Here is a 115,343-nt window from a genome sequence, read left to right as displayed (position 1 = left end):
TCGTTTATAATAGACACTTGTCCGTAATCGGTACATTTTTGTTTCATGGTTGCTACATAAGAACCATCGCGGATAAGATCCTGACGGCGGCACCCTTCGAAATAAAACTCGTGTGCACGTTCTATCAATAATTTATCAAGGAAATCACGAGCACTGCTGAAAGAAGAAGCTGTATATGCAGTTAAACCGGCACGTGTTCTGACTTGATTCAGTAAATTAATGGCTTCTGTTGTAACTGTATTTCCTTCTCTGACAATGGCTTCTGCCAATAGAGTCAACACATCGGCATAGCGGTATACAATCCAATCTGTCTGACACTGATTTCCTGCATTATTACTTTCTATTTTATATTTTAATGGAATGACACCGTCCTGTAAGGAGTTACTTCCCACTCCCTTGTTGGTTTCGTTAAGGGTAGTACCTTCCCATGTATCATACTCGGAGATGATAGTTTGTTTACGCTCATCTCCATCTTCGTATGTTTTAAAGAATTTCCATGTCATTTTATAACCTCCCCAGCCACCATCAAATCTTCCGGCATCGGATGCCTTGAGGTTACTTGGCATAACATGGGGATACCATAAATGAACCTGATAACCTGTAAGACAGTTTACAGACCAGATTGTTTCCGAGTTCTTTTCATTGGCGTATGTAAAGATATTGGCATAAGCTGACCTCTCGGCCCCTTTGTCTGTCACCAATGCGTATTTATATTCGGGCTTCTGCAATTCACGAGCTTCGGTGATAGCTTTATCCCACTGTTTCGTTTGCATATAGAATTTAAGTAATACCATGTGGCATAACCCTTTTGTAAATCTTCCGTAATCCGAACTACTTTTATCGTAACTATATGGTAAAACTTTTGCAGCTTCGGTCAGCTCGGTGACGATGAAATTGTGTGTTTCCTCTTCACTTAAACGTGGAAGGATTATTTCATCTTCTGCATTCTTGAGCGTCTCTAGATCGGCTACAATAATAGGACCGTACAGGTCGTATAATAAAAAGGCCAGAAAACCGCGGGCACAACGTAACTCTGCTATATATTGGTTCAAAAGGTCTTTATTCATGTTTACGTTTGTTATTCGGTCGATGGTAAGTGTCATTTTACTTATCCCTTTCAGGTAGTTTGTCCAAGGATAAGCAATGCGATCTTCGTCACTGGGGGTCCAACGAGCAAATTCCAGAGGTTCCCAAATCCATCCGCCCCATGAGCAGAAACCATATTCGGTAGCCATGTCCGAAATAAGCATAACTCCATTAGCTACATTATACAAACCTCCGTAATCGTAATTCTGGAATGGAGAATAAGCATTTCCCGTAACCAGGTCGCGGACATCACGTTCTGTTTGGGGGTATATCGAGGGGGTGATCTCATCGAATACCTCTGATTCTAACGCACAACTTTGTATCCCACACAACATGAGAGTCAAAAGTCCAATGATATATATATTTAATTTTTTCATTTTCATGTTTTTTCAGTTATTAGAATGAAATATCTATACCGAAACTAAAAGAAGTTACGTTTGGATAAGAGAAATTTCCTGTGTCAGTTTCGGGATCAACGCCGTTCCAGTTTGTAAATACAAACGGATTGCTGACGTTTGCAGAGATACGTACGCTGTTAGCTATTGATTTGGAAACAGGAATCGTATATCCGAGGGTGATGTTTCTACATCTCAGGTAATTAATCTTTTTGTGATAATAGTCTCCGAAATCGTATGCACTCTCAATGAGGTTCGGAACCGTTGTATTTTGATTTGCATTGGTGTATGAGTGCAATGATTGTTGTGATACATTTGTCAGACTGTTTCCAAGACCTACTATCCAGGCATCATAATAGCTGGCTCCGCGTAAGCGGCCAATTTCGCCATAGAAGTAAATATTAAAGTCGAGGTTTTTGTATCTAAGCGTATTGTTAAGACCTAAAGTGCATTTAGGATCTTGCGATCCAAGATTGACTTTATCATATTGATCTAATACATTAGGTGAAGTTCCCGTATCGTATAGATTCTTCAGTTTAATTTGGCCTGGTACTAAAGTGGGTTGCCATGCCGGTGCTTTTTCACCTACTTGTAACAAGCCATCAGATACATATGAGTAGTAAGAACGGATCGGATCTTTTTTTGATTCGTATGCGGCTGGCTTCCAATTAGGATCTCGTTCATACCAGTTGTCTTTAAAAGTATAGAACGTAAAATCAGTACTCCATGTCCAGTCTTTATTCATGATATTTACGGTACTCAGTGTTAGCTCAAACCCGCGTCCCTGGGTTTTACCGATGTTGGCTGCTATGGTATTAATTTCATTATAGGCGGGCAGACTTTTATTACTTACCAACAAATCAGAAATAATTCGGTTGTAATATTCCATGGATAGTGAAATCCGGTTATCAAAGAAACCCAGATCCAGACCGATGTTGAATTCACTTGTAGTTTCCCAAGTTAACTTTTTGTTTCCTCTTTTGGTTATTGCAGTACCCATATAACCGTCATTGCCGAATACCCAGCCGGAAACTACTCCGTAAGAGTCGGTCATATAGTTCCCTATGTTTGAATTACCGGTTTGTCCGTAACTGGCTCTCAATTTACCATTAGAAAGAATGCTTGACAAAGGTTTCATGAATTCTTCATCACTGAACCTCCAGCCGGCAGACACTGAAGGGAAATATCCCCAACGGTAGTCCGGGTGGAAGTTTGATTCACCATCGGCACGAACGGTAACTGTCAGCAGATACTTTCCTAAATAAGAATAGTTTGCTCTGGCAAAGTATGAGCCTAAAGCACTTTTCCTGGCTGAGGAGTTTACATAAGGCTTAGTTCCGGCTCCGGCCTGCAGATTGTTGTAAAGAAATCCATCTGTAGAGAAGTCTTCGTTGCCGGCATATACGCTTTCTTGATTAAACTGTTGATAAGAATAACCGACTAGCGCTGTCAGGCTATGATTCCCGAAATCTTTAGTATAGTTTGCCGTCAGTTCCATGAGATAATCTATATTATCACGTTGAAGGATGTTGGCTATCCCCCCTTTTGCAGCTCCGGCTACGGTAGTGTTAGGCACATAGCTTTTGTTTTTATCATATCTGCGGTCAACTCCCAGGTTAGCTTTTAAAGTCAACCCTTTTATTGGCTCTGCTTGTAAATAGCCATTAACCAGAACTCTGTCGCTTGTTGTTTTATCAGTAACTTCGAGCAGCGATATCGGATTGGGGTATTGTGCCATATCCGGGAAGATTGAATAATCGCCATTTTCATCACGGACGGGGACACTGGGGTCGAAGCGCAAAGCTGACGAAATAATACCTGCGTTTTCAAAATCATTGTCTCCCAATGATGAGTTGTCATATTGGTTGCGACTTAAATGAAGGGAGAAACCTGTTTTGATATATTTTGATAGTTCCTGATCCAGATTGACTTTCATTGTGAACCGGTCCATTGCATTGTTTTTTACCACCCCTTTTTGTGTAAAATAGTTTAGAGAGGCTGCATATTGTGTTTTCTCAGAACCGCCTGTCAATGAAACATTGTGAGATTGCTGCATTCCGGTACGGGTTACCTCGTCCAGCCAGTCTGTGGTTTGGGCGGTTGCAATTTCTTCATCTGTATATCTGGGAGTATAAGTTTTCGAAGAAGTGTCGGTTATATAATCGGCATATATGCCTTGTCCGGTCTCTTTCAACCATTTTTCATAAAGGTACATATTTCTATGTATTCTGTATTGTTTCCCATTCAACATTTTATAGTTGTTCTTAATGGTTTGCACAGAGAGATTGCCGGAATAGGTTACTTTGGCTTTTCCGGTTTTACCTCTTTTAGTAGTAATGATAATAACGCCATGTCCTGCACGTGAGCCGTAGATAGCTGTTGCACTGGCGTCTTTCAATACTTCAATCGATTCTATGTCATTGGGGTTGATAGACGATAATATGTTGTCAATTGTACCTGTTTTATAAAAATTCTTCTCCGAGTCGAGTGTTGAAGAGGCAGAAACCGGAAAACCGTCAATGATGAACAGGGGATCGTTTCCGGCATTGATTGAAGTTTCACCACGAATGCGGAACTTGGCTCCACCACCCACTTGGGCACTGCTTTGAGTTACCTGTAAACCGGCTGCTTTACCTGCTAATGCATGAGCAGTTGTGGAGAATGTACCTATAGGAGTGTCAGACATTTTCACTGAGGATATGGCTCCGGTAAGGTCGCGTTTCTTTTGAACGCCATAACCTACCACAACTACCTCATCCAGACTTTGTGTGTCTTCTTTCAATGTGATTTTAAAATGTGTCTGACCTTTTACTGAGACGTTTTGAGTAACATACCCCAAGTATGATATGATTAGTATGCTATTGTCGGTTACCGACAACGTAAATTTACCCTCGAAATCTGTGATGACTCCGGTTTTGGCTCCTTTCACAAGAACATTTGCTCCGATAATAGGTTCGCCAGTCTGATCAGTTACCGTCCCCGTTATTTTTCTGGTTACTTGTTTGAACAGAGCGATATGTTTATTGGATATACGATAAGATATATCTGTATTTTTAAAGAGTTCATTTAATACAGTTTCGATGTTTTTGTCTTTTATAGTGATAGAGCGTAAACTGTGTTTGTTGATTTCTTGTGTGTTATAAACAAATTTATATCCGGTTTTTTGCTCAATCGTATTAAAGATCTGTTCGTATGACGCGTTGTTGAAATTCAACGAGACAGATTGTGCTATCAGCGGATTAGTTGAAAAGAAAAAGCAGATGCAACTTATTAAGAATACGGAATAACTTTTCTTGGTAGAAAGAATAAAGTTATAGAATCTTAAATGGGTGTTTTTATGGCTAATAAATAATTTATTATTCATATTTTTGTATATTAAATATTTGATACTTGGCAGTTGTAGTGGGCTGCCGGTTAGCGATTACGTTTGGGGATGTTGGCGCATTCCCAAATGTTTTTTAGGGTTCAAGAGCTGTTCATAGTATTATTTTATAGGGTTTTACAATTAATAAATATAGATTTCTCCGCGTTTTTTCTCCATTTTATATTTTGCTGAAATCTGGAGAATAGAGAGTATTTCGTCCAGAGTTTCTTTATCTTCAAACGTTGCATTAAAAGTCTTTTTGCGTATAGCCTCGTTTTCAATATGTATCTTAACGTGAAATGCTCGTTCTAATTCTTCTCCGATTTCAGCCAAAGTGTTATCCTCAAAGCTAAATTTCCCTGTAATCCATGACATGACATTGTCCATGCGGATAGGAGAAATCATAATTTCACCATTTGACGGTGAATATTTAGCTTCTTGGTTGGGCATAAGAATTTTGGCAGATTTAGAAGATTGCCCTTTTTCATATAAAGCCACTTTTCCTTCAAGTAAGGATATTCTTATTTCATCATTGTATGTATCTGTCATTACATTAAAAGAGGTTCCCAATACTTCGACCTGCAATTTCCCAATATCTACAATGAAGGGATGATTCTTGTCTTTGCGAACTTGGAAAAAAGCTTCTCCCGAAATACTGACTTTCCTGTTTACATCCTCAAAAGAACGGGGGTAAACAAGGCGGGCATTGGCATTAAGCCATACAGTACTGCTATCCGGAAGTACAATCTTTGTTTTTGCATCCGGAACTGCTGCGACTTCATACCATACTAATTCCGGACGGCTTAAGTCAATAAAGTGAAAGGCTGAAACAACCAAAAGAGCAAAAGAGGCAGCAATGGAAAACCACTTCCATGCCGGAGAGATATTCTTACTTAACGATATTACCGGAGTGTTAATCCGTTCTTGTAGTCGTTTGTAGTTCGAAATAGTGTCATACTCCGGTAGTTTGAAGCGAAGACGATTAATTAAATCATCAACCTTAGGGTCTTTTATGTTATAATCTTCTTTCATTGTGCTGTTTTTATATATAGATGACAGCAACAAATAAAAACTACGGGTTTATACTTGATTATTTTTTATATATTCCTACATTTGCCAAGCGTATACGGGAGCAATGTATATTTAAACCCTAAAGTCTATCTAAAATATGTAAAATGAAATGAATCCGGAAGGTTTACTAAATAAGATCATCACCGGTGATGAAAATGCTTTGCGGCAATTGTTTGAACAATATTCGCAAAGATTGTATCATGTGGCTTATTACTATTTACAAGCAAAGGAACCGGCTGAGGAGGCTGTGCTGGATGTATTTACGACTGTTTGGAAGAAAAGGGAATCTTTAGGGCATATCAAAACTATTGAGCAATACTTATATACATCTACCAAAAATCAGGCACTTCATTATCTTCGCCGAAATTACTCTCCTGATAAAACGTATGTTTCTTTATATGAAGTGGAGTTAATACCTGAAAGTAATGATCCTGAAAGTCTTATGGAAGATAATGAATATGAGTTGCTTATTCAGGAAGCTATAAATTCATTACCTCCTAAATGTAAAGAAGTATTTAGGCTAGTACTGTCGGATAAGTTAAAAAACAGAGAGATAGCAGAATTATTATCCATAAGTGAAAGTACGGTGAATGAACACATCGCTTTGGCATATAAACGTATTACTTTGTATGTAAAGAAGCGATATAAATAGTACTTTATATATTTTCCTACTTAAACTGGCCCGATAAAATTTATAGAACCATGTTACATTGTATTTGACGCTAGCGCAAACCGGAGCTGAAAAAGAAAAAGGCACCCAGAAGTGGAAGCCTCCCAAATGCCTTATTCTTATCAAGTAGCGGGACCCGGGATTGAACCGGGGACCTCATGATTATGAATCTGCGTCTTCCAAAGGCTGACGCCTTTGAAAGCTACCGACAGAGCTATCCCTTTTGTTGATGATCAGCGATATATATATGTTTGTAAAATATTGCGATTTGATGTAAAAGAGATTTATTGTGGGGAAAATGATAAAATAGCGTCACCTATAGCGTCACCTGAAATACTGTTCATAACTTTCTGATTATGAGCGTAAATATTAGTGTGGTATGTTTTAAATCAAAAACTTTATCAAATGGTGAACACCCTTTATTTGTAAAGGTGAGTGAGGGTAAAAAGAGAGCAACTAAGAGTTTAGGATTATCTATTAGAGCCCAGTTTTGGAATTTTGAGAAGAACGAACCTAAAAAGAGTTGTCCCAATAGAGAGGCTTTGATAAAAATGATAGAATCAAAAAAGCAACAGTATTTGGAGCAAGTTATTGATTTTAAAAGTGAAGATAAAAACTTTACTCCACAGTCATTAGTTGATAAAATGGAGAATACCGTAGTTCCTCAAACGGTTGGAGAGTATCTTTTAAAACAAATTGAAATAATGAAAGTTGAAAAGAGAATTGGAAATGCTAAAGTATATCGCAGTACATATAACTCTCTTTTCGCTTTTTGTGGTAATTTGAATATATCTTTTGCGAGTATTGATGTGGCTTGGTTAAGAAGGTATGAGACTTTTTTGAAAAGTCGTGAGAATTCCAGTAATACCATAGGTATTCGATTTCGAGAATTACGGGCTTTGTATAATAAGGCAATAGAGGATAATCTTGTGCATGAGAAGAATTATCCTTTTAAACGTTTTAAGGTTGCACGATTTTGCAAAAAAACTTCTAAACGAGCAATAAAGAAAGAAGATATAAAAAGGATAATGAATGTGGATTTACGGTTAATCACCAAATATCATAGTCCATTACTTTATTTGAGTAAAGATTTATTTTTGTTTAGTTATTTGGGGTGTGGTATTAATTTGATTGATATTGCATATTTGAGATACGAAAACATAACAGAGAATCGTTTACGTTTTAACCGTCATAAAACGGGGCAACCTATTAATTTTGCCCTACAAGGACAACTACGAGAAATTATTCTGAAATATGCTAAAGAAGGTTGTAGTCCTAAAGATTTTATTTTTCCTATTCTTGATAGAAGAATTCATAAAACACAGCAACAACAAGACGATAGAATAATAAAGGTAACTAAGGGTGTTAATAGGAATCTTAAAAAGATTGGTCAATTTCTAAATCTTTCTATTCCTATAACAACCTACGTGGCAAGACATTCTTTTGCTACAGTGTTAAAACGCTCTGGAGTCAATATTTCGATTATTAGTGAAGCATTAGGACATACAAACTTGTCAACGACGCAATATTATTTGGATAGTTTTGAAAATGAGCAGATAGATGAAGCAATGAGAAAATTATTATGATTTTTTGTATAATAAAGAAATACCTTTATACTGGTATGAGAAAATTTTCTTACCTTTAGCTGCTTTATAAACTAAAATTGTAAATTTATGAATATAGATAGTGCAAGAGAAAAATTTCTCTTATTTCTCCAAAATTATGAAGAATATAAAACTTGTGATTTTTCTGAAAGTGATACCCGTTCTAAAGTTATAGATAAATTGTTTATTGATATCTTAGGGTGGTCTGAAAGTAATATACAGCGGGAAGGACACGTTGACTGTGGGTATTATGATTATCGTTTTTCTATTCCTGGTTTTTATATGTTAGTTGAAGCCAAAAAACAATTCTTAGATTTTGTATTACCTATTAAAACGAAAATAGTTTCTATTAATACATTATTATCTGAAAATAGAGATGTAATACAGCAAATTAGAAACTATTTATCTGACGAAGGTATTGATTATGGGATAATAACGAATGGAAAACAGTTTATTATAGGGCAGTTCATTAATCATAATGGAACATTATGGAAACAAAATAAATGTTTAGTTTTTAATGGACTGGATGAGATAAAAGAAAATTTCATAACTTTTTATAACAATTTATCGAAAGAAGGTATTATTGAAAATGGTGGTTTTAAATTTTTGCAGAATAAAGAAATAGAATTTTCTAAGAAAATTATTGAGACATTAGTAGACCGTGAGAAAGAAATTGTACGGAATAGTATTAGTACTAATTTGACTCCTATTATAGAGACTATTTTTGGGGAAATATTTTCAGATATAAAAGAAGATGATGCTGAATTTATTAAAGAGTGTTTCGTTGAAAATAAGGAAACAATAAAAAATAGAGCAGAATTAAATGGATTATTTAGTGATACACCTCCTTTTTTATCAGAAGTTGTAGGTGCTCAAAATCATGATAGTATTTCTCAACAAATAAATGCGGAAATAACATCTTCGAATGTGTCGTTGAAAATGGCTCCTCCAAAACCTGTAATTATTGTAGGTTCAAAAGGTGCAGGTAAGACTACTTTTATAAACTTTTTGTTTAAAAATAAGCTACCCAATGATACTATTAATAGATATCCGTATGTGTATGTTGACTTTATTAAGTATTATAAAAATTCTAAAAATGTTGATACAGAAAAAATATCAGAGGATATTTTAAATTCATTATATGAACAATATCCTTTTTTAGAACTTGATACATATAAAGTCTTGAAGCGTATTTATATACATGAAATAAATAGAAATGATAGAGGAATTTGGAGTGTTTATAAAGAAAAAAATCAACTTGTTTATGTTGATAAGTTGAATTCTTTTATAGAGGAAAAATTTAAGCATAAAGAACTTCATTTAGAGGAACTGTCTAAATATCTAGTTAGAGAAAGACAAATGAGACTTATTGTTATTATTGATAATGCTGACCAATTTGATATGGAGACTCAAGAAAGTGCTTTTCTTTTTGCTAGTTCATTGAACAGAAGAGCTTTTTGTGGGGTTTTCGTTTCTTTGCGTGAAGGATACTATTATAAATGGAGAAATTTACCTCCATTTAATGCTTTTGAAAGCAATGTATATCACGTGACAGCTCCAAAGTATAGTGAAGTGCTACAAAAAAGAATAAGCTACACTTTGAAGAAAATCGAATTTGATTCTTCCGTTATAGAAAGGAATGTAACAGGAGTAAATCAAGTAGGATATAAGATTGAAATGGAGACTCAGAATATAAAAGAATTTTTTCTTAGTCTTCAAAATTCTTTATTTGACAATTCTAATGAATTGATTGTTGATTTCCTAAACTATTCAACATTTCCCAATACTCGGGAAGGGTTGAGGCTATTTAAATTATTTTTAATTTCTGGTTATACAGATGTCTCTGAGTATATAATGAGGGTCCGTTTTAATAGGGATAACCATAAAATAACTATACCTATTCATGAATTTGTTAAATCAATTGGGCTTCATAATAAGCTGTATTATAATCATGAAATAAGTGTCATTCCTAATTTATTTTATCCATGTAATGAAAGTTCTAATCATTTTTTGAAAATATGGATATTAAAATATTTATCTAATAAATTAAAATCGGGTGGAAATGTTAATAAATATGACTCTCTGAGTGATTTGGCTAACTGTTTTATTAATTATGGATATAAGACAGATATAATATATAAAGAGCTAGAGTTATTGCTCAAATTAGAGTTGATAGAGACAGATGAGATATTAACAGATATAAAATGGGTGAATTTGCCTGAAAAAGTTTTCAATGTATGTATTTCAGCTAAAGGATATTATTATTTGAACGAAGTAATGAATCGTTTTTATTATTTTGAGCTTGTTTTACAAGATACACCTATATTTGATGAAGTGTTTTTTAACAATATGTGTCAAGTTTTTCCTCATTGTACAGAAAACGGAAAAAGAAATATGAATAATCGTATTGAAACAGTTGAATGTTTTATGAGGTACTTGGGAGAACAGGAGAATCATGAACCTAGAGTAGTTTTAAACCAGTTAGGAAGTATAGTACAAGATATTAAAAATAAGGGTATGGACGCCGATATAAGGAATATAAAAGATAAAATGGGTTTATCCTAAAATTATTGTTATGAAAATAACTGATAATCTTTTTAGATATATAAATATATACCAAGATAGATATTTTTGGGTATTCGATGGTGACTGTGCTGACCTAACCAATGAGAATTATATATTTTGTAGGAAATATAATGGTTTCTTACAACAACTTCCCCCTAAAGTAACGGAAGAAACTTTTTATAAGCATGAGAAATTGCAGGAATACTTAACTAAACTGAATCTTGATAAAGAAGCTTTTTGGGGACTGATTATTTATATTTATACTTTACATCTTGTAAAATACAGTGGGAAGTATATGGTGAAACTTTCCAATAATGATGAAGCAAAAAGAGTACAGGACTTCATTAAAGCAAATATAGATAATTTGGAAGTGATAGTAAGAACAAAAGGAGAAAAGAAACAGCGCCCCTTCTCTGTTACAGATAAAGATATTCTAGTTGCGTTATGCCCTATATTTGAAAAAAGCCAATCAATCGATAGGAGCAATGAAATACGTGTTTTATTGAAGGATTGCATTGATAATGAAAATACTACATTAAATATCACCATTAAGGCGAAAAAGGTTGTAAAATCAGATGTTATTACTATGTCAAATAAACGAGATATAGAGCGAGTATTCATGTTGGCAGAAATGACACATAGACCATTTGATGATAATAATTATCTTCATATAAATAAAGATACACCCAAAGCAGAAAGCGAGAGAGCATTTAATTATTTTTTTGTAACGGAGTTGTTAAAGGTAATTCGTTTAATTATTCCCAATGATTCAGTTGGTGCTACTACCAATGAGAAGTATCTTCTTCTTTACACTTTAGATTTTCTTCGTCTACATTCTTTTGATGATAATACGATACTTCTGAATAAAGATGATGAAATGTATTATCGCAATAGGTTGGAATATTACAATAAACTTCTTATAGATTACGAAGGATATGAAACTAAGACGATGGGCAGCTATTTTTATGGTCATGATATAAAAATAGATTAGTTAATCGTATTTAACATTTTAGACTTACTTGGGGGAACAGATTAGAATCTGTTCCTTTTTTTTGTATTACCCATATCTTTGCGTTGTAATCAAAACAGTAAGGCGCCAAGTTAATGATTACTTAAAACTTAGTTATTAATAAAAAAGAAAGAGACAATGGAAACAACTAATGCAATGACAGTAAACGAGAATGGAAATGTTAATGTGGAATCTTTAAAAAATAGTGATAATATGGAAAAGCAACAGGAAACTCAAACAGGAACTCTTTCAAAAAATGAAGTATTGGAAAACGCTCGCAAAATCCTAATGGAAAAAAGACAATATCTATTTGATAATGAAGATGCAGATACCAATATTGTAAAAGCAGCTAAAACTAATGTTGCTAAGGCTGAAAAGGATTATGTGGTTGCATTGCGTAATGTTGATTCTCCTACTATTCCAGTTGAGTTTTGGGAAGTAGAAGAATCTACAGAAGAAAAGGAGGTTATTAGCAAAAGAAAAGAGGATATTATTATTGCAATGTCCGATTATAATATGACTGTAACTAAAGTGAATGTTGAATTGGGAAAAGATTTGATTGGTGATGATAAATTTGAAAAAACGGCTCTGTTTGTAACGGCAGCTCAAACTTTCTATGAAGCGGATATTGAGTTGAAAGACTTGAATGGTAATGTTATTCCTAAAAATACTCCAAATGTTTATGTGCCTGTTGATACGGCAAATGGATATTGGCTATGGAAAACTTATCATGAAGCCAATATTGATAGGGTGGTTAAAGATGAATCAGCTTTAATTGTTGAAAATGTTAGAATCAAGGAATTTGTATCATTGCAAGAGTTTGCAAAGTATAGAGGGATAAATAATGTGCTAAGTAGAGGGTTTAATGGTATGGAAAAAGCAGGTAATGCGGCATTGGCTACTCAACATGAATTTTATCAAAAGATATTCCAAAAAGCTAAAGAGCTGAAGGCTAATATTAGTGTAATTACTAAATATTATAATCAAGGAAAGACCTTAAGTCTAAAAGTTTGGAATAATGCAATGCTTGGTGAGGTTGAAACTAAATTTGAATATGATTTATCAGTTGGTGATAGAATTATAGACACTTTGAAAATTGTGGGTTTCAAAGATAAGTTTATCAAAGAACGTTATATGATTGATGCTATGACTATGTTAGCAAAGCATAAACCACAAGGCGTAGAAAGTGCAATTGGAATTAATGAAGTCATAGAAACAGTTAAGACTTTGGATAAAGATACCGTTACATTTATATCTAATATATCCATTGATAAATTGAACGAAATATATTCAGCTTTGCATAGCCAATATCTAAGGAACCATGATATTATAGGAAAGGCAGCCTAATTCATATTATATTCTAATAGAAAGTCCATGTGACAGGTGGACTTTCTAAAATTAAGTAACATATTATTATTGTTAAAAATGCTTTTACCTGTTAATTGTAAAAATCAGGCGACTGTAAACTATTCCATTTTAAATAGATTTAAGCCTGCATATATTTATAGATTTTTCTGTTTGTCTCTTTCAAGAGATGATTGGTATAATGTGAGAATTACTTTAGATGAATTGAAAAGAACAAGTGGAGGTAAATCAGTAAGCAGTTTTAATAAGAAATTTGAGGAGTACTTGGATATAAAGCCTTATTTTGTGGATAATGGTTTTTATTATCCAACTAGACGGAATATTTATCATATTCCTGCAATGGAAGAACAATGTATCACTATCTCCAATAAGTTTGCATTAATCGAACTGGATGCAGCGATAAAGGGCTTCTTTATCCAATTACTTCTATTATCCCAATATGGCAATATAGAGCTGATTAAGAAAAATATAATCAAAGCAATCGGAATAGATAAAAAGACTTATGACAAGTATATAATAAAACTTGTTGGTGCTGATTTAGTATCAATCACTACTCCCTTAACTTTACATACTGAAAATATTCTATTAGAAAATGATTTTTCCAAGCAGAAAAAACTATCCACGAAGAAAGTAAATAAAATAGCAGAGATAGACGATAATGGGAATATCATAATTCCCAAGTAAGGAGAAAAAGTGTTCTTTATTAATATATTAATATACAGTACTTTTTCCCCTGTACCTACCTGTTTTACAGAATAGGATGCAATAAAAGTGATTTTTTCTGTGTACGGCAAAGTACAGTGTTATTATTAGTATTACAAGCCATTCTTAGCTTTACATAGGTAAGGTAGTGGGGAAAAAGTATCTGATATTAATTATATATTATAACACACATTTTCCCCTACTACTAAAGAATTTAAACTTTATGTGCGCATGAACTTCATTTTTTAGTGTGACAGAGTATCTGTTTTGATTTTTAAAGATTAAGAGTTATATAGGCTAACTCTGTATTTGAAGTATGAAACACTGAAAAATATGTCAATGCCTACAAATAAGCTCATTATAGAGACTTTGACGAATAAATTAGTCTACTACCTAACTAAAAACAAAAATAGCCGCAAGCGAGTACACTTACAAATGTGCTCAATTGCGGCTTTTTTTGTGGAACTTCTAAATTCTTGTCTAATACAAGGGATATAGCAGTTCGCAATTTTAAATATGGGAGTTAATTTTCCCAATGGAAGTGTGGGAAAATGCAAATATGACCTGTTTGATTTACATATAATTTAAGGAGTTGAACCATTGACAAACAGGTAGTTCTTGATTTTTAAGAATACTCAAAGTTACTCATAATAAACAAGGTAAAAAAATAAACAATGCTCATTCTTTGATATTACTACTTAGCATATCTTTATATGGCAGTATAATACTCTCCTTTCTATTATAGTGCATAGTAATACATAGGCACGCAATAAAGTACAGGTACTTATATATAATCCCCCCTACCTATAAAAATAGGAGCTTAAATATATATCAGCTTATTTCTCCTATGATTTACTGAATTGAAAGTTACGTACAAGTGAGTAGAGTAGTTCTAACGTCCCCCTAGGGTAGTTGGATAGAAAACGAAATATATTTCAATCCACGTAATCAATTTATAAATCATTTAAAATTTTATTCGTTATGAGAAATCTACAAATTATTGGCAATGTGCCACAGGTAAGAAGGGAAAACAACTTTGGTGAGTATGCAGAAGAAGCGGTAATAATCGAAGAACAACCAAAAGTTAAAAAAGAGAATCCTCATTTCTTGGAAGCTAATACACTAGAGGTAACAATGCAACATTTAAAAGAAGATTGTATTACACCCGTATTCGCCAAAGATAATGAGCTTACAATTCCTCACCCTGCATTTATTGATACTGTTTATGACGCTGCAAATACGTTTTTCAGTGGTGAAAGTATTGATAAGCCCGATATTCGTGTAAGTCACATTATTAAAGGGAGAGTGCCCGAAGCAATACACAAACCTGCAAATCAACTTCTTGAAAGTGACAAGACTATCTACTACGAAAGATGTGCTTTTATTATTCAGATTCCTACGATTTACGAAACGGTGAACGGGAATAAGTTAATATTAACTATTGGTGGTGTTCGTGCTTATAATCACACTAATCTTTATTCAAAGAAAGGAGCAGAACGATTTAAAGTGTTTATTGGCTTTATTTGTAAGGTTTGTACAAACTTGTGTGTGTCAACAGACGGTTTTCTTAGTTGCTTGGAAGTTACTAATACCAAAGATTTATATCGGGCAGTATTGGAAATGTTTCAGAGTTATCAACCTGCAAAACATCTACATTTAATGCAAACACTTAGTAACTCATATCTCACAGAACACCAATTTTGCCAATTACTTGGGAGAATGAGACTTTATCAATCATTGCCACAAGGTTATCAGAAAGATATTCCTAAAATGCTCATCACTGATTCGCAGATAAATACAGTTGCAAAAGCATATATCAATGATAAGAACTTTGGGAGCTTGGGAAATGATATAAGTATGTGGAAATTGTACAATCTATTGACAGGGGCAAACAAAAGCAGTTATATAGATTCATTCTTGGATAGAGCGGTAAATGCAACCGAAATAGCAACGGGGATAAATGCCGCTTTGCATGGAGACACTAAATATAAGTGGTTTATTGATTGATTAAACAGGGGAATATTCAGAAATGGGTATTCTCCTATTTTATTAATTTTATTGCAATGGATAGAAAGAAGGAAACTATGGTTAGAAAGATTGAATATCTGAAAGAAACAATTTGCCATTGTGAGAATAATCTCCAATATATAAAGAGGTTGCAAGCATTGAAATATTGGTTGCTGAAATTAGATGTCTTATTGGATAATTCCAATGATGAGATTTATAGGAAGTATTTCAATTCAGATAAGGGACATTCTTTCTTTGATAGAATCTGTTTATCAATAACAGACTATCAATATGGAAATAAACCGTTCAATTATTAATCTATTTAAAATAAAGAATCATGTTTTATTATAAGATACTTGTTTGGCTCTTTTGGGTGGTATTGTCTTTTATAACAGGTTGTGTTCCGTTAATCCTGCTTATTCTTTTAGTTGGCTTATGGGAAGTGGAAGAAGCGGATAAACGTCACTAACTACTTGTGTGTTCAAAACAGGAATGTGTTCAAATAAATCTACAAAGGTGGTTTGAACACATTCTTTCATGTTATCAATTTAATCAAAGAATAAAATGAAAACAGCCGTAATATACGCTCGTGTTTCATCAAGTAATGACAGACAGGACACGAGCAGACAAATAGAGGATTTAAAGAAATATGCTATCTCACAGGATATAGAAATTGTGAATATATTCCAGGAGCATATTTCAGGTGCAAAGAGAATTGAGGAAAGACAGATTTTAGGGGAATGTTTAGAATACTGTAAACGTGAATCTGTGAATATTCTACTTTTGTCTGAATTGTCAAGACTAGGGAGAAGTACATTACAGGTTCTTCGCTCTTTGGATATATTGCATGAATCGAAAGTATCGGTTTACATACAGAACTTGGGCTTATATACTTTGCAACCAAATGGGGAAGTTAATCCAATAGCGTCTATCATGGTGACAGTACTTGCAGAAATGGCAAATATCGAAAGAAGCAATATCCAATACCGTTTGAATAGTGGTAGAGCGAATTATATTGCCAAAGGTGGTAAACTTGGCAGAAAGACAGGTTCAACCAAAACGGATGATAAGAAAAAAGAAGAATATAAAGAAGTCATAGCTTTACTAAAGAAAGGCTATTCAATCAGAAATATAGCTAAGCTACAAAGTATTGGTATTTCCACCGTTCAACGGATAAAAAATCAGTTTATAAAGCCATAAGCATAAAATATCGGTAGGGTGGAAAAATTCAGAAATTTAGTTTTTATATGGGGAGTTTTGAATTTTTCCACTACCATAAATTTATAAAGCAGAAATAGCCCTCAACTTTTAATAAACAATAGTTCTTGCTATTACAAACGCTTTTCGTAACTTTGTACCAATTTCAGATACCTAATGTGTTGGGGCTGAAAGGACATATTAGTTAACGAAGAGCGTTTTAAATATTATCCTATCATGAAATCTGGACAATTTCACTTGCACGGGATAGTAGGCAAGAACGCTCACGTCAATGTTATATACCTATCTTGTTAAGATAGTCTATATATCGTTTGGCGTGGGCTATTGTTTATTATTGTGCAAGGGCAGTCCAGAGCCTCATGATGATAATATTCGATAGTTCCCACGCTTTTCTCATTGTGTAATACTATCCAAAGGGAACAGGGTAGATAAAACGATATATAACTACGAATCAGACATTAAGAAACAACTTTTGCTACTATCTTTTAAGTAGCCAACTCAATTTTGAGCAGCTTATACTACAAATTAAATTATTAACAAAAAGATTTTATAGAATATGAAGACATTTAGATTTTTTGCGACTTTATTGGTTATTGCTTTATGTGCAGGTTTTACTTCTTGTAGCGATGACGATGATGAAAATCCGTTAGTAGGTACTTGGGTGAATATAGAGAATAGAAACTCTGTGGAATATAAAGAAGTAATGACTATTAATTCAGACGGTACAGGTTCAAGTGCTAATTATACTAATGGGCAATTAGATAAAGACGGAGTAGACAATTTCAGATATACCTATGACGAAAATAGTAAGGTCTTTACTTGGATATGGGAAGAAGATAGCGACGGAGAGAGTGATGTTTATTCAATGCATGTTCGAGAACTGACAGGCTCTAAATTAGTTTTGGTTGATGATATAGATGAAGAAGGTGAAGGAGAGGTAATAACATACACAAAACAATAATAGGAATTAACGGCATAGTGCTAGTCTTATTAGGCTAGCATTTGCTTCCGTTTAATAAGAAATAGAATAGATTATGGCATATACAGTAAGAGATTTATCAAATGCTCAAAGGTTTGAGTATAAAGGATATGAAGTTTTTATGTATTGTGTTGAAGATAGCTTTTGGAGTGGAGAAAGGACTTATAAAGTTGATATAAGTATTAGCGACCATATTTATTATAGAATAGCAGAAGATATACAGATAGCTCGTTATCAACAGCAGAGACAAAGTTATTTTCCAACGGCTTATAATAGTGGGTACAATGGAACTTATGACATAATGAAGAAACTGAAAGAACGCATATTGTTTAGTTCTTCTTTTAATGTTATTGTGAAACGTAAATTTACTATACTGAAAGATAATGAGCCTTATGTTAGAGATGCAATGGGACAAATAAAATCTATCATTGATAGTAAGTTTGGTAATGTGTATGATAGATTTAAAAATATTCAAAATATTATTTGACATGACAAGGATTGGTTGGATTATTATAGGAATACTTGTTTATTTCCTGTTGGGTTGGATTTTAAAGGATATAGTTTTTTCTATCATCACAATCGAAAGTGATACTACAATGGGAGATATTTTGAAGTATGAGCAAATTGTTTACTCTGCTTTAACGGCTATTTACATTATTATAATGGATGTTGTGCAAGGAGACGAAAATGGAGACTCAGGACTTCCTATTATTTTAGTTATTGCTGCATATTTTGGAGCAAGGTTTCTACCTCTTTCAATGGGAAGCGTTATATTGTACAGTGTATTAAACATTTTGGCTATAATTTGGGGAGCTTGTGAATTGAAAAAATACTAAATAAGAAGAAGTCTAATGGAAGAGTTTTTAATGATAATATTAGCAGGAGCAGTAGGTGGTTTTATCTTTTCACTCATAGTTAAATCTGAAAACAAAAGAAAACATAACTGATAAAATAAAGATTTATGGGAGCAGTAATAGGAATTGTAATTTATGCAATAATAGCATATATTACTTGTCCACGTAAAGAAAATGGGAGTTTTGAAGAAGGAGCAGTAGCATTGTATATCATCGTTCCTGTTGTGGTTTTGGCGATTTATCTTATATGTAATAATTAGAAAAAAGTCCATGAGGAAAATTTTATATTGCATATTACCAATCTTCTTATGTTCTGTTTTATCTTGTGATAGGAAAAGACAACCAAGTGAACAGGATATGAAAGATTCGTTAGCAGCAGCTAACTTTATGAAATGTGCAAAGTTTTTGTATAATACTTTGTTTGATGATGAGCTTAAATGCTTTAAACCACGTATTTTTATAAAGTACAGGCAACCTGTAAATGGCTTTGATGTAACTGTTATGTGTTTGCCGTATAACTATACTTATGATAAAGAGAGGGAGACTGAAATATGGGGAAATGCACTACTGTATTTTGAAAAGGAAGATAACAGATTCTATATTTACAATGAAAGCTTTTCTGACAGTGTTCTTTATTATGTAAACGAACAAGAAGTTAGAGATAACATGATATTAGAATTGGATTATTTACCTAAATCAACAAAGGAGTATTTGAGTCATAACTCACCATTCTTTTTCTCTGATGTGGATTTTGACGGAGAAGAAGAATTAATTATCAATAACTGGAGATGTGGTACAAGACATTGCAATACCTATGATGTTTACAAGATAACCAATAATGAAGTGAAGCAACTGACAGAAGCGCCATTTGTTAATCCAACAGGAAAAATCAGCAATTATAATTCAGATTTTGATTCTGTAAATAAAACTATAACAATACACAAAAGAACAGGAAGTGCTTACTATGGTGGTTACTATAAATATAGCTTAGTTAAAAGAGTGGATTTGAATAGTTATGATAGGCTTAGTAAATGTAATGAATTAGAACTGATAGAGGCTAAAATCATAGATTATGATAGAAATACTTCAACTTGTTCATTTAGACGGTATAAAAGGATAAAAGATAGGTTACAGAAAATAGGAGAAGGTAAGTATGATAACGTTTCTGAATATGATACCATTGATATAAATAAGATTCATAAATAAAATATATCAAATATCAAGAAAGATATTACAGAACATAGTTGTATCATTGAAGGCAATACTAAGGGTGGTAGATGTTTTTATAGTAAAGCTATTTGTAAAAAGGCTTATGAACGTGATATTATTGTAACAGTGAAGTTGGAATATACTGATTCAAAAAAGGAAGAAGCGAGAGCTATTATCTGTTTATATAATAATGATAAGATTATTACTAAAGAATTACATTAATATATTATTTGAAAATGATTATTGGAATAGTGCTTATTATAGGTGTACTTTTATGTTTCAATGGCAAAAAGAAGTATAACACGGATTTAGAAACTATAAATCCACCGATGACTAAGAAAGAAAGGAAAGCATTAATGTTTTATCGTAAAACAAAATGTAATTGGGGTGGTGATTATAGTGATGAAGAAATGGATGGCGCAATAGAACAGATAAGTGACAAAGAGTATATAGAGTATTTAAGAAGTATATCGAAATCCAAAGATTAATTCTTATCTTTATTCCAACTTAATTTTAGTAATAATGAATACTGATATATTGATAGGTACAATAGCAGGAGATATAATAGGTTCTTACTATGAGTTTGTCCCAATAAAGTCTATAGACTTCTCGTTATTCAATGGTTCTTCGTCACACTTTACTGATGATACTATAATGACTATCGCTAATGCTGATTGGCTATTAACTAGCGATAGTTTATTAGGTATTATGCAGGATTATGGTAATCGTTATCCTAGTAGTTATGGAAATATGTTCTACGAATGGTTAAAAGCAGATAATCCCCAACCTTACAATAGTTGGGGAAATGGTTCTGCTATGCGTGTTAGTCCTGTTGGTTGGGCTTTTAATACTTTAGAGGAGACTTTAGAAGCTGCCAAACAAAGTGCAGAAGTCACACATAATCATCCAGAAGGAATTAAAGGTGCACAAGCAACAGCAGCTTGTATATACTTGGCTCGTACAGGTAAATCTAAACAGAAAATTAAAGAGTATATTGAAACTATATTTGGATATAATCTTAGTAGAACCTGTGACGAAATAAGACCTACTTACTACTTCAATGAGAGTTGTCAAGGTACAGTTCCAGAATCTATTATCGCTTTCTTGGAGAGTACAGATTATGAAAGTGCTATTCGACTTACTATTTCTTTAGGTGGTGATGCTGATACAATGGGGGCTATCACTGGTGGAATAGCAGAAGCATATTATAAAGAGATACCTCAATACATAAGGGAAGAAGTATTGAAAAGACTACCAAACGAATTTATTGATATAATGCAGAGATTTTATGAGATGTTTGTAGATAAAAGAATAATAAAGAACAGCATTTGAAGAAATTCAAATAGTGTACAATCTAACTAACGATACGGAATTAGAACATACTTATATGTTTAAGTGGTTTCATAGAAGAAAGGATAATCATAGTAAGCATCTTTCAGAGTTTAAAGAAAGGTTGGTTATGCAAGAGTTAGCTTCTTTAGATATAGAAGCAATCAAACAATTTGCTTTAAAAGATTGGGAACTTGGGGAAACTCATGGTTTACCACATTGGCAAAGAGTGGAACGTAATGGAATAATACTTGCCACATCAGAAGTAAATATTACGGTTGTTAGGTTGTTTGCTTATCTGCATGATAAATGCAGAATAGATAATGGTTGTGACATTGAACATGGAAAAAAAGCCGCTATTATGATTAATGGGATTAGGCACACATTACTAAAAGGACTAACCGATAATGAATTTGAGTTATTGTCTAAGGCTTGTGAACTTCATACTACAACATTGCGAACAGGTAACTCAACTATTGATACTTGCTTTGATGCAGACAGATTAGATTTAGAACGAGTTGGTATAATACCATATCCAAATAAAATGGCTACTTCAAAGGGAGAATATTATGCGAAGAATCTTAGTGAATTTTATGATTTAGCAGTTTTATTAACTATGGAATAATGAAAAGGTATCTTAGAACATTAAAGAACAGCATTTGAAGAAATTCATTTGCTGTTTTTTATTACATTTGTAGGATTGTAAAACTTAACATCTGACATATGAATATCTATTTAGTAAACGTGAATGGTTTTTCGCGATTAGCATTAGAAAAGTTGGCTAATCATCTTAATATTGATGAAATTATTGATGCTCGAATGAATTGTAGTAGACTATATCTACAAAAATACTATCAAAAATCTTTTCTTGGCGTACGTTACATTATAAAAATGGCTAATTCTACTTATAAGGAAGGATATCCATTGGAATATAGAAAAACAGTAAAGGAAACAGAGTATAGTAGAGAAATCGGTAGATATTGTTCGTTGTCTAATGAAGTTGTGGGAGTTGATAAGTTGGCTGGATTTATATTGAAACATTATTTTCTGATTCAGAAATACGGATTAACTGACTATGTTACACCTGAGTTGCAAGCATCTTATACTATGGGGAGTATTAATAGCTTATCTTCTTATTTGGTGAATAAATGTACTAATATTTCGGAAATAATAGCTGATTATAAACATAAAAATAAGAGAGTGGATAGGCTTACATCATTAAAATCGTTTAAAGAATTGTTGGGAATTTTAAAGGGGAATATTTTGTCTATGGCTGCTGCAAGAGATTCTTTGGGGATAGAACAATTGCATCATTGGTTAGAGGGACAGAAAATGTTTCAGATGCCTCCATTAGAAAACTATATGGAAATGAATCAGTCTCTAATTGAAGAATGGAAAGAAGAAAATGAGTGGTCACCATGTTCTTTAGAAGCATATATTAGAGGTAAGATTACTGAATTTGTTTCTTTTGCCAAAATGAACCCAGAAGAAACTCATTTTTTTGATGTTAATAATATAGCCGTATTTTATAATAATCCAGATTATGAGAATATCTTTAAAGAGCTTTTTACTCCTATTGATTACGAGTATGAGCTTTGTTGTAATAAAATAAAAAAAGAACATATACATGATGAAGGTTGGGCAACTAGTATGGAGGCAGAAAGTATCTTTGAGGATTTGTATGAGGATATGTGTTATGATAAGGAGGATTTGGATGAATATCGATATATAAATTTGCAAAATTTTGATATGAGTGACTATATTCAAATAGAACTGGATTGTTGTGAAGATGCGAAGGAAAGGGAAAATTTAGAAATGAAAATGAAGAAATGGGAAAAATGGAAAGAGAAACAGATGTGGCGTGTAAATGTTGACGAGGGGGTATGGGTAAAAGATGAGAAAGAAAGAGAAAAAATGATACAGGAAATAAAACAATCAGAGAAAGAATATGAGGAATTTTGGTATGACCCGTTTTGTCAAAGTGATTGTGATGACTGTGAATTTGACTAGTAATTAGATAGTGATGATAGTTCTTGTGAAAAAACTAGTTATTTTTTTCTTAAACCTATTTTTATAGACTTTTTTTCCAAGAAAAGATAGATTATTCGTATTTTTGCGATGATAACTTAATGTCAAATCAGAACAGGTAATTAGGAAGTCGTTAATTAGCGTCACCTATGGCGTCACCTGCCACCAATTGATGTATAAAAGAAAAAGGCACCCAGAAGTGGAAGCCTCCCAAATGCCTTATTCTTATCAAGTAGCGGGACCCGGGATTGAACCGGGGACCTCATGATTATGAATCATGCGCTCTAACCAGCTGAGCTATCCCGCCATCGTTTCTCGATTGCGGGTGCAAAGATAGATGTTTTTCTATAAACTCCAAAACAAATCACAACTTTTTTGTGTTTTTTCTTTAAGAAGGTTTTTAATTTTCTCTATAAACAGGGAGTTTGAGACTTGAAAATGAAAGAATAATTAAATAAAGTGTAGGATTTATGCCATGTATTTAGAAAAAAGTATTTATCTTGGCACACGTAAAAACAATTCGAAATTGCTATGAAAAAGGAAAAAATTCATTTGGAGTATTTGCTGAATGCGACATCTAAAAATATTCTTTGGGCAGCCATTAGTACACCTACCGGGTTGGAGGACTGGTTTGCAGACAAAGTGATATCCGATGATAAGATTGTAGAGTTTCATTGGGGAAAGACTGAGCAGAGAAAGGCTGAAATTACGGCGATACGTTCTTTCTCTTTTATCCGCTTCCGTTGGGAGGATGACGAGAACGAGCGCGATTATTTTGAAATTAAGATGACTTATAATGAGTTGACAAGTGACTACGTATTAGAAATCACTGATTTTGCGGAGCCGGATGAAGTGGATGATATGAAAGAATTGTGGGAGTCGCAAGTGGCTAAATTAAGAAGAACTTGTGGTTTTTAGTTAACTTTCAACTAAAAATTTTCGATGCTCCTTTTTTTGTGCTAATTTTGCGTCTTAAATGCACGAACCTATTAAGATGCTACGCATAAAGAAATTAGATATATTCATCGTAAAGAGCTTCATGATGCTCTTTGTGGGCACATTCTTCATTTGTCTGTTCATTTTTATGATGCAGTTCCTGTGGAGATATGTGGACGAATTGGTCGGAAAGGGATTGGAGATGAGCGTAATGGCTCAGTTCTTCTTTTATTCCGCATTGACATTGGTGCCAGTATCGTTGCCGTTGGCGGTGCTACTGGCTTCTTTGATTACTTTCGGTAACTTCGGCGAACGATACGAGTTACTCGCAATGAAGGCTGCGGGTATTTCCCTGCTCAAAATTATGCGTCCGCTTGTTTTTTTTGTCTGTGGTTTGGTGGGCATTTCTTTCTATTTTCAGAATGTGGTAGGTCCCATTGCCCAAGCCAAACTGGGAACCCTGATTCTTTCTATGAAACAAAAATCTCCGGAATTGGATATTCCGGAAGGAGTTTTCTATTCCGAAATTCCCGATTATAATCTGAAAATTGCCAAGAAAAACCGGAAAACGGGTATGTTGTATGATGTGCTTATCTATGATCTGAAAGAAGGGTTTGAGAAAGCACGTGTTATTTATGCAGATTCCGGACGTCTGGAAATGACTGCGGACAAACAGCATCTTTGGTTGCATCTATATAGCGGAGACTTATTCGAGAATTTGAAAGCACAGAGTATGAAATCTCAGAATGTGCCTTACCGCCGTGAGTCGTTCAGGGAGAAGCACACGATTATTGAGTTTGACTCCGATTTTAATATGGTTGACGGTGATATCATGGGGCGGCAATCCAGTGCTAAGGATATGGCGCAATTGCAAAGTTCCATTGACTCTATGAAAGTACTAGGAGATAGTATCGGAAGACAGTATTATAAGGAAGTGGCCGAAGGAAATTTCCGTGCGTCTTACGGATTGACAAAAGAAGACACCGCCAAAATAGAAAAGGCGGATATTCAGGAATACAATGTGGATAGTCTTTATGAAGTGTCGCCTTTAATGCAAAAACAAAAGGTGATATCTTCCGCTGTTAGCCGTGCGGAAAACATGGCTAGCGATTTGACTTTCAAGAGCTATACGATGGAGACTAATGACTACGCTATCCGGAAACATAAGACGGAGTGGCATAAGAAGATAACGATTTCCCTTTCTTGTCTGTTGTTCTTCTTTATCGGGGCTCCGTTGGGAGGTATTATCCGTAAGGGAGGCTTGGGAATGCCTGTCATTGTATCGGTATTGGTATTTATCATCTATTATATCATTGACAATACGGGATATAAAATGGCACGTGACGGTAAATGGATCGTGTGGATGGGGATGTGGACAAGTAGTGCCGTGCTTGCTCCATTAGGCATCTTTCTGACTTATAAATCCAATAAGGATTCTGTGGTGTTGAATGCCGATGCGTATATTAACTGGTTTAAAAAGGTTTGGGGAATCCGCAGTGTACGTCATCTATTTAAGAAAGAAGTTATTATAAATGATCCTGATTATGAGCGTATCCCTAGTGATTTGGAATCGCTCACAGCAGAGTGTAGGGCATATATTACCAAAAATCGTTTGACAAAAGCACCGAATTACTTCAAATTGTGGATGTCTACTGAGAAGGATGATGAGGTAATGGCTATCAATGAAAAACTGGAGGTATTGGTGGAAGAAATGTCTAACACTAAGTCGGCCACTTTGATAGGAGCATTAAACAATTATCCGGTCATTCCCGTTTCTGCTCATATACGTCCGTTCCATATCTATTGGCTGAATTTGGTAGCCGGGATTATTTTTCCTGTCGGGCTATTTTTCTATTTCCGTATCTGGGCATTCCGCATTCGTCTGGATAAAGACATGGAACGGATTATAAAAAACAATGAACAAGTTCAATTCATCATACAGAAAATTAATAAATAAGAGTGTTATGGAAGAAATTAAAATGGATAGAATAGAAGATGCGATTGCTGACTTCAAAGAAGGCAAGTTTGTTATAGTAGTAGATGATGAAGACCGCGAAAATGAGGGTGACCTGATTATTGCCGCTGAAAAAATAACTCCCGAGAAAGTTAACTTTATGTTGAAACACGCACGTGGAGTACTTTGCGCACCTGTCACAGTATCCCGTTGCAAGGAACTGGATTTGCCGCATCAGGTGAGCGACAATACTTCTGTATTGGGAACTCCTTTTACGGTTACGATTGATAAGTTGGAAGGCTGTTCAACGGGAGTGTCTGCTGCTGACCGTGCCGCTACGATTCAGGCATTGGCTGATCCTGCTTCTACACCGGCCACTTTCGGACGTCCCGGACATATCAATCCGTTGTACGCACAGGAAAAAGGAGTACTTCGCCGTGCCGGACATACAGAGGCAACGGTTGACATGGCACGTTTGGCCGGCCTTTATCCGGCAGGTGCTCTAATGGAAATCATGAGCGATGACGGCACAATGGCCCGTCTTCCCGAACTTCGCGCAATGGCGGACGAACACGGATTGAAACTGATTTCTATTCACGACCTGATAGTCTACCGTCTGAAGCAGGAATCAATTGTAGAAAAAGGGGTAGAAGTAAATATGCCTACCGAACACGGAGCGTTCCGTCTGATCCCTTTCCGTCAGAAATCGAACGGATTGGAACACATGGCTATATTTAAAGGTACATGGAATGAAGATGAACCGATCTTGGTGCGTGTCCATTCGTCCTGTGCTACCGGAGATATTCTCGGTTCACAGCGCTGTGATTGTGGTGAGCAGTTGCATAAAGCAATGGAGATGATTGAAAAAGAAGGAAAAGGTGTCGTTGTTTATCTGAACCAGGAAGGTCGTGGTATCGGTTTAATGGAAAAGATGAAAGCTTATAAACTTCAAGAAGACGGCATGGATACCGTTGACGCTAATATTTGCTTGGGACACCTTGCTGATGAGCGCGATTATGGAGTAGGTGCGCAGATTCTTCGCGAACTGGGGGTACATAAGATGAGACTTTTGACAAATAATCCGGTGAAACGTGTAGGGCTGGAAGCCTATGGATTGGAAATAGTAGAAAATGTACCTGTTGAAACAGTTCCTAACCCGTATAATGAACGATACTTGAGAACAAAGAAAGAAAGAATGGGGCATACATTACATTTTAATAAGTAAATTGCCATTTCGTTTTCATATATCAAATATAATCGCTTATTTTGCAGCGAATTTCACTCAACAACAATAAAATAGATACAAAATGAATCAATTATCAGATCGTTTGAACAGCTTGTCGCCCTCGGCGACGCTTGCCATGTCGCAAAAGAGCAATGAGCTTAAGGCACAAGGCGTTGATGTTATTAACTTAAGTGTAGGAGAACCGGATTTCAATACTCCTGACCACATCAAGGAAGCTGCTAAAAAAGCCGTTGATGATAACTTTTCTCGTTATTCTCCGGTACCGGGTTATCCGGCTTTGCGCAATGCTATTGTTGAGAAACTGAAAAAAGAGAACGGTCTGGAATATACAGCTGCTCAGATTTCATGTGCGAATGGTGCAAAACAATCAGTTTGTAACGCAATCCTCGTACTGGTTAATCCGGGTGACGAAGTAATTGTGCCGGCTCCTTATTGGGTGAGTTATCCTGAAATGGTGAAACTGGCGGAAGGTACTCCCGTGATTGTTTCTGCCGGCATCGAACAGGATTTCAAAATTACACCGGAACAATTGGAAGCTGCTATTACTCCGAAGACAAAGGCATTGATTCTTTGCTCTCCGTCGAATCCGACAGGGTCTGTATATAGTAAGGAAGAATTGGCAGGACTGGCTGCTGTATTGGCAAAACATCCTCAGGTGATAGTGCTTGCTGACGAGATTTACGAACATATCAATTATATCGGTGCACACCAGAGCATTGCACAGTTCCCGGAAATGAAGGAACGTACAGTGATTGTGAACGGTGTATCCAAGGCTTATGCCATGACAGGCTGGAGAATAGGTTTCATCGCCGGTCCGGAATGGATTGTAAAAGCTTGCAATAAGTTGCAGGGACAATACACTTCAGGTCCTTGTTCCGTATCTCAAAAAGCAGCTGAGGCAGCCTATACAGGTACGCAGGAACCGGTGAAAGAAATGCAGAAAGCTTTCGAACGTCGTCGTGACCTGATTGTGAAGTTGGCTAAGGAAGTTCCGGGATTTGAAGTGAACGTGCCGCAAGGTGCTTTTTACCTGTTCCCGAAATGTAGCTACTTCTTTGGAAAGAGCAACGGTAAACGTAAGATTGAAAATTCGGACGACTTGGCAATGTACTTGCTTGAAGATGCTCACGTGGCTTGTGTAGGCGGTACTTCATTCGGTGCTCCTGAATGTATCCGTATGAGCTATGCTACAAGTGACGAAAACATTGTAGAAGCTATTCGCCGTATTAAAGAAGCGTTGGCTAAGTTGAAATAAGACTCATAGCTTAAAAAGATAAGGGCGCGATTTGCATTATGTAATTCGCGCCCTGTTTATTTAATTATTTCGTAAATCATCCGGTGCCGGAAAATAAAAAAGGCCGCCTTCCGTGGAAAGCAGCCTATACTTTTTGTAGATTGTATTATTCAGCCGGGTGAATTGCTTCAGACGGACAAACATCTGCACAAGTACCACAGTCAGTACATACATCCGGGTTGATAGAATAGATATCACCTTCAGAGATAGCTTCTACCGGACACTCGTCGATACAAGTTCCGCAAGCAATACAATCGTCACTAATTACGTAAGCCATTTTTCTAAGATTTAAATTATTAGTACTAATTTCTCCGGCAAAAATAAGGCTTTTATTGATTAGTTGTTATGCTTCTATGATTAAATTGACTTAATTTGTACGTCTTCTAAATAAGCAACATCCCTAATATCTGCTATATTTTTCGTATTTTTGCAGCCAAATTACTAATATATAGCGATTATGCCTTTAAATTTACCCGACAAACTCCCTGCGATAGAGCTATTGAAGGAAGAAAATATTTTCGTGATTGACACTTCCCGTGCTACGCAACAGGACATCCGTCCGTTGAGGATTGTAGTTCTGAACCTGATGCCGTTGAAGATTACGACAGAAACAGACTTGGTGCGGCTGCTTTCGAATACACCTCTTCAGGTAGAGATCTCCTTTATGAAGATCAAGAGCCATACCTCCAAGAATACGCCGATAGAGCACATGAAAACGTTCTATACCGATTTCGACCAGATGCGTCACGAGAAGTACGATGGTATGATTATTACCGGTGCTCCTGTGGAACAGATGGATTTCGAGGAGGTGACTTATTGGGATGAGATTACCGAAATCTTTGATTGGGCACGTACGCACATCACATCCACCTTATATATATGTTGGGCTGCGCAAGCCGGATTGTATCATCATTACGGTGTGCCCAAATATCCGTTGGAGAAGAAGATGTTCGGTATTTTCGAGCACCGGGTACTACAACCTTTCCATTCTATCTTCCGTGGTTTCGACGATTGCTTCTATGTGCCGCATAGCCGTCATACAGAGGTGAGGAGAGAAGATATTCTGAAAGTTCCGGAGCTGACTTTGCTTTCCGAATCGAAAGATGCAGGCGTATATATGGTAATGGCTCGCGGCGGACGTGAATTTTTCGTGACCGGACATTCGGAGTATTCTCCGCTGACACTGGATACCGAATACCGTCGTGATCGGGATAAAGGCTTGCCAATAGAAATACCTCGTAATTATTACGTAGACGATGATCCCGATAAAGGCCCCTTGGTACGTTGGCGTGCTCATGCCAACTTGTTGTTCTCCAACTGGCTGAACTATTTTGTTTATCAGGAAACGCCTTACAACATTAATGATATTGAATGATAAAGCAGCGTAAGATAGAACTTCTGGCTCCCGCAAAAAACTTGGAGTGCGGAATTGAAGCCATAAATCATGGGGCGGACGCCGTATATATCGGTGCACCCAAATTCGGTGCCCGTGCAGCGGCTGTAAACTCTTTGGAAGATATTGAAGCACTGGTAAAACATGCCCATTTGTATAATGCCCGCATTTATGTTACTGTCAATACGATTCTGAAAGAAGAAGAATTGCAGGAGACGGAAGAGATGATTCATGCTTTGTACCGGATAGGTGTGGATGCATTGATTGTGCAGGATATGGGGATTACGCAGTTGAATCTTCCGCCGATACCGCTTCATGCCAGTACGCAAATGGATAATCGCACGCCGGAGAAGGTTAAGTTTTTGAAGGAGGCCGGTTTCCGTCAGGTGGTTCTGGCTCGGGAATTATCGTTGCGTGAGATAAAAAAGATACATGATACTTGCCCGGAAGTTCCTTTGGAAGTATTTGTACATGGGGCTCTTTGTGTCAGTTATAGCGGGCAGTGCTATGTCAGCCAGGCTTGTTTCGGGCGTAGCGCCAACCGGGGAGAGTGTGCGCAGTTTTGCCGTTTGCCTTTCAGTCTGGTAGATTCGGATGGGAAAGTGATGGTCAAGGATAAACACCTGCTCTCATTAAAAGACTTGAACCAGAGTGATGAGTTAGAACAGTTGTTGGATGCGGGAGCTTCCTCATTTAAGATAGAAGGCCGGTTGAAAGATGTATCTTACGTGAAGAACGTCACGGCTACTTATCGGCAGAAACTGGATGCTATCTTTGCCCGTCGTCAGGAATATGTACGGGCCTCTTCAGGGACTTGCCGCTTTGACTTCCGGCCGCAACTCGACAAGAGTTTCAGTCGGGGATTTACCCATTATTTTCTGCATGGCCGTGATAAGGAAATCTTCTCTTTCGATACACCGAAATCTTTGGGAGAAGAAATGGGCACGATGAAAGAGGCACGTGGAAACTATTTGACTGTTGCCGGATTGAAATCATTCAATAACGGCGACGGTGTCTGCTATATTGACGAGCAAGGGCGTTTGCAGGGCTTCCGTATCAATCGTGTCGACGGCAACAAGCTCTATCCGCAGGAAATGCCGCAAATCAAGCCGCGCACCAGACTTTACCGTAACTTTGACCAGGAATTTGAACGTATACTTTCCCGTAAGTCGGCCGAAAGAAAGCTGTCCGTAAGTATATTACTGGCCGATAATAACTTCGGCTTTTCTCTGACACTGACAGATGAAGATGATAATAGTGTGACACTTTCTCTTCCCCGTGAAAAGGAACTGGCACGGACGCCGCAAACGGATCATTTGAGGACTCAGCTTGCCAAACTGGGCAATACGCCTTTCGAAGCGGAGAAGATAGAAATCTCCTTTGCAGATAACTGGTTCCTGCCGTCTTCCGTATTGGCAGATTTCCGTCGTCAGGCAGTGGAAAAACTGATAGCTGCCCGCCGGATTAATTATCATCAGGAACGCGCTGTATGGAAACCGACCAACCATGCTTTTCCGCAAACCGCATTGACGTATTTGGGAAATGTGATGAATACCCGTGCCGCCTCTTTTTATCAGGAACATGGCGTACAACAGATTGCCGGGGCTTATGAAAAAGAACGGGTGGAAGATGCGGTACTGATGTTCTGCAAACATTGTTTGCGGTATAGTATGGGTTGGTGTCCCATTCATCAACGCGTGCGGTCGCCTTATAGAGAACCCTATTTCCTGGTGTCGAATGACGGAAAGCGGTTCCGTCTTGAGTTCGATTGCAAGAATTGTCAAATGAAAGTAAAAGCAGCGCAATGAGAATGAACCACCGCAGAATGATTCGTTACAGACGACACAGAGGATATGGAGCTTCTGCCCTTTCTTTTGTAACTGCCTGTTGGAATGGCTTGTGGAAGGAGACACTTTTCTCTGTATCCTCCGTGTCCTCTGTGGTGAGTTTGCTGTTGTGCTTGTTTTTTCTTTCGTCCTGCCATTATGCCCGCCCCAATCTTTCTTCCGAAGAAATGCCGCAAAAAACGAAGGACTCTTTGAATTACCTTTATGAACGGCACTATACATGGAATACGAATCTGGAGTTAACGGCAGATTCCATTTTGTTGGAGTGCCTGCCTATCAAGGATACGTACATAAATCTTTATCGGGGAGATCGTGTGGTAGTGGCCGAGTTTGCCGTACATCCTGCCGATAGTGTAGATAGCGTTTGGGTGAAGCTGGCACATACGCAGGATGAACAGGGGTGGATACGCGAAGTGGAGTTGAAACGATCTTTTGTCCCTACGGATAGTATTTCTCAGGCCATTCATTTGTTTAGTGATACGCACGCCTCCTATTTCGTGGTTATCTTTGCACTTTTTGTCGGTGTCTATCTACTTCGTGCCTTCCGTCGGAAGCAGTTGCAAATGGTGTATTTCAATGATATTGACAGTGTTTATCCGTTATTCCTGTGTCTGCTAATGGCCTTCAGTGCAACGGTTTATGAATCAATGCAGGTGTTTGTGCCGGACACATGGGAGCATTTCTATTTCAATCCTACTTTGTCGCCTTTTAAAGTTCCTTTTATTCTTTCAGTCTTTTTGTTGAGTATCTGGCTGTTCGTGATAGTCTCTCTGGCAGTGCTTGACGATTTATTCCGGCAGTTGACCCCCGCAGCGGCAATCTTTTATCTGCTGGGACTGATGTCCTGTTGTATATTCTGCTATTTCTTCTTTATTTTAATGGCGCATATATACATAGGTTATTTATTCCTCATCCTTTTTATTCTTGTTTTTGTAAAGAAAGTATATTGGAATAGTCGTTATAAATATTGTTGCGGGCATTGCGGGGAGAAGTTGAAAGAAAAAGGTGTCTGCCCCCATTGCGGAGCAATCAACGAATAATTCTATTGCTGACTTATCGTATTCTTTTAAATAACTTTTTTAAGTGATGAAAATCAGAGCTACCGAACTAAAAGATCTTCCTAGAGTCATGGAGATATATGATTATTCCCGTGCCTTTATGCGTACAAACGGAAATGTAACTCAATGGATTGGCGGCTATCCGTCCGAAGCGTTGATTCGTCAGGAAATAGAAGACGGCCATAGCTTTGTCTGTATGGACGGTCAGGGGGAAATCTTGGGAACTTTTTGTTTTATTTTAGGTGAAGATCCTACCTACCAGCATATTTATGAAGGGAACTGGCTCAATGACGAACCGTATGGCGTGATCCACCGTTTAGCAACAAACGGTAAACGGAAAGGAGTATCAGATGCCTGCCTGAACTGGTGTTTTGAACAATGGGGCAATATTCGTGTCGATACACATCAGGACAATAAAGTGATGCAGCATATTCTGACAAAATACGGCTTTCAGCGCTGCGGCATTATTTATGTGAAGAACGGAACAGAACGTATTGCTTATCAGAAAAAACTTATTAAACAGTTATAATAGACATAAGTCTATGGATGAGAAAATGTTTCCAAACGTTGAAACTCGGTTTTCAAGGCTGGAAACTGGAGTTTCTCTATAGGGAAACTAGAGTTTCTGCGTATGGAAACTAAAGTTTCTAAGCGTTGAAACTGAAGTTTCTAACTATGGAAACGCCAAGAAACTTATGGCTTTGTACTTCTTAGTGAGTAGGAATAACTTTCCGTAGCTATGCCGACAGCCACATAATATCTGTTGCGGGTGGTAGATCGATGCTATACTTTTCAGCTTTATGGTACAGCTTCTCGGGCAGATATTTTAGCTCATTTTGAATACAAAAAAGAATCGATAGAGTACAAAAAGTATTTTATCCTTCTACTTTAAACCGGGAAGCTTGTTTTTCTTGTAACTTTGCAGCCAATTTAAGAAAAAGAAGCGTAGAATGATAAATAAATACGAAGAACGGCTGGGGACGGAACGTATGTTGCCGCTCATCTTTAAAATGGCACTTCCCGCAGTAGCTGCGCAGTTCGTCAATCTGCTTTATAGCATTGTCGATCGTGTATATATCGGACATATTCCGGGCATCGGAACCGATGCGCTTGCCGGTGTCGGAGTGACTACTTCCCTCATTATTTTGATTTCCTCTTTTTCTGCGATTGTCGGTGGCGGTGGTGCGCCGTTAGCCGCCATTGCGCTCGGGCAGGGAGATCGTGTGCGTGCCGGTAAAATATTGGGAAATGGTTTCGTCCTTCTGATATTATTTACCTTGCTTACGTCTTTTATCGCATATACATTTATGGAACCCATTCTCCTTTTCACGGGAGCTTCGGCGAATACATTGGAGTATGCCGTGGATTATCTTTCCATTTATCTGCTGGGTACTATATTTGTAGAAATATCGACAGGACTGAACAGCTTTATTAATGCACAAGGGCGTCCTGCCATTGCTATGTTTTCCGTTCTGATCGGTGCTTTGCTGAATATTATCCTTGACCCTATCTTCATCTTTGGGTTTAATATGGGCGTGAAAGGAGCAGCTTTGGCCACAGTGCTTTCACAGGCTTGCAGTGCGGCCTGGGTACTGACTTTCCTTTTTTCCAAACGCGCCTCTCTGCCTTTGGAGAAACCTTATATGAAACTGGACAGAAAAATAATCCTTTCCATATTGGCTTTGGGAGTTTCTCCGTTCATTATGGCGAGCACGGAGAGCTTGGTCGGGTTTGTGCTTAATAGCAGCCTGAAAGAGTTCGGAGACATCTACATCAGTGCATTGACAATTCTGCAGAGTGCGATGCAGTTTGCCAGTGTACCACTGACCGGATTCGCACAGGGATTTGTTCCGATAATAAGCTATAACTATGGGCACGGCGATAAGCAGCGTGTAAAAGAATGCTTCCGTATTGTGCTGATAACCATGTTCTCTTTCAACCTGTTATTAATGCTTTTCATGATTCTGTTTCCTTCAACGGTAGCTTCCGCGTTTACGAGTGACGAAAGACTGATTGAAACAGTCCGTTGGACGATGCCTGTATTTTTGGGCGGTATGACTATTTTCGGATTGCAGCGTGCCTGCCAGAATATGTTTGTAGCGTTAGGACAGGCTCGGATTTCTATTTTCATTGCTTTGTTGCGTAAGGCAATACTGTTGATTCCGCTGGCATTGATATTGCCGCATTTTATGGGAGTGACAGGTGTATATGCGGCTGAAGCTATATCCGACGCGACAGCGGCGATATGTTGTACGTTGTTGTTCTTTTGGCAATTTCCCAAGATATTGGGAAAGATTCAGGGGAATACACTACGCACGAGTTAATTTCTGTTTCTGCTGGATGTGATATTCGGCGAACGCCCTGATTACACATGACGCGATAAGTAATATCGGAGATAAACTTCGCATACTCAAAGATTTTATTTACATTTGTTCTTATAAATAAAATGTAAGTAAAAAACATGAGAAAACAACTATCAGTTACATTAGCTTGTTTCCTTCTTACTTCGGCTACGGCGCTCGCTCAAAGCTGGAAATCTTATGAAAATACTGCGAAGGGAAAGACTTATGAAACATCCGATTACGTGACATTGCTGGATAGCACGTTGGTATCTGTCCAACCTACCGGGCAAGGCTCGTTTGCTGTGTGTAAAGTGATTAAAGTACAGACTCCGAGAGGGGCAGTGGCTAACCGGGTAATTAAATACGATTATGACCCTCTGACCGCCTATGCCGAGTTTAAGCGTGTAACCGTCTATCGTGCCAATGGCAAGGTTGACGAACTGGATGTAAAGAAAACCTGTGATTATGCTGCTCCTGCCCGGGCTATTTACTGGGGAGCGAGACAAATAATGCTCGAAATCGGCGCTTTGCAACCCGGTGATGTTGTGGATTATGAGATAGCCAAGAAGGGGTTCACTTATGCGTTGCTTGGAGCCGGTGATGAAGACGATTCTCGTTTTATCCCGCCTATGCGCGGGCAATTTTATGATATTGTTCCTTTCTGGAGCGCTGCCCCCACCGTGCGTAAAGTTTATAAAGTAGCTGTTCCTATGGAGAAAGAACTGCAATTCCAGTTCTATCAGGGGGAATGTGCTTCGTCCATGCGTTATGAAAATAATAGCAAGGTATACACTTTTGCCATGGATAATGTAATGCCTTTCGGCAGAGAGCCGAATATGGTGGATCTTTTCGATGCAGCTCCCAAATTGATGATGTCTTCCACTCCTCAATGGAAAGACAAATCTTTGTGGTTCAACAAAGTGAATGAAGACTATGGTAGTTTTGCCCCACTGCCCGAAGCGCAGAAAAAAGTGGATGAACTGATAAAAGGCAAGAAGACCGAAATGGAAAAGATTGCCGTGCTGACTCATTGGGTGGCTGATAATATCCGTTATGCCGGTATATCCATGGGAAAAGGAGAGGGCTTTACACTTCACAATACCAAGATGAACTATACCGACCGTTGCGGAGTCTGTAAAGACATAGCGGGTACACTGATTTCTTTCCTGCGCATGGCCGGTTTCGAAGCCTATCCGGCTATGACAATGGCGGGTAGCCGTGTGGAAAGCATTCCTGCCGACCATTTTAATCACTGTGTGGCAGTGGTGAAGTTGAGCAACGGAACATACATGCCACTCGATCCTACCTGGGTTCCTTTCTGTCGCGAACTATGGAGCAGTGCCGAACAGCAGCAGAACTATCTGCCGGGTGTGCCCGAAGGTTCTGATTTGTGTATCACTCCGGTTTCAGCTCCCGAAAATCATTATGTGCGTATCAAAGCCGATAACCGCTTGGATGCAGACGGTACTTTGCGCGGTACTTTCACTCTTACCGCCGAGGGGCAGAGTGACAGTAATATCCGCCGTATCTTTACTACCGGATTCCGGAGCGAATGGAAAAATACAATGGAAAGCCAGCTTTTAGCCATATCTCCCAAAGCTAAATTGCTGAGCGTAGACTACGGCAAGAATCCTAAAGACTATCAGGCAGCACCTATTAAAATCACTTTCCGTTATGAAATACCGGACTATGCATTGAAAGGTGAGAAGGAGATGTTCTTCCGTCCGTTGGTGATGAATAACCTTTATAATCAGGTACGCTCTTATTTGCGTATCGATACTTCACTGAAAGAGCGTAAGTATGGTTTTAAAGATGGATGTTCGCGTTTGGTTGAACTGGATGAAACGATTCAACTTCCGGCAGGATACAAGCTGGCGAATGCCGATAAGAATGAGACAATGCAAGGTACGGGAGCCGATTTTGAAGGTTCATTGGCGCAGCAAGGAAACAAAGTGCTGCTTCACAACAAACTGGCTTTGAAGAAACGTGTTTATGAGGCTGCTGATTGGGATAGTTTCCGTAATGCTGTGAATGCGCACAAAGCGTATGGTGAATATTTAGTGATTAAAAAGTAGAGCAGAATGAAAAATATGCATTATTATATAGTTACGCTGGTGGTACTCTTATTTATGGTAGCTCCGGCAAAAGCGGCATCCGAAGCCGAATTCGGGAAATTGCACAAAACGTACATCTTGCATACTGACGGTAGCCAGGAGATGCGTGTACAAAAGGAACTGACATTGTTTACCCATACGGCAATGAATCGTCTGTATGGCGAAAGTTTTATTGTTTACAATCCGGAGTTTCAAGAATTGAAGATTCACGAATCGTATACTCGTCAGAAAGATGGCAATATCGTTAAGACGCCCGAAAACGCGTTTGTTGAGGTACTTCCTTCTGCTGCAGCCGATGCTCCGGCATATAATGGTCTGAAAGAAATGGTTGTAGTCCATACCGGATTGGAGCTGGGAGCTACTATTTATCTGGATTACTCGGTTATTACCCGTCCGGGTTATCTTCCCGAACTGGATGTGTGCGAGCAGATAGAGGAATTATCTCCTATCAGGGAGTATGTGCTTTCGGTATCGGTACCCGAAAACAAACCTTTGCATTATGAGTTATTGAATGGAAAAGCTGTTCCGGTGGTGAAAACAGCGGGTGGTGTAAAGACTGTGACCTGGGCGTTGAAGAATGTGCAACCTCGTCCTAGTATGCTTGCTGTTTCTTTGCCGGCAGGTAACGTACAGGCTATTGTGGCTTCTACGTATGCTTCAAAAGCCGATGCGTTGAAAGTGATTAAACGGCAATTTGAAAGTAACGACAAAGAAGTTTCTGAACTGGCAAAGAGGCTGACTGCCAATACACAAAGTTCGGAGCAAAAAACGAAACAACTCACTGCTTACGTGCAAGGATTAGGAAACTGCCGTTTGTCATTGTCACAAACCGGGTATCGTTTGCGTCCGGTTGCCGAAGTGATTCGTTCGGCTTATGGAACGGAAGCGGAGAAAGCGGCTTTGCTGGCTGCTTTGCAACAGGCAAGCGGCATTCAGGCCGAAGTAAAGGCTGTCTTTCCTAAAACAGAAGATAAGGATGCGGCAGGACTCGCTGCTGTCAGCAGACTGTTTGTTGCTGATAATGCTATTGCCGATATACAGGATTTTGTATCTGTTGTCAACATGGACGCCCGGCCGGTGACTTTGGAAGGAGTTTCCCATGTTATTTCGCAAACCGACACATTACGAGTGACGGCAGAAGCCGGAAAAACTTTGGAAGCAGGTTACCGGAAATTTGAACTGCCACAGGCGCGGAATGGTTGGGCTGCTTATGAAGGACGTTCAACAGTTGTAAATACGACTCGCCCGGTTAATCTGTTATTGAGATATTTACCTGATGAAACTTATACTTGTATTGTGAAAGTTGCTGACGGGATGAGGCCGGTAGTGCTGCCGACTGATAAGAAGATTGATAATCCGGTAGGTACCGTAGGAGTTACAGTGAAAAAAGCGGCAAAGGAGATAAAGATTGTCCGTACCTTGAAACTGAAAAAGCAATTGATAACTCCGGCCGAATATCCGGCATACTATCGTTTGATGTCGGAATGGTTGGATACCGGTGAAAGCGTTTTGTTATTTTAATCTGTCTTCTGCTGTTTTATAGGCGATGAAGCAGCAGAAGACTTCGATACGCTGCTCGGTAAAGTGGAATATGGGGAGTGTTTTCAAAGTTCCTTTTGATATGAGGAAGGAACGAAATGTTAAAATATACCTAGGGGTGTGGGGACAGACGCTCCTGCGGTGTATTTATATTATAGAGAAGCATTAAATCTGGATACAAATAAAAAACACTCGTCATGAAAATGGATAAACTAAAAAAGGATGATATTCAGTTAGAAAAAGTAGTATCTGAATTGAAGGAGAGGTTGAAATACAAAGATGAGCTGAACCTAGATTTAATCCAGCGTAATCGAGAGCTGAAAGCTAAACTCAGATTGCAGTTATCTCTTAAAAGTGAATTAACTGAAAAAGAATTATTATTGACAGTTGGTTTAGAGTCATTGTTGCTTTTGAAGAAACATCGATATAATCACATCAAGAAAGAGGAAGACTGGCTGTTGCTTTACGATGCTATCAATATATTATATGGAGATATTAGCCATATAGTTTCTTCCTTTGGCCTAACCTCTCAAGAGGTGAAGGTTTGTTATCTTACTTATATAGGAATCACCATCTCTGAACAAGCGAAAGTCCTGATTATTGAGACAAATACAATCAAAAGGTATAAAAACAGGATAAAAAACAAGTTGAAATTAGGAGAAGAAATTCTACTATCTGTCTACCTAAATCTCAATTCAACGAAGATAAATAAGAATTAAACGTACAGATAATCAATAAAGTACATGTATAGATAATTTACATATTTTGTCCTCCTCCAATAATTGCATGATATTATAATCCAGACTATCTTTGTCTCACAATAACAAATATATTAATGCTATGAATACATCAACATTTGCCAAAACGATTGTCTCACATTGGAGTGTTATTGCAGTTGTTGCTGTATTGATATATTATAGTATATTTTCGCACGAATTTCAATTGTATTGGGATGATCAGTGGCAAGTGATTAATTCGATGACGAACGACGGGATATCATTGAAGAATTTGCAGACTATATTCCACAGTATTAGTAACGGTCAATACTCCCCAATCAATCAATTATACTACACGCTTATTCATCTATGCTTCGGCTACAGTAGTTTAGCCTTTCATATAGGTAATTTGCTGTTTCATATATTTAATGCCTGTTTAGTGTACTTATTGGCCTATTCTTTTATAAGAAATCATTTTGATTCTAAAAAGGCATTGGGTATATCCTTCTTCACCGCACTGTTATTTGCCATACACCCGGTTCAGGTAGAAACCGTTTGCTGGATTAGTGCGTCGAAGATAGTGCTTAGCACTTTTTTCTATTTGTCGGCACTGATATGCTACATACAATATATGCGCAATAGTAAATGGCAGTATCTTCTAGCGAGTGTGGTCAGTAGTATATTGGCTATGGGCTGCAAAGAACAGTCCGTTATTATAGTTCCATGCTTGTTGCTGTTCGACTGGATGCTGTTCAAAAGAAATATGCGTTCCTTGAAAGTGTATATCGAAAAAGTATATTATCTCATTCCTGCTATTGCCATTTTTATAGTTACCCTTGTGGCCAACAAAAATACAGGAGAAGAAATCATAGGATATACGATAGTAGACCGTTTTATATTCCTTTGCTATTCATCATTTAAGTATCTCTTGATTTCGGCTATTCCTTTCAAGCTTTCCTATCTTTATCCTTTCCCCTTTCAGGTAGGCGAAAAGATACCCATGGCTTTATGGATATACCCATTTGTTATCCTATTCATAGGATATGTGATATACCTGAACCGCAGAAAGCCATTATTGGTCTTTTGCACGCTGTTTTTCATATTACATCTGTTGCCGGTGCTTCATGTGATTCCGCTACCCCGCTACGTTGTTGCAGCTGACCGCTATCTGTATATACCGTATATTGCGTTTGCAATTGGGCTTTCCATATTGTCATATCATCTATACGAACGCCAAAGAAAGTGGATTCTATATGCCGGATTCCTATATTGCTCATACCTATGCGTTTACACTGCCGGTTATGCTCCTGCATGGAAGAACTCAGATACTTTGAAAGAACACTTTAAAGAAGTTTTAAAGAAAAGAGAAACTAACCTTAGTATTAATTTTAAACACGAGAAACAATGAAAAAGAACAAAATCGTAGTATTAGCCGGAATGGCTTTACTAATGGTAGGAACTATCTTAAACGTGCATGACGCGCTTAATGAGTTCGGAGTAATGGAGATATCACTGCATCCGCAGGTGATGGCGCAGACGGGGACGACATCCGGAACTACAACTAACATGGGAAAACAATTAGAGACAGATGTGAAATGCACAAAAACAACCACCACCTCGAGTTCTTCATCTGTCACAACGGGTACTAGAACCGATACTAATATCAATGGTGGTATTAGTGTAGGTAATGGAATCATAGGTGGTTCTATTGGAGGTGATCATTCATGGGGCTCAAACTCTTCATCTGGTTCATCAACAACCACTACTGAAACTGTAGTACAAGAATTTAATGCTAAAAAGTATTACTGTGGTCCAGCCACAAATTACGTTGAAGTTTGTAGTATTACTGATCCTTGCCGTCAGTAATGATTAAAAATGCTAAGTTCATGGATTCCTAATGCTATGGACTTAGTATATAATTTTTTTAAATATATATTGTATGATAAACTATAAGTCATTATCAAAATTATTCACACTTTGTTGTAACATTGTTACAGTAATCATTCTCTTCATAAACATTGGCTGTCAGACACCCCAAAATAAAGTTTCAACAGGCGAGCATATTATTTCCGATTCAACTCTTATTCAAATAAATGTTGATCCGGATGGAGAAGAATCCTATGCTTTCGACAGCTTGATCGATGATATATCATACATCAAATTGGAAACAAACAGCGACTGTTTAATAGGAAACATACATCAGATACTTTGCTCTAATGAGTATATTTTCATAATGGATGTTTTTGTTGCAAATGCTGTATATTGTTTTGATAAACACGGCAATTTCGTTCGGAGAATCGGAAAAGTAGGACAAGGTCCTGGTGAATACTCGCGTTTATGCAAAATGTGTCTAACAAGCGATCAAAAACAAATAGTTTTGTATGACTGGAATCGTCTTCATTATTACGATTTGAATGGGAAGCATATAAAAGATGTATCTCCTAGCTTTTATGCAAATGATATTGAATTGATTAATAATGATTTTATTGCTGGGTTTATAGAAGCTGGTATGGACGATGATTCTCAACGGCAAATGCTATCTGTTTATGACAAAGATTTCAAACTACTTTATAGAGAATTTCCAAGTTTTTATAACGAGGTATTTCACTTAAACAATGGAATGCATCCTTTACGTAGTTTTGGAAATGACATTTATTTAAAAGAGCCATGGACGCATAATATTTATAAGATAGAGAAAGATCGTTGTTACGAGAAATATAGAATAAATATAACTAATGGTGGATATCCAGAAAGACCAGAGGACATGAACAGTGATACATATATAAAAATAGTCGGAACAAAAGTTCATATGGCAGACTATGTTATATTAGAGGACTATGCATTGTTCTATTTTAGCAAAAATGGATTCACTTGGTCTCCTTTCGTTATTTATTCTCATAAAACGAAAAAGACTTATAAGTGTAATGGCAGATATTACAATCCTTTATTTTTTGCACATTCTCCAGGAAATACACCCATAGTTTGTTATGACAAAGAAACTTTTCTTATTCCGCAATCTGCCACTACTGTTATGCGTATGAAAGAGCGAATTTATAATTCGCCATTAATTAACGATAGCAAGTTAATGCAGTTATATGATGGATTAACGGAAGATAGTAATCCTGTCTTATTCCTCCTACATATTAAATCTATTTAAATGTAACAGGATGAAAAAGAATATCAACATATATATTGTTGGCATATTAGCACTATTATTACTAGGTGTCAATATGGTCACTTTAAAGAAGTATAAGGCCCTAAAGACGTATTGTCAGGAACAGATTGCTGATAAATCCATTACCGGACAAAAAGAAATGGCACTATGGGTAAATTCTCAAATTGCTTTCTCGGTGAATGGAATGAAGATGCCAAATATCTTATTAAAAGAATACAATGGTGTCACAATTCCGCTTGAGGAATATATGAAAGGGAGAAAAGAAGTGTTAGTAGTAAGAGTCAACGAATTATATTGCAGTGATTGCGTCAATTTCATACTTCAAAAAATAGGGCGTTTATCTAAAGAATTAAATCTTGACGAGAATATTTTGCTTATTGGAAGCTACCAATCGTCAACAGCTCGTAGATATTTAGAGAAAAACATGAAATTGCCTTCTACTGTATTTGATATAGAAAATGGAAATTTATCTCTCCCATTGGAAGAAGAAGGTTTTCCATATTGCTTTTTGTTATCAAGTGACATGACAATCTTACATGCTTTCATACCCGACAAAGCTGTTCCTGATTTGGCAAACAATTATCTTAAAAACATAAGTCAACGATATTTTCAAACCAATTAAAAATTTAGAATTATGAAGAAAAGAATTTTATTGTTATGCTTGTTTTGCATGACATTGGGTTTTGCCTATTCGCAAGAGCCTGATCCTCAGATAACAAATATGACTAAGGTTGTTATTTGCACATCTGATAAAAAATCGCTTATAAAAGCTGAGAGTTTAAAAGAAATATGGAAACCGGCTTATATCCATACTATCTCAATAAGTCCAAAGGCTAATCTCAAAGCACTTATTCGGTTGGAAGAATTATTGCAGAAAACTCCGATGTTATACAATCCGGAAAATACACTGATTATTTGTACAGACAAGTATCTTGAACTTATAAAGGAAGCGGCAGCGGGGTATAAACTCGTTCAACTCCCCAGTTTGGGATCTTCGGAATCTATGATTGTAGAGGGAAAGATTACTCCTTTGACGAAGGAAGACAACGAACCGGGATATGACTTTAAATTTGTAGAAGAGAAAGCTCTATAGTTCTGTCTATTAGATGCAAATAATGACTCATGCAGTTCCTGAAAAAACATATTACTGAACTATGTTTTATGCTATTATTGTGCGGCACCCTATGGGGAGCCGTGCAATTAATAGTGTCGGGGCATATATTCAACGGTGACTTTGCACTTTATATCCGACAGGCACAAAGCATACAATACGGAGATATGCAGCAAGTGTTTTCGGACATGCAGGAGATGATAACCCATTCTACTTATCAGCGCTATTCGCCTATACTTTACCCGTGGGGATATCCTCTGCTACTATTTCCGTGTGTGGCATTGTTTGGCATCAACTATTTTGCCTTCAAAATTGTAGGAGTTATCTGTCTGGTAGGGGCTTTCATCTTTCTCTATTATCACCCTATTCTCTCGAAAGAGCGTTTCAGAATGTCCGTCCTACTCGTTTTAGCTTTGCTGACAGGCAACATATTCTATTGGGGGTATGTTAACTCCGTCAGCAGCGAACTTCCCTTTTTCTGCTTCCTCATGTTCTCCTTTTGGACAATGAACAAACTCTATGCATTGAAGGAACAGACCGAAAAGCGAACTATACTATACATCGGTTTAGGTATTCTTCTTTTTTTCACGGCACAGATTCGTACGGAAGGATACTTCTTATTTATTTCCTTAATCGTACTTCAATGGAAAAACAGATTATTAGGATGGAGATTTTTCCTTCCTTATGCATCTGCTCTATGCATTTGGTTTGTCTTTACTCTTGTTTTTCCTTCGGGATATACAGAACATTTTGAGCACTTTAAGGTGGTGACTCTGACAAACCTACTTCACAACATCCAAACATTTTACGAATATCCTGCTCAGATCTTATATATTCCTTTTTCACTCTTCAATCTTTTCTTTTGGGTGAATTGCTTGCTCGGCTTATACATAAGTAGCCGGAAATTAACGGCGGAGTCAGTTTATCTGGTTTCTACCATAATGCTCTTAATCTGTTGGCCTTATGATGTAATAAGGTATTGGCTTTCTCTTTTTCCATTATGTTTCATATTCTTCATTCAAGGATTCCGATTTATGTGTATGGTGTGGGGCAAGAAAGCGGGAAAATGGGTTCTCTATCCAATTATTGGCATACTAATCTGTTCTGTTTGGAAAGTTTCAATAAAATATGCGACCTCACCCATACAGATTTATACTACCATAAATCCGAACGTGGAAGGCGAGAGTGCTCAAGAAATGTACGCCTTCCTCCGTACGAATACCGCTCAGGACGATTGGATAGCCTGCGGAGAAAGCCGCTCTATCTATTTATATACGAATCGTCTTTCCTGCAATATTTCGGGAGAGGTATCCAATCTTCCTGCCAACGTCAACTGGTATGTCGAGTTTTTGTATCGTGGTTCCTATCTTCAATACCCTCATGGGGTGATCAGATTGAACCATAACCGTTTTCAACAAGTATTTTGTAATCAAGATTTTGCAATATATAAAATACTAACACCATGAAAAGCACAGACATTGAATATTCTATCATTTTGCCTTGCCTCAATGAAGAAAAGACATTAGGCATATGTATCCGGAAAATCCATCAATTTTTTTCAAACACCGGATTAACTTATGAAATTATAGTCGCCGATAACGGTAGTACAGACAATTCCGCTCTCGTTGCTAAGAATAATCGGGCGGATGTGATACAGGTAAGTCAGAAAGGATATGGCAGTGCTTTGAGACATGGCATCGAACATTGCAATGGGAAATATATCATTATGGGTGATGCTGATGATAGTTATAACTTTCTTGAATTATCATTATTTATCGAACGATTACAGGCTGGTTATGATATGGTAATGGGAAACCGCTTTGCAGGTGGAATCACGAAAGGGGCTATGCCATGGCTTCATCGCTATGTCGGCAATCCGTTCTTGTCGTCCTTGGGGCGTTTTTTATTTAAGAATAATATTGGAGACTTCCATTGTGGTCTGAGAGCTTTCACGAAAAAATGCTATAACATTATTAACCCGCAGTGTAATGGTATGGAGTTTGCTTCTGAGCTTGTTGCCTTGGCTTCTATTCATCAGATGCGTATTTGTGAAATCCCGGTGATTCTCTATCCCGATGGTCGGAAACGCAGACCACATTTGCGTTCATGGCGAGATGGGTTCAGACACATGGTGTTGCTTTACAGTCTTTATCTACTGAGGAATTGAAATGAAACGTATCAAATTTCAGACGTTAGCCAAACTGGGGACTTGTATGTTACTTATATTGCTTTTGGTTAAGGTATTCATTGGCGAATGGGTATATATTCCGTCTGATAGTATGTTTCCTACGATAAGTGCAAAAAGTCTGGTCTGGAACTCGAAAATTACATACGGGGCTTTAATGCCTCAGCGAATTGTAGAAACACCTGTACTCAATTTACTCTGTCTGATACCAGCCGTAGCCAAAGCTGATAAAAAAACAAATTGGGGGTATCATCGTGTGTGGGGATACTCTTCTCCGCAGCGTATGGACGTTGTTATATTCAAGTGGGATGAAAATGAAACGCAGTTATACGTTAAACGAATTATAGGGATGCCGAAAGACACAATACAGCTTAAAGATGGGATCGTATATATTAATAATAAGGCTATTGAGGAAAAAGGTAAACGAATTGCTTCTCATGATAATTTTGGTCCTATCATTATAAAAGAGGATTGTTATTTCGTCATGGGAGATTTCAGGTATAATTCTTTAGATAGCCGGCAAAGAGGACTTGTTCCGCTTCATTGCATATCAGGAAAAGCAATTCATAAGTTATGGAATCGAAATAGTGACTTATCTTTATTTGAAGCGATTGAATAGTGTAATCAAACTTCAGCTCATGTTCTTCGATCAGAAGTTCAACATCTAGTTGGAATCTTCCGTTGCTGTTGACTACTCCAATATAAGTTCTATAACCGGTAACTCGACATTTGGGCGTTCTACAGGTAAAGTGATGATAACATCATCAGCTCCTGTATTTTCGGTCATATGGCTTCCTTTTTTGGTTTCAGTCCGAAATTTGAGTTCTGAATTGTCATTCAATAATTGAGCATATTTGATTTTTCCTTTATATTGTTTTAGATATAAGGATTTGAATGGCCATTCTAACACGTGTATATACAGTCGGTTAGTATTGGGGTTATATGTGAGAATACAATTGTTGGGACAAGCATATTCAGTTGGTGCGGCAGTACATCCATAAATGGCGCTACTATGAAAACGCATCCAATGTGCCAGGCCGTTTAAACGTTCTATAGCACGTTCGTCAAAAACACCTCTTGCTGTTGGCCCGACGTTTAGTAATAGATTTCCACCCTTACTGACAGTTTCGGCTAACATAACAATTATTTGATGTACACTTTTCCAACTGTATTCATCACGATGGTAACCCCATGAGCCGGAGAATGTTTGACAGGTTTCCCAAAGAACTCGTTGGCTGTTTACTGTGGGCCACTGTTGTGGCATGAATTGTTCTGGAGTGATGTAATCCCAGCCTTGTCTATTTTCTGTTAGTCCGAGGCGGTTGTTTATAATAATCTGTGGTTGCAATTTTCGTGCTAATTTGACAATACCTTCTGCATCCCAGTCTTTACTATTCTTTCCATTCTCTCCTTCAGCATACGTATAATCCATGAAAAGTTCATCAATTTGTCCAAATTCAGTGAGCAATTCGGTTAATTGGTTTTTCATATATTCCCTGTATTTTGCCATATTACGGTTCTTATTTAATTCTTTCAAGAGGTCGGGGTTTTGTGGCATTTGGGGGTGGTTACGGTCAATGGTGAAATCGGGATGATGCCAATCCAATAGCGAATAATAAAATCCTATACGTATACCTTCGTTACGAAAAGCATTAACTAACGGTTTTAAGACATCCTTTTTATAAGGTGTATTGGTTATTTTATAGTCCGTATATTTACTGTCCCACATACAAAAACCATCATGATGCTTAGTCGTGAAAACCATATATTTAACTCCGGCTGCTTTTGCCATATACGCCCATTCTTCCGGATTATACAAATCGGGATTAAATAAGTTTTTGTAACGGTTGTAATGTTCATCGGACATTTTTTCTCTGCTTTTTACCCATTCGTGGCGAGCAGGCATAGCGTAAAGTCCCCAGTGGATAAACAGACCAAACCTGTCATGTGTCCACCAAGACATATGTTCCGATTGGTTCAATGAGGAATCATATTGATTTTGAACAATATGTGTCGCATTCGCCTGTTGACAAACGAAAGACAGGAGAAAGAGGGTATATATAATAGTTCTTTTCATACTTAGTACTTTATAGGTAAAATTCTGTTCATCGAATCTACAAAAATAGCTGCCATTCGTTGTTGCATATATGATTGTTCTCCCCGTATGGGATGATGTCCATAAGCTATGCCTTCTGTAACTTGAATATCCGTGGAATATAATTGGCTGAAAGGTTTTCCTGTGACAGGATGTAATACATTTTTTGAGAATCCGATATATTTATCAAATTCAATTAAAGGAAATCCCCATTTAGCGGCGAGTTTTCTGATACTTTCATTGTAAACGGTGCGACAATCATGCCAGTGTGTACATAATACAATAATTGCAGGTTTACCATAAGGAGTATTATAGTATTTGGATGTAGTATCGTTACGTAATTCATAGCATTCCGTGAGGTAACGTTTGATGACATAATCATAGGCTGCCGCGTAATTGCTGCGATCAAATGGTACTTCATAATCCGTGTATTTATCTTTCAGTTGAAGTTCTTCATAAACATCTTTATTGTGTACTTGCATAATGACTAATGCATCAATATTTCCCAGTTCTTCTTTAGAGTAGAGGGTACCATTGGCCATTCGGTTAGCTGTATTGGCTATGGCTTCTCCACCTATGGCCCGGTTTATGGCTTCGGCATTCAGTTTGCGACAACCGATTTCGAACCAACCGTTTTGCGGAGAAGCGAATGAGGCTCCTGTCAATAAGATTTTGTATTCTGTTGTTTTTGACAGGTTTTGTGCTACTGCTATTCCTGTGAAAATATAGAATAACAGCACGGTTAGAAATGTCTTCTTCATATTTTCTTATTTTTTATGGTTTATCTGTAATTCTGTATTTATCTACAGTAGGATTTAGTCCTTGTTTTAAATCGTGATACAATGGAGGTTTGTTAAAGTCAAAACTATAAGGCTCATAAAGTGTGGCACAATCCGGATGAGTCTCTCCGAATAGTTTGTATTCTTTCCATAACCGGTCATAATTATCGATGGCTTTGCGAATACTTTTTGTGTCATATTGACCGTTCATATCTCCTTCGTAGCCTTTGAGCATGATGATCCAACCCTGTTCATAGATTGAATATAAAAGTAATCCGTACTTGGCGGAAGTTTGTAAGTAACGTCTTAGTTCCGGATTGCCTGTTTGTATTTTATCGGCTAATGCTACAATCTCTTTCCAGATAGCAACACTTTGGGATTTTTCTAGTATGATTTTATGAGTTAGTCCTTGTTCTATAATAGTTTTGAGATTCTGTCTCAGTTCTTTCTCTCCTCCGATGAATTGATCTCTCGTCCACCATACATTGATGGGGAGAATTAAAGATGCTCTTCCTCTGACAATCGCGTCAGCAGACAAAAGAGAAAGACGATGAAAACGTTCGATGTCTTTTCCTTTGAATCCGTTGGCTATGGCGTATTTCTTAAATAATTCCTTTTCCGGTAACGACATCCGGTTTGCCCAATTGGCCAATATTGCAACGTTTATGTCACACCATAATTCATTTTTGATATAGGGACCTCTCCAGCCTCCTCCTCTTGACCATGTCCAAATACCGGCAAAATTGGGATTTGATTTTAACTGGTTCAAACAGTAAGGCTGGGAATCTGATTTTAATTCTTCAAATCCATTAAGTACACCGTCTGCAATATAGTTCGGGTATGCTCCTTTGCCTTCATATTCGCGTTGACATTCAATTTCTACAATTTGTTTGTGCTTACCTATTCCTAATGTAGGGTTGAATTTATACGTTCGGTGATAATCCCCCTGTACGTGTTTTATGCATAGATATAGATTGGGGTGAGGTTCAACGTTGTTTGTTACGGAAAGGTAATATTGGGGATTGATATGGAAGTAACCGAAATCCCATGTGCGATAGAAGATTTTTTTATTTTGACGTATGCATACTTCTTCTCTCAGCAGATTTATTAGGTTACTGTGTATTTTTTCTCCTCCATCGGTTTTATAAGCAGAATTATGTTCCCATGATTTTTCGTTTCTGGGTATGGGACCATTACCTGTGTGGTAAGGAGTATTTTGCAAGTAAGTTTCTCCTACGCGAATAACTAGACCGTCAAGTTTCGGGAAACGTTTAAATATTTCTTGAAGCATGATTCGGTGTATCTCTTGTGTTTTGGGGCGAGTGAAGTCAATTCGTCCTGTCGCGTCACAAATTTCATTTTTATAAATTTCCACCAGGCGTTTGGGAAGTACGATGATATCAGTAAAGTAATATGCTTCCAATCCGGCTTTATGGATAGCTTCAATCTTGTTTTCTATACGGGTGGCAACAGAATCGATCCATAAACGTTCTTTAGAACCGGCAGGACATATTCTCGGGTCTAAACTGCTATATGTTATGGCTGTATGTACAGATTGAAATTCATTAACTACTTGCGCGTTAAAACCATATTGCACTAAATTCCCAGGTTCATTGAACCATGTGTTTGTGAAAGGTTCACCCGGATTATGATGAACCATATCCATAACAATAGGAGTTTGAGCAAACAGGCAACTCCACAGTGTGTTCGCTAGCAAAAGGACTGGAAATAGGTGTTTTCTCATGATAATATTATTGATTGTTATTAGTAACTTGTTGATCTTCGATAGAATCAAAACCCTTTTGTTGTTGTTTTATAGAATTGATTAATTGTACTCTATCCGGTAAGGAAGTGCGATATTTATCTATATATAGTCCGCATTTCTCTAATTGGTATTCTGTTATAGAGCTAACTCCCAGAATATTTTTCAGACTTTTTAGAATAGATATTTCCCGGAAATTTAAGTTGGGAATAACCAAGTCTGTATTACTGCCGAAGTATGAATATTGAAAATCTTCATCTTTCCCTTCTTTTCGTAATCCGCAACGGCAGTTGATAAATGTGTTATCTGCTATGCTGTTATTAATGGGTAATTCCAGATGGTCGGTCTGTAAAAATGTACTTATGCCTGGGTAGATGTTGTCCCAGTTGCCTTTGTTAATCCGGAAAACATCGAACAAATGGGTGAATTCAGGATTTTGTGCATTATAATTTCGTTTTTTTCCACGGGCATCAATACTTATGCCTGCTGCACTACAATCAAAATATAGATTATCGTGAACGTAATTGCAGTGGCCTCCACCTATAATGGTACCGGAAACGACTTGATGGACTATGTTTTTATAAATTGAGTCCCCCGCATGTCCATCATCTGCATACAATGCATTAGCTCGTGGTGAATGATGAATAAAATTGTGGCGTAAGACGTTGCCTCGTGAAGTCCAGTCCCAACGACTATAAAAGGCTCCGACATCACCTGTGACCCGAGCTATGTCGAACACTTCATTATATTCTAGGATGTTGTTGTTTCCTCCATAGATAAAGGCTGCATGGGGAGCGTTGTGTACCATATTGTGCCGGACGGTAATTCCCACTGCATTGCCTTCTTTTATGCCGATTCCTGTAGTAAAGGTTCCCAGTTTTACAGCAGGAGCATAACTGCGCTGTATCTCACCAAAACGGGTAAAATAATTGTTCTCTATTAAGTGTTTGCAAGCAATCAGATTTTTTCGGTCACCTCCTGATACCTCAATACAGGTGCGACCGATATATTCAAAGTTGTTGCTTTGTATTCTATTTTGTTTTCCTCCCTGAATGATTAATGCGTCTCCTAATATATTTTTGAAGTTACATCCGGCAATCAGACATTCTGTGGCATTTTTTATGATGACGCCATCGCCTAAATGATTTTTGAAGGAGATATTTTCTATTTTTATATGATTTGAATTTATAATGTTAATCAATGGGGTATTGTCTGATACAATACTCAATAAGTTTTCATCAAAATGTTCGGGAGGGAAAAGATATAATTTTTGAGTTGTAAAATCAATGCACCATTCTCCTGGATGATCTATTTCTTCGAGAAGATTCTCTACATAATATTCTTCTTTTCCCGAACCGTACGGACGATGATATTTGGAACCGATGCCGCCAAATATGCCTACATCTTTTCCTTCCTTTGTTTCTATCCCTACGCTGTGAGTGACAGTTTGTTTGTTCGGGTCTATTTCCTTTATACGTACAGTCCAGGCCTGCCAGGGGATACGCCAGTATCCTGTAAACCATAGACCGTTTTTGACGGCATTCACCCATTTGCCGTGTTCCGGATCACTATATTCAAAAGTACCTCCTTGTTCGTTTGTTCCGAAATTGTCCAATACCCTTTTCATATATAGATAACCTTTGTTGGGGTAACGCGAAAGAGGGAGTAGCTCATTGTTGTAAATGAGTTGTGGAAAGTTCTTACGCTCTTTCATTAAATCGGGAAAAAAAGGAACATTGATACCTATTTCCGATAAGTCTATCTCCATAATAATACCTTGAGCATTCGGGTGAACTCTGTTTTTTGTTTGAGTATCTTTGACAGGTCTCAGTTTTCCTTTCAAGGGTTTATCACACCGCAACTGTACCTTTCCCGGATTTTTTCCTTTTATTATTATCCCTTTCTTGCAGTTTTTTATATCTATGCTTTTATGAAGGATATAGTCTCCGTCATGAAGTAAAATGGAGCTTCCGTTCATAGATGCTTTTTCGATGGCTGCTTGTATGCCCCTCTCTCCTTGGAGTGGGGAAAGCTGGATAATACTTTGCCCCCGGCTGGGAAAGGAAAAAGTACAGGCTAATAATAAGATCAGTAAATGTTTCATTGTATTATATTGATTGTTGAAAATAGAACAAGTGCAAAAGTACCGTGATTTAGCCAATCTTTTTAATAATGGCATTTCAAAATATATGAGATTTGTTTCATGAGTTATTCGAAGTATTTTATATCATTGCAGAAAATATGAAAAACATGACGGTTGAGACTGACATAAATCATTCGAATTTGCGTATCATGTAACATGTATTATATAAATGTAACCAGTGTTGTTATGAAGATGTTATTCTCATATATTTTGAAGCATGAGTATTAATTGCCGTGCTGTCTAATGCCTAATTTTGCATCCGTAGTTAAACAACACTAAGTAACCTTTATTAAATTTTTAATTATTATGAATTCATTTACACGTATTGGATTACGATCTCGGTTCCTGTTGGTGCTGATGATTGGACTTATTTTACCGACGTTGTCTGTTTGGGGACAGAATGCAACAATTACTGGTAAGGTAGTTGACCCCAAAGGAGAGCCTCTTGTAGGTGTTTCGGTTTTAGAACAAGGTACAACGAATGGTACTGTTACTGATATGAATGGTCGGTATAGTATTGTTGTTCAGAAAGATTCTTCTCCTCTTCGATTTAGTTATATGGGGTTTGATAATCAGGAAATTGTTCCGGGAAAACGTCGGGTTATCGATGTTACATTGACAGAAAACTCTGTGGTGATTGATGATGTGGTGGTGATTGCCTATGGAACTAAGAAACGCCGTGATATGATAGGGTCTGTTTCTAAAATTAAAAGTGATGAAATGTCGCTGATGCAAGGTGGGCGTTTTGAGAATTCTTTGCAGGGGCTGGCTTCCGGTGTACAAGTTGTGAATGACGGTATGCCGGGTAGTACTCCACAGATAAAGATTCGCGGTATCGGTTCTATTGCATCGGGGAGTGATCCGCTTTGGGTGGTTGACGGTATTGTAGGTGGAGGTTCTACGATGGTGAACTCCAATGATATTGAATCAATAGAAGTATTGAAAGATGCTGCTGCAACTGCAATTTATGGTTCCCGAGGTGCGAACGGTGTGATCATTGTTACAACGAAGAAGGGAAAAAAGGGAGGACTTAAATTCGACGTTCATTATGAAGGTGGTATTACTCCTATCACTAATTCAGATTTAGGGCTGGCCAATACGAAGACATACTTTAATATAATGGATGAGGCTCGTGCTAATGTGGGATTAAATCCGCTTGACCCACAGAAAGATATTATCGAACCGTATTATTCCAATTGGACTTCTCCGATAACTCGTGAGGAAGCTATGAATACGGATATGGATTGGGTTGATTTGGTGACTCGTATGGGACATTTCCATGATATAAACGTGGCCTTGAACCAAGGGGGAGAGAACTCAACGACTTACGCGTCTGTTAATTACCGTTCTGATGAGTCCAGTTTGAAAGGGCTTAGCATGAATGCGGTCAGTGCACGTTTGAATAGTGAATTTAAGAAAGGAATTGTGACTTTGGGAACTCAGTCTTTTCTGAAGTTCGACCGTAAAAAATCGACGAATAAATGGGCGGTAGTTTCTGATAAGTTTCCGTGGCGCAAAGTGTATGATCCGGAAGACCCTACAGGGTATTGGAATCCACAAATGGCGGATGGTCATCCGACAGCTACTCTTGACAACGATTATCAGTTGAGTACAGGTGAGAATTTTAGTTTCCGCACAACATTATATATGGATGTTAACCTGAAGTGGATAAAAGGGCTCTCAGTTCGTGCAGATGCAAGTTATGGGTATGGATTGGCGCAAAGTGATTATTGGTTGTCCGGCTTGATTACGAATACTGGCAATGTAGATGGTAACCAAGGTAATAAAAGCAAGAAAACGACTAAGTCCCAACAATATCATGCTTTTGCCAAATATAACCGTGAATGGACAGATCATGGTCTGGATATTGTAACGGGTATTGAAGCAAATAGGAGTTATACGGATAATGCCGTTGTTGCCGGTAAGAACTTGAGTGGTGAGTTTCAGGAACCCAAGATCATTGGCACAATGCTGGGGAATAACAGTGCTTATATAGGTGGTGAGAGTTACACATTCAGTTTCTTTAACCGTATCGACTATAAGTTCAAACAACGTTATTTACTTGGAGCATCTTTTGTACGCGAAGGATCATCTAAGTTTGTGAAAGAAAACCGTTTTGGAGACTTCTATTCAGTTTCAGGTGGTTGGATTATTTCTGATGAGGCTTTTATGCGTAATGCCGGTTTTATTTCATTGTTGAAGTTACGTGGCAGCTATGGAGAAACAGGTAATCAGAACATTCCTTCGGAAGTGACGAAGAATTCGTATAGTATAAAGAGCAAGCAATATTACAATAATATGCAGAATATGTTCTTATGGAATATTGCTAATAAAGCAGCTAAATGGGAGAAAAACAAAAGTATTGACTTGGGACTTGATTATGCGCTGTTCAATAATAAAGTAAATGGTTCTATTGCTTATTATCGTCGTACGACAAGTGACATGTTGATGCGTGTGCAATTACCCGCATCTGCCGGTATCACCAATAGTGGCGGTAATGCTGACAATAATTCTATGTGGGCAAATGTTGGTTCGATGTATAATCAGGGATTTGAATTTGACATTAATGTTACTTTGGTCAAGAAAGACTTTGAATGGAACATGAACTATAATTTGACGACAAATATGAATAAAGTGACAGCGCTTGATGCGAGTGTTGATGCAAAAGGAACCGGTATCATCAATACACGTCCGGGAGCGATCACGAAGAAAGATCTGGCTTTGGGTACTTATTTTATGGCTGAATGGGCAGGAGTTGATCCGGAGAAAGGTATCGGCATGATTTATGAAATAGATCTTGACCGTTACAATAAGACCGGTGAGACAGTGAAAACCGGAAGATTGATTCCCGCTACTCAATCAAACGTAAATAAACATCGTATAATTCAAGAAGGTAAAACGGCTCTTCCGAAAGTTTATATGGGCTGGACAAATAACTTTAAATATAAGGCATTCGATTTATCATTTATGTTCTATCTCTCATTAGGTAGTTATACCTTTAATTATCATAGATATACAAAATCATTTGTAGGAGATGGACGTAATAATGTGACTGCTGATATTTATGAGAACTCATGGAAGAAACCGGGAGATATTGCAGAGTATCCGCAACTTCGTTGGCAAGATAAATATAATTATGATGACAATGGAAATGACAAGCAAAATGTAACTTATATAAAACATGATGCCGGTCACACCAAGTATCTGGAGAAAAGTGCTTATTTACGTTTGCGTAATTTAACTTTAGGATATACACTTCCACAAAGAATCTGCTCGAAAATAAATATTGATGCTTTAAGAGTGTATGTCTCAGCTGTCAACCTTTTCACCATTACTTCATTTAACGGCTATGACCCTGAAGTAAGAGTAAAGAACCAAACAGGTGCCAATGCGCAGGGAGCTGTATTCTCCGGTAGTGAAATGCCGCAGACCCGTATATTCTCCGCAGGTATTAACTTTAAATTTTAATTAAATATTTGATAGTATGAAAGCGATAAAAAATATAATGATAGCCTTATCCGGTATTGCACTTCTTGCTTCCTGTGATATGGATAAATTTTTTGAACTGGATCGTCCGGAATCTAATCCTTGGTTATCGGTTGATGATTTGGAATATTCTGTTGCTGATCCTTATAATACTCTTTTTCAGAATCCTAACTGGCAGGCACCTATCGGTATTATCCCTTATTATCAGGAATTGGTGGCAGATTTGTCTACGGTTAATCCGCAAGGGGCTTATGAGCAGGAAGCACTTTACTGGTATCCTCGTCAGATGTCTACCTTTGATGTAACAGGACAACAATTTGAGAAGACCTTTTCAATATTATATCGTTCTGTAACAGGAGCTACTTCTCCGTTGACTTATATTGAGGAGAAGGAGAAAAAAGGAGAGCCAGTTTTTGCCAATATGACTGAAAATGATAAGAAGACGTTGGCACGTCAGACCGGAGAACTATATTTTATGAGGGGGTATACCTATTGGCTGATTAGCCGGGCTTTTGTTGCTCCTTACGACCCGGCAGGCGGAGAGGGGAATAATCGTAAGTTCATTCCGTTAATCAATAGGCTCGATTATTCACAAGAGTCTGCACGCAATCCTTATATGGGGACTGTGAAAGAAGTGTATGATCAGATGTTGTCTGATTTTGCTAAAGCTAAAAGTCTGATGCCTGAAGATTATTTTGTGCGTGGTCGTGCCAATAAATTTTCAGCTGCTATGATGTTGATGCGTGTAAAATGGTTAATGGGAGATAAAGACGGAGCATTGGAAGAAGCTGATTATGTGATTACTAAAGCGGAAGCCGGAGTAGCACCTTTTGATTTGACTGAAGAACCGATTGTTGCTTTTAACCGGAATGCCGAACAACAATATACTGTAGACCCGGTATCCAAGGAAGTTATGTTTGAGTGTGCGTTCACTGAAAGCAATCAGGGAAATAACGTAGCTATTCCGTTGGCTCGTATGTGTAAAACTGGTATTTATAATTTCAAGTCAAAGACATTTGATGCTAGTAATAAATTATGGTTGGAAGGAGCGCGTGGCAGTCAGAATTGGCAACATGGCGGTTGGGCTTGTGCTTACTGGAATCCTCGTTTAATTAAATATATTGGTTGGGCGGTAACAGATGATCCTATGGATTTGACGAATTATGTTCCGAGTGCAGAAGCCTTGGCTGATAAGAGATTTACTCAACTGCATTATTTCCTGAAAAACTATACGGATGGAGGAGATAAAACCATACATGAAATGGCATATAACAAGACAAAATGGAATGCTTTTTGGAATGATAAGTATTATCGGGCTCCGTATGGGAAGTATTCCCAAGTACCGTTGATTCGTTTGGCGGAAGCATATCTGACGCGTGCGACCTTAGTCCTGTCTAAGAATGTATCTCAAGCTTTAGGAGATGTGAATAAGATTCGTCAACGTGCCGGATTGACTCCTTTGAAGAATGTAACTGAAGCAGATATAGAAAAAGAAAGAATCAAAGAGTTTGGTTTTGAGAATGGAGACCGCTTGCTTTATTTAGTAGCTATGCAGAAGACAATTGATGGGCAAAAGAGAAATCCGGGAGCTGTTTATGATAATCCGAATACTGATGGGGATCCGATTCCTGCAATGAATCCGCCTTACAGTACTATGTATGTACCGTTGCCTTCCATTGAATATTTGTATTCAGGATCTTATCAGCAACCTTAAAAGAAGGTGAGGTTCTAAAAAAGAAGTGCCGCTATCGTAAGACATAGCGGCACTTCTTTTTGGTAATAACTCTGTTATTTCCTGTACTTCTTTATATATTCGGAAGGAGATAAGCCGTATTCTGTTTTGAAGCATTTTCCGAAATAAGATATTTCATTAAAACCGCATCGATAAGAAACTTCGGTCACTGTATATTCTGTGTTTTGAAGCATATCTAGTGACGTTTTCAACCGTATGTCAAGGATGAGTTTACTGGGCGACATACCTGTTACGGCTTTGATTTTGCGATATACCTGTACGCGGCTCATACCGATTTCTTCACTGAACTGATCAATGGAGTAGGCAGGGTTTTCTATGTTTTTGTTTATTATTTCCATTACTTTTTTCATAAACTTTTCTTCCATGGCACTATAAACAGAAGTTTCTTTAGCTTTCTGTGGCTCTCTGTTGATTGATACCATTTCCGTTCCATATCGTTCTGCGAGTTTTTTCCGATTAATCAACAGGTTGGCAACACGTACAACCAACAATTCCGGATCGAATGGTTTCATGATATAATCGTCAGCTAACGATTCATAGCCTTCGCGCACTTGCGATGAAGTGACACGGGCTGTGAGCAATATGATCGGAATATGTGAAGTTACCATATTGTTTTTAGATAATCTTGTAAACTCAATACCGTCCATATATGGAGTCATAATGTCACTAATCACCAAATCAGGTATTTGTTTTTGTTCTATTTCATAGCCTTCTTTACAATTTACGGCAGTATAGATATTATAGTATTTGCTGAGTAATGATACCAGGTAATTACGTACATCCTCATTGTCTTCTATTATGAGCAGAGTCATTTCCTTGGGTGAAGTATTAGTCTGAGATATCTCGCAGGGATTGACATCTGTTGCAATAAGTGCTTCTACATCAGAATAAGCATGGGTGGATTTTACTATCTTGTCTTTGCTAAGTAGTTGGTTTTCGGTATAACTGTCTTTACCTAATGGGAGGGTGAAAGACACGGTCATTCCATGCCCTTCTTTATTATCTATCCAAATACGTCCGCCATGGAGCTCAATGATACTTTTTGTCAGATTCAGCCCAATTCCGCTTCCCAACACTTTCTCACCTGCCTGGAAGAAAGCTTCGAATATACGGGGCATCATATTGGCAGGGATTCCGGAGCCGCTATCTTCTACTTTAATCAAAAGAATCTTTCCTGCGGGGAGGCCCAAATTTTCAGGCTTCTGAATATCTTCAGTATTGGTTTCCATACTTGAGATGATAATATATCCACCGTTGGGAGTATGCTTTAAAGAGTTGGAGAGCAGGTTAAAGAAAACCTTTTCCAATAGAATGGCATCAAACCAAGTGTCTGTTGAGGAGGTCGTATCATTAAATTCGATAGATATGTTTTTCTTTTCGGCAACAGGCATAAATAGTTTGATGATTTCAGGTATGTAAGTACCTAGATTGTAATTGCTGACGTGAAGTTGCATTTTCCCGGCTTCCAGCTTGTGAAAGTCCATTAAACGGTTTACCAGCCATAATAAACGTTGGGAATTACGGTTGATCAGCTCCAATGGTTGGCGATATGCCGGAGGCATATCTTCTTTATGCAACAGGTCTGTGAGCGGAGCTATGATTAAAGTGAGCGGAGTACGTAGCTCATGTGAGAAATTGGTGAACATTTGTACACCCATATTGTGACTGATTTCAATATTCTGTTTCTCCATCTGTTTTAACTGAAGATCCATTTTCAGTTGTGCTTCCCGGGTTTTATAACGTATGAACAGCATAATCATGCTAATGGTGAATGCTAGATAGAACAAATACGCATACCATGTTTTCCATAGAGGAGGAGTGACTGTAATTGATAATGAAGCATTTCCATTGCTCCATATACCGTCATTATTGCAAGCTCTTACTTTAAAAACATACTTACCCGGCGGGATATTAGTATAGTTAACACTCCGTTCGTGTGTCGGTTCCGACCAACCCTTATCAAATCCTTCAAGCATATAGGAAAATTTATTGTTGGAGGCAAACACATAACTAAGTGCGGAGAATTTGATTGTGAATGAGGTTTGGTTGTATCTTAATTTGATTCTCTGATTTGAGATATTTACCCATTGGGCAGCTTTATTATCTTCCAGATAATCTGCCCAAATTCTCATTTTTGTAATGTATACGGGAGGTATAAATGTATTTCGTCTAATTAATTGGGGATTAAATGAAAGGAAATGATTATTTCCACCGACATAAAAAATGTTGGATGAACTTTTCAGGCAAGCGTGTAAATTGGTTTCCAGCAAAGAATATCCATTTTTATTATCCCAGTTAGTGAAAGTCTCTGATTTGGGGTCAAAACATGACATGCCTTTTAAAGTAGAAACCCATAATTTACCGTTATTATCGGCCACAATACTGTTGATAGCATTATTGGGAAGACCGTTCTCTTCATTATATATCGTGAAACTTTCTTTGATATTATTATATAATCCTATGCCTCCGCCATAAGTTCCTATCCATAAATTTTCCGATGCATCAGTATACAGCGTACTGACATGATTGCTTGGCAGGAATTGTTCCGGACTTTTTTCTTCACTACCGAAATGTTTTAATTCATGAGTCTGTGTGTGATAGCGATATAGACCGGCTGCACGAGTCCCCATCCATATATAAGGTCCTATAGCTTTTAAATCTTGTACATTGATGATAGAAAGTTCTGTGGCACGACCCTTTACTGGAAAAGACTCTTCCAATTGGTTGTTCTCCATGTGGTAACGTAGTATGGGGCTGTCTACTCCTAAAGCAATCCAATAAATATTATCAGTACCTTTGGCAATACGTCTTACTTGATTATAAGGAAAATCGGGTATTTCTTTTATTATGCGGCGGGTTTCCATATCATAGAGATATAGTCCGCAATAATAAATACTAATCCATAAAAGATGATCTCCTTCTTTCTGTATATACTTTACTTCATTGTTTGTTACCGAGCGTGGAACATGAAGCGGACAGTACTCATAACTTTCGTCTTTGGGATTGTAGATGATTAAACCACCGTCCGTGCCTAACCAAAGTTTCTCTTTATATTCCACTATGGCATTAATGTTTCCGATACTTTTCTGGAGCTTATATTCTGGTTTATGAGGAATAAAGAAATTACTGTATGGTGTGTACAAATTAACACCTCCTCCGTAAGTTCCGATCCATATATTATTTGCTTTATCCCTATATAGAGAGATGATGGTATTTTCACTCAAACCGCAGCTTTGTTCCCGTTGGTAATAATTGATAAGCCTGTTTGCTTGCCGGTCATAAATCAGCACTCCTTCACGTGTGGCAAGCATAAGATTTCCTTCCAACGTTTCTACAATGTAGTTGACTTGGGAGTTATTGAAATTTTTGCCGTTTTCCATTGTCAGGTTGGCATCTACAAGTTTACGGTTTTTACGGTCAAACCACTTAAGTCCTGAATCCCACATACCTACCCACAGGCGTTTATCATTGTCTTCATATAAAAAGTAGATTTTATGTTCATCACCGAATTGAAAACGCTCTGTAACATAGGTGACAGGATTCATGATGCACAATGTGTTGTTGATAAGATAGCAGATTTCATTTTGACTGTTTTGCATAAGCCAGAAGACAGAACCGTTGGTTGAAATGGGGATAAAATCATCAGTTTCCTTATTATACAGATTGAGTCCTTTCATGCTGCCTACCCAGATTCTTTTTTGGTTATCGCACAACAAGTGTTTGATGCAATTGTCCGATATAGTATACTGGTTCGCCGGATCATGAAAGTATTGAGTGAATGTATTTGAGGATACATCGTAGCGATTCAGTCCACTGTGAGTCCCTATCCATAGAACTCCGGGCGATTCTTCAATAATGGTGGTAACATCACTGCTGGATAGGGAGTGCGGCTGACCGTCGGCGCGAAAAACTTCGAACTCGGTACCATCAAACCGGTTCAGCCCATCCCGCGTGCAAAACCACATAACTCCGTTACTGTCTTCCAAACTACGTATAACGGTGTTTTGCGAGAGTCCGTTACTTACGTTATAGTTCTGAAACAATATGTTGTTGTCTTGCGCTCTGCAAATGGAAATAAACAGAAGAAAAATGATGAATGCAATGTTTTTCATGTCCTGATAGATATTTTTAGTAGAAGCAAATATAATTTGTTTGCAAGTAACTCGCAAACAAAATCGAGGCTGAAAACGAAAAACGTAACCTGTGTGATAGTAATGTAACCGGAGTAGGAATAAAGATACATGTATGGAAAAGATTGAAACATGATTTCTAATGGATTAAAATAAGGAGTGCTATTTTTGTAACATGAAAAACAAAGTGAAATGAATTATGAAAAACTCTTTTTTAATAGTTACTGCTACATTGCTTGTATCCGTGTTCTTTTCTTGTACAAAAGAAAGAGTGACAGCCGGTTCGGTTAATGAGGTTTATGAATTTCAGTCGGTAGATTCCACTTGGAAACTTTTGACTTTGCGTGAAAAGATAGGGCAGACAATGTTAATGCTACCTGATCGCAAGAAAGAATTGGATTTGGGAGACGGCTCATTGGACGTGTACTTCAAACGTTACCCGGTTACAGGTTATTTTATGGGGTGGAAGTTGTTTACAGGAGTTCCGGAGGAAGAGCGGGTTGATTTTGTGCGTAGTTCTGTCGAGGAATATCAAAAAGCATCAGAGCTTCCTTTATTGTTTCAACAGGATTATGAATCGGGAGTAGGACTTCAAGGGATGACTCCTTTTCCGAAAGAGATGGCACTGGGAGCCGCAAATTCTCCGGAATTAGCTTATAAATATGGTAAAAGTGTAGCATTAGAATGTCGTTCGTTGGGTATAAACTGGGTGTTACATCCTGTTGCAGATTTAAATATGAATCCATTGAATCCTATTGTAAATACACGTTCAGTTTCGGATAATCCGGAAAAAGCGGTTTGTTTGTTGTCCGAACAGATAAAGGGGTTGCAAGATAACTCTGTTGCCGCTACAATCAAACATTTTCCGGGAGATGGGGTTGATTATCGTGATCAGCATTTGATGACAACTGTCAATTCCTTGTCTGAAGAAATGTGGAAGCAATATCATGGAAAAGTGTTTGCCGAGTTGATTAAAAAAGGAGTTGCATGTATCATGCCCGGACATATAACTTTACCTTTCTATCAGAAAGAAAAGATAAATGGTTATCTGCCTCCGGCAACTTTATCCCATGAGCTATTAACCGGGTTATTGAAAAAAGAAATGCATTTTAACGGGGTTGTGGTATCGGACGCGATGACAATGGCAGGTTTCCGGGGCTGGTATAAAAATGATTTGGAAGGGCAAGTTGCCAGCTTTTTAGCCGGGGTAGATATATTGTTGTGGCCTTCTTACGAATACATGGATACGGTAGAAGTACGGATTCAACGTGGTGAAATTCCAATGGAACGGTTGGACGATGCTGTTCGCCGTGTTTGGGCAATGAAAGAACGTTTTGGGTTATTAAATAAAAACAGGGAGTTGATACGTCCTGTCTCAGCAGAAGAAAAAGCTGAAATACGGGAAGCTGCCAAAGAGATAACAGAGCGTTCCATAACTTTAGTACGGGATGAAGATCATAAGTTACCACTTTCTTTGGAAAAAGATAAAAAGCTGTTATTGGTGGCTGTAACTCCCGTAGCTCATAAAGGTAACGACCGTGACTTTAAGCGATTACAGAATTTGCGGGATGAGTTTGTGAAGAATGGTTTTGAGGTTGATTTCCGCCGTAATATACTTTATGAAGATCAAGGTTGGCAGGATAATGCGACTGAAGTGTATGATAAAGTAATCTTTCTGGTAGCACGGAATACTCATACTCCATTTGGCCCGCTCCAATTATGGGACGATGAGGCTCAGTCCGTATGGGCTGCCAATTCTATGGACAAAAGTAAAGTGATTGTTATTTCATTAGGTAGTCCTTACATTGGAAATGAATATTTTGAACGTGTCAAGACTTATATAAATACTTATTCGAATGATGCTTCCACTCATTCTGCTTTATTACGGATATTGTTGGGACAGCTTCCGTTCAAAGGTAAGTCACCGGTCAACTTGGAGCATAAACTGTTTACATTTTAATCATTATACTTATGAAGAAATTTTTATTTAGTGGAATTATAGCTTGTCTTATCGGGTTTTGTTTGAGTTGTACTACAACAGAAGACTCTGCAGGGTTACAGATGCGTGCAGGACTTCCTAATTTTAATTATAAGATACAAAAGAATGAACCCGTATCTGTCGTTTTTTTGGGTGGAAGTATAACAAATCATCAAGGATATAGAGTGCAGATTACTGATTGGCTCAAGCAACAATATAGTAATGTACAGTTTACGTCAATAAATTCCGGAATTGGTGGGACCGGATCCGATTTGGGTGTGTTCCGTACAGAACGGGACGTGTTGCAGTATCATCCGGATTTGGTATTTGTCGAATTTGCTGTGAATGATGCCAAAACTGACTCCTTGGTGATCGCTCATTCCATGGAAGGAATTGTGCGTAAGATCTGGCATCATAATCCGCATACGGATATATGTTTTCTCTATACGCTAAATGAACCAATGTTGGATGACTTGAAAGCAGGAAAGAATTACCGTTCTGTGCGGTATATGGAGACAGTAGCAGACTATTATGATATTCCGTCTGTTAATTTTGCCGATGATGTTCTGGAATTGTTGAATGAGGATAAGTTGGTTTTTAAAGGAGATTCAAAAAAGGAGTATAGTGGTAAGATTGTGTTTACGAATGATGGGACACATCCTACTTATGATGGCGGACATCCTATATATACAAAGACACTGAGCCGCTCCCTGTTACAAATGAACAAGGCGCAGGAAAAGGCACATGCATTGAAAGCTCCGTTGTATCCGGGTAATTATGAGAAAGCTAAAATGATTCCCGTAACAGAGTTTGAACATTCCGAAGGTTGGAAACTACTCTCGAAAGATGATAAAGCCTTTTCAAATTTTCAGGGAGACCAAAAAGCATTGCCGGTTGTTCTGGAATCCTCGGATTCGGAAGATTTTGTGAAAGTACATTTTAAGGGAATTCGAGTTGGGGTGTTTGACTTAATCGGACCTTCATCCGGAGGAATGACAGTAGAGATAGATCAGAATGATCCTTCCTATATCCGTAGGTTTGATAAATATTGCGGAGATCGTAATCGTACTAATTATTGTCTGTTTGAGTCCTTGAATGAAGAAGAACATACAATTATTATTCGTCCGGACAATAGACGTTTTGAGAAGGCGGAAATCTACAAGATGAATCCGAAGCGAATAAAGGAAACTGAATATTTCAATGAGTTTAATACCTATCTCGGCTATATTCTTTTAGTGGGTGATATTATACAAAATTAATGGTGCAAGACTGATGGTATAAGGCTGTTATTGTAGTCAAACTATAAATTAGATTACAATAATAGCCTTGTTCTTCAAATGGCATATATTTGTGGTCGGAATATACCGCTTATCAACTCTTTTTGAACCATTTGTAAACCCATTTGCCCACTTTCTCATAGTGTCGGGTTTCAGTATCGGTGTATAGCTTGGAGAAGAAAGAACTGTCCAGTGGTTCACCCGATTGATTGGGATATAACACAATCAGGCTATTATTAGAGAAATATTTTCCTAATTGTCTCGGCAATTTCTCAAACGAGTTGTCATAAGAAATCGTTCCGGGACGGGCGCTGATAATGACTAACAGATGGTCGTAGCTTACTTGCCCTGTCAGTACCAGTAAATCGTTCCAGTCCTCTAAAAGAGAGAAATCCGTCAGTACCTGTTTATGTCTTTTCTTTATCCACGTTTGCAGGCGGGCGGTTGTCTGTTCGTTTGCAAAGAAATGCACACGACATCCGAGCGTGCTTCCCATTCGGCAGAAATGCTCCAACCAACGTGGAAAGCCGGATTCATATTCCGCTTTCGGAGGGACGGCAATAACGATTCGCTTTATCGTATTGACCGGTATCAGGAATTTAGAGATAATAATCTCGCAATTTAATCCTTTCAGCAGGTTTCCGGCAAGCATTCCGAAATATGAATCAGTGATATTCGCTTTGCGGTGCAGCCCGGTGATGATACTCGTTACTTCATTCTCTTTCACAGAGTGGATGATGCCGGAAGCAATATTCAAGTCATAGCGGGTCAGCTGTTTCAGCGAAACATTGGCTGCTGTTGTTGTCATGGCCGCTTTTTCCAAGTAGCGTTTACTTCGCATTCTCAGGTTATCGGAAGTGCTGTCGTCGTTGATAACGTGCAGTGCCAGAAGATTGTCCTTTAGTTTCGTATCACGTATCACTAAAGAAAGGTTCATCATGTCTTCAATGGTGTCTGGATTGGCAAGAGATACCAAAATCTTTTCAGTTTCCGTTGAAGACTCTTTTCCCGGTTCCGAATCATCCATGGCCAGTTTCTTGGCCGCTCGTTCGGTTATCAGGGAACTGACTACGCAAGTAACGAGGATCAGCAGAACCGTCCCATTCAGTACATCATCATTCAACAGACGTTCGCCGCCGGGCAGGATAATATTATATCCGACCAATACCGCCGCCAATGTAGCTGCCGCCTGTGCATTACTCAATCCGTACATCATGTTTCGTTCGAGAACGGACATCCTGTATATCTTTTGCGTGAACCAGCAGGCAATCCACTTGCCCGTCAGTGCCATTACAATCATTACGGCGGCCACCTTCAGCGCATCTCCGTGTCCGAAGATAACACGCAGGTTGATCAACATTCCCACTCCGATAAGAAAGTAAGGAATGAAAAGCGCATTCCCGACGAACTCCAGATGATTCATCAACGGAGAAACGTGTGGAATGAGTCGGTTCAGTACCAATCCTGCGAGGAAAGCCCCCAAAATTCCTTCCATTCCTACGAACTCCATGAGTCCTGCTCCAAGAAAGACCATGGCAAGGACGAAAATGAACTGCATCACATGGTCATTGTAGCGGTGAAAGAACCAGCGGCCGATACGCGGGAAGAAATAGATAATTAGTCCACCCAGGAAAATCACTTTTACTACCAGCCATAACCAGAAGAAACCACCGGTCTCTCCTTTGAACAAACCGCCTATGACAGCCAACACCAACAATGTGAGTGTGTCCGTCACTGCCGTTCCTCCTACCGCAATGCTTACGCTACGATGACGTGACACCCCGAAACGGGTGACAATGGGATAAGCCACCAGGGTATGTGAGGCATACATACTGGCTAGCAGTACGGATGTGATTACACCATATTTCAGATAAGACACATTGGCAACGAATCCGATTCCGATAGGTACAATAAAAGCGAGCAGCCCCAGGACTAACGCCTTGTTCCGTGTCTCTTTGAAATCTCCCATGTTCATTTCCAGACCGGCCAGGAACATGATATAATACAGTCCCACTTTTCCGAATAATTCGAAACTGCTGTCGCGTGCCAGAATGTTGAATCCATGTTCACCCACAGCCAGTCCCGCCAGAATCATACCGATGATATGCGGGATGCGCAACTTGTTCAATAAAATAGGGGCAAACAGTATAATGAGAAGTACAAGGAGAAATATCCATGTAGGGTCGGTAATAGGGAATGTTAAATCAAGGCCAATCCAATCCATAATTTGATGATTTCGTGATATCTGTTGCGCAAAATAACTTAAAAAAATACTATAAAGAAAACGTTTGCCGGTAAAATATTGTTTTACGGGCAATCTTATTTCTTTTCAGTTCTGGAAATCTTTTTACTTCTCCTGTGACATTGGGCAACAATGTGTGGGTTGGAGGAAACTCCAACATTCTGCCCGGCGTCACAATCGGTACTGGAATATCAATGCCAATATCTTCGTGAGCGATTATGACACGATGAAGGTGATTTTTACAAACAAGCTTTTCGGGGAAGAAGCCGGACAAGTGCCGGAAAACGCCGAATGCTGGAAAATGTTGAATGCGGGGTTAGGGGATGTATGTAAGCATTGTCCGTCAACCATGTTGTATGGAACAATAGCGGTGAAAGAAAATGCATACAATAGATGTTAGTGATGATTTTACTCTCATACTCTCATAGATAGCTTCAATCCCTTTATACATCGTTGTTTGCGGCTATGAGAGTTAAGTTGGAGTAACCTGAGGGTAATTTTTACCCTCAGGTTACTAATTCCCACTATTTAATCTGTAACATGTTTATTATTAGTATAATAACCGTTTCCTGGTACATAAATCGGTTGCATCACTCCACCCTCATTTTTCAGTTTTCCTTCGTCACGTAGCCGCCGGATATGTCGCATTGCCGTGCTTCTTGTCATTCTGCAGAGGTCTTGGAAGTCACATCTCCGCATGAATGGGTGTGTTTGGAAGTATTTCGTCAGTTTCCGGTCTATTTCTTCGTTCGTCAGTTGGGAGAAGTCGAGCCCGCCTTTGAGACTTTTTACTTTCAGTATCCCAAATTCATTTTTCAATGTCTGATCGGCACGAAACTGGATCGCTTTCAATTTTACTTTGGTAGCCTTTCGTTTGGTATCTATCGTTACGGGTTCCGTACTGGTCAGGCAAGGGCGAAAATAACCGATACCGTCCAGATGTACTTGCCGTCCGTTTGCCAATTCCTGTCCCATGATATGTGAAAGGGCGTCGAGTACAGCTGTGACGTCCGTTTCTGTCAGCGAACAACGTTCTTGAATGCGTCGGCTCAATACGTCGGTTCCTATCGAACCGTTATATTTTAGACGTGGGTGCAGTGTCTTTTCTCCTTGTTCTTTGTCCGAAGGCTTGGGGTTTTCATACCAGTCAAATAATATTGCCATAGTTTCATGTTTTGTTTTAAAGTAACCGTTCTTGTTATGTATTCTCTTAGGTAGTTATACGTTAATGCTTAGAGTTTGTTTTGTTAAGCCTTAATGCTTCTCAGGGGCTCACTGCTGTGAATAAGATTGCTTACACTTGTTAACGTTTTTGTTTACAACTGATAGCTTGTTTGTTCACACTGGTGAGCTTCTGGTAACTATTAAGCAAAGATACATCAAATCTGAGTGTAATACAAATAAAATGCGGATATTAATCAGGAGAAATGCTTGCTTTCCGGAAGCTTATAGCGTATCTTTACAGGAATTAAAACAATAAATTCCGATTGTAGAAAATAGATAAAAATAGAATGAATATTACTTTTATCAGGCAAGATAGCGAGAGTGGAAAAGAAACTCTCAGTGTTTGTGAGGCAGGCACATTGTTCGACAAAATGAAAACGGAAACAAAATCGGGACACATTATGACTTTGCGCGAACTTATTGAGTCCGTTGGAACAGTTATTTCATTGTTATCCTAGTCCGTTGGATGAGGAAGCGGAAGAAAGGAAGTGGATGACTTCCATGCAGATATTGAACTATTTGCAGACAAAGACACGTGACAGGTTGGCTATCAATAAGGTGGCACAATTCGGACGCATGCTTCAAAAGCTGAGTATTCCTTCCCGAAAGTCTTATCGGGGGACACTTTATCATTTGGTAAGGATAGAGTGAGTGTCCTATTTGTTCAATTCGGTTTTCTGCACATTTTAGGGGGCGGTATCAAAGAGGAATTGTTTTTTATTTTGAGTCAGGTATTTTATAGGGATTAATAGTATTTTTCAATCCCGCCGAATCCTGTTATTCTTTTATTTTCTCTCGTTTTATTGATAAAGTTGTTTAATCGTTTTTCAAATTCTTCAGGCCGTTTCCTTGCTGCTTCAATGTAGGCAATTCGGATGCGTTTATATGTGTCGGAAAAAAGTTGATAATTGTTCCATACAGTTTTATCTTCTTTCAATCTGGCAATTATATCCTTTTTCGCCACTCTTTTCTATCTTTAAAATATTTTATTTCTATTGACATGGTAGCAGGTCATTCTTAGAGTTATTATCCGTCCCTCTGCTTTGGAAATAGGCAATAGATCTTTTTGAGTATTGAGGTAACTTCCGGAGTGAAATGATAGCCACATAGTCCTTATCAGCTTTGTGTTCCATAATTATACCTGTATTTGTTGTTCAATAGCACAAATATAGGCAATTGCGTATGATTCCCATTGCACGGTTCCGACATTTATTTTTTATTAAGAAGGAAATTATATCTTTATATCCACCCGTTCATACTTGTTATGTTTCCAAGGAATTTCCTACTTATTTCATACGATTCTCCTCTCTAAATTGTTTGGGAGTCATTCCTTTCATTTGTTTGAATGTTGAACTAAAATATCGGGGATAAGTAAAACCCACTTCACTGCTTATTTCATTTATGTTTAAATTTGTATTGGTAAGCAGTGAGATCGCTTTTTCGATACGTAATCTGTTTATATAGTCATTGACTCCCAAACCTGTTATAATTTTTATCTTGTTGTATAAAGAAGAACGGCTAATTGTCATGAGATCTGCCAATTGCTGGACGGAGAATTCTTCGTCAGATAGGTTTTCATGTATAATTATATTTATTTTTGTCATGAAATCCTCATCTGCTTTACTGTTTGTTAAAGTCTGGAGAGAAGTCGACTGGTTGATAGATATGTATTGATTGTGTATTTTCTCTCTATTTTTTAAAATATTTCCGATGACGATCTTTAGAGAGTCTAGATCAAATGGTTTGGGGATGTAAGCATCAGCTCCGGATTTATATCCGGTTGTTATCCCTGTCTGGTCATAACGTGCTGTTAACAGTATTACAGGGATATGGCTTATCTGGATGTTGTTTTTTATCTGACGGCATAATTCAAAACCATCCATTTGCGGCATCATCACGTCACTAATAATAATAGAAGGCTGTTTCTTCTGACAGATTTCTAAGGCAGAGACTGCATTGTCTGCCGCATAAACTTTCTTAAAGAACTCAGTTAAAGAACTTATGAGATATTCCCTTAACTCCTTTTCGTCCTCTACAATAAGCACAGTCTTTCCGGTACAATCGAAATGTGTATCTTGGATGCTAGAAGGGAGAGGAGAGCCTTTTTGCTGTAAATGGGCGGATTCTTCTTTTTTATTTGTATTGAGCAATGGCAGCTCCAAATAGAATGTAGCTCCTTTGTTTGTATTATTATAGGCCCTTATAAGCCCCCCGTGCATTTCCATTATTGTTTTGGCATAATATAATCCGAATCCACTTCCTCGCTCTTTGTGATTACCTTTGTGGAATTTAGTGAAGAGATTTGCCATATCCGAATCTTCTATACCGCTTCCTTCGTCTATAACAGATATTCTGACTGTGTTTTCAAGACGTTGCGTGCTTACTGTTATATTGCTGTTTGCCTTACTGAATTTTAGTGCATTCATCAGTAAGTTTGATAGTACTGTTTGACACTTTTGTTTGTCAAACCATACCTCCTCTATGTTGGGATCTATTTGTAATTGTATGCATATCTCTTTTTCTTTTGCCTCATTCATATAGTCTTTGATAACCTCGGTTACCCATTCGTTCAATTGAGTTTTTTGTATTTTCAATTTATTATAGTCTGCCTCCAAACTGCTCCAGTCCAACACCATATCTACTATTTCCCTCATGTGTTGTGCTTGGTTGAATAGTAGTTGTAATTGTGGTATCAGATGCTGAGGTAATCCTTGCATCTCACTTTTGTCCATGAGACGTTTTAGTGGGGCATAAATCAATGTTAAGGGAGTACGTAATTCGTGATTTATGTGAATGAGGAAATCTATCCTCTTTTCATTCAGATATTGTCTGTATTCTTTTAGTCTCTTTTGTATTTTTGCTTCCTTTTTTATATTAAAAATGAATATTCCTGCAATACCCCCTCCTATAAGGCTAATACAACATAATATTATAAACCAGTCTGTTTTATACCATGGTGGGGTAATATGGATATTTGTGAGAAGGATAGGAGTGGTATAATTTCCGTCTTTTGTCATACATGCTACTTCGATGCGGTATTTACCGGTAGATAGGTTGGAAAGATCCAATATCGGATTATATGATTCGATTATCTTATCAACATTTCCTTTTATGATATATCGGAATGGAACTCGCTGGAAAATATCTTTATTTTTAATATATACCCGTAGGGCGAGTGCATTATGTTCCCATGGAACTTTTATATTTTGGGTGTCTATACCGGATGTATACGGTTGCCCGTTAAGTTCTATGCTGTAAAGTGCTATTTCCGGATCTGGTTCATTAGGCTCTGGGATGTCTGTGTTTATTCGGACCAGTCCTTCTATGCCACCAAAGTAAAGATATTGGCTGTTTTTTTCAGCCCGTTGTTGATAAGTAAATATTATTTCATTGGGATAAAATCCGTCGCTTCTGTTCCATTGAATAAATCTGTTTTCTTTTATGCAGTAAGAAAATAGTTGGTTTTGTGCACAGATCCATATCCTTTCTGAAGAAGGCTCATAACGGAGGGCGGTAATATCATTGAATAACTGTGACCTGATTTTAAAATATCTTTTCTCTTTTATATCATAATATCCCATTCCTGTTGTTGTTCCCACCCATATCTTATTTATTCCGTCGTAATCAATCGCACTGATAACTTCTTTCTCGTCCAATTGAAAAAGAAGATCAATGCTGTCATTCTTGTTAATGATTCGGAATACTTTGTTTCCATTCATTGCCAAGGATATCTTTTTGTCACAGTAGGCTATGACCGAGGCTTGTAATTGATAATTGTTCTCATTTTTGATTGGAGAGAATTTTTTATTATTTATATTATATACCCATAGCTCCTTACTAAGTATATATATTTTGTTTTCTGTCACTCGGTGAGCGCGTGGAAGATATCCGTAAAAGCACTGCCTGAAGTTAATACTGTCGTTTATTATCACAAACGGTCGATAAATACCTGTGTTTTTTTCAAACAGGAAAAGTCCCTTTGTGTAAACAGATACCATTAGTTCTTTTTCTGATACTGGGGCTATGGAAATCACTTTATCCCCATAGGTAGACGAGAAGTGCTTGAAGTTTCCCGTTTGAGGATCATACAAGTTTATTCCGCCTCCGTCCGTACCAATCCATAACTTTCCATTAGCTTCCTCGTAAAAACTCGTCACAGATTTTTCGCTCAATCCATTATTATATCCTAAAGGACAGTCTTTATAAGTACGTATGTAACTTTCTTTGATATTGAAAACTCCTCCTCTAACACTTCCCGCCCATAAACATTCGTTGCTATCCTTATATAATACAGTAATAGAATTGACAGGGAGTGAATTTTCATCTCCGGCAATATGATAGAGGTTAGAGAATTTTTCATTGCGTAGTTCCAGGCGATTTATTCCTCCGCCATCAGTTGCTAACCATAGATATCCTTTCTTTTCTATTATATCCAATACATAATTGTTTGTCAATCCGGAGTTGTTGCTCGTATATTGTTTTATAAGTTTTCCTGTTTTCTCATAACAAAACAGGCCTTGTCCCCAAAAAGATAAATATATGTATCCGTTTGAAGCCAGACATGCTCCTTGCAAAATATTGTTTGGACAAGAGAAAAAACGCTTTAATTGCATATTGGGGTAATTCAATATATATATTCCATCCCTTCTGGTGACGATTAGCACCTCCTTTGGGGAAACTGCTATAATTCTTTGTACCCTATATTTGGTAATGTCACTGTCCGTAGCACCTTTGGGGTTGATGCATACTGCTTTAAAAGAGCGTTTTTGGTAATCATATTTGTATATTCGATTCTCACTTCCGAAAAGTACTCCTCCATTTATGCATAAGGAAGAATAGATGATATCATGATTGAAGGGAATAAAATTCCCGTGTGTCTCATCATATCTAACCATACCTTGTCTGGTAGATATCCATATGTCGTTAAGGGAATCTTGGGTTAAATGTATAATGTGATTGCTTGGTAAGGAATATCTGTCGTTGGGGTGGCTTTTGAATATTTTCAGATTTTGTCCCGTATAAGAATTCAGACCATTTTTTGTTCCTATCCATAATTTCCCTTTCTTATCTAAAAGTATGGATTGGGCGGTAGATTGAGACAATCCTTCCGCTACGGAAATAGACGTAAACTGGTAATTTATGTCATGACCTGATGTAGATGATATGCAAAGTAGTGTTAATATTGCGAATATACCAAATAACCTGTACATTTTTATCTTTTCGTGTTGTTTAAAGCTGATTTTTTCTATTTAACAACGTATATACATAAAATGTTTATTAATTATTCTGTTTTTGATAAAAAAATGCAGTATTGGATGATATATGACTTTTTTTAAATGCTTTCTGACTATGTTTAGTTTTATGAGCTCTTTCTTTGCGCTTGTAAATAATAACCCCTAATTTATTAAATATGATTTTCTTTATTCCTTTGTTTATACCTCCGTAATTTGTGATGTTTTTGGAGTGGATATATGGTATTTGAACGCCTCTTGTTGATAGGTGTTTTAAACATGAAAAACATAAAAGAGTATGAAAAAGAGTTTTATTTTATTTGTTTTTCTTCTGTGTTCGATTGTAGTTGTGGCACAGAAGAAAAGTATTACGGGCATAATAACGGATACTGCGGGTGAGGCGGTCATTGGTGCCAGTATTGTGGAAGTTGGAACAACAAATGGCACTGTTTCTGACGTTGATGGTAATTTTACACTCTCGGTTTCTGATAATGCCAGTATACAGGTTTCATTCATAGGTTTTTCTTCCCAGACTTTGAGTGTGCAAGGAAAAATGAATTTTAAGATAATCTTAAAAGAAGACAGTGAGCTTTTGCAGGAAGTTGTTGTGACCGGTTATGGCGGAAAAGTTTCACGGGCAAAACTGACGAATTCTATATCGACTGTCAGTCCCCAGATATTAGAGAAGGGTATATATACAAATCCCTCTCAGGCACTGTCGGGTTCTGTTCCCGGTTTAAAGGTTTCTCTCACTTCGGGAAATCCTACTTCATCTCCTAAAGTTATATTACGTGGTGGAACGGAATTTGATGGTTCGGGAGGACCCCTGGTGATAGTGGACGGACAGCTTCGTGATAATTTTGATGATATCAATCCTCAGGATATTGCATCTATGGATGTTCTGAAGGATGCTGGGGCTACGGCCATATACGGTGCCCGTGCAAGTAATGGTGTAATTTTAATTACAACAAAATCTGGCCGGGCAGGACATCGGGAAATTAATTTCAGAGCAAATATAGGTCTCGGTTATGTAAATAATCCCTACGACTTTTTGGGCGCGGAAGACTATATTACAGTCCTTCGTACAGCCTATAAAAATACCCCGTGGGCAGCTACGGCAAATCTTACAGGTTCTACGCCTTTTGGTACGGGTAATAAGCTCGGTGCGAATATGGTGTGGAATATTATGGGGAAAACGGATGAAAATGCCTATCTTTTGGATATGGGCTGGCGAGAAATGCTGGATCCTTTGGACCCTTCTAAAACAATCATTTATAAAGGGACAAAACCAGAGGAATATAATCTTCGTAATCCGGTAGTGACACAGGATTATACGGTTAGTATGTCGGGGGGGAATGATAAAGGAACTTATTATGCAAGTTTGGGTTATAACGACTCCCCCGGAGCCCCTATCACTACCGAATATAAACGTTATAATTTCACATTCAACGGTTCGTACAAAATTGCAGATTGGTTGAAAACGACTTCCAATGCGACTTTCAGCCGGGCTAATTATGTATGGTTAAACAACGCCTGGGGGACGGAAAGTGATTATTTTGGTCGGGTGATGAGTACTCCTCCTACTGTCCGTTTTGAAGACGAGGACGGTAATCCGACATTGGGTCCTAGTCCCGGGGACGGTAATCAGACTTATGTTGCAAAAAGTTACGATCAGGATAATGAACGGACAAAGTTTACCCTTATACAGTCATTAGAAGCTAATTTATTCAAGGGATTGGTCTTGAGGGCTTCTGCTAGTTGGTATTATTTTCATACTGTACAAGAAAGTATGCGCAAGGACTATGAGACGGTTCCGGGGCAATGGAATCGAACTCGTTCAACTAGTGCAAGCTATTCTCGTCAGTTCTCTCAGACCTATAATGCTGTTCTAGATTATACGACTGTATTTTCTGCTGTTCATAATTTGAATATTATGTTTGGTAGTGAATTTTATGATCAGTATAATAACGGTTTCTCTGCATCCGGTTCTGGTGCTGCTACCGATGATTTTAAAGATTTAGGTCTGACCGATGCAGGTGAGGGTAAACGTCAGATAGATTCGAATCATAGTCGTTACCGTATTCTTTCTTATTTTGGACGCTTGAACTACGACTATGAGGGTAAATATTTGTTCTCCGGGGTATTTCGTTATGACGGTTATTCTTCTTTGCTGGGTAAGAATCGGTGGGGATTTTTTCCGGGAGTTTCCGGTGGCTGGGTTTTTACGAAAGAGGATTTTGTTAAGGAATCACTTCCTTTCCTCTATTATGGAAAGCTGAGGGCTAGTTACGGTTTGAACGGTAATGCCAGCGGAATCGGTCCATATACTCTTCAAGGTTCATATAATTCTAATAAATACCATGGCAACAATGGTTTTCTGATAGGTACTTTGCCTAATCCTTCTTTGCGTTGGGAAAAGACGGCCAGTTTTGATATAGGCTTGAATGTAGGACTCTTGGGAGGACGCTTGAATTTGGATATCGATTACTACAATCGTCTGACATCTGATAAGTATGCAGACTTCACCCTGCCTTCGACCACGGGATTCTCTTCTGTTAAGAACAATAATGGAAAATTACGTAATAGCGGAATCGAATTACAACTCTCTGGTAAGGTGTTGGATGTCAATGATTTTACTTGGGATGCTTCTTTTAATATAACTTATAATAAGAATAAGATTATAGCCCTTCCTGATAACGGGCAGGTACGAAACAGACAGAATGGACAGCAAGTGTATACCGGTCGGAAGGTTGTAAATCCGGGTACAGGTAAGTTGGAAGATGAGAAGGTGTATGTCGGAGGTTTTCAGGAGGGAATGGAGTATGGGATACTTGTCGGTTACCAGGCCGAGGGTATTTACAGAAGTGTTGATGATATTCCGGGAAATTTGGTTGTGACCTCGGGGAATATTCAAGGTAAATATCAATATGGCCCTGAAGCTTGGAATAAACTTTCTGATAATGAGCGGGCAAAAGGCATAGAGTTAAAACCTGGAGATGTGAAATGGAAGGATGTAAATGGAGATGGGGTGATTGACCAGTATGATCAGGTTGTAATAGGAAATACTACTCCTCGTTGGTATGGTGGTTTTAATACCACAATGTCTTGGAAGGGACTTAGTTTGTATGCCCGTTTTGACTTTGCGCTTGATTATTGGGTTTATGATGATAAGACTCCTTGGTTTTTAGGATGTATGCAGGGGACTTACAATACGACAAAGGATGTTTTTAATACATGGAGCGAAAGTAATCCAAACGCAAAATATCCCCGTTACGTATTTGCTGATCATGTGGGAGCTGCCAATTACTATCGTACCTCAACTTTATTTGCCTCTAAGGGTAACTATTTAGGGATTAGAGAATTGTCTTTGTCATATACTCTTCCTCAGGAATTGTCTAAAAGACTATATATGCAGAAACTGCAATTCTCAATAACGGGACAGAATTTGGGCTATTTAACTTCTGCCAGGACGGTAAGCCCGGAGATTTCGTCAGGATATCCCTTGCCACGTACCGTTATATTTGGCGTTAATGTTACATTTTAATAATTCGAAGTGAGATGAGAAATTTAAAATTTATACATATTATGGTGTTGAATATAGCTGCTATAGTGGCTACATCATGTGGGGATATGCTGGATCTCGCCCCGATAGATAATTATGGAAGTACCAGCTATTGGAAAACAGAATCCCAAGTCAGTGCATATATTGACGGTCTTCATAAACAATTGCGAGATATGGCGGAACAGCATATTATCACTTTTGGCGAATTAAGGGGCGGACATTATAAGGATGGCACAAGTGCAGATGGTCTGGCTATCTCTAGTGGGGAAATCCGTTTACAAAATCTGTCTAAGGAGACTCCCGGAGTTACCAAGTTTGGAAATATTTATGGCTGTATAACCAATATCAATCTTTTTATAGCTCGTGTAACTGATGCTAATTTCATTCCGGAAGCTAAAAAGAATTATTATCTTGGACAGGCGTATGGTCTTCGTGCCTTTTACTATTTTGATCTTTATAGAGTCTATGGTGGGGTACCAATTCGTCTTGGCGTGGAAGTTATCGATGGAGTGCTTGATCCGAATAAACTTTATTTGGGGAGAGCTAAACCAAGTGAAGTTATATCACAGATTAAAAAGGATTTGGAAACCTCCCTACAATATTTTGGAGAGAATTCTGATTTTAATTCATATGGACATGGTACCAAGGTGTATTGGTCAAAGGCGGCCACAGAATGTTTGGCTGGAGAGGTATATTTATGGAATTCCAAAGTAACTATTGGTGATAACAAAGCTACCGAATCGGATTTGTCAAAGGCCAAGAAGTACTTGAAAGATGTAGAGGGTAACTATGGACTTCAATTGCAACAAGATTTTAAACGTATATTCAGTGCTGATAACAAAGGTAATAGTGAGGTGATAATGGCTGTGTCTTATATGGAGGGTGAAGCAGAAAACTCCCTTTCTCGTGGATATACCTATTCTCTTGTTTCCGGGACGACTAATAAAGATAGTTTTAGAGAAAATGGAACGCCATGGGATGATGCGCTTGATATACAGAATAATGGTCAACAGAAATATGAGTATAAACTTTCGCTTTATAATAGTTTTGAAAAAGGTGATACTCGTTGTGACGCCACATTTATGCCTTCATATCGGAAAAAGGAAAGTGGAGAATTGTATGTATATGGTACTCATGTATGTAAAAATTTGGGCTCTCTCAATGCTCAGGGAAATAGAGTCTATGATGGTGATCTTATTCTTTACCGTTTATCCTGGGTATATCTAGCATTAGCCGAGATTGCTAATATGGAGAGTGATAATGCAAATGTTGAGAAATATATAAATTTAGTCAGAAATAGGGCGTATAAGTCTGAGGTAGGTTCACATATATATAAGGCATCTGATTTTCTAACTAATGAATTAGCTATTTTACATGAAAAGGATAAGGAGTTTGTACAGGAAGGACAACGTTGGTGGGATTTGTGCCGCATGAAGAATGCAAAGGACGGTATTCCATTAGTGTTCTGTATAGAAGGTGATATTGATAATAAAGTTGCTATTCTTGATCAGAAGACTGAGGCATATAAAGTTTTATGGCCGTTGGATCAGAATATACTTGATAATGATTCGGCATTGGAGCAGACTCCTGGTTATGAATAGAAGAAGATATGACGAGAATATGTCCGGTTGGAAGGGAGGAGTTTCGTATTCCGGCTAGATATACTTTTATATCTGTTTATGGTAGTATAAAGATAATATAAAATAATACGAAGTTGAGTTATGAAAAAAAGTATAATACCCTTATTAGCAGTTTTATTTTTCGGATGTTCAAACGACTTTTCTGACAGTTCCATTGATGTGCTGCGATCAGAGAAAGAAGATTCCGTTGAAAGAGTGGATAAATCGTGGGTTCTGATTTTTTCAGATGAATTTAATATCGATGGGGCCGTTGACTCCAAGAAGTGGAATTATACTCCCAGGGGAGATGTTGCTCATGCCTATTATTATAAGCCGAATGATACATCCGTTGTTTGGTGTGAAGATGGTTTGTTGAATCTCAAGTTTATGAAGGATGAAACAGATCCCCGCGGATATAAATCTGGAAGTATACGCACTGATAGTGGAAAGTTTGATTTTACTTATGGTAAAGTAGAGATTAAAGCTAAGTTTTCATCAGGGAATGGTTCGTGGCCGGCTATATGGATGATGCCTGCCAGTTCAGAATACGGAGGATGGCCTGCAAGTGGTGAAATAGATATAATGGAGCATATAAAAGATTTAGATGTTGCTGTACAAACGGTACATACTACTGGTACGGAGCAAAAGACATATCCTTTTGGTCATTCAGGGTCTAAATTCAAGCAGGGTGAATGGAATATATGGGGAATAGAATGGAACGATAAGAAAATTGATTTTATGGTAAATGGAGAAGTTTGCGCAACCTATTATAACAAAGGTTTGGGCGCAGTACAATGGCCCTTTGATATTCCTTTCTTCTTGATATTGAATGTTGCAGGTGGAAAGGGAATGGCTGGTCCTATAAATGAGAAACATTTGCCTTTTACCATGCAAGTTGATTATGTGCGGGTATATCAGTGGAAATAGTCTTTTGTAAAATAGATTTATAGGGTCCTGAATGTACTCTATGATTTAGAATAATATTTATGGTGTAAAAGTTTGTTTTTGAGGTGACAGTGCCTGTCGAAGGGAGTTGTCAGCACTCTTGTGGTGACAACTCTTCTTTCGATGAGGTAATATTGTTTTTGAAGAAAGAATGGTTTTTTAATCTTTTTAATTTATAATCATATGAGATCAATTTTGTGCTATTTATTGTTTGCTATAGGTGGGACTGTTACTTATGTATGCGCAGAAGAAAAGGAGCAAATCGGATCGGATACACTTGAAAACATTTTATTTGTTGATGATTTTGATGCGAAATGTATTGTGCCCGATACAGCTATCTGGAAACTTTGTACGTATGCCAACAACGCCTGGTCACAGTATTTTAGGGGTGTGGATGGTTACGAAAATGTAAAGGTGGAGGAAGGCTATTTGAAGTTGAGGGCCTGTAAGGACAACGGGACTTATAAAAATGGCGGGGTGTTTTCCAAGATAGGTTTTCCCTGTGGTACACGTTTGGAAGTTAAGGCCAGATTAACCAAATTGGTTCGTGGAGGTTTTCCTGCTATCTGGCAAATGCCTATAGGAGCACCGGAATGGCCCAGAGGGGGAGAAATAGATCTTATGGAATGGGTACAAGGGAGTCCTAAGCAGATCTTTCAAACGGTACATACTTTTTATATAAATGGTGAAAATGGCTCTGCAGGAGTAACGAACAAGGAGGCTGATAAGAATTTTGATGTAACTAAAGATCATGTATATGCAGTGCAGCGGACTGAAAAGGAATTAATATTTTATGTCGACGGCAAAGAGACTTGGAAATATGAGAACCAACATTTGGATAAGGAGAAACTACAGTATCCATTTTGTGAATATCCCTTCAATATAATTCTGAATTTTTCATTGGGAGGTGAATTGAATGGTATGATGACATGGCCGGGAGAAATCCATGATGAAGATTTGCCGGGAGAAATGTGGGTTGACTGGGTGCGTGTTGTGTTGTTGGATAATAATAAAATCAATGAATGAATATCACTTCTGGAAAACGTGTTTCTAAGAAGGGGGAGATATGCTGAAATAGGTTCTTTATGTTATGTAATTATTTCTCCCGCTTGAATTATAGCCTAAACTATGAATCTCCAAATTATGAAGCCCCTATATAAATGATAGTTGTCTGATGCATAAAATATAATGTCGTTTATTTGTAACAGATTGAGATAGGAATTGCCTTCTTTTGCAAAGTGTTATACAATGTTTGATTTGGTATGAGATAGCTGATTACAATTAGTTCACTTTGCCGGATTAGTGTTTGTTGAATATGGAAAAGCAACAGAAAAATATGACTTTACGTAGAGGACCGTAGAATCGTGGTCGTGGGTAGGTCCCATTACAGCAGCTGAGAAAGACGTACATAAACATATATACTCACAATGGGTGATTTTATTTTGTATTGTAAATGAAAGTAGTAGTTAGTCAACTATATAGCTAAAGGTAGAATGTTGGGAATGATATATATTTCAGCCCCAATTCTGCTAATAATAAATTTAAATAAGAATTATGATGAAAAAGATTTTTGCAGGCTTATTGCTATCTGGTATTGCCATTTGCCATGTAAGTGGACAAACAGCTTTGGAAGGAAACAAATTTTCGGATAATTGGTCAATCGGTATTAATGTAGGTGGCGTGACCCCATTGACTCATCACTCGTTTTTTAAAAACATGCGTTCGGCAGTTGGAGTTCATGTAAGCAAGCATTTAACCCCTACCTTTGGATTAGGTTTTGAGGCAATGGGTTATTTTAATACAACAAAAAGTAAAACAGCATTTGATGAATCAAATGTAAGTTTGTTAGGATTGGTGAATTTAAATAATCTTTTTGGAGGTTATAACGGTATTCCAAGAAGTTTTGAGATTGAGGCTGTGGCTGGTATTGGCTGGATGCATTATTATGTTGGTAGAAACATGGGGGAAGATCAAAATGGTATGTCTACTAAGTTGGGATTAAATTTTAATTTTAATTTAGGGGAAAGTAAGGCGTGGACTCTAGCTCTCAAACCGGCTCTTGTATATGATATGAATTCTATGGGTACGAAACCTGTATATTTCCATTCGGGGCGTGCCGTGTGGGAGATTAGTGCAGGCTTCGTATATCATTTCAGATGTAGCAATGGTGAACACCATTTTACTAAAGTAAGACCTTACGACCAGTCTGAATTTGATGCATTAAATGCTCAAATAAATCAACTTCGTTCAGAACTTGAACGCAATGATAATGTATTGCAGGATGCTAACCAAAAAGTGATAGATTTAGAAACGGCTTTGGAAGAATACAAGAATCGAGAACCGAAAATTGTGAAAGATACGATTGACAATAGTAAAAAAACACTAGAGTCTGTGATTACTTTTCGTCAAGGTAGAATAACTATTGATAATTCTCAATTGCCTAATGTTGAACGGATTGCAATTTACTTGAGAAACCACAAAGAGGCAGGAGTTGTAATCAAGGGTTACGCTTCTCCGGAGGGTAGTGAAGAACTTAATGAGCGTATTGCGCGACAGCGTGCCGAGGTAGTTCAAAAGATGCTGGTTAATAAGTATGGGATTTCAAAGGAGCGAATTGTTGCTGAAGGACAGGGAATTGGCTATATGTTTGAGGAACCGGATTGGAACCGGGTAAGTATTTGTACTATTAATTCTAAATAAGAAGTGATAGAAAAATAGAAGATGTATAATAAATAGAAGCAGTTCTGCTTTATAATCATCAGACTTCCCCATTTATCGCAATAGTTTGTGTGGTGGGGGAGTTCCTTGTGCTTAGGAAGATATGTAAAATGAAGTAAGTATATTGAAAGATGATATTGCTTGTGGCTAAGTTAGGGCTATATGTGTCATGTAGGGAGCGAGAGTCGTTAATGGATGCAGATATATATTCCTTTTTAAGTATATGTTTATAGAATTACAGTTTTTGTTTGTAGTTTAAAAGTATGTGTCTTAAAAAAAACAAACATAGTAAGCGAAGCGAGTTGTTTTAAAATTAAACTACTTAAATTATAACATGAAATTACTTTATTTGTCGGAACATCATTCCTGTTTTAATTATGGAATTAAAATTGACAGTGGTTTTACCCAATACAGATTGGCTGCGCAAGAATCCGGACAGATTGATAATAGTTGTTGTTTTTGTATTTTATTTCTTTTGAAAGGAGAACTATCCGTTAATATAGGCAGGGAGCATAATATACATCTTTTAGAGCATAATATGCTGCTTATACCGCAGCATGAAGAAAATAGGGTTGAAGGTATTGTGTCGGCAGAATGTCTGTTGTTGTTTTGGAATAAGCAGATAACGGCTTGTGACAAAATGTATTTTGAATCAATCTCACATGTAAAAATGGAGAACGGTAATAATTGTATTTTACCAATCCGAAAGCCTCTGTTACATATTTTGAGGCAGTTACTTTTTTATCTGGATACAGGATTGCTATGTAGGCATATGCATATCCTTAAGCAGCAGGAAATCATTCTTGCATTGAGGGGGTTTTATACTAAATCAGAACTTGCTGCTTTCTTTTCTAGAACGACTGGAGTAGGACGGCAGTTCGAGGATTTTGTACTGGATAATTATAAGAATGTGAAAACCGTGAAAGAATTTGCAAGTTTGTGTTGTGTTTCGGAACGCTCTTTTAATCGTAAGTTTCAAGAGAGTTTTAGTCAGAGTCCTTACCGATGGATGCAGGAGCGGAGGGCTGAACTGGTTCGTGAGAAAATTTGTGATCCGGATATTGCTTTCCGGGAAATAGCTATGGACTTTGGGTTTAGCTCTCCTGCACATCTGACTTGTTATTGTAAAAAGTTATTTGGTGCAACTCCAACTGAACTGAGAAATAATTATAATAAGGGAAATGAAACTTAGACTGTAATGTGTTCATAGCTCTTGTCTTTTAGGGATCTTATTAGAAAGATCTCCGTGTGTATAAAGATAGGAAATACTTCTCGTAATTTCTTGGTATAAGACTTCCTTTGTTTTTTTAACTCTCGGTTTTATTGATCCCAAATTATTAAAGAACGGAGAAGCACCCGTGTGTATGAGAATCACTGTAAACGGTTGTATGGTAGATATTTCTATCAAAAGAAGCTGTCCCGTAAACCTATGGAATCAGGCAAAAGAGAATTCAAAAGGTAAAGACCGTATGTCGGTGGAACTGAACCACTACTTAGAAATTACACGTTCGCACGTACACCAAATTTATAGAGAACTGGAAACTTCCGGCAAGATTATCACTGTTGATCTTGTGAGAAAACTATTTTATGGCGTGGATGAAGATAACAAAACGCTATTGCAGGTATTCAGGGAGCATAACGAACAAAGCCGTAAGCTGATCGGCAAAGACTTCGTTAGTAAGACCGTTCAACGGTATGAAACCACTACCCGATATTTGGAGGAATTCATTAAGAAAGAATATCAGCTATCAGATATTGCCCTGAATAATTTGGAAGCCAATTTTATTTCTAAGTTCGATGCTTTCTTGAAGATTGAAAAAGGTTGTGCGCAAAATTCAGCTATCACCCGATTAAAGAACTTGAAAAAGATAATTCGCATTGCTTTAGAAAACGACTGGATAAAGAAAGATCCGTTTGCCTACTACCGCTTTAAACTGGAAGAAACCGATCCTGAATTTCTGACGATGGACGAGATTAAGATCATTATTGGCAAAGAGTTCACTATTAAGCGAGTAGAACAGGTACGGGACGTTTTTGTCTTTTGCATTTTTACATTTGTTGCACTAACTAATGTATGCTTGATTATCAATAAATTGCAAACCAATAATAAAGGTATAGGTAATGGTTTAGAAACCACCTATCTTCATCATTTTGCATGATTCCCAATCATTTCAAATAGCTCAATGCGAAGATAATATTATTTTAAGAATTAACCAAATTCTGATAATCAAAATCATACAAATCCGGTGAATTGCGGGCTATGGTTGCTCAAATTTATACTTCAATCCATATTCTTCCAGTTTATTATAGAGTGTTGTCCTGCCTATTCCAAGCAGTTCGGCGGCGACCTTCCGGTTCCCGTCAGCCTGCTTCAAAGCACGTATAATCCGCTCTTTATCTTCCTCATCGTTGCGTAGGGAAAAGCCGGTAACAGAGGTTGTTCTATTTATCCCAAGTTCCAGATGCTCTTTTGTGACAAATCCCGTCTGTGCCTGCAACACTGCGCCCATGATTTTCTGCCGAAGCTCACGGACGTTGCCCGGCCATGAATGGGTCAGCAACGCTTTCCGTGTTTCGGAACTGAAACCGCTAACCTTGCATTCCAATTCCTTATTGGCAATCTCACGGAAGAACTCCGCCAGCGGCATAATGTCCTCCTGACAGTCACGTAAGGGCAGAACGGTTATTTCAAAGTCATGTAGGCGGTATAACAAATCCTGCCGGAAACGCTTTTCATTGACCGCCTTTTCCAGATTCTCGTTGGTGGCGGCGATGATACGGATGTTGAAACTCTTATCCGCTCTGTCACCTATCGGGCGGTATCGCCGCTCCTGTATGGCGCGAAGTAGCATCTGTTGTGTTTCCGGTGCGAGGTTGCCTACCTCATCCAAGAACAGCGTGCCGCCTTCGGCTTCATGGAAATATCCTTTCTTGGCACTGTCCGCACCGGTGAATGCGCCTTTGACATGTCCGAAGAATGCCGATGGTGCAAGCTCTTTGGTGAGTGAACCGCAGTCCACAGCCACGAACGGCTTGCCGGAACGTTTGCTTTTATCATGCAGATGGTGGGCGATATGCTCTTTGCCCGTGCCGTTCTCTCCGGATATCAGCACACTCATGTCGGTTGGGGCTACCAGCCTTATCCGGTGCATGATTTTCTGAAAGGCGGAACCGTCACGTGCAAAGACGGGCATACGGCTTCGCCCGATATTCCGCTCTTTTAGTATGGTGTGGAGCAGAGGCACGAGTTTGTCCTCCACAAGCTGCTTGGGTATGTAGTCCAGCGAGCCGAGTTTCATGCTTTCAACCGCCGTATGCACTTCGGCATAGTCAGTCATGATGATGAACGGCTGCGTCATGCCTTCCTTGCGCATCCAACGCAACAGGTCGATACCGTTGCCGTCGGGCAGACGCAAATCAGAAACTACTATATCATTGTCAGAGGCTTGTTGCAGAAGTTTCTTCGCTGTCGAGAGGTGGAAAGCCTGCACGGTACGGAATCCCTCCCGCGCCAGCAGGTTGCAGACAAACTCGCAATACACGATATTATCTTCCACCACGATGATTTTTGTTTTATCCATTGTTGTATTTTCTCCTTTCTTCTTTTGCCAGCCGAATAATCTCCGAACCTTTATCCTGCACAACTGTCAATATGTTATGTATCGCCTCCCAATCGGGTGTATCCTTACAATGAAGCAGTTTATAAAGTTCCCTTAACGGCTGGTCTGCACGTAATATCTCCCACGAGCTGCGCAAGTGGTGTATAAGGGCATCCAATTCTTGAAGGTCTTTCCGTCGTTCCGCATCCCTGATTGCCTGCATTTCCTTTTTGGTTTCCGTTATCAGCTTATCCAACACGACGGATTCATTGCCGTAGGACAGCAGGGAGGTAAAATCCGGCTTTTCGTCCGATTTGCCTTTAATGGCGCATTTGTCGGAAACTTCTATCAGCTCCGATATGGAGAACGGCTTGAATAGGCATTCGGCAAATCCACGTCCTATAAGTTCTTCTTTGCTACAACTGCCTGAAGCGGTTGTCACGACTACCGGGATGTTCCTTGAATTGCCCACGTTGGAAGCGCGCAACAGTTCCAGCAGCTCGAAGCCGTTTGTCTCCGGCATATTCAGGTCAGTAAGCAACAGACTGTATTCCTTTTCCCTTATCATTTCCACCAACTCCGCAGCATCGGTGCAGGTATCGCAGTGTACTCCTTCATGGGCATACATTTCTTTTAGCATCAGGAGCAGAACTTCGTCATTATCTATGGCAATTACATCATGATATGCTTCATTGTGACGAACGTAATTTGAATTGAACTGTTCCGGCAGTTCCTCGACAGTCTGCATGGGTATTTCCACCGTGAAACGGCTGCCTTTGCCTTTCTCGCTGTCCAGCCGTATTGTGCCACCAAGCATTGCCACGATACGCTCCACGATAGACAATCCCAGACCAAAACCGTCTTTTGCTACTGCGTTTGACAGACGTTCAAACGCACCGAACACACGTTGCTGTTCCTCTTCGGTCATGCCTGTCCCTGTATCTTCGACGATAAGTGTCAGCATCCCGTTAGCGTAATCTGTCGTCAGAGAAACGCCGCCGTTCTCCGTGAACTTGATGGCGTTTGACAGCAGGTTGTTGCCGATTTGCAGGATACGTTCCTTATCGGTCAAGACAACAGCATCAGTATGGTTCGTCACAGTAAGAGCAAGTCCCTTGTTTATGGCAATTGGCGTAAACTCCGTTTCAAGAATGTGCGTGATTGCCGAAATACGGCAAGGAGAGAAATTGGGCTGCTCCTTGCCGTTGTCCAGACGGAAGAAACTCAGCAGAGTATTAAGCATTTCACGCATACGGTCGGAGGATTGCTGAATATTTTGGATATAACCCCCGATTTTATCCGTATTGTAATCTTTCCGCATCAGTCCGGCATAACCGGTTATTGCCGTTAGCGGTGTACGTAATTCATGGATAATGGTATGCACGGCTTTCTTGCGGGAAGCTATCAGTGCCTCGGTCTGTTCAACAGACTGTTTCAACTGTTCTATTAAATCCGCAGTTTCTCGCTTGTATCGTTTGATACGGGTGATATTTCGGTGGATAATTATGTAAGAGATTATCAATAACATGACAACGAATCCTGTCAATCCACCTATCTGAATAAAAGACCTTTCACGCATGGCGGCTATTTCCGCTTCCCGTTTCTGTAAGTCTGCTTGAACTTTCTCGTCTATTTGAACTACCAGTCCTTGCAGTTGTCTGTTGAGTTCCGCATTTCGTGCAGCAAGACTATCGGCGTGTTCTGACAAACGGCGGCTTTGTGCCTGTTGTTCAGCTATCATATTCCGATTAAGGGAACGGAGCATCGTAGTAGTCGCAGTTGGTTTCGCTTCCTCTTTTTTACCGAAGATGCCCAAGAATCCTTTTCGTTTAGGTTTCTTGGGCTGTTCTTGCACACTTTTCTGCGCGATTACGGGTATTTGACGAGTTATCTTATCGTTGATGGCTTGTTGCTGTTCAAGTACCTGTACGATTTGACGCATTTGTCGTTCCTTATCTTTGAGAAGATGGCGCACACTGTCGATACGCTCTGCCGGATAGGTAGCTTTGAACCGACAAAGCATACTGTCCATTGTCATACGCCGAGCATGGTAAAGTCCTAAATCTTCATCATCCCATTCCAATATCGTTTCACCTAATAAAGAAAACTCTATCAAATGAATATGAATATTGTTTACCTCTTTTCGAAATTCATCGATCTCTCGGTTTTTGGCTTCCAGTCCCTCCATGTCTCGCCATTCGCCAAGCCATGTGTACATGATGCCGCCTACCAGCAAAGCTATTAGTAGATAGCCTATGGAAGTCAGCATACGGAAGTGTCTTGTTTCAGCGTTATGTCGATTCATGCGTTATTGCCATTGATTATTGATAATACAGCCCGTAGGTCTTTATAGGCTTACGGGCTGTATGGTCTTTGAAGCTCAGTCTAATAAAGATGCTATATCAAATTGGATTATAGAACATCCTCAATAGACAATTCAAAATTTCTTTCCGATATCATATATCTTTTGTAGATGTTCGGTATTTGAAATAGCCCCCTTCTCATTGACACTATTTACAAGATAATGGCCTCTGTTTTTCCATCCCCTATCTTGCGCAATGAGTTCAAAGGAACGCACTATACCGTCAAATACATGTGGGTCTTCCAACTCTCCACACGAAAGAAGCATACATTCCTTAATAGGCACATCTTTTTTACCTATGATGAAAGAATAAAACTTGTCTATGGCAGCTTTTATCTGGGTAGGAAACGAGTACCAATAAAGAGGGGTACAGAATATGATGACATCACTTTCTGCCATCAAAGATGCCAGTTCATTGAAATCATCATTAAAAATACAGGCTTTATTCTCCTTGCTAAAACAATTATCGCAAGCTCTGCATCCTTGAATATGTTTATGCGCAGTATTAAACTGCACAACACTGTTGCCCGCTTCGGATGCTCCTTTCGCAAAAGCGTCCGCCATAAGGTCGCTGTTACCTCCCCGTCGTGGGCTGCCGGTTAAAATCAAAATTCGTTTGCTCATATCCTTTACATTTATTCACCCATACGGAAATCTCCTACGTTGTCATGACTAAGAGTTATATCTTCGATGATGCTTGTGCATCCACCATGTTGCGGACACTGGCTGCTGATGCCGAGATATATTTGATCGGGATATTCATTACGATACAGACGCACCATATGCCACTCTTTTTTGTCTAATGAATAGTAGCTGGCGATAGTGTGAGTATCAGAAGATATTTTCATATAGACTGATTTTGCGTCTATCTTATCATGGTTATTGTCATCCGATGTACCTTGTGTTCGTACCGTTACGATGCGGTGGTTGCCATATTCGTCCTGCTCAAAGGCAAGTTTCTGCCAAAGTGTATCGTTGACATACACAAAAAGATCGGCGGCATTGTAAAGTCCATCAGAGGTAAACTCAGGGGTTACTTTAGCTGTCAGCGTGAATGGCTTTGTATTATCGGTCGGAATCAGTAACACAGGCAGTGTATTGTTGGACAGCTTACCCTCGTTAGGATCACAGAAGAAGTCAAGTCCTCCGGGACAGTTGAATTCCAATCCTCCGTCTGCAAGTATGGTTACACATGTATCTGCGCCATTGATGGATTTGGTAAAAGTGACATCTCCCACTTTTATCTCACAGTCTGTGATTTGGCTTGTTTCAGCCACTTTACCGGTCAAATCCGGTTCACTTGTTTTGGACTCTTTGTGCTGCTGACATGCAGCTAAAGAGAGGCATCCAACAAGAAATGCTCCATATAAAACGGTTCTTTTCATCTTTGAATCATTTATTATTCGTAATTTTGTGGCAAAATTAGGACTATTGGCGCAATCCCGCAATGGTGAAAATTAACCAATTCACTATGGAACAGGAACATCAACTAAAATCACTTCTGACTGAGCAGCAGTTTGAAGATGCTGAAAATAAGGAATTTATGCTTGCTCAAGCAAGAGCGTGCGCAAATGGTTATGCTCTTGCAACAGAAGGTATAGCAGTTGTGTCAGATTTTCAAAACAACGAATGTCATATATATTCTGGCAGATTCGGTCAAACTATAATGGACTTCCCGGAATATATGGTTGACCATACATCTGCCTTTGAAAATACCGTTTTCAGCCACGCGAATGAAGAAGAGCTTATTCAACGTCATATACTCGAACTTCGTTTCTTCAACTTTATAAAAGAACTTCCCATAAATGAAAAGACAAATTTCTCGGCTTCGTGTATCATCAGTTTCTATCGGACAGGGAGTAATGAGACAATAAAAATATTACATACAACGAGATATTTTAGTTGTAGCAACGGTGGAAGTGTCATTCTCGGTCTATGCACTTATTCTCCATACTTTGGTTCTCATAACAAACAAGACAGTATTATTGTAAATCTCGTGACAGGAGAAACCGTTAGACGAAACGTGTACGAAGCATGCGACCGAAAAATCCTTAGTCGGCGACAACTTGAAATACTATCACTAATAGCGAAAGGGGTGCCCAGTAAACAGATTGCAGACAACCTAAATATTTCCGTTTATACCGTTAATCGCCATCGTCAGGATATTTTAGCTTCATTAAAAGTCGCTAATACTGCGGCTGCTGTAGAAATCGCATTAAGAATGAATCTTATTTAATGAGCCCTCTTGCTTTATGATTGGTTAAAAATCAGTGTTGTACCAGTTATTATTGGTTCGTAATTTTGCGGGCATATAAAAGCGAAAAAGATGAATCAATTTGCTGGTAAATTAGAATTGGAAGCAGGCATAACAGTTCTGCAAAATGAATGTGAACGTATTTTTAGTTCTGTGCCAATTCATTTTGGTAAAGGCGTTTCTCTTACACACGGAGCTTCTATTTATTGCACAGGAGTTGGTGATGACATCTATATCGGAGATAATAATATCATAGGAGGAGAACTTATTTTGTTTCCGGGAGCAAGAATAGGCAATCGTTGTGTTTTTGGTACAGGAACTATAATTGTCGCGGGTAGCTTTAGTGTTGGTAATGGTTGTGTCATGTCACATGGATGTACCATAACCCAAGATGTTCCTGATAATTCGTTGGTAGTAGGCCGTAGAGGATTGATATTCAACAAATAATAGTTAATTCCTATTGCTATTGATGCGAAAATTGGTTAGAAATCAGTATTGTGCACATCTTTTGTTCTATCTAACTTTGCAACCGCAAATAAATCACAAGGAAATTGCAATTTAATAATAATCAAATCAATATCATAATGAAAAAATTAGTATTTATCGCAATCATTGCAAGTCTTGCAATGGCTGGATGCACCCAGAAAGAACCAGAGAAAAAAGCGGGAAATTCTGACAAGAAAGCTACAACAGAAAACGTTGAACTCGCCACATGCGACATCAATGTAGGAGGAATTCGTTTTACAAAGTCGAAAAACGGCGGAGAGAATGGCATCACACTTCTTGGCGACACGCTCAAATTTGTGGCCGGTCCTCAAACTGATTATTTCCGTTCCCCGGATGGAAGCGTAGTCAATAACTCTGCGGTCATCTTCACAGAGGTTGACAACACCAAACCTTTCACTTTCACGGCTAAAGTGCAGCCTGAATTCACTGAAACCGGAACTTATTCGGCAGGGGTGATATATGCTTATGAAAACGACACACATTGTCAAAAACTATGTTTCGAGCAGGATGAGTATGGCGATCACCGAGTGGTGTCAGTTCGCACATTAGGCACCTCTGATGACAATAACCATCAGGCAATCACGGCTCCATACGTTTATATGAGATTATCCTCCGATGGCACAACCCTTGGTAGCTATTTCTCAGAAGATGGTAAAATATGGCGTATGGCCCGACTCTATAAGAATGACTTTCCTGAAAAATTGCTTATAGGCATCAGTTCACAGAGTCCTAAGGATAATGAACACACCTGCCTATTCACCGAAGTATCTCTGACAGATAAACCTGTCGCTGACTTTAGAAAGGGTAATATAGCAGAATAATAAAACAATCGAATCATTTTCAAAGGCGCACACATATTCAAAATGTGCGCTTTTCTTATACCTTTAAACGATGAGTAAACATCCAATTATCGCAAATCGCACCGCTTTTCTCGTCATAGGTTGTCTTGAGGCTGCATGGGCACCTCTTGTACCGTATGTTAAACGTGCATTTAGTTTGGACGAAGCTTCCTTAGGACTTCTGATGCTTTGTACCGGGTTGGGTTCAATAATAGCACTTCCTTTATCAAGTTGGCTATGTGTGAGATTTGGCGCAAAACGAGTAGTTTATTTCTCCGGATTTTTAATGGCTTTTTCTCTATTGACGATAAGCCTATTGGCTAACTTCACCCTGACGGCTATAATGTTATTGGTATTCGGCGGTTGTACTATCACCATCGATGTTGCTGCTAATGTGAATGGTGTTGCAGTTGAAGGTCAGACAGGAAAACATCTGATGTCAGGATTTCATGGGGGTTATTCACTTGGTACGCTCATCGGTGCCGGTGTGATGAGTTCTCTTTTCGCATTCGGAATAATCCCTATGTGGTCGGTCGTAATATTTATGATATTGGTATTGGCTGCGATGATGGCCGGATGCCGTGACCTTCTATCCTCAAAGGTACTTAAAAGCAACGACCATCCGAAACAGGATGTGAATAAGAAATTTTATATTCCACCTATGGTGATAGTGGTCGGTTTGTTATGTTTTATCATGTATGCGTCGGAAGGTGCTGTAATGGGGTGGTCAGCAATTTTTGTTAGTCAAGAGCGTGGCATTGACATGTCCGTGGCCGGATTTTTCTATACCGCTTTTGCCATAGCAATGACTATTATGAGACTTTGCGGCGACAAGATCGTCGATCGATTTGGACGAAGGACTGTGATTAGCGGAGGGGCATTACTTATTTCCGCTGGTTTCCTGATTGTGGTATCAATTGATAGTGCGATCGCTTCTGTAGCTGGTTTTGCTATGGTCGGTTGTGGTGCGGCCAATGTAGTTCCTCAATTAGTATCTTTTGCGGCCCACATAAAAGGGATGGCAGTACACAACATCATTAGTTTTATTAATGCTCTTGGATATTCCGGTATACTTCTTGGTCCGGTTATAATCGGATTCATAGGAAAACGCTACGGTTTGCATGTGTCATTTATAGGTATTGCCGTGTTTGCTTTGATTGTTGCTATAATTTCATCTATAATATTAAGAAGCAAACAGATTACACTGCAAGTAGATTTGCAAAACGAAAGAGAAACTTGTTCGCTGTAATTCTGCAAAATAAGAAATCAGTGTGCAACGTATAAAAAAATTGCATTGCTTTTTTGTGTAACTACTCAGGTATCTAAATGTGCCCAAATGCTTGATTATCAACAGTAGCAAACTTGTTGATTTACTATATTTCGATGAAAATCGGGCATTACGCAAGATTGACCTCGTGCAATAGAGTTGATACTCAACGACTTTGCATAGCTGAGCAGTTACTTTTTTTGTTCTATTTTGTTAAATTTGTCTGTACCAACTTCTATCAGCCAATATCCAAAAGCGATAAGGATTATTTGTTATTGTGGGCAGTAACGAAAACAATGACGTTACTGCCCACAATAAAAGTTATATTTTTATCCCTTTCGGACGGTTATCATCCTTGATCTGAAAACCCGGTCGTCCGATGATGACATGGTCGGCAATGAAATTGCCTGACGGACTACGCTCATTCACCGGACTGCGAATCTGCGGAACATCTTCGGTGTGTTGTGGTGGCACGTTCCGTACATCTCCCGCATCCGGCTTGACCTCCTGTCCATCCTTTTCTTTTTCGGCAATTTCGGGCGTAGGCGGCGCAAGTTCCAGCTGTATCTTGCGGTCGAGCGCGGCAAGTTCTGACTTCAACTGTTTCAGTTCATCCTCCTTGTGACACAAACACCGTAGGTTTACAAGGCTTCCCGACTTTGGAGGGCAAGCCCAGCCCCCTGCAGGGGCAAGTGCTTTTCGTGGCTGCTCAAAACGTTTTGAGCGGCTGAAAAGACATCTTGCTGTGTTCATGTGAACACTAAAATCCGTCTGTGACGGATTGGGCAGATATCATTCAAATTCAGGGCGGAACCACCTGATTTAATCGAACAATGATTCAAAAGATGAAAGATCTGAATACATGAAAACCGAGAAATTCAAATACTTGCCAAAAGGATTTATCGAATAGCTGCCAAACCGGATATTGAAGAAAATAAACCAATGCTTGTCCGACAATTTGGTGATACATTGATTCAATGATTTCATGATGTAATGTTGTCACTCTCCAAACAACCAAAACTTTGTTTCACCACACAACTATATAGAGAACTATTAAATAATCGGATTATGAAATAGCCAGCCTTTCCGTTGGATTAGCATTCATGCGAAAAGAGCCGTTTCTGTATGATGTCCACGGACAATGGCTGCCGTATCAGCGCAATACGCTGCCACTTTCAGAGAAGCCATTGTCGGATAACGTATTATGTGTTCCTTTGGGGTAAAAAGAACAATAACATCAAAAGAAAAGTATATGGAAATCGTATCAATCGAAAGAAAGACTTTTGAGGCGATGGTCACCACGTTCGACCGTTTCGTCAGCCGCATGGATGCAATCTGCCGGCGGCATGGAGAAAAGACAATGAGCGAGTGGATGGACAATCAGGACGTGTGCCGGATGCTCAATATCAGTCCCCGCACGTTACAGACCCTGCGGAATAACGGCACGCTGGCTTACTCGCAGATAAACCACAAGACGTATTACCGTCCAGAAGATGTGCAACGTATAGTCTCCGTTGTGGAGGACAGGCGAAAAGAAGCAAAATTCAAAGGCAGGACTATTTAATCATTAAGTATAGTAATCACACTAAATCCAATGTTTATGAATGAACTGATTAACAAGGACAGCGAGTGGATAATCCACTTCATGGGCAGTCTTGACCGTCTGCTTGACGGCTTCGAGCATCTGACCGCCAATTACCGCCCGACATTGGGCGGTGAACGTTTCTTCACCGACAAGGAGGTGTCGGCACGGCTGAAAGTGAGCCGCCGGACACTTCAGGACTACCGGAACGAAGGGCGCATAGCCTATATCCAGTTGGGCGGTAAAATCCTCTACCGTGAATCCGACATCGAAAGGATGCTTGCTGACGGCTACCGCTCTGCCTATCGGCTGACAGGTACATGATTTTCTTGAAGGAGCGCAGTTTGCCGGATGCCCTATAATTGCGGAGCAATGGACTTCCGACAAAAGAAAAAAGGAACGGCTTACGGATGAAGCACCAATATCCTGCTTCGTCTGTAAGCCGTTCCTCTATATTCTCTGATTTTCCGTCAGTCGCTTGTTTCCGTTGCCGGATGCCTTTTTAAGCGTGTGGCAGGCAGTGGCAAGGTTTTCGGGCTGAATACGCTCAAACAGGTTTGAGGAAGATTCTGCCCGAAACGGCTCGGCCGCCCGACCTTGCCAATGCCTTCAAAGCCATACGCTACCTTTGCATCCGTGCATCGGGAACGAGCGGCTGGCGGAATAGGCTTCAACTATACCATAGGTTTTGCCTCTGCCATAGGAAACAAACAACGTAACAGATGTTTCTTTCTTGGTCAAATTCATTTTGCTCATTACAAACCGCCTGAACAAAAGACTTCCTCTACTGCATACCCTGAATGCAACGGCTATGACCATTTCAAGGTTGTAAACGTCATAATTGATACCGTCCGGTTTTCTGATATATCGCATTGTATCGGTTTCATTCAGTTCCTTGTTCTTGTAGATGGCATGAATCGCCTTGCGGACATCACATGAGAACACTCCGAACAGGTCGGCAATCTCGAACTTGGACATCCATACGGGTACGGTTGGTATAATAATCGTACCTGTTTCACTGATTGTTATTATTCCTCTATCCATAGTCACTTCATTTTAGTTCTATCACTTGATTCACATTTCTTTTTCCAACCGCTGTAATTTCCACATTTGAACACTCTCGACGGCATACCGTCATCGGGCAACGCATATTTGCCCTTGGTATTCTCAGACAGGGTTTCCAAATCCCTGCTCACTTTGTGGTTGGTTATTTCGGCATATATCTGGGTGGTGCGTATGGAATAATGCCCCATCATCTTACTGATGGTCTCTATCGGAACACCGTTGCTCAGGCAGATAAGGGTCGCGAAACTGTGCCTCGCCTGATAGAATGTCAAATGGCATCCCAGATTGCACTGTTCGGCTATGATTTTAAGGCTGCGGCACAGATTGCAGGTCTGCGGAACGTAAAACAATCTTCCGTCCTTACCTTCCCCTTTGTATTTTTCGATAATGCGAAGGGGTATGTCAAGAAGTTTGATATGGCACTCCGCCTTGGTCTTCTGCCGTGCAATGTGAATCCATTTGGAACCGTCTTCTTTCGTGATGATATTGTCTTCTGTCAGGTTTGCCAGATCAGCCCTGCCGATGCCCGTGAACACCGAAAAGACAAACAGGTCACGGGTATGGCATAAGCGGTAAGTCGGCAGTCGGGCATTGAGCAGCTTTTCAAACTGTTCCCTGTTCAGGTGGCGGTGGTTTACCGGCACTTTCTCAATCTTATGTCCGGCAAACGGGTCACGTTTCAATATATGTTTCTTCAACGCCAGCCGGGTCATCTTGTGCAGCAGGATAAGATAGTCATTGTAGGCAGAAACCTTCAACTGCAATACGGTCGAGAAATAGAATGTGAAGTCGGTCATGAACTTCATCGTCAGCGAGCGTAACGGAATATCCTCCAAATCATACTTGAATTTCAAAAAGTTGGATATATGCTTGCGAGTGGTAAGATAACGGACGTAGGAATGCCTTGTCCGGTCAATGCCCACACGTTTGGCATATTCCTCGTTATGCTCGTCAAACAAGGAAAGCAGCGTTTCCTTGACGTCTGATTTTCCCGTGACGGCATTCTTGATGATTTCAGCCGAGACGAAGCCGTAAGAATCCACGTTCTTTTTGTAAGCGGACTTCGCTTTTTCCTCCAATGCCTCCAACAATGAGTTCAGCCTGTTCAACTCGTTTCTTTTTTCGCCGGTGATGTTTCCGGTCTTGCGTCCGTCCGCGAATGCCTTTCCCTTCTTTGCATCCCATAAGTCAGGTTCAATTTCCAGTCCGGTGGAATACTGGCTCACCTTCCCGTCAAGGGTGACATGTCCCATAACCGGGCATCTGCCGTTTTTCTTTACTTTCTGACGGTTGATGTAGAACAACAGTTTGAATGTGCTTCGCATGGCTTACCCTTCCATTATTTTGGTTATATACTCCCTTTGCTTCATACTCGGATTGACTCTCCGTTGGCTGTAATCTTTCAGAATCGGTGACGGGGCGGTGTCAATGTCCGACAAGGAGAACCTGCCGCTGATAATACCATTCAGGCAATCCACGTCCCTATCAATTTTATCCTGCGTGACTTTCGCATACCGCTGTGTGGTAGTGATATGCCGATGCCCCATGATTTTGCTGACGGTTTCTATCGGAATTCCCTGTGACAAACAAATTATACTTCCGAAGGTATGCCGGGCCTGATGGAATGAGATCGGACGGTTGATGCCGCACATCACGGACATCTTTTTCAGATGCCTGTTCATGCTCTCTTTGGTCAGCATCGGAAGCAGTTTTCCGTTGCTGTCCATACCCTTGTACTTTTCGACGATTTTCAACGGTATCTCCATCAGCCGCACACATTCGGGTGTGCCTGTCTTTTGCCTTTCCGTGTGAATCCATAGGCTTCCGTCATCCGCCCTCACCAGATTGGCGGCTGTCAGACTCCTCATGTCACAATAGCAGATACCCGTCCAGCACGAGAACAGGAACATGTCCCTCGTGAAATTACGGTTGGGAGTGTCATAGGTAGTGTTCGCAAACCTGTCAAGCTCGTCTTCCGTCAGGTACATCTGTTTGAAAACAGGTTTCTGCGGGGCATAGCCTTTGAACGGGCTGAAAGGGATGATGCCACGGAACACGGCAAGCATCATCACGCTTTTCAGGCGGTTGATATGTCCGAGGATGGTTCTGGGCATGAAACGCCTTGTCGTGCGCATATACATATCAAACGCTTCGATAAAGTTTTCATCCAGCTGCTTGACAGGCATATCCGACACATGGTATCTCTCTTTCAGGAACTCACCGAGTATCCGGCAGGTGTTCCGGTACTGGTAGAACGTGCTTGCCGCCCTGTTCACCCCTACACGCAGGGCATAGTCGCTGTTATGCTCCGCATAGAGCTTCATGATGGTATCCTGTGTTTCAGCCTGACCTTGAAACACGTTTCTGACTTCCTCTGCTGTCACGACATCCTGCATGTCGGAAAGCTCGTTGAACCGCTTTTGCAACAATAGCAGTACCCGTTCAATCTCCCTGTTTGCCATTGTCGCCACCTTGCTTTTGCCCGTGCAGCGTTGGGCTGTGGCGTTCCACAACCGCACATTGATTTTGAACTTGCACGCAAATTGTGCGATGGAATTGGCCTTTCCCTTGATGGATATTCTGCCCATGAGTGGAGAAAAGCCGTCCTTGTCCTGTCCGTTGCGCTTGATGTAGAGCAGCACTTTCATTTCTGTTTTCATGCGTTACTTTTTTGATTGCAATTTTACTCATACTTCGCCAGTCGAATGATATGAGAATCAGGCAGAACGGCGCAATCAAAACCGGACGGGCTAAATCTGCCGGAAATGAGGACGTTTCCCGGATGGGAAGTCATCCTTTCTAACTGTTTAACCCTTGATTGACTGCATCTGAATGAAATGAAAACAGGTAATGACTTGGTAGCTGAACAGGTTCGTTATTCCACCTGTCTTTGCTGTTTACCCAACTGTGCAAACCAAAGCAATTTTGCTGTTTTACAACGCATTGACGTTTGTTTGCTATATTCCTCTATTGGTTGCATTGATAGTTTTCTATCTATTCACTGGCTTGGCATTCAGCGATGTGAAAGACTTATCACCTGAACACTTGGTAAAAGATAATAAAGGGGAACTTTGGATAAGGAAGAACCGCCAAAAGACCAAAATCATGTGTAACATTCCTGTGCTACCTGTGGCAGCTTCTATACTTGAAAAGTATAAAAATGTGGCAGAATGTACCGGAAAGCTATTGCCAGTATTGAGCAATCAACGTATGAACAGTTATTTGAAAGAGATTGCCGATGTATGCGGGTTACAGAAAAATCTGTGCACACATTCAGCCAGACATTCCTATGCCACAAGCATTTGCCTTGCGAATGGCGTGAGCATGGAGAATGTTGCTAAGATGTTAGGTCATGCAGATACAAGCGTAACCAAACACTATGCACGGGTACTGGATCAGAATATTTTCAAGGATATGCAAAAGGTAAATAGCTGTCTGTCGGAATTGGCTATATAATAAAGGTAGTAGCTAATATTGAAAAAGGATTGGGAAGAATGAATTTCATTTTCTCAATCCTTTTCTTTTAAAGTAAGTTTTCCAGAACTCAATATGAAGCATTGACAAAGGTAAGTTCCGTATTTAGTCCGTTCAAGTCCGAGCCTTCGGTTTAGATGAAAATCTTCCTCTCATTACATTTCGAGCGTATTTTCATCTAAAGACTTACACAGACTAAATACTTCACTGGAAAAGTCAATGATTCAAATTAAATTCCGAAAAACAATGTTTTCGGGGCTGGCAATGAGGTAAGCAACTTCCACTTGATTAAAGTTTAAACGAGTTTCTCGTACAGTTTGAACCAATCCAGCCCGTAGTTGCCAAAGCCTAAATCTACGGTATCAATGTATTCAAAACCGCATTTCTCATAGAGGGAGATTGCCGGAAGATTATTTTCATACACATCCAAACGGATGGATTTTATACCTGATTGTTGAGCCAGTTCAAACGAATAATCCATCAAAACACGACCGATACCCATTTTTAAGAATGAGGGATGCACCACAAAAGTACGTATCACAAAAATACGACTGTAGTCAGCTTCTATTTTCCACCTTACATTATTATAGGCTTCATCGGGATGATGGTCTAAGATAATAGAGCCAGCTATCTTTCCATCATGCCTGACAACAAAAAGAGTATTATTTTCTATGCCAGCAACTGCATCTTCACGGATAGGATAAATGCCTTTTATCCATCCGGGATAATTGGTGGTAGCTGATAGATAATCATTCAGATCATCATATAACTTTTCTAATTCGTCAATATCGGCAGTCGTACCGGATTCTATTACAAACTTCATAATTTCAACTGTTTTGGGATGCAAAGGTATAATTTCCACCTTAATAAAAGAGGTTTCATTTTAAGATAGTGGAAATCATACTCTTTTAGATAGTTATTCTTTCCAGCTTTCAAAGTAGTGCTTTTGGAGCAGCTTATCAATATCGCTTTGGCGATAGATGATTTTACCTTTTATTTGGATAAAGGGGATTAGTCCTGTATCTCGCCACTCTTGCAAGGTTCGCAAACTGACATTCAGTTTCTTGGAAACCTCATTATTAGAAAGAAAGCGTTCCCCGTTCAGGTGGGGCTTGTAATGCTTGACTATAGATTCAATGCCGTTCAGCATCGAATCAAGCGAAGAAATAAATTCTTTGACTTGTGGAGTATCTTTATTTATTAGTTCCATGATTGAAAGATTGTTTTATTGAAATATTGATTTCAAGATGGCTAGATGGCTGGCTAGTTGCGCAGATAGTCACCCAACGATGAAATGCTAAGTACATCTTTTGTTGAATCATAATCTACATAGAGCCGTTTGGATGCAGTGGCAATAAAATACTGGCTACCATCTTGCTGTATCTCATAAGTAGCGGGCGAAGCCTGTTTAGTGGTTTCCGATACATATATAATAGAAAGAAGGTACTCTTTATCGCTCCGATAAATGATTATCGTAGGATTCAGATTAACGCTTTCCCATGTGCCGACAATAGAAAACAGGTTGAAGGACGGGTAATCTTCTTTAGTTCTTTTCATAAGGCATGGTTTGTTTGGGTGATTGACTTTGTGTTTCACTGTCCGCAATAATTCTTTCAATATCGGAAGACTTATAATAAATCTTGCTCCCGATTTGAGAATAAGCCAGCTGTCCACTGCTTCGGTAATATTGCAGTGTTCGTTTGCTAAAACCTAACAACAGGCACACTTCTTGACTATCCAGCCAGTTTTCTACTTTCTGGGTATGAGTGCTGCACAAACTTTCTATTCGTTTGGCAAACTCGGTGAACCGTTCGCAGACATACGAAAAGGTTCTCTTTTCAATGGTTACTACTTCCATACTTTTAATTTTAAATGGTTTATAAAACGTGTTGATTCTATTTTCATCGGCAAATGAAAGAAAAATCAAGAGCCGTTTTCAAAACTGTCTGAAAGTGGTATATCCTGTCTATCTCTGGCTCAATTCATTTGGAATATACTCATAGGATATTCTTTTTTTGAACGCATTTACATAGAAAGTCAAATGGAGATAGAGATACGAAAAGATTTATCGCTTATCTTTGCCGCATGACTACCAATAAGATAACTCCCGAAGAATTATGGGCAAGACAGCAGATCAGCCCGCTGGATGTGGACTATGATTTGTGGTATGAACGCAGAGCATCTATACAGACATTCTCACAAATGAGCCAAAGTTGTATCTTTACGGTAGATGTTTTCAAAGAGCGATACGATTTTGCATCCGATAATTTTGCTACTATCTTCGGATATAACCCTACATGGATAAAGACGATTCGGAAGCAGGGGGATTTATTGGAGGAACGGATTCACTCGGACGACCGGGCGCAACTCATCGAACACCAGATTGAACACGGGCAGTTCATCTATTCACTTCCGCAAGAACAACGAAATGATTATCAGCAGATATTCCAGATTCGTATGTTGAATGCCCGGCAGGAATATGTGAATGTAATCAGTCGCCACCAAGTGATTCAGAAAGACAAGAACGGAAAGGCATGGATGATTATGGGAGTGATGGATATTGCGCCTGACCAAACACCTATGGAGCGAATCAAGCGGACAGTTATTAATCGGAAAACGGGTGAGATACTTGCATTGGCAGTTGTTCCGGCAGACCAACAATTAACCAAGCGGGAAAAGGAAATACTCTTATTAATCCGACAGGGCTTTTTGAGCAAGGAGATTGCATCTAAACTGAACCTTAGTATTTACACGGTGAACAATCACCGCAAGAATATATTGGCAAAACTGAATGTCGATAATGTGATCGAAGCCATCAACCGGGCAGAAAGTTTCGGTATTCTCTATTAACTAAGCACTGGCGTTTTATCTTAATGTACATCATTATTCAATCACTTCAATATAAAAACTAACAGGACGAAAACCATCGTTACACGAAATCATTGCTGAGTGCGGATTTTTCATCCAGCCATCATAGAAGTTACCGCCTCCATTGGCTAATTCCGTAACAAAATAGCTCATTGAACCCCATGCGCTTTCACACAGTTCTTCCGGTTTCTGCCCATCAACTGAAATAAAGGTCGTACCTTGTTCAATATCACAAGTGTGTTCAATCGGATTTTCGTACATAGCCGACAAATCACTATGCTGCACCCTTCTTATAGCTGTTATTCTAATCTTTTTCATTTTCAATATTTGTCACATACGATATATGCAAGGTTACTCACTTATGGTTATTCGTAGGGCTGCTTTAAACATATTTCCATTATGGTAACCAATCCAAGCTATTTGTCAGCGGATTGGTTTTTCTCCATTGTTCCAGTTCTTTGTAACTACGAACCCCACCCACGAAAACAGCATGATAGATTTCTATGCCGGGAATCTGTATCCCGTCCGGCACATCGAATTTTATTTGAAGGATGGTATTCTTGATTTCAGGAGTAAGTTGGTTCGTAATGGCAACAGTTACTTTTTCAACCACACCATCATATTTTGAGCCTTTGCGAATATGAATCATGTCAAACTTCCATGTATTCATGTCCTCATCTTCGTAAATGGCGTGCCATTCGATGCACTCTTCTTCTGTCTGAATCAGATTCTTAAATTGGATTTCCTTTAAAGAGAGCCGTTCGGCAAGTTCCTGCATCACAGAAAAGCTGGCTGCAATATCCAATGTATCGGTATAGATATGCAGGTCTATATCCCTGCTCTTTGCCAACAGACCGGATTTGAGTGATCCTACCAAATGAACGGTTGCCCCAATACGTTCCCATGCCGGGATAATACCGGTATGTTCCAGTATTTTCCAAGCGGTTTGCTGATTATGTAAGGCAAGTTCAAGAATATCCATGTCGTTCATTTTGAGCGTGCAAAGATACAAAACTTATGGATATATAGCTATAAATAGCCATTTCCTATCCTGTTGGATTGCAGTAATTTTGCGCACCGTTTTGACTCTAATTTCATCCTTTAGCAATAAATTACTATGGTATTCAATCAAACAGAGAAGCAAGAAAGAAGCTATTTGCAGCAAATAATCGTCCGGCTGAAGCAGATAATCAGCCATACCAATGTATCCGTGAAAGACCATGTAGATACATTGGCAGAGTACAAAGACTACCTTTGGAATAATAAAGATATTGATCCGCATGAGATACGCTCCATGCGTGAAAGCATCCTGAATCATTTTGCCATAGGCGAAAGTGTAATTGACAAACGCCGACGGCTTGCCAAAATAGTGGATATTCCCTACTTCGGACGAATCGACTTTCAAGAGAAGAGCGAGAACCGTCCGATAATCCCTGTTTATATCGGCATTCATACCTTTCATGATACTGAAAGCCGGACAACCGTAATTTACGATTGGCGGGCACCTATTTCAAGTATGTTCTACGATTACGAATTGGGTGAAGCATCTTATCAATCCCCATCGGGAGAGATAAAAGGGGATATTTCATTGAAACGGCAATACCGGATTCGGGCTGGAAAGATGGAATTCATGATCGAAAATGCGCTGACCGTCCACGATGATATTCTGCAAAAGGAACTAAGTTCTAATGCAGATGATAAAATGAAGAACATCGTTGCCACCATCCAGCGAGAACAAAACCTAATTATCCGTAATGAGGAAGCCCGAACGCTCATCATTCAGGGTGTAGCAGGTTCGGGCAAAACTTCTATTGCCCTACACCGCATCGCCTATTTGCTGTATGCTTTTCAGGGTAATATCTCTTCAAAAGACATATTGATCGTTTCTCCGAACAAGGTGTTTGCCGATTACATCTCTAACGTCCTGCCCGAACTGGGAGAAGAAACCGTACCCGAAATGAGCATGGAGCAGATACTTTCCGAAGTACTGAATCACAAATATAAATACCTTAGCTTTTTCGAGCAAGTGAATGAAGTGCTGACAAAACCAACACCGGACTTTATTGAACGAATCGAATATAAATCATCTTTCGACTTCATCGCCAGTCTGGATCGCTTTATTTTGCACATCGAAAACCACTACTTTAGAGCAGAGGATGTGAAGCTAACCAAGCATATCACCGTCCCGGCTGAATTTATCGAAGAGCAATTCCACCGTTTCAACCGCTACCCCATGCGCCAGCGGTTTGAGGCAATGACGGATTATATTCTCGATATGATGAAAGTACAATACGCTTTCACTGTGACGACTGCCGAACGGAATTTCCTTAAGAAAGAGATTAAGCGAATGTTTGCCGGAAACAATGATCTGCAAGTCTATAAAGATTTCTTCGCATGGATGGATAAGCCGGAACTGTTTAAAATGCGGAAGAACCGCACACTTGAATATGCCGACTTAGCACCATTGGCGTATCTGCATATCGCTTTGGAAGGTGGTACAAAGAACTATGTTAAACATTTGCTGGTAGATGAAATGCAAGATTATTCTCCAATCCAGTATAAGGTAACACAAAAGCTATTCCCTTGTCGGAAAACGGTATTGGGTGATACCAGCCAGTCGGTCAATCCTTATGGCTCGTCTACTGCGGATATGATTCAGAAAGCTCTTGTCACAGGCGAGGTGATGAAGCTGTGCAAGAGCTACCGTTCTACTTGCGAGATCACTGATTTTGCACAGAAAATACGGACAAATACCGATCTTGAACCAGTCGCACGGCATGGAGAGAAACCGAAAGTATTACAATTTAATAATGAGAAAGAAGAACTATCTGCTATTAAAGATTTAATAGTTACCTTTCAGGCATCCGCCTACAAATCGCTGGGGATTGTCTGCAAAACCGAATCGCAAGCCTGTGAGATGGCAGATAAATTGCAAATTCCTGATATTCATTTCCTATCGAACCAAAGTTCGGCTTTTGTGCAGGGTATTGTTATCACCTCTGCACACATGGCAAAGGGTTTGGAATTTGATGAGGTAATTATTCCACAGACAGACGATAAGAATTATCATTCAGAGATCGACCGGAGTATGCTATATGTGGCGGTCACGAGGGCAATGCACCGTTTAACACTGACATATAGCGGAACAAAACACACGCTATTCATCTAAATTTTCGGCTTGTTTTATTGTCATGCGGAGATTAACGCCTATATTTACCGCCATGCGCACAGCAGTATTTCAAATTAATTTGCACCTGCATATGAAATCCATGAATTGATAGGTTGAAATTCTTAATTTTTCATATATTTGCGCTATATCAATTAACAAATAGTATTCACTTCTTATGAAACTCTGTATATAGCTACGCTCCTGCGAATAGCCCCCTTCAAGAAAGCTATTCAGCTATTTGACAAATAACGATTTATTTGCCACAGAGATTTTATATCCTTTTATTTATGAATTTACGAGCAGGCAAACCATGTTATGCAGGTCTGTTTGTATCGTGCTATTTTGTAGTTGAGCAATGAATTATACATATAAACAAATATGGCTCATCAACTTTCCGGTCATGATGAGCATCTTAATGGAGCAGTTAATCAATATAACGGATGCTGTCTTTTTAGGTCACGTAGGCGAGGTGGAATTAGGAGCATCCGCTATTGCCGGAATTTATTATCTAGCAGTCTATATGCTGGGCTTCGGGTTCAGTATTGGATTGCAAGTAATGATTGCCCGGAGAAACGGGGAACAGAATTATAAGGCAACAGGAAAGACTTTCTTTCAGGGGCTATTCTTTTTATCGGGATTAGCCGTCTTGCTTTGCCTATTGATTCATGCCGTTTCTCCTTATCTATTGAAACGGTTAATTTCCTCACCGGAGATTTATCAGGTGGTAATCCACTATTTGGACTGGCGCAGCTTCGGGCTGTTATTCTCATTTCCTTTTTTGGCTATCCGGTCTTTTTTCGTTGGAATAACGCACACGAAAGCCTTATCGTGGTCGGCTGTTACTGCGGTGGCGATTAATATCCCGCTGAACTACTTCTTAATATTTACACTGGAATTAGGTATTTCGGGAGCAGCCATCGCTTCATCTTTAGCGGAAATGGGTTCTTTGGTTGTGCTCTGTATCTACACAAGAGCGAAAATTGACAAAGAAAAATACGGATTGGAGCCCGTGTATGATGGACGGTTACTTATCAAAGTCCTGAATCTGTCTGTGTGGAGTATGCTTCATGCCTTTATCAGCGTAGCCCCTTGGTTTCTATTTTTCGTGGCAATCGAGCATTTAGGGAAAACAGAGTTAGCTATTTCCAATATCACCCGAAGCGTATCGGCTATTTTTTTCGTAATCGCCAACTCCTTTGCCGTCACTACAGGTTCATTAGTGAGCAATGCTATTGGAGCCGGAGCGAGAAACGAGCTTTTCCCGATTTGTCACAAGATCCTGAAATTAGGCTATGCTGTTGGCTTCCCATTGGTAGTAGTTGCATTACTCTGTAACCGTTGGATTGTCAGTTTCTACACCGATAATGAACTATTGATAGAATTAGCATTTGCTCCTTTCGTGGTGATGCTATTGAATTACACGTTTGCACTACCCGGCTATGTATATCTCAATGCGGTCGGGGGAACGGGAAAAAACAAAATCACCTTTCTGTTCCAAGTGACAACCACCTGTGTCTATTTAGTGTATCTCTACTGGTTGAGCTTCTGTATAGAAGCATCTTTAGCCCTCTACTTGACGGCAGAATATCTGTTTGTGATTCTGCTGGCACTGCAATCTATTATTTATCTGAAAAGTAAACACTATTAAAAATGAATCAAGTTATGATGACAAAAATATATCCACGCACCGGAGATAACCAAACAGTCTATCTGAATGCCGTGATTAAAGATCCTCAAATTGAGGTAGGCGATTATACCATTTACAATGATTTTGTAGCTAATCCCTTGCTGTTTGAGAAGAACAATGTGCTTTATCATTATCCCATCCATCGGGAGAAGTTAATCATTGGCAAGTTCTGTTCTATTGCCTGTGGCACGAAGTTTCTGTTTAATTGTGCGAATCATACATTGAAATCCCTGTCTACCTATACCTTCCCTTTATTCTATGAAGAATGGGAATTGGAGAAGTCGAATATTACTACTGCATGGGACAATAAAGGCGATATTGTAATCGGCAATGATGTATGGATCGGCTACGAAGCTGTGATTATGGCGGGTGTTCATATCGGTGACGGAGCAATTATTGCCGCACGTGCCGTAGTGACGAAAGATGTCCCGCCTTATACGATTGTGGGCGGCACTCCTGCCAAAGAAATACGAAAACGCTTTGATGCAGAGGTTATTCAACAATTACTCATGCTGAAATGGTGGGATTGGTCTGCTGATAATATACGCCAGTGTTTGCCATATATTATGGAGGGAAAAATCAATGAATTACTTACTATAAAGAAAGATTGATTATGAACTCTATAAAGAAATCATTAACAAGGATTGATGCAGGTCGCAGTTCTTCTGCATAGCTACATTTCGCTATTTTAGAACTCATGTCAGTGAATTATATTTGTAAGAAGCAGGAATTTGAAGTTCACCATTTCTGGAATTGCGACCAATAAGGCTGAATACCCCTTGAATCATTCTGATTAGCAGAGGAACTACAAACAAAACAAGAAATCATTCAGCATACAAAGCTAATGCTTTGATATATATAATTTATTCACAATTAAATTTTATGCCTATGAATGATTTATTGAGAACGAGGTTTTTCATCTTACTGGCTGATACCTCACAAGAAGTTATTAACACAGAAATGCAAGATGCTTATGAAAATTTTGTGAAGCAAATAGTAACAATTAGTAATTCGGAAGACTATACTCATATCTTCCGGATGCTGAATCTCACCCGTATTGAGATAGCCCCTTTAAAGGGGTTGTATCAGGATGGGCAGGGGGAAAAATGCGCTTAAAAATCTATACATTCATAAAGCATTATCCTTAATTGATGCAGAATTAGAGTTACTCAATCTGAAGATTACCCATCCCGAACAGTTTAATTCACCTGTTTCTACAGAGTTCAAATCAGACCTATATGTACTCCCAAAGTCTAAAGAATTGGGGATTATAGGTATTGCTGAAATTGTACTAGCTCTCTTTCTACTGGGAAAAATCGTTGGGGAAAATGGAAAGCCAGTCCCAAAAATTCAGTTGGCTCGTGGCTTTGAGCAGCTTTTCAATCTGAAATTTGGTAGTATCTACGATAAGATCGGTGAAGTGTTTACTCGTAAACCGTACAATCTTACTAAAACTTTGGACGCTTTGCGAAATGCTATTGCCAGAGAAGACCGTAAACGCAGAAACAAATAAAGATTAGAAAAGATGATTCTACAAATTGCTTATTTATAGCGGTTTATAAGCTATTTTTCGGGGAGTAGGTAACTACTCCTCTTTTTCTGCAACCTTGTTTTGCAGAACTTTGCTTCATCAATTGATTGAAAACAATAATATTGAACTTAAAATTGAAGCAAAATGTATATAGACAACGAAAACTTCGAGAAATGGATGGAGAAGCTATCCAAGAAACTCACCGAAATCGGGCAAGACTTGAAATCTCTTATCAATACTGATACTGTGTTCGATGAAAACGAAAGGCTATTAGATAATCAAGACTTAGCCTTTCTGTTGAAAGCATCTTTCAGAACCTTGCAACGCTATCGGGCAAAAGGTGTACTTCCCTACTTTACCATCGGACGGAAAACGTATTATAGAGCCAGCGATATCCGGGCTTTTGTCCGTGAATATGCCGATTCTCAAACCTACAAACAGTTTGAAAAAGCCAATCAGTTGGCTAATCAGCCCTGATAGCAAAAAGTAGCAGAGGAAAGAAGCCTGTGTTCAGGCTATTCCTTTGTGCTACCACCCCGATTTAGCACAAACTGCCTCACCTATCGGTTCAGCTTGTTTCGCTAAATCGAGCAAGAGGGAACTGGACAAGTCCTGTTCTTCACTCTTGCCCTGCGGGGCAAAGCCTTCGGCTTTAGCGTGTTACAAAAACACGCTGTAATGATACCTGTAATAAGCATTTTCTTTGCAATGCTTATTATCAAGCATTTATCTATTCATATTTCTATAAAAAAGTAATTACCATGCCAAACAACAGTCGAAAAACGATATTCACTACCATTTCCATAGACAAGGAAACGGCAGCTTTGGTAGAGAAGATATGCAAACGCTATTCACTGAAAAAGAGTGAAGTTGTAAAACTGGCGTTCGGATATATAGACAAGGCACATATCAACCCATCCGAAGCACCGGAATCTGTAAAATTGGAACTGGCGAAAATAAATAAGAGACAGGATGATATTATCCGTTTCATCCGTCACTATGAGGAAGAACAACTGAATCCCATGATACGGGCTACAAATTCTATCGCTTTACGCTTTGATACTATCGGCAAAACTATGGAAACTCTTATTCTCTCTCAACTGGAAGCCAGTCAGGAGAGACAAACAGCCGTGCTGAAAAAGTTAAGCGAACAGTTCGGCAATCATGCCGATGTGATAAACAACCAGTCCAAACAGATTAACGCACTCTACCAGATACACCAACGAGATTATAAAAAGTTACTTCACCTAATACAGCTCTATTCGGAGTTATCCGCTTGTGGTGTGATGGATAGCAAACGGAAAGAGAGCCTAAAAGTAGAGATTATCAACCTGATAAATACATAGGCTTATGCACATCGATTTTGCCCCACCCTCGAAAGGAACATACAACAATGCAGGGAGTAGCCGACAACTGGCAAGCTATTTGGAGCACGAAGATTTGGAACGGATGGAAAAAGGTATTTATACCGAAGGCTTTTTCAACCTGACGGAGGATAATATATGTAAATCAGCCGTCATAGAAGATATAGATAGCAATATCGGGCAACTCCTAAAAACAGATGCTAAGTTTTACGCTATTCATGTCAGTCCATCGGAGAGAGAACTCCGAGCGATGGGTAACACAGAACAAGAACAAACCGAAGCAATGAAACGCTATATCCGTGAGGTGTTTATTCCTGAATATGCCCAAAACTTCAATAAAGAACTATCCGCTTCGGATATAAAGTTTTATGGGAAGATTCACTTTGCCCGCAACCGTTCAGATAATGAACTGAATATGCACTGTCATTTGATTGTCAGTCGAAAAGACCAATCCAACAAAAAGAAGTTGTCACCGCTTACAAATCACAAAAGCACCAAGAAAGGGATAATCATAGGTGGTTTTGACCGAGTGAACCTCTTTCAACAAGCAGAACAGGGCTTTGACAAACTCTTTCGCTATGATCGCCAACTATCTGAATCATTTGAGTATGCCAATACCATGAAGAACGGTTCTATATATGAACAGCTTAAGCTACAAGGGCAAGAAGTTAAATTCGATGAAAGAATAATAGAAGTCGATCAGTATAGCAATCAGCAAAGCCTTATTTCTATCGATTTTGAAAAAGACAAAATATGCAGTTCGCTTAATTCTTTCATTTCATCTGAAACAAGTTTTTCATCCCAACATAATGAACACATACCCAAACCTAATAAGAAGAAAAAGAAAAAATCTCTAAGACTATAATCAACACTAACTATTAAATAGCACGATAAAGTTACTTTAGCACACTAAAATCAAGTTGGTAAAACATTTGAAGACAAAGTTATACTACTTTTTTGTTTTTATTTGTATTTTTGTACTCCATAAGTGAAACCCACTTACTAATAAGTCTACATCTAGTAAACTTGTTTAACTGATATGATTTAAATAAGTATACATACATCGTAAAAGAAAGATGGCAAAAAACAAATTAAATCAAGTATACAATATTGACTCTAGGCATATTCTTGAATCAATACCGCAAAATATAGAAATCCAGACTACGATCACATCACCACCGTATTTCGACATGAAAGATTACGGTTCTGAAAATCAAGTTGGCTATGGACAGATATATGAAGACTACTTAAATGATTTGCAAAACATATTTGGACAAATCTTGAAAATCACAAAAGATGATGGTACACTTTGGATTATAATTGATACTTTCAAAAGAAATAATCAAGTAGTTTCTCTACCTTTTGATCTAGCTAATAAACTTAAAGATATAGGTTGGTTTCTCCAAGATATAATTATTTGGAAAAAAGATAAAACAGTACCTTGGTCTACAAATGGATTTATGCAAAGAAAATTTGAATACATATTATTCTTTTCAAAGTCTCCGAAATATAAGTCGAACAAAGATAAAGTAAGAATCTACGACACCTCACAATTAAAAAAATGGTGGGTTAAATACCCAGAAAGATATAATCCGAAAGGAAAAGCATTAGATGAAATATGGGAATTCCCTATTCCTGTTCAAGGATCTTGGGGAGATGAGTATATTCGTCATTTTTGTCCACTACCAAAAGAGTTAGTAGCAACCATGATACAAATAAGCACAGATGAAAATGATATAATATTAGACCCTTTTGCAGGAAGTGGAACAGTGCTAACTCAATCTGCTTATATGAAAAGGAACTACATTGGGTTTGAACTCAATAATGAATATATAAAAATGTTTGAAAATTATATTAAGCGAACGATAAAAAAATACCGGAAAGAATATGAATTATTGGAGCAACAAAATAATCAGAGTAACTTTGAGACACAAATCTTAAATTTAAGGGCACTAAAATTTGCTCGTTTACTTATAAATAAAATTGAAGAAGAAACAGCAAGGGATGATTTTAAAATTTTTGTTACGATAAAAAATAAAAGTAGTAAAAGAAATAAGTCTATAGTTGCCGAATATCAAATTATAGGTGATGCTGAATCAAATAATATTTTAAAACTTATCAACGAAATTATAGTCAAGCCTCCTTTGTCAAAATTTGGAATAGAAGCAATATTTAAGTGCGTAAAAGAAAATAAAGTAAAATCAAAAAATATTTTTGGTTATTCAAAAACTAATTCCTATTCATATATTAAAGATATTGATATATCATCCCCAAAAGTTAAAGTGATAAGCGATATCTGTGTTGATTTAAACGAAAAAGATTACGACTAAATGACTTCCTACTATGGCTAAGAAAAATACAAAGAAAACCAAGAAAAGACTCTCTTCTGCCGAAATTTCTCAACGCAACGAGCAACGAAATCAGAAAAAAGAGATATGCGATATCCTTAAAAATATAGGTTTCGAGAAGCTATCTTATATTGATGGTAAAGAATTTAATTATGAAGGGAGAACATCGGAATTAGATGATATATTTATATTTGAGAATGTTATTTTACTAACAGAATACACCATTGGAGATCCTCATTTGTTAAAGAAAAGTATATTCTATGACAGAGTTAATAGTGATAAAAAAGCCTTCATAAATTTTATGCTGCAAGAAGAAAAGCTTAGCAGTTTTAAAAAGTATTACCAAGATAACATTAAAGATAAATATTCCATTAATCAATTAAGAGTGAAAATCTTATATTGCTCTAAAAAAAGCATATCAGAAGAACATAAAAGTGTTGTTAATGATGTTATTTATTTTGATTATCACATAGTACAATATTTTAAAAGTTTGACAAAAGTAATAAAAAAATCAAGTAAATACGAATTCTTAGAATTTATAGGCATCCCATTTAACGAATTTGGTGAAAACATATTAGGATCAGGACATATTTCCATCAACAAATTCTCTGGACATATTTTACCAGAAGAAAAAAGTTCTTTCAAAGAAGGTTATAAAATTGTATCTTTCTATATTGATGCTGAATCATTAATAAAAAGAGCTTATGTTTTGCGCCAAGAAGGTTGGAGAGAAAAAGAAAACATAGGCTACTACCAAAGAATGTTCGAAGCAAAAAAAATATCAAGTATGAGAAAATATTTGACGGAAAATAGCAGAGTTTTTATAAACAATATTATTTCTACAATTGCAGAAAACCAAATTAAACTATTTGATCGCAAAGGAAATCCTATTATTATAAATGATAAAGGTGAATTTGAAGGAGATAATGCTTCTACAAATGTAACTCCGGCTTTGATAGAGATTAACGATGAGTGTAATATCATAGGACTAATTGATGGCCAACATAGAACCTATGCTTATCATGAAGGAGATGATATCTACGAACCTCATATTGCCAAACTGAGAAAGATACAAAATTTATTAGTTACTGGAATTTTATTTCCTCAAAAGGAAAGTAAAGAAAGCCGATTAAAGTTTGAAGCTAATCTATTTTTAGAAATTAATTTAAACCAGACCAAAGTAAAGCCTAAATTGCAACAAGAAATAGAATTAATGATTACTCCATTCTCAAATATCGCTATAGGTAAAAGAATTTTAAAAGGGCTGAATTCGAATGGACCATTAAGTAATTTGATTGAGCAATACTCTTTTGAAAAGGGCAAAATTAAAACAGCTTCAATTGTCAGTTTTGGTTTAAAACCATTAATTAAACTTGACGACATAAAAAGCAAAGATAGTTTATACAGCTTATGGGAAAATCAAGATAAAGCCAGGTTAAAAGAAAGGAAATCAGAAGAATATCAAATATTGAATGAATATATTAGTTTTTGCATTACGAAAATAAGAGATCTTTTAATTGCATTTAAATCCGAATTAAGCTCAGACAAATGGGAAACATATACTCCTCAAAATCCTAATGGAATGTTAAATGTTACATTTATAAATGGAGTGTTAAATGTATTAAGATTACTAATTGAGAATAATAAAATATCAGATATTCAAAACTATAAAGAAAAGTTAAAAGACATCGACAAATTTGACTTTAAAAAATACAAATCTAGCCAATATAGAAAAATGGGTAAAGATATATATGCAAAATATTTTGAAAATGCCATATGATTCAATGAGAGTTGTCTTTTAACTAAAAACGATTATTTGATCTGTTTTTGATATTTCATTTTATTTTTTCAAATTACTATTTCTCATAAGAGATTTTAAGCTATCTTTGCCCCTAGTATTCTCCATGAGCAAACTACCGCAAAAGCACGTAGCAAATTAGTGGGATAATTCATGGGATATGCTTGAAGCAAGAAATATAAAGTTTTAAATATCAGCGTGGTATCTCTGTAAGGAGAATCCCAGGCGGATCACTTAGAAATCAGAGAGTTACACGAAAGTAACTCTCTTTTTTTATGCCTGAATTGTGCTGGATTACATGGTTCGTAAGCATCCGATAA

The 115,343-nt window shown here is 38.6% G+C and carries 91 protein-coding genes, 2 tRNA genes and 7 pseudogenes (1 of these 100 only partly in view); 69 read left to right on the top strand and 31 right to left on the bottom strand.

What is annotated here, in order from left to right:
- The 3 genes from CGC64_RS00990 to CGC64_RS00980 form a co-directional block, all read right to left on the bottom strand.
- Positions 1–1,463 carry the 5' portion of a RagB/SusD family nutrient uptake outer membrane protein gene (locus tag CGC64_RS00990; RefSeq protein WP_032838578.1) on the bottom strand. Its footprint begins 79 nt before the window's first position, so 1,463 of the gene's 1,542 nt are visible here — the first part of the coding sequence; its start codon is at positions 1,461–1,463; its stop codon lies off the left edge, out of view.
- Positions 1,464–1,482: 19 nt separating this feature from the next.
- Complete coding sequence (locus CGC64_RS00985) at positions 1,483–4,845, bottom strand: SusC/RagA family TonB-linked outer membrane protein (RefSeq protein WP_005678219.1); 3,363 nt, start codon at positions 4,843–4,845, stop codon at positions 1,483–1,485.
- A 141-nt stretch (positions 4,846–4,986) separates the two neighbouring features.
- Positions 4,987–5,877: a FecR family protein gene (locus CGC64_RS00980; protein WP_005678220.1), complete on the bottom strand. Its 891-nt coding sequence runs from the start codon at positions 5,875–5,877 to the stop codon at positions 4,987–4,989.
- A gap of 148 nt (positions 5,878–6,025) precedes the next feature.
- Between CGC64_RS00980 and CGC64_RS00975 the strand changes: the two genes are divergently transcribed.
- Complete coding sequence (locus CGC64_RS00975; RefSeq protein WP_005678221.1) at positions 6,026–6,568, top strand: RNA polymerase sigma-70 factor; 543 nt, start codon at positions 6,026–6,028, stop codon at positions 6,566–6,568.
- A 145-nt stretch (positions 6,569–6,713) separates the two neighbouring features.
- Here the strand turns inward: CGC64_RS00975 and CGC64_RS18740 are convergent.
- A tRNA-Met gene (locus CGC64_RS18740) sits at positions 6,714–6,810 on the bottom strand.
- Positions 6,811–6,942: 132 nt separating this feature from the next.
- Here CGC64_RS18740 and CGC64_RS00970 point away from each other — a divergent pair.
- The 17 genes from CGC64_RS00970 to CGC64_RS00890 all read left to right on the top strand — a co-directional run bounded on the left by CGC64_RS00970 (position 6,943) and on the right by CGC64_RS00890 (position 23,437).
- Positions 6,943–8,172 (top strand): site-specific integrase, encoded by a 1,230-nt coding sequence (locus CGC64_RS00970; protein WP_005678223.1) that lies wholly within the window; start codon positions 6,943–6,945, stop codon positions 8,170–8,172.
- Positions 8,173–8,259: 87 nt separating this feature from the next.
- Positions 8,260–10,755: a P-loop NTPase fold protein gene (locus tag CGC64_RS00965; RefSeq protein ID WP_005678225.1), complete on the top strand. Its 2,496-nt coding sequence runs from the start codon at positions 8,260–8,262 to the stop codon at positions 10,753–10,755.
- Between the two features lie 10 nt (positions 10,756–10,765).
- Positions 10,766–11,746: a hypothetical protein gene (locus CGC64_RS00960; RefSeq protein WP_005678226.1), complete on the top strand. Its 981-nt coding sequence runs from the start codon at positions 10,766–10,768 to the stop codon at positions 11,744–11,746.
- 156 nt (positions 11,747–11,902) lie between these two features.
- Positions 11,903–13,111 (top strand): hypothetical protein, encoded by a 1,209-nt coding sequence (locus CGC64_RS00955; RefSeq protein WP_005678227.1) that lies wholly within the window; start codon positions 11,903–11,905, stop codon positions 13,109–13,111.
- Between the two features lie 78 nt (positions 13,112–13,189).
- Positions 13,190–13,813: a hypothetical protein gene (locus tag CGC64_RS00950; protein ID WP_005678228.1), complete on the top strand. Its 624-nt coding sequence runs from the start codon at positions 13,190–13,192 to the stop codon at positions 13,811–13,813.
- A gap of 999 nt (positions 13,814–14,812) precedes the next feature.
- The gene (locus CGC64_RS00945; RefSeq protein ID WP_005678229.1) at positions 14,813–15,838 is read left to right on the top strand and encodes a DUF3871 family protein; all 1,026 of its coding nucleotides are present in this window, start codon (positions 14,813–14,815) and stop codon (positions 15,836–15,838) included.
- A gap of 56 nt (positions 15,839–15,894) precedes the next feature.
- On the top strand, positions 15,895–16,155 hold the full coding sequence (locus CGC64_RS00940; RefSeq protein WP_005678230.1) for a hypothetical protein: 261 nt from the start codon (positions 15,895–15,897) through the stop codon (positions 16,153–16,155).
- A gap of 247 nt (positions 16,156–16,402) precedes the next feature.
- On the top strand, positions 16,403–17,038 hold the full coding sequence (locus tag CGC64_RS00935; protein WP_005678231.1) for a recombinase family protein: 636 nt from the start codon (positions 16,403–16,405) through the stop codon (positions 17,036–17,038).
- A gap of 574 nt (positions 17,039–17,612) precedes the next feature.
- Complete coding sequence (locus CGC64_RS00930) at positions 17,613–18,017, top strand: lipocalin family protein (RefSeq protein WP_005678232.1); 405 nt, start codon at positions 17,613–17,615, stop codon at positions 18,015–18,017.
- A 73-nt stretch (positions 18,018–18,090) separates the two neighbouring features.
- The gene (locus tag CGC64_RS00925) at positions 18,091–18,522 is read left to right on the top strand and encodes a hypothetical protein (RefSeq protein WP_005678234.1); all 432 of its coding nucleotides are present in this window, start codon (positions 18,091–18,093) and stop codon (positions 18,520–18,522) included.
- On the top strand, positions 18,488–18,871 hold the full coding sequence (locus CGC64_RS00920) for a hypothetical protein (protein WP_005678235.1): 384 nt from the start codon (positions 18,488–18,490) through the stop codon (positions 18,869–18,871). Before CGC64_RS00925 ends, CGC64_RS00920 begins: the two co-directional genes overlap by 35 nt.
- Positions 18,872–18,996: 125 nt before the next feature.
- Positions 18,997–19,149: a hypothetical protein gene (locus CGC64_RS18900; protein ID WP_005678236.1), complete on the top strand. Its 153-nt coding sequence runs from the start codon at positions 18,997–18,999 to the stop codon at positions 19,147–19,149.
- 97 nt (positions 19,150–19,246) lie between these two features.
- Positions 19,247–20,095 (top strand): hypothetical protein, encoded by an 849-nt coding sequence (locus CGC64_RS00915; RefSeq protein WP_005678237.1) that lies wholly within the window; start codon positions 19,247–19,249, stop codon positions 20,093–20,095.
- Positions 20,096–20,427: 332 nt separating this feature from the next.
- Positions 20,428–20,586 carry a hypothetical protein gene (locus CGC64_RS19040; RefSeq protein WP_229091551.1) on the top strand — a complete coding sequence of 53 codons (159 nt, stop codon included), beginning with the start codon at positions 20,428–20,430 and terminating at the stop codon, positions 20,584–20,586.
- Positions 20,587–20,620: 34 nt separating this feature from the next.
- On the top strand, positions 20,621–21,430 hold the full coding sequence (locus CGC64_RS00900; protein WP_005678240.1) for an ADP-ribosylglycohydrolase family protein: 810 nt from the start codon (positions 20,621–20,623) through the stop codon (positions 21,428–21,430).
- Between the two features lie 127 nt (positions 21,431–21,557).
- On the top strand, positions 21,558–22,052 hold the full coding sequence (locus tag CGC64_RS00895; RefSeq protein WP_005682570.1) for an HD domain-containing protein: 495 nt from the start codon (positions 21,558–21,560) through the stop codon (positions 22,050–22,052).
- Between the two features lie 98 nt (positions 22,053–22,150).
- The gene (locus CGC64_RS00890; protein WP_005678243.1) at positions 22,151–23,437 is read left to right on the top strand and encodes a hypothetical protein; all 1,287 of its coding nucleotides are present in this window, start codon (positions 22,151–22,153) and stop codon (positions 23,435–23,437) included.
- 251 nt (positions 23,438–23,688) lie between these two features.
- Here the strand turns inward: CGC64_RS00890 and CGC64_RS00885 are convergent.
- Positions 23,689–23,762: transfer RNA gene (locus CGC64_RS00885), tRNA-Met, on the bottom strand.
- Between the two features lie 224 nt (positions 23,763–23,986).
- Between CGC64_RS00885 and CGC64_RS00880 the strand changes: the two genes are divergently transcribed.
- The 4 genes from CGC64_RS00880 to CGC64_RS00865 all read left to right on the top strand — a co-directional run bounded on the left by CGC64_RS00880 (position 23,987) and on the right by CGC64_RS00865 (position 28,846).
- The gene (locus tag CGC64_RS00880; protein WP_005678244.1) at positions 23,987–24,373 is read left to right on the top strand and encodes an START-like domain-containing protein; all 387 of its coding nucleotides are present in this window, start codon (positions 23,987–23,989) and stop codon (positions 24,371–24,373) included.
- Between the two features lie 76 nt (positions 24,374–24,449).
- Positions 24,450–26,348 carry an LptF/LptG family permease gene (locus CGC64_RS00875; protein ID WP_032855298.1) on the top strand — a complete coding sequence of 633 codons (1,899 nt, stop codon included), beginning with the start codon at positions 24,450–24,452 and terminating at the stop codon, positions 26,346–26,348.
- 7 nt (positions 26,349–26,355) lie between these two features.
- Positions 26,356–27,570, top strand: a complete 1,215-nt coding sequence (locus CGC64_RS00870) for a bifunctional 3,4-dihydroxy-2-butanone-4-phosphate synthase/GTP cyclohydrolase II (protein WP_005682572.1) — start codon at positions 26,356–26,358, stop codon at positions 27,568–27,570.
- An 82-nt stretch (positions 27,571–27,652) separates the two neighbouring features.
- Positions 27,653–28,846 carry a pyridoxal phosphate-dependent aminotransferase gene (locus CGC64_RS00865; protein ID WP_005682573.1) on the top strand — a complete coding sequence of 398 codons (1,194 nt, stop codon included), beginning with the start codon at positions 27,653–27,655 and terminating at the stop codon, positions 28,844–28,846.
- Positions 28,847–28,991: 145 nt separating this feature from the next.
- On the opposite strand, the gene CGC64_RS00860 is transcribed toward CGC64_RS00865, so the two are convergent.
- Entirely contained in the window at positions 28,992–29,162 is a 171-nt protein-coding gene (locus tag CGC64_RS00860; RefSeq protein ID WP_002559159.1) for a DUF362 domain-containing protein, read from the bottom strand.
- Positions 29,163–29,342: 180 nt separating this feature from the next.
- On the opposite strand from CGC64_RS00860, the gene metA reads away from it, so the two are divergent.
- The 16 genes from metA (at position 29,343) to lepB (ending at position 46,984) form a co-directional block, all read left to right on the top strand.
- Positions 29,343–30,260 carry a homoserine O-acetyltransferase MetA gene (metA, locus tag CGC64_RS00855; protein ID WP_005678254.1) on the top strand — a complete coding sequence of 306 codons (918 nt, stop codon included), beginning with the start codon at positions 29,343–29,345 and terminating at the stop codon, positions 30,258–30,260.
- Entirely contained in the window at positions 30,257–32,086 is a 1,830-nt protein-coding gene (locus CGC64_RS00850; protein WP_005678255.1) for a peptidase U32 family protein, read from the top strand. Before metA ends, CGC64_RS00850 begins: the two co-directional genes overlap by 4 nt.
- Entirely contained in the window at positions 32,083–33,165 is a 1,083-nt protein-coding gene (locus tag CGC64_RS00845; RefSeq protein ID WP_081447311.1) for a zinc ribbon domain-containing protein, read from the top strand. Before CGC64_RS00850 ends, CGC64_RS00845 begins: the two co-directional genes overlap by 4 nt.
- A 46-nt stretch (positions 33,166–33,211) precedes the next feature.
- Positions 33,212–33,712 carry a GNAT family N-acetyltransferase gene (locus CGC64_RS00840; protein ID WP_005678257.1) on the top strand — a complete coding sequence of 167 codons (501 nt, stop codon included), beginning with the start codon at positions 33,212–33,214 and terminating at the stop codon, positions 33,710–33,712.
- 421 nt (positions 33,713–34,133) lie between these two features.
- Positions 34,134–35,507 (top strand): MATE family efflux transporter, encoded by a 1,374-nt coding sequence (locus tag CGC64_RS00835; protein ID WP_005678258.1) that lies wholly within the window; start codon positions 34,134–34,136, stop codon positions 35,505–35,507.
- Positions 35,508–35,644: 137 nt separating this feature from the next.
- Positions 35,645–37,600, top strand: a complete 1,956-nt coding sequence (locus CGC64_RS00830; RefSeq protein WP_005678259.1) for a DUF3857 domain-containing protein — start codon at positions 35,645–35,647, stop codon at positions 37,598–37,600.
- 6 nt (positions 37,601–37,606) lie between these two features.
- Entirely contained in the window at positions 37,607–39,160 is a 1,554-nt protein-coding gene (locus CGC64_RS00825; protein ID WP_005678260.1) for a DUF3857 domain-containing protein, read from the top strand.
- A 215-nt stretch (positions 39,161–39,375) separates the two neighbouring features.
- A complete protein-coding gene (locus CGC64_RS00820) occupies positions 39,376–39,897 on the top strand; it encodes a helix-turn-helix transcriptional regulator (protein WP_005678262.1) in 522 nt (173 codons plus the stop codon).
- A gap of 121 nt (positions 39,898–40,018) precedes the next feature.
- The gene (locus tag CGC64_RS00815) at positions 40,019–41,302 is read left to right on the top strand and encodes an ArnT family glycosyltransferase (RefSeq protein WP_005678263.1); all 1,284 of its coding nucleotides are present in this window, start codon (positions 40,019–40,021) and stop codon (positions 41,300–41,302) included.
- Positions 41,299–41,760 (top strand): hypothetical protein, encoded by a 462-nt coding sequence (locus CGC64_RS00810; RefSeq protein WP_005678265.1) that lies wholly within the window; start codon positions 41,299–41,301, stop codon positions 41,758–41,760. Before CGC64_RS00815 ends, CGC64_RS00810 begins: the two co-directional genes overlap by 4 nt.
- 73 nt (positions 41,761–41,833) lie before the next feature.
- The gene (locus CGC64_RS00805; RefSeq protein ID WP_005678266.1) at positions 41,834–43,051 is read left to right on the top strand and encodes a 6-bladed beta-propeller; all 1,218 of its coding nucleotides are present in this window, start codon (positions 41,834–41,836) and stop codon (positions 43,049–43,051) included.
- Positions 43,052–43,061: 10 nt separating this feature from the next.
- The gene (locus tag CGC64_RS00800; RefSeq protein WP_005678267.1) at positions 43,062–43,691 is read left to right on the top strand and encodes a hypothetical protein; all 630 of its coding nucleotides are present in this window, start codon (positions 43,062–43,064) and stop codon (positions 43,689–43,691) included.
- Between the two features lie 12 nt (positions 43,692–43,703).
- Positions 43,704–44,162, top strand: a complete 459-nt coding sequence (locus CGC64_RS00795; protein ID WP_005682586.1) for a hypothetical protein — start codon at positions 43,704–43,706, stop codon at positions 44,160–44,162.
- Between the two features lie 29 nt (positions 44,163–44,191).
- On the top strand, positions 44,192–45,646 hold the full coding sequence (locus CGC64_RS00790) for a hypothetical protein (RefSeq protein ID WP_005682587.1): 1,455 nt from the start codon (positions 44,192–44,194) through the stop codon (positions 45,644–45,646).
- A complete protein-coding gene (locus CGC64_RS00785; protein ID WP_089421540.1) occupies positions 45,643–46,347 on the top strand; it encodes a glycosyltransferase family 2 protein in 705 nt (234 codons plus the stop codon). Before CGC64_RS00790 ends, CGC64_RS00785 begins: the two co-directional genes overlap by 4 nt.
- Position 46,348: 1 nt before the next feature.
- A complete protein-coding gene (gene lepB, locus CGC64_RS00780) occupies positions 46,349–46,984 on the top strand; it encodes a signal peptidase I (RefSeq protein WP_005678270.1) in 636 nt (211 codons plus the stop codon).
- Between the two features lie 72 nt (positions 46,985–47,056).
- Here lepB and CGC64_RS00775 read toward each other — a convergent pair whose 3' ends face one another.
- The 4 genes from CGC64_RS00775 to CGC64_RS00760 form a co-directional block, all read right to left on the bottom strand.
- Entirely contained in the window at positions 47,057–48,442 is a 1,386-nt protein-coding gene (locus CGC64_RS00775; protein ID WP_005678271.1) for an alpha-L-fucosidase, read from the bottom strand.
- A gap of 2 nt (positions 48,443–48,444) precedes the next feature.
- Positions 48,445–49,221 (bottom strand): DUF5040 domain-containing protein, encoded by a 777-nt coding sequence (locus CGC64_RS00770; RefSeq protein ID WP_005678272.1) that lies wholly within the window; start codon positions 49,219–49,221, stop codon positions 48,445–48,447.
- Between the two features lie 13 nt (positions 49,222–49,234).
- Positions 49,235–50,905 (bottom strand): hypothetical protein, encoded by a 1,671-nt coding sequence (locus tag CGC64_RS00765; RefSeq protein ID WP_229030921.1) that lies wholly within the window; start codon positions 50,903–50,905, stop codon positions 49,235–49,237.
- An 85-nt stretch (positions 50,906–50,990) separates the two neighbouring features.
- The gene (locus CGC64_RS00760; RefSeq protein ID WP_005678275.1) at positions 50,991–53,105 is read right to left on the bottom strand and encodes a right-handed parallel beta-helix repeat-containing protein; all 2,115 of its coding nucleotides are present in this window, start codon (positions 53,103–53,105) and stop codon (positions 50,991–50,993) included.
- 345 nt (positions 53,106–53,450) lie between these two features.
- Between CGC64_RS00760 and CGC64_RS00755 the strand changes: the two genes are divergently transcribed.
- Both CGC64_RS00755 and CGC64_RS00750 read left to right on the top strand, forming a co-directional pair.
- A complete protein-coding gene (locus CGC64_RS00755) occupies positions 53,451–56,612 on the top strand; it encodes a SusC/RagA family TonB-linked outer membrane protein (RefSeq protein WP_032855242.1) in 3,162 nt (1,053 codons plus the stop codon).
- A gap of 16 nt (positions 56,613–56,628) precedes the next feature.
- Positions 56,629–58,344, top strand: coding sequence for a RagB/SusD family nutrient uptake outer membrane protein (locus CGC64_RS00750; RefSeq protein ID WP_005678277.1), 1,716 nt, complete (start codon positions 56,629–56,631; stop codon positions 58,342–58,344).
- A gap of 74 nt (positions 58,345–58,418) precedes the next feature.
- Here CGC64_RS00750 and CGC64_RS00745 read toward each other — a convergent pair whose 3' ends face one another.
- Positions 58,419–62,495, bottom strand: coding sequence for a hybrid sensor histidine kinase/response regulator transcription factor (locus CGC64_RS00745; protein ID WP_005678278.1), 4,077 nt, complete (start codon positions 62,493–62,495; stop codon positions 58,419–58,421).
- Positions 62,496–62,712: 217 nt separating this feature from the next.
- Between CGC64_RS00745 and CGC64_RS00740 the strand changes: the two genes are divergently transcribed.
- Complete coding sequence (locus CGC64_RS00740; RefSeq protein WP_005678279.1) at positions 62,713–64,473, top strand: glycoside hydrolase family 3 protein; 1,761 nt, start codon at positions 62,713–62,715, stop codon at positions 64,471–64,473.
- Positions 64,474–64,484: 11 nt separating this feature from the next.
- Positions 64,485–65,750 (top strand): SGNH/GDSL hydrolase family protein, encoded by a 1,266-nt coding sequence (locus tag CGC64_RS00735; RefSeq protein ID WP_005678280.1) that lies wholly within the window; start codon positions 64,485–64,487, stop codon positions 65,748–65,750.
- 112 nt (positions 65,751–65,862) lie between these two features.
- Here CGC64_RS00735 and CGC64_RS00730 read toward each other — a convergent pair whose 3' ends face one another.
- Positions 65,863–67,992: a cation:proton antiporter gene (locus tag CGC64_RS00730; RefSeq protein ID WP_005678281.1), complete on the bottom strand. Its 2,130-nt coding sequence runs from the start codon at positions 67,990–67,992 to the stop codon at positions 65,863–65,865.
- A gap of 169 nt (positions 67,993–68,161) precedes the next feature.
- Between CGC64_RS00730 and CGC64_RS00725 the strand changes: the two are divergent.
- A pseudogene (locus CGC64_RS00725) lies at positions 68,162–68,365 on the top strand (histidine kinase); the annotation flags it as partial.
- A 173-nt stretch (positions 68,366–68,538) separates the two neighbouring features.
- On the opposite strand, the gene CGC64_RS00720 reads toward CGC64_RS00725, so the two are convergent.
- Positions 68,539–69,174, bottom strand: coding sequence for an HU family DNA-binding protein (locus CGC64_RS00720; RefSeq protein WP_005678283.1), 636 nt, complete (start codon positions 69,172–69,174; stop codon positions 68,539–68,541).
- A gap of 483 nt (positions 69,175–69,657) precedes the next feature.
- Between CGC64_RS00720 and CGC64_RS00715 the strand changes: the two are divergent.
- A pseudogene (locus tag CGC64_RS00715) lies at positions 69,658–69,885 on the top strand (DUF3874 domain-containing protein); the annotation flags it as partial.
- Between the two features lie 94 nt (positions 69,886–69,979).
- On the opposite strand, the pseudogene CGC64_RS00710 reads toward CGC64_RS00715, so the two are convergent.
- The 3 genes and pseudogenes from CGC64_RS00710 to CGC64_RS00705 all read right to left on the bottom strand — a co-directional run.
- A pseudogene (locus CGC64_RS00710) lies at positions 69,980–70,186 on the bottom strand (YdeI/OmpD-associated family protein); the annotation flags it as partial.
- Between the two features lie 40 nt (positions 70,187–70,226).
- Positions 70,227–70,367: a hypothetical protein gene (locus CGC64_RS18730; RefSeq protein WP_005682599.1), complete on the bottom strand. Its 141-nt coding sequence runs from the start codon at positions 70,365–70,367 to the stop codon at positions 70,227–70,229.
- A gap of 153 nt (positions 70,368–70,520) precedes the next feature.
- Positions 70,521–74,444 (bottom strand): response regulator, encoded by a 3,924-nt coding sequence (locus tag CGC64_RS00705; RefSeq protein ID WP_005678288.1) that lies wholly within the window; start codon positions 74,442–74,444, stop codon positions 70,521–70,523.
- 319 nt (positions 74,445–74,763) lie between these two features.
- Here CGC64_RS00705 and CGC64_RS00700 point away from each other — a divergent pair, with 319 nt between their 5' ends.
- From CGC64_RS00700 to CGC64_RS00670, 7 genes and pseudogenes are all read left to right on the top strand, one after another.
- Positions 74,764–78,009, top strand: coding sequence for a SusC/RagA family TonB-linked outer membrane protein (locus CGC64_RS00700; RefSeq protein WP_005678289.1), 3,246 nt, complete (start codon positions 74,764–74,766; stop codon positions 78,007–78,009).
- 14 nt (positions 78,010–78,023) lie between these two features.
- Entirely contained in the window at positions 78,024–79,628 is a 1,605-nt protein-coding gene (locus CGC64_RS00695) for a RagB/SusD family nutrient uptake outer membrane protein (protein WP_005678290.1), read from the top strand.
- A gap of 120 nt (positions 79,629–79,748) precedes the next feature.
- A complete protein-coding gene (locus CGC64_RS00690) occupies positions 79,749–80,573 on the top strand; it encodes a glycoside hydrolase family 16 protein (protein ID WP_005678291.1) in 825 nt (274 codons plus the stop codon).
- 201 nt (positions 80,574–80,774) lie between these two features.
- The gene (locus CGC64_RS00685; RefSeq protein WP_005678292.1) at positions 80,775–81,617 is read left to right on the top strand and encodes a glycoside hydrolase family 16 protein; all 843 of its coding nucleotides are present in this window, start codon (positions 80,775–80,777) and stop codon (positions 81,615–81,617) included.
- Positions 81,618–82,148: 531 nt separating this feature from the next.
- Positions 82,149–83,291, top strand: a complete 1,143-nt coding sequence (locus CGC64_RS00680) for an OmpA family protein (RefSeq protein WP_032855310.1) — start codon at positions 82,149–82,151, stop codon at positions 83,289–83,291.
- Between the two features lie 352 nt (positions 83,292–83,643).
- Positions 83,644–84,501: a helix-turn-helix transcriptional regulator gene (locus CGC64_RS00675; RefSeq protein ID WP_005678294.1), complete on the top strand. Its 858-nt coding sequence runs from the start codon at positions 83,644–83,646 to the stop codon at positions 84,499–84,501.
- 172 nt (positions 84,502–84,673) lie between these two features.
- Positions 84,674–85,423, top strand: a pseudogene (locus tag CGC64_RS00670) (phage integrase SAM-like domain and Arm DNA-binding domain-containing protein); the annotation flags it as partial.
- 144 nt (positions 85,424–85,567) lie between these two features.
- Here the strand turns inward: CGC64_RS00670 and CGC64_RS00665 are convergent.
- The 4 genes from CGC64_RS00665 to CGC64_RS00650 form a co-directional block, all read right to left on the bottom strand.
- Positions 85,568–86,890 carry a sigma-54-dependent transcriptional regulator gene (locus tag CGC64_RS00665; protein ID WP_005678297.1) on the bottom strand — a complete coding sequence of 441 codons (1,323 nt, stop codon included), beginning with the start codon at positions 86,888–86,890 and terminating at the stop codon, positions 85,568–85,570.
- Positions 86,883–89,213 (bottom strand): hybrid sensor histidine kinase/response regulator, encoded by a 2,331-nt coding sequence (locus CGC64_RS00660; RefSeq protein ID WP_032855246.1) that lies wholly within the window; start codon positions 89,211–89,213, stop codon positions 86,883–86,885. The genes CGC64_RS00665 and CGC64_RS00660 overlap by 8 nt, the downstream gene beginning before the upstream one ends.
- Positions 89,214–89,345: 132 nt before the next feature.
- The gene (locus CGC64_RS00655) at positions 89,346–89,894 is read right to left on the bottom strand and encodes a flavodoxin family protein (RefSeq protein WP_005678299.1); all 549 of its coding nucleotides are present in this window, start codon (positions 89,892–89,894) and stop codon (positions 89,346–89,348) included.
- 11 nt (positions 89,895–89,905) lie between these two features.
- The gene (locus CGC64_RS00650; protein ID WP_005678300.1) at positions 89,906–90,655 is read right to left on the bottom strand and encodes a DUF1349 domain-containing protein; all 750 of its coding nucleotides are present in this window, start codon (positions 90,653–90,655) and stop codon (positions 89,906–89,908) included.
- 86 nt (positions 90,656–90,741) lie between these two features.
- Here CGC64_RS00650 and CGC64_RS00645 point away from each other — a divergent pair, with 86 nt between their 5' ends.
- The 4 genes from CGC64_RS00645 to CGC64_RS00630 all read left to right on the top strand — a co-directional run bounded on the left by CGC64_RS00645 (position 90,742) and on the right by CGC64_RS00630 (position 94,119).
- Positions 90,742–91,506: a response regulator transcription factor gene (locus CGC64_RS00645; protein ID WP_032855315.1), complete on the top strand. Its 765-nt coding sequence runs from the start codon at positions 90,742–90,744 to the stop codon at positions 91,504–91,506.
- 90 nt (positions 91,507–91,596) lie between these two features.
- Positions 91,597–91,971, top strand: a complete 375-nt coding sequence (locus tag CGC64_RS00640) for an acyltransferase (RefSeq protein WP_005678303.1) — start codon at positions 91,597–91,599, stop codon at positions 91,969–91,971.
- A 137-nt stretch (positions 91,972–92,108) separates the two neighbouring features.
- Positions 92,109–92,852, top strand: a complete 744-nt coding sequence (locus CGC64_RS00635; RefSeq protein ID WP_005678305.1) for a DUF1349 domain-containing protein — start codon at positions 92,109–92,111, stop codon at positions 92,850–92,852.
- Between the two features lie 70 nt (positions 92,853–92,922).
- Positions 92,923–94,119: an MFS transporter gene (locus CGC64_RS00630; protein ID WP_005678306.1), complete on the top strand. Its 1,197-nt coding sequence runs from the start codon at positions 92,923–92,925 to the stop codon at positions 94,117–94,119.
- Positions 94,120–94,458: 339 nt separating this feature from the next.
- On the opposite strand, the pseudogene CGC64_RS19030 reads toward CGC64_RS00630, so the two are convergent.
- Positions 94,459–94,758, bottom strand: a pseudogene (locus CGC64_RS19030) (hypothetical protein); the annotation flags it as partial.
- A 631-nt stretch (positions 94,759–95,389) separates the two neighbouring features.
- On the opposite strand from CGC64_RS19030, the gene CGC64_RS00620 reads away from it, so the two are divergent.
- Positions 95,390–95,701, top strand: a complete 312-nt coding sequence (locus CGC64_RS00620; RefSeq protein WP_032855605.1) for a helix-turn-helix domain-containing protein — start codon at positions 95,390–95,392, stop codon at positions 95,699–95,701.
- A 36-nt stretch (positions 95,702–95,737) separates the two neighbouring features.
- Positions 95,738–96,043, top strand: coding sequence for a helix-turn-helix domain-containing protein (locus CGC64_RS00615; protein WP_005679684.1), 306 nt, complete (start codon positions 95,738–95,740; stop codon positions 96,041–96,043).
- A 146-nt stretch (positions 96,044–96,189) separates the two neighbouring features.
- Here CGC64_RS00615 and CGC64_RS00610 read toward each other — a convergent pair whose 3' ends face one another.
- From CGC64_RS00610 to CGC64_RS00595, 4 genes and pseudogenes are all read right to left on the bottom strand, one after another.
- On the bottom strand, positions 96,190–96,393 hold the full coding sequence (locus CGC64_RS00610) for a hypothetical protein (protein ID WP_081027243.1): 204 nt from the start codon (positions 96,391–96,393) through the stop codon (positions 96,190–96,192).
- Positions 96,390–96,763 (bottom strand): annotated as a pseudogene (locus CGC64_RS00605) (hypothetical protein). Before CGC64_RS00605 ends, CGC64_RS00610 begins: the two are co-directional and overlap by 4 nt.
- Positions 96,764–96,765: 2 nt before the next feature.
- The gene (locus tag CGC64_RS00600) at positions 96,766–98,109 is read right to left on the bottom strand and encodes a site-specific integrase (protein ID WP_005679687.1); all 1,344 of its coding nucleotides are present in this window, start codon (positions 98,107–98,109) and stop codon (positions 96,766–96,768) included.
- A 3-nt stretch (positions 98,110–98,112) separates the two neighbouring features.
- Positions 98,113–99,444, bottom strand: coding sequence for a site-specific integrase (locus tag CGC64_RS00595; protein WP_005679688.1), 1,332 nt, complete (start codon positions 99,442–99,444; stop codon positions 98,113–98,115).
- Positions 99,445–99,772: 328 nt separating this feature from the next.
- Between CGC64_RS00595 and CGC64_RS00590 the strand changes: the two are divergent.
- Positions 99,773–100,240, top strand: a pseudogene (locus CGC64_RS00590) (site-specific integrase); the annotation flags it as partial.
- 313 nt (positions 100,241–100,553) lie between these two features.
- On the opposite strand, the gene CGC64_RS00585 reads toward CGC64_RS00590, so the two are convergent.
- From CGC64_RS00585 to CGC64_RS00570, 4 genes are all read right to left on the bottom strand, one after another.
- Complete coding sequence (locus CGC64_RS00585; RefSeq protein WP_005679691.1) at positions 100,554–101,081, bottom strand: GNAT family N-acetyltransferase; 528 nt, start codon at positions 101,079–101,081, stop codon at positions 100,554–100,556.
- A 93-nt stretch (positions 101,082–101,174) separates the two neighbouring features.
- Positions 101,175–101,468, bottom strand: coding sequence for a helix-turn-helix domain-containing protein (locus CGC64_RS00580; RefSeq protein ID WP_004293696.1), 294 nt, complete (start codon positions 101,466–101,468; stop codon positions 101,175–101,177).
- A gap of 53 nt (positions 101,469–101,521) precedes the next feature.
- Complete coding sequence (locus CGC64_RS00575) at positions 101,522–101,815, bottom strand: DUF3876 domain-containing protein (protein ID WP_005679692.1); 294 nt, start codon at positions 101,813–101,815, stop codon at positions 101,522–101,524.
- Complete coding sequence (locus CGC64_RS00570; RefSeq protein WP_005679693.1) at positions 101,802–102,116, bottom strand: helix-turn-helix domain-containing protein; 315 nt, start codon at positions 102,114–102,116, stop codon at positions 101,802–101,804. Before CGC64_RS00570 ends, CGC64_RS00575 begins: the two co-directional genes overlap by 14 nt.
- A gap of 227 nt (positions 102,117–102,343) precedes the next feature.
- On the opposite strand from CGC64_RS00570, the gene CGC64_RS00565 reads away from it, so the two are divergent.
- The gene (locus tag CGC64_RS00565; protein ID WP_005679694.1) at positions 102,344–103,108 is read left to right on the top strand and encodes a LuxR C-terminal-related transcriptional regulator; all 765 of its coding nucleotides are present in this window, start codon (positions 102,344–102,346) and stop codon (positions 103,106–103,108) included.
- 33 nt (positions 103,109–103,141) lie between these two features.
- On the opposite strand, the gene CGC64_RS00560 is transcribed toward CGC64_RS00565, so the two are convergent.
- Both CGC64_RS00560 and CGC64_RS00555 read right to left on the bottom strand, forming a co-directional pair.
- Positions 103,142–103,444: a TIGR04076 family protein gene (locus CGC64_RS00560; protein WP_005679695.1), complete on the bottom strand. Its 303-nt coding sequence runs from the start codon at positions 103,442–103,444 to the stop codon at positions 103,142–103,144.
- A 79-nt stretch (positions 103,445–103,523) separates the two neighbouring features.
- Entirely contained in the window at positions 103,524–104,117 is a 594-nt protein-coding gene (locus CGC64_RS00555; protein WP_005679696.1) for a hypothetical protein, read from the bottom strand.
- A gap of 126 nt (positions 104,118–104,243) precedes the next feature.
- Here CGC64_RS00555 and CGC64_RS00550 point away from each other — a divergent pair, with 126 nt between their 5' ends.
- The 10 genes from CGC64_RS00550 (at position 104,244) to CGC64_RS00505 (ending at position 115,005) form a co-directional block, all read left to right on the top strand.
- Entirely contained in the window at positions 104,244–106,295 is a 2,052-nt protein-coding gene (locus CGC64_RS00550; protein ID WP_032855607.1) for a HelD family protein, read from the top strand.
- A 355-nt stretch (positions 106,296–106,650) separates the two neighbouring features.
- The gene (locus CGC64_RS00545) at positions 106,651–107,943 is read left to right on the top strand and encodes an MATE family efflux transporter (RefSeq protein WP_005679699.1); all 1,293 of its coding nucleotides are present in this window, start codon (positions 106,651–106,653) and stop codon (positions 107,941–107,943) included.
- A 14-nt stretch (positions 107,944–107,957) separates the two neighbouring features.
- Positions 107,958–108,593 (top strand): CatB-related O-acetyltransferase, encoded by a 636-nt coding sequence (locus tag CGC64_RS00540; RefSeq protein WP_032855615.1) that lies wholly within the window; start codon positions 107,958–107,960, stop codon positions 108,591–108,593.
- Positions 108,594–108,864: 271 nt separating this feature from the next.
- Positions 108,865–109,098, top strand: a complete 234-nt coding sequence (locus CGC64_RS00535; RefSeq protein WP_005679703.1) for a hypothetical protein — start codon at positions 108,865–108,867, stop codon at positions 109,096–109,098.
- The gene (locus tag CGC64_RS00530; protein WP_005679706.1) at positions 109,073–109,495 is read left to right on the top strand and encodes a hypothetical protein; all 423 of its coding nucleotides are present in this window, start codon (positions 109,073–109,075) and stop codon (positions 109,493–109,495) included. Before CGC64_RS00535 ends, CGC64_RS00530 begins: the two co-directional genes overlap by 26 nt.
- 162 nt (positions 109,496–109,657) lie before the next feature.
- Positions 109,658–109,990, top strand: coding sequence for a helix-turn-helix domain-containing protein (locus CGC64_RS00525; protein WP_005679707.1), 333 nt, complete (start codon positions 109,658–109,660; stop codon positions 109,988–109,990).
- 284 nt (positions 109,991–110,274) lie between these two features.
- Entirely contained in the window at positions 110,275–110,859 is a 585-nt protein-coding gene (locus CGC64_RS00520; protein WP_005679708.1) for a BfmA/BtgA family mobilization protein, read from the top strand.
- 4 nt (positions 110,860–110,863) lie between these two features.
- Positions 110,864–111,742, top strand: a complete 879-nt coding sequence (locus tag CGC64_RS00515; protein WP_005679709.1) for a DUF5712 family protein — start codon at positions 110,864–110,866, stop codon at positions 111,740–111,742.
- A gap of 211 nt (positions 111,743–111,953) precedes the next feature.
- Positions 111,954–113,207: a site-specific DNA-methyltransferase gene (locus CGC64_RS00510; RefSeq protein ID WP_005679710.1), complete on the top strand. Its 1,254-nt coding sequence runs from the start codon at positions 111,954–111,956 to the stop codon at positions 113,205–113,207.
- A gap of 13 nt (positions 113,208–113,220) precedes the next feature.
- Positions 113,221–115,005 (top strand): DGQHR domain-containing protein, encoded by a 1,785-nt coding sequence (locus tag CGC64_RS00505; RefSeq protein ID WP_005679712.1) that lies wholly within the window; start codon positions 113,221–113,223, stop codon positions 115,003–115,005.
- The last annotated feature ends 338 nt before the right edge of the window (positions 115,006–115,343 follow it).

It is taken from the genome of Bacteroides caccae (assembly GCF_002222615.2).
Lineage (GTDB): Bacteria > Bacteroidota > Bacteroidia > Bacteroidales > Bacteroidaceae > Bacteroides > Bacteroides caccae.
Note: the sequence above shows the minus strand (reverse complement) of the source record. Positions and strands in the feature narration are given on the sequence as shown.

What these genes read in the sequence shown, in the direction of transcription:
- CGC64_RS00965 (WP_005678225.1), top strand. Translation starts at nt 8,260, where the DNA reads ATGAATATAGATAGTGCAAGAGAAAAATTTCTCTTATTTCTCCAAAAT.
- CGC64_RS00895 (WP_005682570.1), top strand. Translation starts at nt 21,558, where the DNA reads ATGCAAGAGTTAGCTTCTTTAGATATAGAAGCAATCAAACAATTTGCT.
- CGC64_RS00630 (WP_005678306.1), top strand. Translation starts at nt 92,923, where the DNA reads ATGAGTAAACATCCAATTATCGCAAATCGCACCGCTTTTCTCGTCATA.
- CGC64_RS00785 (WP_089421540.1), top strand. Translation starts at nt 45,643, where the DNA reads ATGAAAAGCACAGACATTGAATATTCTATCATTTTGCCTTGCCTCAAT.
- CGC64_RS00850 (WP_005678255.1), top strand. Translation starts at nt 30,257, where the DNA reads ATGATAAAGCAGCGTAAGATAGAACTTCTGGCTCCCGCAAAAAACTTG.
- CGC64_RS00900 (WP_005678240.1), top strand. Translation starts at nt 20,621, where the DNA reads ATGAATACTGATATATTGATAGGTACAATAGCAGGAGATATAATAGGT.
- CGC64_RS00700 (WP_005678289.1), top strand. Translation starts at nt 74,764, where the DNA reads ATGAAAAAGAGTTTTATTTTATTTGTTTTTCTTCTGTGTTCGATTGTA.
- CGC64_RS00960 (WP_005678226.1), top strand. Translation starts at nt 10,766, where the DNA reads ATGAAAATAACTGATAATCTTTTTAGATATATAAATATATACCAAGAT.
- CGC64_RS00535 (WP_005679703.1), top strand. Translation starts at nt 108,865, where the DNA reads ATGCCTATGAATGATTTATTGAGAACGAGGTTTTTCATCTTACTGGCT.
- CGC64_RS00655 (WP_005678299.1), bottom strand. Translation starts at nt 89,894, where the DNA reads ATGAGCAAACGAATTTTGATTTTAACCGGCAGCCCACGACGGGGAGGT.
- CGC64_RS00645 (WP_032855315.1), top strand. Translation starts at nt 90,742, where the DNA reads ATGGAACAGGAACATCAACTAAAATCACTTCTGACTGAGCAGCAGTTT.
- CGC64_RS00580 (WP_004293696.1), bottom strand. Translation starts at nt 101,468, where the DNA reads ATGGAACTAATAAATAAAGATACTCCACAAGTCAAAGAATTTATTTCT.
- CGC64_RS00755 (WP_032855242.1), top strand. Translation starts at nt 53,451, where the DNA reads ATGAATTCATTTACACGTATTGGATTACGATCTCGGTTCCTGTTGGTG.
- CGC64_RS00690 (WP_005678291.1), top strand. Translation starts at nt 79,749, where the DNA reads ATGAAAAAAAGTATAATACCCTTATTAGCAGTTTTATTTTTCGGATGT.
- CGC64_RS00525 (WP_005679707.1), top strand. Translation starts at nt 109,658, where the DNA reads ATGTATATAGACAACGAAAACTTCGAGAAATGGATGGAGAAGCTATCC.
- CGC64_RS00950 (WP_005678228.1), top strand. Translation starts at nt 13,190, where the DNA reads ATGCTTTTACCTGTTAATTGTAAAAATCAGGCGACTGTAAACTATTCC.
- CGC64_RS00800 (WP_005678267.1), top strand. Translation starts at nt 43,062, where the DNA reads ATGAAAAAGAATATCAACATATATATTGTTGGCATATTAGCACTATTA.
- CGC64_RS00770 (WP_005678272.1), bottom strand. Translation starts at nt 49,221, where the DNA reads ATGAAGAAGACATTTCTAACCGTGCTGTTATTCTATATTTTCACAGGA.
- CGC64_RS00790 (WP_005682587.1), top strand. Translation starts at nt 44,192, where the DNA reads ATGCAGTTCCTGAAAAAACATATTACTGAACTATGTTTTATGCTATTA.
- CGC64_RS00795 (WP_005682586.1), top strand. Translation starts at nt 43,704, where the DNA reads ATGAAGAAAAGAATTTTATTGTTATGCTTGTTTTGCATGACATTGGGT.
- CGC64_RS00555 (WP_005679696.1), bottom strand. Translation starts at nt 104,117, where the DNA reads ATGAACGACATGGATATTCTTGAACTTGCCTTACATAATCAGCAAACC.
- CGC64_RS00940 (WP_005678230.1), top strand. Translation starts at nt 15,895, where the DNA reads ATGGATAGAAAGAAGGAAACTATGGTTAGAAAGATTGAATATCTGAAA.
- CGC64_RS00745 (WP_005678278.1), bottom strand. Translation starts at nt 62,495, where the DNA reads ATGAAAAACATTGCATTCATCATTTTTCTTCTGTTTATTTCCATTTGC.
- CGC64_RS00870 (WP_005682572.1), top strand. Translation starts at nt 26,356, where the DNA reads ATGGAAGAAATTAAAATGGATAGAATAGAAGATGCGATTGCTGACTTC.
- CGC64_RS00840 (WP_005678257.1), top strand. Translation starts at nt 33,212, where the DNA reads ATGAAAATCAGAGCTACCGAACTAAAAGATCTTCCTAGAGTCATGGAG.
- metA (WP_005678254.1), top strand. Translation starts at nt 29,343, where the DNA reads ATGCCTTTAAATTTACCCGACAAACTCCCTGCGATAGAGCTATTGAAG.
- CGC64_RS00660 (WP_032855246.1), bottom strand. Translation starts at nt 89,213, where the DNA reads ATGAATCGACATAACGCTGAAACAAGACACTTCCGTATGCTGACTTCC.
- CGC64_RS00550 (WP_032855607.1), top strand. Translation starts at nt 104,244, where the DNA reads ATGGTATTCAATCAAACAGAGAAGCAAGAAAGAAGCTATTTGCAGCAA.
- CGC64_RS00680 (WP_032855310.1), top strand. Translation starts at nt 82,149, where the DNA reads ATGAAAAAGATTTTTGCAGGCTTATTGCTATCTGGTATTGCCATTTGC.
- CGC64_RS00975 (WP_005678221.1), top strand. Translation starts at nt 6,026, where the DNA reads ATGAATCCGGAAGGTTTACTAAATAAGATCATCACCGGTGATGAAAAT.
- CGC64_RS00815 (WP_005678263.1), top strand. Translation starts at nt 40,019, where the DNA reads ATGAATACATCAACATTTGCCAAAACGATTGTCTCACATTGGAGTGTT.
- CGC64_RS00730 (WP_005678281.1), bottom strand. Translation starts at nt 67,992, where the DNA reads ATGGATTGGATTGGCCTTGATTTAACATTCCCTATTACCGACCCTACA.
- CGC64_RS00685 (WP_005678292.1), top strand. Translation starts at nt 80,775, where the DNA reads ATGAGATCAATTTTGTGCTATTTATTGTTTGCTATAGGTGGGACTGTT.
- CGC64_RS00620 (WP_032855605.1), top strand. Translation starts at nt 95,390, where the DNA reads ATGGAAATCGTATCAATCGAAAGAAAGACTTTTGAGGCGATGGTCACC.
- CGC64_RS00830 (WP_005678259.1), top strand. Translation starts at nt 35,645, where the DNA reads ATGAGAAAACAACTATCAGTTACATTAGCTTGTTTCCTTCTTACTTCG.
- CGC64_RS00515 (WP_005679709.1), top strand. Translation starts at nt 110,864, where the DNA reads ATGCACATCGATTTTGCCCCACCCTCGAAAGGAACATACAACAATGCA.
- CGC64_RS00880 (WP_005678244.1), top strand. Translation starts at nt 23,987, where the DNA reads ATGAAAAAGGAAAAAATTCATTTGGAGTATTTGCTGAATGCGACATCT.
- CGC64_RS00775 (WP_005678271.1), bottom strand. Translation starts at nt 48,442, where the DNA reads ATGAAAAGAACTATTATATATACCCTCTTTCTCCTGTCTTTCGTTTGT.
- CGC64_RS00520 (WP_005679708.1), top strand. Translation starts at nt 110,275, where the DNA reads ATGCCAAACAACAGTCGAAAAACGATATTCACTACCATTTCCATAGAC.
- CGC64_RS00875 (WP_032855298.1), top strand. Translation starts at nt 24,450, where the DNA reads ATGCTACGCATAAAGAAATTAGATATATTCATCGTAAAGAGCTTCATG.
- CGC64_RS00750 (WP_005678277.1), top strand. Translation starts at nt 56,629, where the DNA reads ATGAAAGCGATAAAAAATATAATGATAGCCTTATCCGGTATTGCACTT.
- CGC64_RS00585 (WP_005679691.1), bottom strand. Translation starts at nt 101,081, where the DNA reads ATGAAGTTTGTAATAGAATCCGGTACGACTGCCGATATTGACGAATTA.
- CGC64_RS00560 (WP_005679695.1), bottom strand. Translation starts at nt 103,444, where the DNA reads ATGAAAAAGATTAGAATAACAGCTATAAGAAGGGTGCAGCATAGTGAT.
- CGC64_RS18730 (WP_005682599.1), bottom strand. Translation starts at nt 70,367, where the DNA reads ATGGAACACAAAGCTGATAAGGACTATGTGGCTATCATTTCACTCCGG.
- CGC64_RS00600 (WP_005679687.1), bottom strand. Translation starts at nt 98,109, where the DNA reads ATGCGAAGCACATTCAAACTGTTGTTCTACATCAACCGTCAGAAAGTA.
- CGC64_RS00735 (WP_005678280.1), top strand. Translation starts at nt 64,485, where the DNA reads ATGAAGAAATTTTTATTTAGTGGAATTATAGCTTGTCTTATCGGGTTT.
- CGC64_RS00650 (WP_005678300.1), bottom strand. Translation starts at nt 90,655, where the DNA reads ATGAAAAGAACCGTTTTATATGGAGCATTTCTTGTTGGATGCCTCTCT.
- CGC64_RS00845 (WP_081447311.1), top strand. Translation starts at nt 32,083, where the DNA reads ATGAGAATGAACCACCGCAGAATGATTCGTTACAGACGACACAGAGGA.
- CGC64_RS00805 (WP_005678266.1), top strand. Translation starts at nt 41,834, where the DNA reads ATGATAAACTATAAGTCATTATCAAAATTATTCACACTTTGTTGTAAC.
- CGC64_RS00510 (WP_005679710.1), top strand. Translation starts at nt 111,954, where the DNA reads ATGGCAAAAAACAAATTAAATCAAGTATACAATATTGACTCTAGGCAT.
- CGC64_RS00920 (WP_005678235.1), top strand. Translation starts at nt 18,488, where the DNA reads ATGATAGATTTAAAAATATTCAAAATATTATTTGACATGACAAGGATT.
- CGC64_RS00760 (WP_005678275.1), bottom strand. Translation starts at nt 53,105, where the DNA reads ATGAAACATTTACTGATCTTATTATTAGCCTGTACTTTTTCCTTTCCC.
- CGC64_RS00615 (WP_005679684.1), top strand. Translation starts at nt 95,738, where the DNA reads ATGAATGAACTGATTAACAAGGACAGCGAGTGGATAATCCACTTCATG.
- CGC64_RS00635 (WP_005678305.1), top strand. Translation starts at nt 92,109, where the DNA reads ATGAAAAAATTAGTATTTATCGCAATCATTGCAAGTCTTGCAATGGCT.
- CGC64_RS00810 (WP_005678265.1), top strand. Translation starts at nt 41,299, where the DNA reads ATGAAAAAGAACAAAATCGTAGTATTAGCCGGAATGGCTTTACTAATG.
- CGC64_RS00945 (WP_005678229.1), top strand. Translation starts at nt 14,813, where the DNA reads ATGAGAAATCTACAAATTATTGGCAATGTGCCACAGGTAAGAAGGGAA.
- CGC64_RS00545 (WP_005679699.1), top strand. Translation starts at nt 106,651, where the DNA reads ATGAATTATACATATAAACAAATATGGCTCATCAACTTTCCGGTCATG.
- CGC64_RS00865 (WP_005682573.1), top strand. Translation starts at nt 27,653, where the DNA reads ATGAATCAATTATCAGATCGTTTGAACAGCTTGTCGCCCTCGGCGACG.
- CGC64_RS00530 (WP_005679706.1), top strand. Translation starts at nt 109,073, where the DNA reads ATGGGCAGGGGGAAAAATGCGCTTAAAAATCTATACATTCATAAAGCA.
- lepB (WP_005678270.1), top strand. Translation starts at nt 46,349, where the DNA reads ATGAAACGTATCAAATTTCAGACGTTAGCCAAACTGGGGACTTGTATG.
- CGC64_RS18900 (WP_005678236.1), top strand. Translation starts at nt 18,997, where the DNA reads ATGGGAGCAGTAATAGGAATTGTAATTTATGCAATAATAGCATATATT.
- CGC64_RS00640 (WP_005678303.1), top strand. Translation starts at nt 91,597, where the DNA reads ATGAATCAATTTGCTGGTAAATTAGAATTGGAAGCAGGCATAACAGTT.
- CGC64_RS00835 (WP_005678258.1), top strand. Translation starts at nt 34,134, where the DNA reads ATGATAAATAAATACGAAGAACGGCTGGGGACGGAACGTATGTTGCCG.
- CGC64_RS00595 (WP_005679688.1), bottom strand. Translation starts at nt 99,444, where the DNA reads ATGAAAACAGAAATGAAAGTGCTGCTCTACATCAAGCGCAACGGACAG.
- CGC64_RS00955 (WP_005678227.1), top strand. Translation starts at nt 11,903, where the DNA reads ATGGAAACAACTAATGCAATGACAGTAAACGAGAATGGAAATGTTAAT.
- CGC64_RS00820 (WP_005678262.1), top strand. Translation starts at nt 39,376, where the DNA reads ATGAAAATGGATAAACTAAAAAAGGATGATATTCAGTTAGAAAAAGTA.
- CGC64_RS00675 (WP_005678294.1), top strand. Translation starts at nt 83,644, where the DNA reads ATGAAATTACTTTATTTGTCGGAACATCATTCCTGTTTTAATTATGGA.
- CGC64_RS00565 (WP_005679694.1), top strand. Translation starts at nt 102,344, where the DNA reads ATGACTACCAATAAGATAACTCCCGAAGAATTATGGGCAAGACAGCAG.
- CGC64_RS00985 (WP_005678219.1), bottom strand. Translation starts at nt 4,845, where the DNA reads ATGAATAATAAATTATTTATTAGCCATAAAAACACCCATTTAAGATTC.
- CGC64_RS00575 (WP_005679692.1), bottom strand. Translation starts at nt 101,815, where the DNA reads ATGAAAAGAACTAAAGAAGATTACCCGTCCTTCAACCTGTTTTCTATT.
- CGC64_RS00540 (WP_032855615.1), top strand. Translation starts at nt 107,958, where the DNA reads ATGATGACAAAAATATATCCACGCACCGGAGATAACCAAACAGTCTAT.
- CGC64_RS00570 (WP_005679693.1), bottom strand. Translation starts at nt 102,116, where the DNA reads ATGGAAGTAGTAACCATTGAAAAGAGAACCTTTTCGTATGTCTGCGAA.
- CGC64_RS00505 (WP_005679712.1), top strand. Translation starts at nt 113,221, where the DNA reads ATGGCTAAGAAAAATACAAAGAAAACCAAGAAAAGACTCTCTTCTGCC.
- CGC64_RS00720 (WP_005678283.1), bottom strand. Translation starts at nt 69,174, where the DNA reads ATGGCAATATTATTTGACTGGTATGAAAACCCCAAGCCTTCGGACAAA.
- CGC64_RS00970 (WP_005678223.1), top strand. Translation starts at nt 6,943, where the DNA reads ATGAGCGTAAATATTAGTGTGGTATGTTTTAAATCAAAAACTTTATCA.
- CGC64_RS00890 (WP_005678243.1), top strand. Translation starts at nt 22,151, where the DNA reads ATGAATATCTATTTAGTAAACGTGAATGGTTTTTCGCGATTAGCATTA.
- CGC64_RS00860 (WP_002559159.1), bottom strand. Translation starts at nt 29,162, where the DNA reads ATGGCTTACGTAATTAGTGACGATTGTATTGCTTGCGGAACTTGTATC.
- CGC64_RS19040 (WP_229091551.1), top strand. Translation starts at nt 20,428, where the DNA reads ATGACTAAGAAAGAAAGGAAAGCATTAATGTTTTATCGTAAAACAAAA.
- CGC64_RS00665 (WP_005678297.1), bottom strand. Translation starts at nt 86,890, where the DNA reads ATGGATAAAACAAAAATCATCGTGGTGGAAGATAATATCGTGTATTGC.
- CGC64_RS00740 (WP_005678279.1), top strand. Translation starts at nt 62,713, where the DNA reads ATGAAAAACTCTTTTTTAATAGTTACTGCTACATTGCTTGTATCCGTG.
- CGC64_RS00695 (WP_005678290.1), top strand. Translation starts at nt 78,024, where the DNA reads ATGAGAAATTTAAAATTTATACATATTATGGTGTTGAATATAGCTGCT.
- CGC64_RS00935 (WP_005678231.1), top strand. Translation starts at nt 16,403, where the DNA reads ATGAAAACAGCCGTAATATACGCTCGTGTTTCATCAAGTAATGACAGA.
- CGC64_RS00765 (WP_229030921.1), bottom strand. Translation starts at nt 50,905, where the DNA reads ATGGATATGGTTCATCATAATCCGGGTGAACCTTTCACAAACACATGG.
- CGC64_RS00705 (WP_005678288.1), bottom strand. Translation starts at nt 74,444, where the DNA reads ATGTACAGGTTATTTGGTATATTCGCAATATTAACACTACTTTGCATA.
- CGC64_RS00925 (WP_005678234.1), top strand. Translation starts at nt 18,091, where the DNA reads ATGGCATATACAGTAAGAGATTTATCAAATGCTCAAAGGTTTGAGTAT.
- CGC64_RS00825 (WP_005678260.1), top strand. Translation starts at nt 37,607, where the DNA reads ATGAAAAATATGCATTATTATATAGTTACGCTGGTGGTACTCTTATTT.
- CGC64_RS00915 (WP_005678237.1), top strand. Translation starts at nt 19,247, where the DNA reads ATGAAAGATTCGTTAGCAGCAGCTAACTTTATGAAATGTGCAAAGTTT.
- CGC64_RS00980 (WP_005678220.1), bottom strand. Translation starts at nt 5,877, where the DNA reads ATGAAAGAAGATTATAACATAAAAGACCCTAAGGTTGATGATTTAATT.
- CGC64_RS00930 (WP_005678232.1), top strand. Translation starts at nt 17,613, where the DNA reads ATGAAGACATTTAGATTTTTTGCGACTTTATTGGTTATTGCTTTATGT.